General features: G+C 66.0%; 109 protein-coding genes, 3 pseudogenes and 1 riboswitch (2 of these 113 cut by a window edge). Of the genes and pseudogenes, 52 read left to right on the top strand and 60 right to left on the bottom strand.

Annotated features, from left to right (window positions below):
• The 7 genes in view from AC1DYS_RS11155 to AC1DYS_RS11185 are tightly spaced (at most 44 nt apart) and all read left to right on the top strand, a layout consistent with a single transcriptional unit that may run on beyond the window.
• Positions 1-1,004, top strand: partial view of a DUF1302 domain-containing protein gene (locus AC1DYS_RS11155; RefSeq protein ID WP_477898946.1) — the 3' portion only. The gene continues 646 nt to the left of window position 1, outside the view; the window shows 1,004 of its 1,650 coding nt (coding positions 647-1,650); its start codon lies beyond the left edge, outside the window; the stop codon is at positions 1,002-1,004.
• A gap of 1 nt (position 1,005) precedes the next feature.
• The gene (locus tag AC1DYS_RS11160) at positions 1,006-3,468 is read left to right on the top strand and encodes an efflux RND transporter permease subunit (protein ID WP_477898948.1); all 2,463 of its coding nucleotides are present in this window, start codon (positions 1,006-1,008) and stop codon (positions 3,466-3,468) included.
• 4 nt (positions 3,469-3,472) lie between these two features.
• Positions 3,473-4,474 carry a WD40/YVTN/BNR-like repeat-containing protein gene (locus tag AC1DYS_RS11165; RefSeq protein ID WP_477898950.1) on the top strand — a complete coding sequence of 334 codons (1,002 nt, stop codon included), beginning with the start codon at positions 3,473-3,475 and terminating at the stop codon, positions 4,472-4,474.
• 32 nt (positions 4,475-4,506) lie between these two features.
• Positions 4,507-5,604: an alanine racemase gene (gene alr / locus AC1DYS_RS11170; RefSeq protein ID WP_477898952.1), complete on the top strand. Its 1,098-nt coding sequence runs from the start codon at positions 4,507-4,509 to the stop codon at positions 5,602-5,604.
• Positions 5,601-6,899 (top strand): D-amino acid dehydrogenase, encoded by a 1,299-nt coding sequence (locus tag AC1DYS_RS11175; protein WP_477898954.1) that lies wholly within the window; start codon positions 5,601-5,603, stop codon positions 6,897-6,899. Before alr ends, AC1DYS_RS11175 begins: the two co-directional genes overlap by 4 nt.
• 44 nt (positions 6,900-6,943) lie before the next feature.
• Complete coding sequence (locus AC1DYS_RS11180; protein ID WP_477898956.1) at positions 6,944-7,513, top strand: cytochrome b; 570 nt, start codon at positions 6,944-6,946, stop codon at positions 7,511-7,513.
• A gap of 16 nt (positions 7,514-7,529) precedes the next feature.
• Positions 7,530-8,492 carry a helix-turn-helix domain-containing protein gene (locus AC1DYS_RS11185; RefSeq protein WP_477898958.1) on the top strand — a complete coding sequence of 321 codons (963 nt, stop codon included), beginning with the start codon at positions 7,530-7,532 and terminating at the stop codon, positions 8,490-8,492.
• 7 nt (positions 8,493-8,499) lie between these two features.
• On the opposite strand, the gene AC1DYS_RS11190 is transcribed toward AC1DYS_RS11185, so the two are convergent.
• Together AC1DYS_RS11190 and AC1DYS_RS11195 are read right to left on the bottom strand one after the other, a co-directional pair.
• Complete coding sequence (locus AC1DYS_RS11190) at positions 8,500-9,033, bottom strand: hypothetical protein (RefSeq protein ID WP_477898960.1); 534 nt, start codon at positions 9,031-9,033, stop codon at positions 8,500-8,502.
• 25 nt (positions 9,034-9,058) lie between these two features.
• Positions 9,059-11,059: an NAD(P)-binding protein gene (locus tag AC1DYS_RS11195; RefSeq protein ID WP_477898962.1), complete on the bottom strand. Its 2,001-nt coding sequence runs from the start codon at positions 11,057-11,059 to the stop codon at positions 9,059-9,061.
• 30 nt (positions 11,060-11,089) lie between these two features.
• Here AC1DYS_RS11195 and AC1DYS_RS11200 point away from each other — a divergent pair, with 30 nt between their 5' ends.
• On the top strand, positions 11,090-11,281 hold the full coding sequence (locus AC1DYS_RS11200; RefSeq protein ID WP_477898964.1) for a hypothetical protein: 192 nt from the start codon (positions 11,090-11,092) through the stop codon (positions 11,279-11,281).
• Complete coding sequence (locus tag AC1DYS_RS11205; RefSeq protein ID WP_477898966.1) at positions 11,268-12,638, top strand: aspartate aminotransferase family protein; 1,371 nt, start codon at positions 11,268-11,270, stop codon at positions 12,636-12,638. The genes AC1DYS_RS11200 and AC1DYS_RS11205 overlap by 14 nt, the downstream gene beginning before the upstream one ends.
• 59 nt (positions 12,639-12,697) lie before the next feature.
• Here AC1DYS_RS11205 and AC1DYS_RS11210 read toward each other — a convergent pair whose 3' ends face one another.
• Complete coding sequence (locus AC1DYS_RS11210; protein WP_477898968.1) at positions 12,698-13,099, bottom strand: hypothetical protein; 402 nt, start codon at positions 13,097-13,099, stop codon at positions 12,698-12,700.
• A gap of 315 nt (positions 13,100-13,414) precedes the next feature.
• Between AC1DYS_RS11210 and AC1DYS_RS11215 the strand changes: the two genes are divergently transcribed.
• Positions 13,415-13,726 (top strand): hypothetical protein, encoded by a 312-nt coding sequence (locus AC1DYS_RS11215; RefSeq protein ID WP_477898970.1) that lies wholly within the window; start codon positions 13,415-13,417, stop codon positions 13,724-13,726.
• Positions 13,727-13,831: 105 nt separating this feature from the next.
• Here the strand turns inward: AC1DYS_RS11215 and AC1DYS_RS11220 are convergent, their stop codons facing one another.
• Both AC1DYS_RS11220 and AC1DYS_RS11225 read right to left on the bottom strand, forming a co-directional pair.
• A complete protein-coding gene (locus tag AC1DYS_RS11220; protein WP_477898972.1) occupies positions 13,832-13,996 on the bottom strand; it encodes a hypothetical protein in 165 nt (54 codons plus the stop codon).
• Between the two features lie 141 nt (positions 13,997-14,137).
• The gene (locus AC1DYS_RS11225; protein WP_477898974.1) at positions 14,138-14,389 is read right to left on the bottom strand and encodes a type II toxin-antitoxin system ParD family antitoxin; all 252 of its coding nucleotides are present in this window, start codon (positions 14,387-14,389) and stop codon (positions 14,138-14,140) included.
• A 185-nt stretch (positions 14,390-14,574) separates the two neighbouring features.
• Between AC1DYS_RS11225 and AC1DYS_RS11230 the strand changes: the two genes are divergently transcribed.
• Positions 14,575-14,943 (top strand): hypothetical protein, encoded by a 369-nt coding sequence (locus tag AC1DYS_RS11230; protein ID WP_477898976.1) that lies wholly within the window; start codon positions 14,575-14,577, stop codon positions 14,941-14,943.
• Between the two features lie 57 nt (positions 14,944-15,000).
• Here AC1DYS_RS11230 and AC1DYS_RS11235 read toward each other — a convergent pair.
• Positions 15,001-15,558, bottom strand: a pseudogene (locus tag AC1DYS_RS11235) (IS3 family transposase); the annotation flags it as partial.
• 265 nt (positions 15,559-15,823) lie between these two features.
• Positions 15,824-16,189, bottom strand: a complete 366-nt coding sequence (locus tag AC1DYS_RS11240; protein ID WP_477899648.1) for a hypothetical protein — start codon at positions 16,187-16,189, stop codon at positions 15,824-15,826.
• Positions 16,190-16,194: 5 nt separating this feature from the next.
• Here AC1DYS_RS11240 and AC1DYS_RS11245 point away from each other — a divergent pair, with 5 nt between their 5' ends.
• On the top strand, positions 16,195-17,121 hold the full coding sequence (locus AC1DYS_RS11245) for a glycoside hydrolase family 62 protein (RefSeq protein ID WP_490363531.1): 927 nt from the start codon (positions 16,195-16,197) through the stop codon (positions 17,119-17,121).
• A gap of 45 nt (positions 17,122-17,166) precedes the next feature.
• Positions 17,167-17,661: a S1/P1 nuclease gene (locus AC1DYS_RS11250; RefSeq protein WP_477898978.1), complete on the top strand. Its 495-nt coding sequence runs from the start codon at positions 17,167-17,169 to the stop codon at positions 17,659-17,661.
• A 751-nt stretch (positions 17,662-18,412) separates the two neighbouring features.
• Here the strand turns inward: AC1DYS_RS11250 and AC1DYS_RS11255 are convergent.
• Both AC1DYS_RS11255 and AC1DYS_RS11260 read right to left on the bottom strand, forming a co-directional pair.
• The gene (locus AC1DYS_RS11255) at positions 18,413-19,723 is read right to left on the bottom strand and encodes a YeiH family protein (protein WP_477898980.1); all 1,311 of its coding nucleotides are present in this window, start codon (positions 19,721-19,723) and stop codon (positions 18,413-18,415) included.
• A 134-nt stretch (positions 19,724-19,857) separates the two neighbouring features.
• Positions 19,858-21,933: a hypothetical protein gene (locus AC1DYS_RS11260; RefSeq protein WP_477898982.1), complete on the bottom strand. Its 2,076-nt coding sequence runs from the start codon at positions 21,931-21,933 to the stop codon at positions 19,858-19,860.
• Positions 21,934-22,322: 389 nt separating this feature from the next.
• Between AC1DYS_RS11260 and AC1DYS_RS11265 the strand changes: the two genes are divergently transcribed.
• From AC1DYS_RS11265 to AC1DYS_RS11280, 4 genes are all read left to right on the top strand, one after another.
• Positions 22,323-22,595 (top strand): hypothetical protein, encoded by a 273-nt coding sequence (locus AC1DYS_RS11265; protein ID WP_477898984.1) that lies wholly within the window; start codon positions 22,323-22,325, stop codon positions 22,593-22,595.
• The gene (locus AC1DYS_RS11270; RefSeq protein WP_477898986.1) at positions 22,574-22,825 is read left to right on the top strand and encodes a hypothetical protein; all 252 of its coding nucleotides are present in this window, start codon (positions 22,574-22,576) and stop codon (positions 22,823-22,825) included. The genes AC1DYS_RS11265 and AC1DYS_RS11270 overlap by 22 nt, the downstream gene beginning before the upstream one ends.
• A gap of 324 nt (positions 22,826-23,149) precedes the next feature.
• Positions 23,150-23,305, top strand: coding sequence for a hypothetical protein (locus tag AC1DYS_RS11275; protein WP_477898988.1), 156 nt, complete (start codon positions 23,150-23,152; stop codon positions 23,303-23,305).
• Positions 23,306-23,828: 523 nt separating this feature from the next.
• Positions 23,829-24,347, top strand: a complete 519-nt coding sequence (locus AC1DYS_RS11280; RefSeq protein ID WP_477898990.1) for a hypothetical protein — start codon at positions 23,829-23,831, stop codon at positions 24,345-24,347.
• 50 nt (positions 24,348-24,397) lie between these two features.
• On the opposite strand, the gene AC1DYS_RS11285 is transcribed toward AC1DYS_RS11280, so the two are convergent.
• Positions 24,398-27,232, bottom strand: coding sequence for a serine/threonine-protein kinase (locus AC1DYS_RS11285; protein ID WP_477898992.1), 2,835 nt, complete (start codon positions 27,230-27,232; stop codon positions 24,398-24,400).
• A gap of 556 nt (positions 27,233-27,788) precedes the next feature.
• On the opposite strand from AC1DYS_RS11285, the gene AC1DYS_RS11290 reads away from it, so the two are divergent.
• Both AC1DYS_RS11290 and AC1DYS_RS11295 read left to right on the top strand, forming a co-directional pair.
• On the top strand, positions 27,789-31,034 hold the full coding sequence (locus AC1DYS_RS11290; protein WP_477898994.1) for a PKD domain-containing protein: 3,246 nt from the start codon (positions 27,789-27,791) through the stop codon (positions 31,032-31,034).
• Between the two features lie 196 nt (positions 31,035-31,230).
• Positions 31,231-32,013, top strand: a complete 783-nt coding sequence (locus AC1DYS_RS11295; RefSeq protein ID WP_477898996.1) for a hypothetical protein — start codon at positions 31,231-31,233, stop codon at positions 32,011-32,013.
• 23 nt (positions 32,014-32,036) lie between these two features.
• Here the strand turns inward: AC1DYS_RS11295 and AC1DYS_RS11300 are convergent.
• Positions 32,037-32,258: pseudogene (locus AC1DYS_RS11300) on the bottom strand (serine hydrolase); the annotation flags it as partial.
• A gap of 153 nt (positions 32,259-32,411) precedes the next feature.
• Here AC1DYS_RS11300 and AC1DYS_RS11305 point away from each other — a divergent pair.
• Positions 32,412-32,564, top strand: a pseudogene (locus AC1DYS_RS11305) (ECF-type sigma factor); the annotation flags it as partial.
• Between the two features lie 47 nt (positions 32,565-32,611).
• On the opposite strand, the gene AC1DYS_RS11310 reads toward AC1DYS_RS11305, so the two are convergent.
• The 3 genes from AC1DYS_RS11310 to AC1DYS_RS11320 all read right to left on the bottom strand — a co-directional run bounded on the left by AC1DYS_RS11310 (position 32,612) and on the right by AC1DYS_RS11320 (position 36,934).
• The gene (locus AC1DYS_RS11310; protein WP_477898998.1) at positions 32,612-35,449 is read right to left on the bottom strand and encodes a serine/threonine-protein kinase; all 2,838 of its coding nucleotides are present in this window, start codon (positions 35,447-35,449) and stop codon (positions 32,612-32,614) included.
• 28 nt (positions 35,450-35,477) lie between these two features.
• Positions 35,478-36,032: an ECF-type sigma factor gene (locus AC1DYS_RS11315; RefSeq protein WP_477899000.1), complete on the bottom strand. Its 555-nt coding sequence runs from the start codon at positions 36,030-36,032 to the stop codon at positions 35,478-35,480.
• Positions 36,033-36,139: 107 nt separating this feature from the next.
• Positions 36,140-36,934: a hypothetical protein gene (locus tag AC1DYS_RS11320; RefSeq protein WP_477899002.1), complete on the bottom strand. Its 795-nt coding sequence runs from the start codon at positions 36,932-36,934 to the stop codon at positions 36,140-36,142.
• 193 nt (positions 36,935-37,127) lie between these two features.
• Here AC1DYS_RS11320 and AC1DYS_RS11325 point away from each other — a divergent pair, with 193 nt between their 5' ends.
• Both AC1DYS_RS11325 and AC1DYS_RS11330 read left to right on the top strand, forming a co-directional pair.
• A complete protein-coding gene (locus AC1DYS_RS11325) occupies positions 37,128-37,994 on the top strand; it encodes a c-type cytochrome (RefSeq protein ID WP_477899004.1) in 867 nt (288 codons plus the stop codon).
• 451 nt (positions 37,995-38,445) lie between these two features.
• Positions 38,446-38,913, top strand: coding sequence for a GFA family protein (locus AC1DYS_RS11330; RefSeq protein WP_477899006.1), 468 nt, complete (start codon positions 38,446-38,448; stop codon positions 38,911-38,913).
• Positions 38,914-39,137: 224 nt separating this feature from the next.
• Here AC1DYS_RS11330 and AC1DYS_RS11335 read toward each other — a convergent pair whose 3' ends face one another.
• Both AC1DYS_RS11335 and AC1DYS_RS11340 read right to left on the bottom strand, forming a co-directional pair.
• Positions 39,138-39,740 carry a 2-hydroxychromene-2-carboxylate isomerase gene (locus AC1DYS_RS11335; RefSeq protein ID WP_477899008.1) on the bottom strand — a complete coding sequence of 201 codons (603 nt, stop codon included), beginning with the start codon at positions 39,738-39,740 and terminating at the stop codon, positions 39,138-39,140.
• 401 nt (positions 39,741-40,141) lie between these two features.
• On the bottom strand, positions 40,142-41,122 hold the full coding sequence (locus tag AC1DYS_RS11340) for an MBL fold metallo-hydrolase (RefSeq protein ID WP_477899010.1): 981 nt from the start codon (positions 41,120-41,122) through the stop codon (positions 40,142-40,144).
• Positions 41,123-41,210: 88 nt separating this feature from the next.
• On the opposite strand from AC1DYS_RS11340, the gene AC1DYS_RS11345 reads away from it, so the two are divergent.
• Entirely contained in the window at positions 41,211-42,158 is a 948-nt protein-coding gene (locus AC1DYS_RS11345) for a LysR family transcriptional regulator (RefSeq protein WP_477899012.1), read from the top strand.
• Positions 42,159-42,290: 132 nt separating this feature from the next.
• Here AC1DYS_RS11345 and AC1DYS_RS11350 read toward each other — a convergent pair whose 3' ends face one another.
• From AC1DYS_RS11350 to AC1DYS_RS11365, 4 genes are all read right to left on the bottom strand, one after another.
• The gene (locus AC1DYS_RS11350) at positions 42,291-43,667 is read right to left on the bottom strand and encodes a TldD/PmbA family protein (RefSeq protein WP_477899014.1); all 1,377 of its coding nucleotides are present in this window, start codon (positions 43,665-43,667) and stop codon (positions 42,291-42,293) included.
• Positions 43,664-45,133 carry a TldD/PmbA family protein gene (locus AC1DYS_RS11355; RefSeq protein WP_477899016.1) on the bottom strand — a complete coding sequence of 490 codons (1,470 nt, stop codon included), beginning with the start codon at positions 45,131-45,133 and terminating at the stop codon, positions 43,664-43,666. The genes AC1DYS_RS11350 and AC1DYS_RS11355 overlap by 4 nt, the downstream gene beginning before the upstream one ends.
• Before the next feature lie 283 nt (positions 45,134-45,416).
• Positions 45,417-45,809, bottom strand: coding sequence for an ester cyclase (locus AC1DYS_RS11360; RefSeq protein WP_477899018.1), 393 nt, complete (start codon positions 45,807-45,809; stop codon positions 45,417-45,419).
• Between the two features lie 44 nt (positions 45,810-45,853).
• Positions 45,854-46,003: a hypothetical protein gene (locus AC1DYS_RS11365; RefSeq protein WP_477899650.1), complete on the bottom strand. Its 150-nt coding sequence runs from the start codon at positions 46,001-46,003 to the stop codon at positions 45,854-45,856.
• Here AC1DYS_RS11365 and AC1DYS_RS11370 point away from each other — a divergent pair.
• On the top strand, positions 45,975-46,871 hold the full coding sequence (locus AC1DYS_RS11370; protein WP_477899020.1) for an AraC family transcriptional regulator: 897 nt from the start codon (positions 45,975-45,977) through the stop codon (positions 46,869-46,871). The two genes, AC1DYS_RS11365 and AC1DYS_RS11370, sit on opposite strands and share 29 nt — an antisense overlap.
• A 35-nt stretch (positions 46,872-46,906) precedes the next feature.
• Here the strand turns inward: AC1DYS_RS11370 and AC1DYS_RS11375 are convergent, their stop codons facing one another.
• Positions 46,907-47,839 (bottom strand): hypothetical protein, encoded by a 933-nt coding sequence (locus AC1DYS_RS11375; RefSeq protein WP_477899022.1) that lies wholly within the window; start codon positions 47,837-47,839, stop codon positions 46,907-46,909.
• A gap of 203 nt (positions 47,840-48,042) precedes the next feature.
• Here AC1DYS_RS11375 and AC1DYS_RS11380 point away from each other — a divergent pair, with 203 nt between their 5' ends.
• On the top strand, positions 48,043-48,918 hold the full coding sequence (locus AC1DYS_RS11380) for an alpha/beta fold hydrolase (protein ID WP_477899024.1): 876 nt from the start codon (positions 48,043-48,045) through the stop codon (positions 48,916-48,918).
• 16 nt (positions 48,919-48,934) lie between these two features.
• Here AC1DYS_RS11380 and AC1DYS_RS11385 read toward each other — a convergent pair whose 3' ends face one another.
• The 6 genes from AC1DYS_RS11385 to AC1DYS_RS11410 form a co-directional block, all read right to left on the bottom strand.
• Positions 48,935-49,282 carry a DUF2200 domain-containing protein gene (locus AC1DYS_RS11385; protein WP_477899026.1) on the bottom strand — a complete coding sequence of 116 codons (348 nt, stop codon included), beginning with the start codon at positions 49,280-49,282 and terminating at the stop codon, positions 48,935-48,937.
• A 111-nt stretch (positions 49,283-49,393) separates the two neighbouring features.
• A complete protein-coding gene (locus AC1DYS_RS11390; protein ID WP_477899028.1) occupies positions 49,394-50,356 on the bottom strand; it encodes an ABC transporter substrate-binding protein in 963 nt (320 codons plus the stop codon).
• Between the two features lie 105 nt (positions 50,357-50,461).
• Positions 50,462-51,487 carry an ABC transporter permease gene (locus tag AC1DYS_RS11395; RefSeq protein WP_477899030.1) on the bottom strand — a complete coding sequence of 342 codons (1,026 nt, stop codon included), beginning with the start codon at positions 51,485-51,487 and terminating at the stop codon, positions 50,462-50,464.
• Positions 51,468-52,949, bottom strand: coding sequence for a sugar ABC transporter ATP-binding protein (locus tag AC1DYS_RS11400; RefSeq protein WP_477899032.1), 1,482 nt, complete (start codon positions 52,947-52,949; stop codon positions 51,468-51,470). The genes AC1DYS_RS11395 and AC1DYS_RS11400 overlap by 20 nt, the downstream gene beginning before the upstream one ends.
• A 128-nt stretch (positions 52,950-53,077) precedes the next feature.
• Positions 53,078-54,298 (bottom strand): Gfo/Idh/MocA family protein, encoded by a 1,221-nt coding sequence (locus tag AC1DYS_RS11405; RefSeq protein ID WP_477899034.1) that lies wholly within the window; start codon positions 54,296-54,298, stop codon positions 53,078-53,080.
• Positions 54,299-54,310: 12 nt separating this feature from the next.
• The gene (locus AC1DYS_RS11410; protein WP_477899036.1) at positions 54,311-55,366 is read right to left on the bottom strand and encodes a sugar phosphate isomerase/epimerase family protein; all 1,056 of its coding nucleotides are present in this window, start codon (positions 55,364-55,366) and stop codon (positions 54,311-54,313) included.
• Positions 55,367-55,579: 213 nt separating this feature from the next.
• On the opposite strand from AC1DYS_RS11410, the gene AC1DYS_RS11415 reads away from it, so the two are divergent.
• Genes AC1DYS_RS11415 through AC1DYS_RS11430 form a run of 4 tightly spaced genes read left to right on the top strand, consistent with a single transcriptional unit; the run spans position 55,580 to position 58,805 of the window.
• Positions 55,580-56,473 carry a sugar phosphate isomerase/epimerase family protein gene (locus tag AC1DYS_RS11415; RefSeq protein ID WP_477899038.1) on the top strand — a complete coding sequence of 298 codons (894 nt, stop codon included), beginning with the start codon at positions 55,580-55,582 and terminating at the stop codon, positions 56,471-56,473.
• A 28-nt stretch (positions 56,474-56,501) separates the two neighbouring features.
• Positions 56,502-57,020 carry a VOC family protein gene (locus tag AC1DYS_RS11420; RefSeq protein WP_477899040.1) on the top strand — a complete coding sequence of 173 codons (519 nt, stop codon included), beginning with the start codon at positions 56,502-56,504 and terminating at the stop codon, positions 57,018-57,020.
• Positions 57,007-57,813: a FadR/GntR family transcriptional regulator gene (locus AC1DYS_RS11425; RefSeq protein WP_477899042.1), complete on the top strand. Its 807-nt coding sequence runs from the start codon at positions 57,007-57,009 to the stop codon at positions 57,811-57,813. Before AC1DYS_RS11420 ends, AC1DYS_RS11425 begins: the two co-directional genes overlap by 14 nt.
• Before the next feature lie 8 nt (positions 57,814-57,821).
• Positions 57,822-58,805: a hydroxyacid dehydrogenase gene (locus AC1DYS_RS11430; RefSeq protein ID WP_477899044.1), complete on the top strand. Its 984-nt coding sequence runs from the start codon at positions 57,822-57,824 to the stop codon at positions 58,803-58,805.
• 33 nt (positions 58,806-58,838) lie between these two features.
• On the opposite strand, the gene acs is transcribed toward AC1DYS_RS11430, so the two are convergent.
• From acs to AC1DYS_RS11500, 14 genes are all read right to left on the bottom strand, one after another.
• Entirely contained in the window at positions 58,839-60,761 is a 1,923-nt protein-coding gene (acs, locus tag AC1DYS_RS11435) for an acetate--CoA ligase (protein ID WP_477899622.1), read from the bottom strand.
• 88 nt (positions 60,762-60,849) lie between these two features.
• Positions 60,850-61,758 carry an acyltransferase domain-containing protein gene (locus tag AC1DYS_RS11440; protein ID WP_477899046.1) on the bottom strand — a complete coding sequence of 303 codons (909 nt, stop codon included), beginning with the start codon at positions 61,756-61,758 and terminating at the stop codon, positions 60,850-60,852.
• The gene (gene mdcB, locus AC1DYS_RS11445) at positions 61,755-62,618 is read right to left on the bottom strand and encodes a triphosphoribosyl-dephospho-CoA synthase MdcB (protein WP_477899048.1); all 864 of its coding nucleotides are present in this window, start codon (positions 62,616-62,618) and stop codon (positions 61,755-61,757) included. The genes AC1DYS_RS11440 and mdcB overlap by 4 nt, the downstream gene beginning before the upstream one ends.
• Positions 62,615-63,298 (bottom strand): malonate decarboxylase holo-[acyl-carrier-protein] synthase, encoded by a 684-nt coding sequence (gene mdcG, locus AC1DYS_RS11450; RefSeq protein ID WP_477899050.1) that lies wholly within the window; start codon positions 63,296-63,298, stop codon positions 62,615-62,617. Before mdcG ends, mdcB begins: the two co-directional genes overlap by 4 nt.
• Positions 63,299-63,308: 10 nt before the next feature.
• Positions 63,309-64,010, bottom strand: coding sequence for a biotin-independent malonate decarboxylase subunit gamma (mdcE, locus tag AC1DYS_RS11455; protein WP_477899052.1), 702 nt, complete (start codon positions 64,008-64,010; stop codon positions 63,309-63,311).
• Positions 64,011-64,022: 12 nt separating this feature from the next.
• Positions 64,023-64,904, bottom strand: a complete 882-nt coding sequence (locus AC1DYS_RS11460; protein ID WP_477899054.1) for a biotin-independent malonate decarboxylase subunit beta — start codon at positions 64,902-64,904, stop codon at positions 64,023-64,025.
• On the bottom strand, positions 64,901-65,233 hold the full coding sequence (gene mdcC / locus AC1DYS_RS11465; RefSeq protein WP_477899056.1) for a malonate decarboxylase acyl carrier protein: 333 nt from the start codon (positions 65,231-65,233) through the stop codon (positions 64,901-64,903). The genes AC1DYS_RS11460 and mdcC overlap by 4 nt, the downstream gene beginning before the upstream one ends.
• Before the next feature lie 15 nt (positions 65,234-65,248).
• A complete protein-coding gene (gene mdcA, locus AC1DYS_RS11470; protein WP_477899058.1) occupies positions 65,249-66,931 on the bottom strand; it encodes a malonate decarboxylase subunit alpha in 1,683 nt (560 codons plus the stop codon).
• A 43-nt stretch (positions 66,932-66,974) separates the two neighbouring features.
• On the bottom strand, positions 66,975-68,348 hold the full coding sequence (locus AC1DYS_RS11475; protein ID WP_477899060.1) for an SLC13 family permease: 1,374 nt from the start codon (positions 68,346-68,348) through the stop codon (positions 66,975-66,977).
• A gap of 179 nt (positions 68,349-68,527) precedes the next feature.
• Complete coding sequence (locus AC1DYS_RS11480) at positions 68,528-69,445, bottom strand: LysR substrate-binding domain-containing protein (protein ID WP_477899062.1); 918 nt, start codon at positions 69,443-69,445, stop codon at positions 68,528-68,530.
• Positions 69,446-69,593: 148 nt separating this feature from the next.
• Positions 69,594-70,061: a hypothetical protein gene (locus AC1DYS_RS11485; RefSeq protein WP_477899064.1), complete on the bottom strand. Its 468-nt coding sequence runs from the start codon at positions 70,059-70,061 to the stop codon at positions 69,594-69,596.
• A gap of 14 nt (positions 70,062-70,075) precedes the next feature.
• Complete coding sequence (locus AC1DYS_RS11490) at positions 70,076-71,020, bottom strand: universal stress protein (protein ID WP_477899624.1); 945 nt, start codon at positions 71,018-71,020, stop codon at positions 70,076-70,078.
• A 53-nt stretch (positions 71,021-71,073) separates the two neighbouring features.
• Entirely contained in the window at positions 71,074-71,475 is a 402-nt protein-coding gene (locus AC1DYS_RS11495; RefSeq protein ID WP_477899066.1) for a GreA/GreB family elongation factor, read from the bottom strand.
• A 111-nt stretch (positions 71,476-71,586) separates the two neighbouring features.
• On the bottom strand, positions 71,587-71,709 hold the full coding sequence (locus AC1DYS_RS11500) for a hypothetical protein (RefSeq protein ID WP_477899068.1): 123 nt from the start codon (positions 71,707-71,709) through the stop codon (positions 71,587-71,589).
• 175 nt (positions 71,710-71,884) lie between these two features.
• Here AC1DYS_RS11500 and AC1DYS_RS11505 point away from each other — a divergent pair, with 175 nt between their 5' ends.
• From AC1DYS_RS11505 to AC1DYS_RS11560, 12 genes are all read left to right on the top strand, one after another.
• Positions 71,885-74,776, top strand: a complete 2,892-nt coding sequence (locus AC1DYS_RS11505) for a monovalent cation/H+ antiporter subunit A (protein ID WP_477899070.1) — start codon at positions 71,885-71,887, stop codon at positions 74,774-74,776.
• On the top strand, positions 74,776-75,120 hold the full coding sequence (locus tag AC1DYS_RS11510) for a Na+/H+ antiporter subunit C (RefSeq protein WP_477899072.1): 345 nt from the start codon (positions 74,776-74,778) through the stop codon (positions 75,118-75,120). Before AC1DYS_RS11505 ends, AC1DYS_RS11510 begins: the two co-directional genes overlap by 1 nt.
• Entirely contained in the window at positions 75,117-76,763 is a 1,647-nt protein-coding gene (locus tag AC1DYS_RS11515; protein WP_477899074.1) for a monovalent cation/H+ antiporter subunit D, read from the top strand. Before AC1DYS_RS11510 ends, AC1DYS_RS11515 begins: the two co-directional genes overlap by 4 nt.
• Positions 76,764-76,768: 5 nt before the next feature.
• Complete coding sequence (locus AC1DYS_RS11520) at positions 76,769-77,245, top strand: Na+/H+ antiporter subunit E (RefSeq protein ID WP_477899076.1); 477 nt, start codon at positions 76,769-76,771, stop codon at positions 77,243-77,245.
• A complete protein-coding gene (locus AC1DYS_RS11525; protein ID WP_477899078.1) occupies positions 77,242-77,517 on the top strand; it encodes a K+/H+ antiporter subunit F in 276 nt (91 codons plus the stop codon). The genes AC1DYS_RS11520 and AC1DYS_RS11525 overlap by 4 nt, the downstream gene beginning before the upstream one ends.
• Entirely contained in the window at positions 77,514-77,870 is a 357-nt protein-coding gene (gene mnhG, locus AC1DYS_RS11530) for a monovalent cation/H(+) antiporter subunit G (protein ID WP_047485935.1), read from the top strand. The genes AC1DYS_RS11525 and mnhG overlap by 4 nt, the downstream gene beginning before the upstream one ends.
• Positions 77,871-77,872: 2 nt before the next feature.
• Complete coding sequence (locus AC1DYS_RS11535; protein WP_477899080.1) at positions 77,873-78,214, top strand: YciI family protein; 342 nt, start codon at positions 77,873-77,875, stop codon at positions 78,212-78,214.
• Between the two features lie 156 nt (positions 78,215-78,370).
• On the top strand, positions 78,371-78,760 hold the full coding sequence (locus tag AC1DYS_RS11540) for a hypothetical protein (protein WP_477899082.1): 390 nt from the start codon (positions 78,371-78,373) through the stop codon (positions 78,758-78,760).
• A 104-nt stretch (positions 78,761-78,864) separates the two neighbouring features.
• Positions 78,865-79,398, top strand: a complete 534-nt coding sequence (locus tag AC1DYS_RS11545) for an ATP-binding protein (RefSeq protein ID WP_477899084.1) — start codon at positions 78,865-78,867, stop codon at positions 79,396-79,398.
• Positions 79,399-79,428: 30 nt separating this feature from the next.
• A complete protein-coding gene (gene pyrF / locus AC1DYS_RS11550) occupies positions 79,429-80,124 on the top strand; it encodes an orotidine-5'-phosphate decarboxylase (RefSeq protein WP_477899086.1) in 696 nt (231 codons plus the stop codon).
• A 50-nt stretch (positions 80,125-80,174) separates the two neighbouring features.
• Positions 80,175-80,591, top strand: a complete 417-nt coding sequence (locus AC1DYS_RS11555; protein WP_477899088.1) for an SRPBCC family protein — start codon at positions 80,175-80,177, stop codon at positions 80,589-80,591.
• Between the two features lie 91 nt (positions 80,592-80,682).
• Entirely contained in the window at positions 80,683-81,027 is a 345-nt protein-coding gene (locus tag AC1DYS_RS11560; RefSeq protein WP_477899090.1) for a VOC family protein, read from the top strand.
• Positions 81,028-81,045: 18 nt separating this feature from the next.
• On the opposite strand, the gene fahA is transcribed toward AC1DYS_RS11560, so the two are convergent.
• From fahA to AC1DYS_RS11590, 6 genes are read right to left on the bottom strand one after another with little or no spacing between them, the layout of a single operon-like run.
• Positions 81,046-82,323, bottom strand: a complete 1,278-nt coding sequence (gene fahA, locus AC1DYS_RS11565; protein ID WP_477899092.1) for a fumarylacetoacetase — start codon at positions 82,321-82,323, stop codon at positions 81,046-81,048.
• On the bottom strand, positions 82,320-83,612 hold the full coding sequence (gene hmgA / locus AC1DYS_RS11570) for a homogentisate 1,2-dioxygenase (protein WP_477899094.1): 1,293 nt from the start codon (positions 83,610-83,612) through the stop codon (positions 82,320-82,322). Before hmgA ends, fahA begins: the two co-directional genes overlap by 4 nt.
• 12 nt (positions 83,613-83,624) lie before the next feature.
• Positions 83,625-84,611: a Bug family tripartite tricarboxylate transporter substrate binding protein gene (locus AC1DYS_RS11575; RefSeq protein WP_477899096.1), complete on the bottom strand. Its 987-nt coding sequence runs from the start codon at positions 84,609-84,611 to the stop codon at positions 83,625-83,627.
• Positions 84,612-84,627: 16 nt separating this feature from the next.
• Positions 84,628-84,828 (bottom strand): DUF2783 domain-containing protein, encoded by a 201-nt coding sequence (locus AC1DYS_RS11580; protein ID WP_477899098.1) that lies wholly within the window; start codon positions 84,826-84,828, stop codon positions 84,628-84,630.
• A gap of 10 nt (positions 84,829-84,838) precedes the next feature.
• Entirely contained in the window at positions 84,839-86,602 is a 1,764-nt protein-coding gene (locus AC1DYS_RS11585) for an FAD-dependent oxidoreductase (protein ID WP_477899100.1), read from the bottom strand.
• 2 nt (positions 86,603-86,604) lie between these two features.
• Entirely contained in the window at positions 86,605-87,564 is a 960-nt protein-coding gene (locus tag AC1DYS_RS11590) for an MBL fold metallo-hydrolase (protein ID WP_477899102.1), read from the bottom strand.
• 114 nt (positions 87,565-87,678) lie between these two features.
• Here AC1DYS_RS11590 and AC1DYS_RS11595 point away from each other — a divergent pair, with 114 nt between their 5' ends.
• From AC1DYS_RS11595 to AC1DYS_RS11615, 5 genes are all read left to right on the top strand, one after another.
• On the top strand, positions 87,679-88,512 hold the full coding sequence (locus AC1DYS_RS11595; protein WP_477899104.1) for an IclR family transcriptional regulator: 834 nt from the start codon (positions 87,679-87,681) through the stop codon (positions 88,510-88,512).
• Between the two features lie 203 nt (positions 88,513-88,715).
• A complete protein-coding gene (locus AC1DYS_RS11600; protein ID WP_477899106.1) occupies positions 88,716-89,432 on the top strand; it encodes a hypothetical protein in 717 nt (238 codons plus the stop codon).
• 193 nt (positions 89,433-89,625) lie between these two features.
• Complete coding sequence (locus tag AC1DYS_RS11605; protein ID WP_477899108.1) at positions 89,626-90,516, top strand: hypothetical protein; 891 nt, start codon at positions 89,626-89,628, stop codon at positions 90,514-90,516.
• Positions 90,517-90,626: 110 nt separating this feature from the next.
• The gene (locus AC1DYS_RS11610; RefSeq protein ID WP_477899110.1) at positions 90,627-92,081 is read left to right on the top strand and encodes a mannitol dehydrogenase family protein; all 1,455 of its coding nucleotides are present in this window, start codon (positions 90,627-90,629) and stop codon (positions 92,079-92,081) included.
• Positions 92,078-92,788, top strand: a complete 711-nt coding sequence (locus tag AC1DYS_RS11615) for an HAD family hydrolase (RefSeq protein ID WP_477899112.1) — start codon at positions 92,078-92,080, stop codon at positions 92,786-92,788. Before AC1DYS_RS11610 ends, AC1DYS_RS11615 begins: the two co-directional genes overlap by 4 nt.
• Positions 92,789-92,828: 40 nt before the next feature.
• Here AC1DYS_RS11615 and AC1DYS_RS11620 read toward each other — a convergent pair whose 3' ends face one another.
• From AC1DYS_RS11620 to AC1DYS_RS11635, 4 genes are all read right to left on the bottom strand, one after another.
• The gene (locus AC1DYS_RS11620) at positions 92,829-94,310 is read right to left on the bottom strand and encodes an MFS transporter (RefSeq protein WP_477899114.1); all 1,482 of its coding nucleotides are present in this window, start codon (positions 94,308-94,310) and stop codon (positions 92,829-92,831) included.
• 308 nt (positions 94,311-94,618) lie between these two features.
• Positions 94,619-95,077, bottom strand: coding sequence for a response regulator (locus tag AC1DYS_RS11625; RefSeq protein WP_477899116.1), 459 nt, complete (start codon positions 95,075-95,077; stop codon positions 94,619-94,621).
• A gap of 346 nt (positions 95,078-95,423) precedes the next feature.
• The gene (locus tag AC1DYS_RS11630; RefSeq protein WP_477899118.1) at positions 95,424-96,134 is read right to left on the bottom strand and encodes an SGNH/GDSL hydrolase family protein; all 711 of its coding nucleotides are present in this window, start codon (positions 96,132-96,134) and stop codon (positions 95,424-95,426) included.
• 50 nt (positions 96,135-96,184) lie between these two features.
• A complete protein-coding gene (locus tag AC1DYS_RS11635; protein ID WP_477899120.1) occupies positions 96,185-96,544 on the bottom strand; it encodes a DUF3072 domain-containing protein in 360 nt (119 codons plus the stop codon).
• 391 nt (positions 96,545-96,935) lie between these two features.
• Between AC1DYS_RS11635 and AC1DYS_RS11640 the strand changes: the two genes are divergently transcribed.
• The gene (locus AC1DYS_RS11640) at positions 96,936-97,406 is read left to right on the top strand and encodes a hypothetical protein (RefSeq protein ID WP_477899122.1); all 471 of its coding nucleotides are present in this window, start codon (positions 96,936-96,938) and stop codon (positions 97,404-97,406) included.
• A 221-nt stretch (positions 97,407-97,627) separates the two neighbouring features.
• Positions 97,628-98,626 (top strand): chemotaxis protein CheB, encoded by a 999-nt coding sequence (locus tag AC1DYS_RS11645; protein WP_477899124.1) that lies wholly within the window; start codon positions 97,628-97,630, stop codon positions 98,624-98,626.
• Positions 98,627-98,639: 13 nt separating this feature from the next.
• Here AC1DYS_RS11645 and AC1DYS_RS11650 read toward each other — a convergent pair whose 3' ends face one another.
• Positions 98,640-99,512, bottom strand: a complete 873-nt coding sequence (locus tag AC1DYS_RS11650) for a ParA family protein (RefSeq protein ID WP_477899125.1) — start codon at positions 99,510-99,512, stop codon at positions 98,640-98,642.
• 148 nt (positions 99,513-99,660) lie between these two features.
• Between AC1DYS_RS11650 and AC1DYS_RS11655 the strand changes: the two genes are divergently transcribed.
• Positions 99,661-100,887 (top strand): MFS transporter, encoded by a 1,227-nt coding sequence (locus AC1DYS_RS11655; protein ID WP_477899126.1) that lies wholly within the window; start codon positions 99,661-99,663, stop codon positions 100,885-100,887.
• Here AC1DYS_RS11655 and AC1DYS_RS11660 read toward each other — a convergent pair.
• The 5 genes from AC1DYS_RS11660 to AC1DYS_RS11680 all read right to left on the bottom strand — a co-directional run bounded on the left by AC1DYS_RS11660 (position 100,866) and on the right by AC1DYS_RS11680 (position 105,773).
• Positions 100,866-101,771 (bottom strand): DMT family transporter, encoded by a 906-nt coding sequence (locus AC1DYS_RS11660; RefSeq protein WP_477899127.1) that lies wholly within the window; start codon positions 101,769-101,771, stop codon positions 100,866-100,868. The genes AC1DYS_RS11655 and AC1DYS_RS11660 overlap by 22 nt on opposite strands.
• Positions 101,768-102,301: a methylated-DNA--[protein]-cysteine S-methyltransferase gene (locus AC1DYS_RS11665; protein ID WP_477899128.1), complete on the bottom strand. Its 534-nt coding sequence runs from the start codon at positions 102,299-102,301 to the stop codon at positions 101,768-101,770. Before AC1DYS_RS11665 ends, AC1DYS_RS11660 begins: the two co-directional genes overlap by 4 nt.
• A gap of 11 nt (positions 102,302-102,312) precedes the next feature.
• Complete coding sequence (locus AC1DYS_RS11670) at positions 102,313-103,788, bottom strand: DNA-3-methyladenine glycosylase 2 family protein (protein WP_477899129.1); 1,476 nt, start codon at positions 103,786-103,788, stop codon at positions 102,313-102,315.
• A gap of 84 nt (positions 103,789-103,872) precedes the next feature.
• Entirely contained in the window at positions 103,873-104,631 is a 759-nt protein-coding gene (locus AC1DYS_RS11675) for a LytR/AlgR family response regulator transcription factor (RefSeq protein ID WP_477899131.1), read from the bottom strand.
• On the bottom strand, positions 104,628-105,773 hold the full coding sequence (locus tag AC1DYS_RS11680; protein ID WP_477899133.1) for a sensor histidine kinase: 1,146 nt from the start codon (positions 105,771-105,773) through the stop codon (positions 104,628-104,630). The genes AC1DYS_RS11675 and AC1DYS_RS11680 overlap by 4 nt, the downstream gene beginning before the upstream one ends.
• Before the next feature lie 136 nt (positions 105,774-105,909).
• Between AC1DYS_RS11680 and AC1DYS_RS11685 the strand changes: the two genes are divergently transcribed.
• The 3 genes from AC1DYS_RS11685 to AC1DYS_RS11695 are packed head-to-tail and all read left to right on the top strand — an operon-like array spanning position 105,910 to position 109,560.
• Positions 105,910-107,301, top strand: a complete 1,392-nt coding sequence (locus AC1DYS_RS11685) for a phosphomannomutase/phosphoglucomutase (RefSeq protein ID WP_477899135.1) — start codon at positions 105,910-105,912, stop codon at positions 107,299-107,301.
• Positions 107,302-107,305: 4 nt separating this feature from the next.
• The gene (gene waaC / locus AC1DYS_RS11690) at positions 107,306-108,274 is read left to right on the top strand and encodes a lipopolysaccharide heptosyltransferase I (protein WP_477899137.1); all 969 of its coding nucleotides are present in this window, start codon (positions 107,306-107,308) and stop codon (positions 108,272-108,274) included.
• Positions 108,274-109,560: a 3-deoxy-D-manno-octulosonic acid transferase gene (locus tag AC1DYS_RS11695; RefSeq protein ID WP_477899139.1), complete on the top strand. Its 1,287-nt coding sequence runs from the start codon at positions 108,274-108,276 to the stop codon at positions 109,558-109,560. The genes waaC and AC1DYS_RS11695 overlap by 1 nt, the downstream gene beginning before the upstream one ends.
• 9 nt (positions 109,561-109,569) lie before the next feature.
• Here AC1DYS_RS11695 and AC1DYS_RS11700 read toward each other — a convergent pair whose 3' ends face one another.
• The 3 genes from AC1DYS_RS11700 to AC1DYS_RS11710 all read right to left on the bottom strand — a co-directional run.
• Positions 109,570-110,139, bottom strand: a complete 570-nt coding sequence (locus AC1DYS_RS11700; RefSeq protein WP_477899141.1) for a TMEM165/GDT1 family protein — start codon at positions 110,137-110,139, stop codon at positions 109,570-109,572.
• 2 nt (positions 110,140-110,141) lie between these two features.
• Positions 110,142-110,315: riboswitch (yybP-ykoY riboswitch) on the bottom strand.
• A gap of 82 nt (positions 110,316-110,397) precedes the next feature.
• Positions 110,398-111,861, bottom strand: a complete 1,464-nt coding sequence (locus AC1DYS_RS11705; RefSeq protein ID WP_477899143.1) for a TolC family outer membrane protein — start codon at positions 111,859-111,861, stop codon at positions 110,398-110,400.
• Positions 111,785-112,016, bottom strand: the 3' portion of a protein-coding gene (locus AC1DYS_RS11710) for a rhodanese-like domain-containing protein (RefSeq protein WP_477899145.1). 116 nt of this gene lie beyond the right edge of the window; the window shows 232 of its 348 coding nt (coding positions 117-348); the start codon falls outside the window, past its right edge — the gene reads right to left on this strand; the stop codon is at positions 111,785-111,787. Before AC1DYS_RS11710 ends, AC1DYS_RS11705 begins: the two co-directional genes overlap by 77 nt.

Here is a 112,016-nt window from a genome sequence, read left to right on the forward strand (position 1 = left end):
TCCTGCCGGCGCCGATCGCCAGCGTGGCCACCGGTCTGGGCAAGGGCTTCAACGCCGAGGCCTACGTGCAGGCGAAATGGAACGGCAACTACCTGCCGCCCACCGGCAGCTACTGGTCGGTGGCCAATGGCCTGGGCAAGGGCCATGACGCCTACGGTCTGGTCGAGGAAAAACCCAGGGACGGCGGCCAGTGGGGCGCCGCGCTGCGCTGGCAACCCGAGGGCACGCAGCTGAACCTCGGGGCGTTCGCGATGAACTACCACGACAAGGCGCCGAACTTCAGCATCAGTGCTGGCGGCGCTGGCGTGATCGGATGGCGCTATGCAGAGAACCGGCGCATGTACGGCCTGAGTGCCAACCTGCCCGTCGGCGACTGGGCCATCGGCACGGAACTGTCTTACCGCCCGAAGGACGCCGTGTCGTTGAACTCCGCGGTCAGCGGCTGCTCGTCGCAGAACGGCGACTGCTGGGTCGACGAGAAGAAGTTGCAATGGCACCTGACCGGGCTGCTGAGCATCACACCCAACACCGCCGGCTACGTCCTGAAGGCGCTGGGCGCCGACACCGCCACGCTGATGGCCGAAGCCGTGGTGATCCGCTATCCGCGGCTGCAGCCCACGTACGCAGGTGACCCCGTCTCCGCGGGCGCATGGGGCTGGGGCCAGGAGTTCGATCCCGCCGGCACGCCGGAGGCCGTCGGCACCAGGACCTCGTGGGGCTACAACTTCGACTTCAGCTGGACGTACGACGGCACGCTGATCCCGGGCTGGCAGGTCACACCGGAGATCTACTACTTCCAGGCCGTCAAGGGGCGCACACCCAACGGTGTGGCGCTGTTCATGGAAGGCGCCAAGTCGGTCAACTTCATCGTGAACTTCGTGCAGAACCCCGCCAACTGGCAGGCCTCGGTGAACTACGCCCGCTTCCTCGGCGGCAGCCGTGTGTTCGACCAGCCGCTGCGCGATCGTGACTTCGTCGGCCTGACGCTCTCTCGCAACTTCTGAAGTGACCCATCCCACCGCTTCCGACAACCTGCTGACCCGCGCCGTTGCGTGGGTCGAGGTGCTGGCGTTCGCCCACCGGCGCGCGATCCTGCTAACGCTGATCCTGTTCACGCTGGGAATGGGCTGGTTCGCCGCGCAGCTGCGCATGGACGCCGGCTTCGACAAGCAGATGCCGATCGGCCACGAGTACATCGCCACGTTCCAGAAGTACCGCGACGACGTGCTCGGCGCCAACCGGCTGACCGTCGTCGTCAAGGCCCGCCAAGGTGACATCTGGAACGCGGTGGCGCTCAAGCGGCTGTACGAGGTGACGCAGGCGGTCGGTTACCTGCCCAACGTCGAGCGCCTGGGTGTTCAATCGCTGTGGACACCCAACAGCTTCGTCAACGAGATCACCGAGGAGGGCTTTCGTGCCGACCCGCTGATCGACGGCACCGTCACGCCCGAGGCTCTCAAGCCCGAGACCATCGCCACCATCCGGCAGGCCACGAGCCAGGGCGGTTTCGTCGGAACGCTGGTCTCGCGCGACGGCACCAGCGCGATGGTGAGCGCCGAGCTGATCGAGTACGACAGCACCGGCCAGAAGATCGACTACATCGCCTACAACCACCTGCTGGAGGAGAAGCTGCGGGCCAGGTTCGAGGATGCGGACTTCGAGATCCAGATCATCGGCTTCGCCAAGCAGATCGGCGACATCGCCGACGGTGCGCAATCGGTGCTCAAGTTCTGCGCCGTCGCCTTGCTGCTCACCGCGCTGGCCGTGTACTGGTACTGCCACTCATTGCGGTTCACGCTGCTGCCCATCGCCTGCTCGCTCACCTCGCTGGTCTGGCAGTTCGGCACCTTGCGCCTGCTCGGCTACGGGCTTGATCCGCTGGGTGTGCTCGTTCCCTTCCTGGTGTTCGCGATCGGCGTCTCGCACGGCGTGCAGCAGATCAACTACATCGTGCGCGAGATCGCGAACGGGCGCAGCACCTTCGACGCCTGCCGCGACAGCTTCTCCGGCCTGCTGATCCCCGGCACGCTGGCACTCGTGACGGCCTTCGTGTCGTTCATCACGCTGCTGCTGATCCCGATCCCGATGGTGCGCGAGCTTGCGATCACCGCCTCGCTGGGCGTGGCCTACAAGATCGTCACCAACCTGGTCATGCTGCCCGTGGCGGCTTCTTACTTCAACGTCGACAAGCCCTATGCCGACAAGGCAGTGATCAAGCGCGAGCGCCGCGCCGGCTGGCTGCGCGTGCTCGCGCGCCTGGCCGAGCCCCGGCGCGCCGTGGCGGTCGTCGCCGTCACGGCCGTCATCTTCGCGACCGCGGTCTGGCAAAGCCGCGACCGCGTGGTGGGCACGCTGCAGCCCGGCGCGCCGGAGCTGCGCGCCGACGCGCGCTTCAACCGTGATGCGGTGGCCATCTCGACCAGCTACGACATCGGGCTGGACTGGCTCACGGTGATCTTCGAGGCACCGCCGGTGCCCGCCGCCGGGCCGCCCCCAGGCGGGCAGCCCTCCTCGGGGAGCGACGACGCAGCGGGCGTTCCGGGGCTGTCATCCTGCGGGAACGTGAACGTCGGCCTGTACCAGGACCGCTTCACCTGGGCCATGCAGCCGGTGCCCGGCGTGCTCTCCATCTCCTCGTACGCCACGCAGCTGCGCCTGTTCAACGAGGGCTACAACGAGGGCAACCCGAAGATGAGCACGGTGCCCATCGATGCGGGCAACTACGCCGCCTTGTCCACCGAGATCGGGCGCATCCGCGGCCTCATGCGCAAGGATTGCAGCATGACGGCGGTGCACCTGTTCCTGGCCGACCACAAGGCCACGACCATCCAGCGCGTGATCGATGCCGTCAAGGTGTTCCGGGCGCAGAACGTGGTGCCCGGCATCACGGTCCGCCTGGCCTCGGGCAACGCCGGCGTGCTGGCCGCGATCGACGACGAGGTCGAGAAGAGCGAGCTGCCGATGATGATGTACGTCTACGCGGCGATCGTGATCCTGGTGTTCCTGGTCTACCGTGATTGGCGCGCGGTGGTGGCCTGCTGTCTGCCGCTGACCGTGGGCACCTTCATCGGCTACTGGTTCATGAAGGAGCTGCAGATCGGCCTGACGGTCGCGACGTTGCCGGTGATGGTGCTGGCCGTGGGCATCGGAGTCGACTACGCGTTCTACATCTACAACCGCCTGCTGCTGCATCTTGCCGCTGGCCAGCCCATTGTCAAGGCGATCGAGCACGCGATCCTGGAGGTTGGAATGGCGACCATCTTCACCGCCATCACCCTGGCCGTGGGTGTAGCTACCTGGTCCTTCTCGCAGCTCAAGTTCCAGGCCGACATGGGCAAGCTTCTCGCCGTCATGTTCATGGTCAACATGGTCATGGCGATGACGACGCTGCCTGCGGTGGCTGTCCTTCTGGAGCGGCTCTTTCCTCGACGCAAGCCGGTCCGGGCGACCGGCCTGCAGCACCACTGACGCCATGAACCACCTCCTGAAAACTGTGCTGCTCGCGGGCCTTGCCGTGATGTCGTGTAGCGCCGCACGTGCGGATGCGGTGAATGGCGCCATGCCGACGGAGCCCATCGTGGCGCCGGCGGCGCGCGTGCCTCACGCCGCGCGGGCTGCACTGCTGGCCAGTGCCCGCGCCGGCACGCGGATGGTGGCTGTCGGCGAGCGCGGTGTCGTGATGCTGTCCGATGACCAGGGCAGAACCTTCCGCCAGGCGCGAGACGTGCCGGTGGACGTCACCCTGACCTCGGTGAGCTTCGTCGACGAGCGACAGGGCTGGGCGGTCGGACATTGGGGCGTGGTGCTCGCCACCCGGGACGGCGGCGAGACCTGGGCCCTCCGGCGCAAGGATGTGCAGGTGGACCGGCCGTTGTTCGCCGTGCACTTTTTCGACGCGCACAACGGCGTGGCGGTCGGCCTGTGGTCGCTCGTATTGGTCACCGATGATGCCGGTGCGAACTGGCGCAGCGTGGCGCCGCCTCCGCCCGAAGGCAGCAACAAGGCCGACCTGAACCTGCTCGGCCTGTTCGCCGACGATCGAGGCCGGGTCTACGCCGCAGCGGAACGCGGCATGGTGTTGCGCTCCGATGACCGCGGTGCGAGCTGGTCCTACGCCGCCACCGGCTACAAGGGCTCGTTCTGGACGGGCCTGGCGCTGCCCGGTGGCGTGCTCCTGGCGGGTGGTCTGCGCGGCTCGCTCTACCGAAGCGCGGACGACGGGCGCAACTGGGCACGCGTCGCGACGGACAGCAAGTCGTCGATCACGGCCATGGCGGTGCACGAGGGCAGGGTGGTCGCCGTGGGGCTGGACGGCCTGGTGCTGCGCAGCACCGACGCCGGTGCCACGTTCTCGAGCGAAGTCCGCAGCGATCGTGCCGCACTGACCGGCGTGACGGTGACCTCGGGTGGGCGCACGGTCCTGCTGTCGCGCCAGGGTGTCGTGCCCGACCCGGATGCGCCCGGATCGAACTGAAGGGTCCGCCACTCATGAATCGATCTGCAGCGGTGCTGACCATCGACCTCGGGGCGCTGGTCGCGAATTGGCAGGACTTGTCGGGCCGCACCGCGCCTGCGCGCTGCGGCGCCGTGGTCAAGGCCGACGCCTATGGACTCGGCGCGGATCCGGTCGTGCGGGCTTTGCTGCAGGCGGGTTGTCGCGAGTTCTTCGTCGCCCTCGTCGACGAGGGTGTTCGCCTGCGCGAATCGCTCGGCGAGGCATGGCCGAACGACGCACGGTTGCATGTGCTGCACGGAGCTCTGCCCGGTGCAGAAGTCGACTGCCTGGCGCGTGGGTTGGTGCCGGTGCTGAACAGCGCGGACCAGGTCGCCCGCTGGCAAGCCCTGGCACGCAAGGAGGGCCGCGAACTGCCGGCGGCGCTGCAGGTCGACACCGGCATGGCTCGGCTGGGGCTGTCTCCGGCGTCGCTCGCGAGACTGGCCGGAACGGGCGAAGGCCTGGCGGGCATCGCGACCACGCTCTTCATGAGCCATCTGGTCAGCGCCGAGGAGCCGGGCCATCCTGTGAACCGACGACAGCTCGAGTTGTTCCGACTCTGGCGCGGGCGCTTGCCAGCCGCGCTGGCATGCCTGGCCAATTCGTCAGGCATCTTCCTCGGCGCGGACTACCACTTCGACCTGGTGCGCCCGGGGGCTGCCCTGTACGGCGTTGCGCCGGTGGCGGGCCTTCCGAACCCGATGCAGCCGGTGGTGCGGGTGCAGGCGCGCATGATCCAGTGCCGCGAGCTCGCCGCCGGAGAGGCTGTCGGCTACAACCATACGTGGCAGGCGCGCAGGGCAACCCGCGTGGCAACCGTATCGGTAGGCTATGCCGACGGCTACTTGCGCAGCTCCAGTAACCGCAGCCACCTGCGGTTCGGCGGCGTAGCGGTGCCGCTGGTGGGGCGCGTGTCGATGGACACGGTGACGGTCGATGTGACCGACATCGATCCGTCGTCGCTAGCGCCCGGCGCCTTGTTCGACGTGGTGGACAACGTGCACGACGTCAACGTGCTGGCCGCCGAGGCCGAAACCAATGCATACGAGATCCTGACCAGCCTGGGCTCGCGCTACCGGCGTCAGTACACGAACGGGGTTGCGCCATGAAGGTCATCATCCTCGGCGCCGGCGTGATTGGCACGACTGCCGCCTACTACCTGGCGCTGCGTGGCCACGAAGTGACCGTCGTGGAGCGTCGGGCCGGGCCGGCGCTTGAGACCAGCTTCGCCAATGCCGGCGAGGTGTCACCGGGCTACTCGTCGCCCTGGGCCGGCCCTGGCGTGCCGCTGAAGGCCATCAAATGGCTGTTGATGCACCACAGCCCGCTGGTCATCAAGCCGATGATGGACCCGACCATGTGGCGCTGGTGCGCGGCGACGCTGCGCAACTGCACCGAACAGCGCTACCGCATCAACAAGTCCCGCATGGTTCGCTTGGCCGAATACAGCCGCGATTGCCTGAGGGAGTTGCGTGCCAGCACCGGCCTGGCATACGACGAGCGCGCGCTGGGCACGCTGCAGCTGTTCCGCACCGCCAAGCAGCTCGACGCAACGGCCAAGGACATCGAAGTGCTGCGGCAGAACGGCGTGCCGTTCGAGCTGCTGGACCCTGCCGGCTACATACGGCACGAACCGGCGTTGGCCCAGGTGAGCGAAAAGTTCGTCGGTGCCTTGCGCCTTCCGGGCGACGAGACCGGGGACTGCTTCAAGTTCACCACGGCACTGGCCAACCTGGCTGCGCAGCACGGTGTCGATTTCCGGTTCGGTGTGCAGGTACAGCGGCTGGTCGGTGGCCCGCACGGCGTGGTGGGGGTGGAGACCTCGATCGGGCGTTTGCAGGCCGACCGCGTGCTGGTGGCGCTCGGAAGCTACTCCACGCGCATGCTGGAGCCGCTGGGTCTGCGCCTGCCGGTGTATCCGGTCAAGGGCTACTCGATCACCGTGCCGATCACCGACGCGGCGGCCGCTCCCGTCTCCACCATCATGGACGAGACCCACAAGGTCGCCGTCACCCGCCTGGGCGACCGCATCCGCGTGGGCGGAACGGCGCAGCTATCGGGTTTCGATCTGCACCTCGACGCCGCCCGGCGCCGCACGCTGGAGTTTGTGGTGACGGACCTCTTCCCACGCGGAGGCGACGTGGCGCGTGCCGAGTTCTGGGCTGGCTTGCGACCGATGACACCCGACGGCACGCCGGTGATCGGGCCGACACCCATTCCGCGGCTTTGGCTGGCCACCGGGCACGGCACCCTGGGCTGGACAATGGCAGCGGGCACGGGCCGTCTGCTGGCGGACTGGATGTCGGGCGAGCAGCCGCAAATCGACACGGAGGGTTTGACGATCGACCGCTACGGACCGACTGGGTCCCAGGTCCGCTTCGTCGACTCGGTCGCCTCAGCCTGAGTCGACAGACGCTTCAACGATCTCAGATTCAATAGGGACACACGATGAATCCTGCCGACCCGAATGATGCACAGAAGTACCCCGGAAGCATGCGGGTCTTCCACTGGCTGCGGGCGCTGGTGGTGATCGGCACGCTGAGCGTCGGCCTGGTGATGGTAAACCTGCCGGACGATCTGCCCGTGAAGTTCGAGCAGCTCTATCCCAACCACAAGCAGTTCGGCCTGCTCGCGCTGCTGCTGGGCTTGGTGCAGCTCGTGCTGCGCACGCGGGCACGTGCGTGCCTGCCCGCGGCGCCCGCTGGCCTGCGGCCATGGGAACGCATGCTGTCGACCTTCGCGCACCGCGCGTTGTATGTTCTCTTGATCATCGTGCCGCTGATGGGCTATTCGATGTCCAGCACCTTCACTCAGAGCGACGGTGTGCCGTTCTTCTTCTTCGGGCAACTTCCCGAGTTGCTGCCCAAGAACGACCGATGGTTCGAGGCTTTCCAGTTGCTCCATCGCATCCTCGCGTACGCGCTGCTCGCGCTCATCGTGTTGCACGTGGCGGGTGCCCTCAAGCACCGCTTCCTCGACAAGGACGCGCAGGCCGACGTGCTACGCCGCATGCTGTAAGTGCAGCGGGCCGGACATGGACGAAGCAGGCGCGCTCCGGGTCCGATCCTTCTCCGACGACGAAGGGTCGGTGGAGCACGTCGCAGGCTGGAATCTTCACTGCGTGCAGATGTCCGCCGGTTCGCTGGCTGGCGAATCGGTCGACGTGCAACTGCCCGCGATCCAGCTCTTGTTCGAGACCTATCGCAACGTGAGCACCAGCCATTGCGGAACGGCACCGGCCGGGACCGCAATCTTCGGCATCGCCGGATCGATGGAGGGGCAGGGCCGGTTCAACGGCCTGCGATGGAGCGACGGCATCACCGCCTTCGATTCCCGGCAGGAGCTCTTCTCCCTTGTCCCCCCGGTCGAACTGATCACCCTGGTCATGGATCGCCGGGTGCTCACCGAGTACGCGTGGACCACCGGGCACGTCGATCTGGAGCACTGGCTGTCGCAAGGACCGATCGTGCTTGACGATGCGGATCTGGCGCGGCGGGTCTCGCGGCGCTTGCACGACGTGAAGACAGCTTGCCAGCTAGGGTGGCTGCGCGGCGACCAGCTGGGGGCGCAACAACGGCTCGCGGATGAGGTCATCGAGATCCTGTTCCCGCTGATCCTGCGACGATTGCGCCAGCCACCCGCTGCCCGGCGCGAGATGCCGCACCTCGAAGTGGTTCGCCGGGCGCGTGACTACATGCGCGAACGCGCCGATGACCCGCCGCGCATCTTTGATTTGTGCCGTGCACTGGGGGTGTCGCGCCGCTGGCTGCAGTGGAGCTTCAACGAGGTGCTCGACATCGGTCCGTGGTCCTACCTGCACCTCATGCGCCTGAACGGCGCCCGGCGCATGCTGCTTCACTCGGGCCGGGACACGAAGGTGAACGACGCGGTCGAGGCTTTCGGCTTCTGGCACCTGAGCCGATTCAGCCGCGACTACCGGACCCACTTCGGAGAACTGCCGTCGCAGACGCTGCAGCGCGCGCTGGCGCGCAGCTGAGGCCCGGTCACTTCGGCGCAGCGGGCGTCTTGAAGGTTCCGAGCAGGACGACGTCTCCCGAGCAGAACCACTGGCCATTGATCTTCTCCCACACGAACAAGATGCGCACCGGCGAGGGCGGGTAGTCCTTCACCTTTTCTGGCTTCACGTCGGCGTAGAAGTTGGTCCAGTCCCAGCCCATGTTGCCGTTCACATAGGTATGGACCGACTCGATCCGTACCTTGGTCGTGTCGGCGACAAAGGTCTTGTACAGCTCCAGGAACTGCGAGCGTCCCATCGCGAAGAAGTCCGGTTCGCCCTCTGCGGCGCTGAACGCCTGCGGCGAATAGAAGCCCTTGACCAGTCCGACGGAGTCCTGTGCGGCCCAGGCCCGCTCCTTCAGGTCGTATTTGGATCGGATGGCCTTCTTGAAGCCCTGCAGCGCCGGCGACGAGGCGGCCGGCCAGTCGGCCGGAGCCTGCTTCGACTCCGGCATGGCCGATGCGTCCAGCGTCGCAGCGGCGACGAGAAGGCTCACCAGGAGTCGTGGAATGTTGTTCATGGTGTCTCGATGGGGTTGAGGTGGGTCAGGTCAGCTTGAGGAGCTGGGTGGCGGCGCGCTGCCCTTCGTCGGCGGCGGTCTCCCACATCTGCGTTCCGGTCAACTCGGAGTGCGAGAAGGCGATGCGGTGGAAGGGCTTGCGCAGGATCTCGCGCGGTGCCGGCTTGCCGTTCTTGCCGAAGAAGAAGCCCGGCGGATCGACGACGTAGGCGTGGCCCCACCGGTTGGTGGTGATGCCGGCGATGTCACGCGCCGCATCGAAGCCGGCGGACGAGAACATCTTGGTGAACTGGGTGCGCACGGCGGCTTCGATGTCCGCGTAGCTCAGACCGTAGAGCTGCATGCGCGCGGACGTGCATTGCTGGGGGAACGGCAAGTCCGGCAGCAGGAAAGGGTTGTACTGGGTCAGCACCACCGGCTTGTTTGGGTCCAGCGGCATCGTCTCCTTGCCGTCGACGATCACGTTGCGTCGCAGTCCGGTCCACCAGCCGAATCCTTCGAACCAGCGTGCGCAACTGATGCCCAGCTTGTCCAGGAAGCGCCAGTTCCGAAGCGCCACGTTGACCGTCAGAATGGGCGCGTGGTGGAAGGTCTGCATGGCCGCCCGATACTCGTCGTCAACGTCCCGGCAGATGTGGCGATTGACGTGCTGCTGGCCCGCCATCACCACGCCCTTGGCCTTGACCTTGTAGAGTCGGCCGCCCCGCTCGTACCACACGGTCACCTTCTTTGCCTTGGCGGGGTCGCCATCGTGCTTGACCGCGACCACGGTGCTCGACTGGCGAATGCGCACGGCGTTGGCCGGCTGATCGAGCACGTCGAAGTTGATGCGGTCCAGCAGCACCTCGCTCAGGCGCTTGCCTTTGAACGCGCCCGGAATCATCTTCTGCACCAGCCGGCGTGCGATGCTGGCGTTGCCGCCGGGCAGGGTCACCAGGTAGACCTGGTCGGCCGGGTCGGCATAGCCTTTGGCCAGGTCACGGCCTTGAGCCACCGGGCCCGGCGCTATGAAGTTGAAGGCCGCATAGGCGGAGATCACGTCGGCGCCGAGACCGCATCCCATGGCGGCGCTGACGGGGCTGATGTACTTCTCGAACGCGGGGGAGCTGATGCCGAGTTCGTTGCGCAGGTACTCGGAATAGGTCATCGAATCCAGCCATTGTTCCCAATCGGGGCGGCGGTTCGGCGTGCGGAACAGCTCCGCCGCCATGAAATCCAGGCGCTCCTTGTCGCTGAACGGCGTGTTGCGCAGACCGTCGCGCCACATGTTCCTGACGAAGCCCTTGGACTCGAAGAAGTAGCCGATGTCCGCCGCCTCCCACTGGATGTGCATCGGCCCCCACATGTCGCCGGGCACCAGCGTCTTCGACGACATGTTGCGTGGCTGCTGGAACTCGAATTCGCGGGGGAAATCGAGCTGCTCGTAGAAGTCGGAGTAGAAGTTGTATTCCTTCGCCCGCTTCAAGGGAAACACCATGCCCGTGGAGCCCTGCGGCGCCCACAAGTGGACGCCATCGACATCGAACTCGTTCTGCTTGGCCTCGCCGCCGAAGACCGCGTGCTGATCGAGCAACAGCACGGGGCTCTTCGGGCGGTGGCGGTGGTGGGTGTAGGCCGCCGTCAAGCCCGAGATCCCGGCCCCGACCACCACCAGGTCGAAGACTTCGCCGGTGTCGGTGGCTGAGTCCAGGTAGGTGTCGAGATCCCTGTTCCGAATGTGGCCGTGGGCCGCATTGAGCACCGCATGCGTGTTGCCGTTGGATCGGCCGTAGTCGCCGATGCCTCCGGGCCCAGTCCAGCTTTCGTCCAGGCCCGTCATCGGCATGTTGACCGTTTGGGCGGAGGCGGACTTGATGGCGCCCGGCGCGGCCGCCGTGATCAAGGCTGCACCGGCGCCCAGCAATGTCGAGCCGACGAAGTCGCGCCTGGAAATCGAGGTGTTCATCCCCAGCAGGTCAGCTTCGCGCTCGGACAGATCGGGGATGCCTTGAGGGCGCGGGAGCGCGTTCGGGTCTGAGTCGTTCATCTTCCTGGCCTTTGTTCGATCCATCGGTGCATGAAGTTGACCGGGACCTCGGTTCGAACTTTAGAAGTCGGCGACGCCTGCGCGTTAGCCACCTTTGGCAGTGGCCGCCACGTCCGGCCCGGCGTAGTGGCTGCCGATTCGGGCTACCTGCGCGCCGCCGACGCGACCACCATTGCGCTCACCCCTAACGCTCTCTACGAGGCTCGTCGTGATCGAAACTGAACTGGAAGCTCTGAACTTTGCCGATGCGCCGAAGATGGTCTCGGCTGAATTCCCGGGACCCAAGGCCGCTGGCGCGCTCGCCCAGTCGGCGCGCACCGAGTCGATGGCGCGCGGCGGCGGCCGCATGCCCGTGGTCATGGACCGCGCCTTCGGCGTGACGTTCAAGGACCCCGACGGCAACACCTTCATCGACCTGTCGGCCGGCGTCGGCGTGAGCTGCGTGGGCCGCTGCCACCCGCGTGTGGTGGCGGCGATGCGCGAGCAATCGGAATTGCTGATGCACTCGATGGAGGTCAACAGCACCAAGCGGACCGAATTGGCCACCAAGCTCTCGGAGATCATGCCCGAGGGCCTGCGCGGCAACTGCATCACCTACTTTGCGCAAGGCGGCAGCGACGCGCTGGAAGCAGCAGTGAAGTTCGCGCGTCGCGTCACCGGCCGCCACCAGATCATCGCCTTCCACGGCGGCTACCACGGTGTGTGGCACGCCTCGGGCTCGCTGACCACGGGCACCGCCTACCGCAAGGGTTTCGGGCCCTTCATGGCCGGCGTGATCCATGCGCCGTATCCGTACGCATACCGCTTTCCGTTCGACACCACGCACAAGAGTGCGGAGCAGATTGCCGGCGAATACGTCGATTACCTGCTCAACACTCCCTACACCGCGGCCGACGACGTCGCCGCGGTGATCGTCGAGCCGGTACAGGGCGAGGGCGGCTATGTCCCACCGTCGCCGGAGTTCCTGCAGCTGCTGCGCAAGGCCTGCGACAAGAGCGGCGCGCTGCTGATCGTCGACGAAGTGCAGGCCGGCGCAGGGCGCACCGGCAAGATGTGGGCGGTGGAACACTCCGGCGTCCAGCCCGACATGCTGACCTTCGGCAAGGGCATCGGCGGCGACGTGCCGATGGCCGGCCTCGTGATGCGCGCCGACCTGGCCGCGAAGATTCCCGATGGTTCCGCGCCGAACACCTTCGCCGCCAACTCCGTGTCGGCCGCCGTTGCGCTGACCAACATCGCGATCCTGCAGGACCCGAAGCTCGACCTGCTGAACCGCGCGCACAAGCTGGGCCAGGAAGCGCAGGACTACATCCGCGCCTTCAACAGCCCTGTGGTGGGTGAAGTGCGCGGCAGGGGACTGATGATCGGCATCGAACTCGTGGAGGACAAGGCCACGAAGGAGCCGCTGAAGGGCGAGCGCCTGGGCCAGCTCATGGGCCACCTGACCAGCCACGGTGTTCTGATGATCCCGTGTGGCCGCTACACCAACGTGATGCGCGTGATGCCGTCGCTGACGATCCCGCGCAAGCTGATGTTCAAGGCACTGGACATCTTCGGCGAAGGCCTGGCCAAGCTCTGATCAGCTGCCTCCAAGCGCGTAGCACCGAAGCGCCTGGCAGACAACCAGAAGCTGTGGAGCTACAGCCAGGTGATCGTGGTCGAGCCTGGGGCGCGCCTGGTTGAGGTGGCTGGCACCGCTGGCGACGACGAGAGCGGCACCATGGTCTCGCCCGACATGCGCGCACAGATGGAGCGCAGCTTCGCCAACGTCGCGAGGAGCCATCGTGCGTCGCCTTCGCCTTGAGCGAAGTACTCGCCGCCGATGGGTGTCCTGGCCAAGATGCTGGTTCTGCATCGGCGAGGCCGTGCCGACGTCCAGCCTGGCGGCATCACGTTGAAGAAGCGGTAGACGGCTTCCGAAGGTCCCATCGAATCCACGCAGATGGGATGCAGGTCATCGGCCAGGTCGAGCGCCTCGTCGCTATCCATCGTCGGTTCAAGCGCCATGGCCATGGCTGCGGCTTTGGTGATCCAGTCCATCGTCGATCCTCCTGAGGATCAACGATTTTCTGCTCATCGCGCATGTGCGCTATCGCCTCGGCGAGGGCCCCCTTCGGCGGGAACCCGTTGGAGGGAGCGTTGCGGAGATCCCGACGCACGCGAGGTCGACTGCGATCCGCGAGCACTTCAACGTCTGATTGGAACTTGTCGATTGCAGTCAGTGTTCGCAGTGCAGCCGGCCGGCGAGACACCCGAGTTCGTCTCGCACGGTAAGAGATCTTGGCGGGTGAGTGAAGGGGTGCGAAGCTAGAGCGGTGCACATAGACGCTGTGCTTCAACTGGCAGGAGAAGATGATGTGGATGTTCATTGCGCGTGAGCCGAGCCCGGAAGCGCCCTACTGGCGTGGACGCCGCGCCATGGCCCTCGTGGACGCGTTGTTGTGGCCGCTCATCGGCGTCTTGTTGTTGCGTCACGCTGTCGGCTTTGCGACGGTGACGGGCAGCGTCATGTTGTGGGCGCTCGTTGGGCTTGCACTTCATCGCATGTCGAGGGCGTGGTGGGCGAACAGCCGCTACCACTTCACGACCTGGCGCTTGGCGAAGGTGATGCTGGCGTTGCTCGTCTTGGGGGCCATCCTCAAGATCATGATGACGAGCGCCGGGTAGGTCTGGAAGTCCACAGCTTCACTTTGGGGGCCGGCGCCCGTCGGCGACAAGCCAGTCACGAGCTCGGGCACTTGCTCGGGTTTTTATGCTTGGCAAGATCGCTTGTCAGTCGCTCAGGATGGCAATGATGTCCTGGCGGTCACCGAGCACGCGTACGACATCGAGGTGCTCGTCGCCTTCGAAGTACAGCCATTGCATCGGGAAACCGGTGACTCGCCAGGAACGCAGGCCCGGGATTTCGCACAACGCATCGAGACGAGGTGACCCCATGCTGGGCATGCGTTCGATCGGTTGGAGTGCTGCGATCGCCGCATCGAACATGCGTTCGGCAAGCTCGACACTGCCTTCTGATGCATAGTGCCTCGCGGCGAACGAGGTCCGCCTCCGCCCTCGGTCGCAGGTGGGCGCGCTTCAACGCAGCTTGCCCAGAGCCTGCTGCTTCAGTTGGGCGGTCCGCTGGGGGGTGAGCGCCTGGCCAGGGCCGGAATTCAGGCCTTCCTCGACAAGGTCGCGCAGCCGCCTCTTGGCCTGCTCCTCCTGATCGCGCCGGATCAGTTCACGCAGGTATTCGCTGGTGTTCCGGTACTGGCCGGAGCGTACGCGCTGGTCAACGTAGCTGCGCATTGCCTCGGGCAGAGCAAAGCTCATGGTGTTGGTGCTCATGATCAGAAGGTTCTCTCGCACTATCAATAGTTGTCAAGAGGGGTTTGGAGAGATGGGTCATCAGCGCGAGTGTGATCGCGATTGGCGTTCGCAGTGCAGGCGGGCCAGCGAGACATCCGAGTTCATCTCGCACGGTAAGAGATCTTGGCGGCTGAGTGAAGGGGTGCAAAGCTGCAGCGGTGCCCATGGACGCTGTGTTTCAACTGCACGAGACGATGATGTGGATATTCATTGCGCGTGAGCCGAGCCCGGAAGCGCCGTACTGGCGTGGACGCCGCGCCATGGCCCTCGTGAACGCGCTGTTGTGGACGGTCATCGGCGTCTTGTTGCTGCGTCACGCTGTCGGTATTGCGACGGTGATGGGAGGCGTCATGTTGTGGGCGCTCGTCGGGCTTGCACTTCAGCGGATGCCGCGGGGGTGGCTTGTGCGCCCGGAACAGTCGCGGCACCGCATGGGGTGCCTGGCACTTCTAGTCGATTTCTTGACTGAACCTAATTTCGTAATCAAATTCTTTAGGCATTCATCGAATTTGACAACTACTCCGAGGATCTAAGTGGCCGAGTGGATCGGATACCAATGAGGTTGGCCGAGCGCTACTTCATTGTCCTGGTCAAGTTTTTTCGGACACAGCGATAGGTTGATTGATTGCCGATTGCTGCTCGAAGGCATCGGGTGGCAAGTTGCCCAGTTTGGAGTGCAGCCGCACGCTGTTGTAGAAGCCCACGATGTGGTCGGCGATGTCGGTCATGGCCTCGGCGTGGTTGGCGTAGTCGCGCTGCCAGACCCGGTCCGTCTTGAGGCTCAGGAAGAAGCGCTCCATCACCGCGTTGTCCCAGCAGTTCCCCTTGCGGCTCATGCTGCCCACCAGTCCGTGACGAGCCAGCACAGCCTGATGCAGTGCGCTGGCGTATTGGCTGCCACGGTCGGAGTGAACAATCAATCCTGGCGCAGGTTGGCGCTGCGCGATAGCCAATTGCAGTGCCGCGCACACCAACTCGGCATGCATGCTTGGCGCCATCGCCCAGCCCACGACCTTGCGGGCGTACAGGTCCAGCACCACCGCCAGGTACAGCCAGCCACTGCGCGTGCGGATGTACGTGATGTCGCTCACCCAGGCCTGGTTGGGGCCACTCGGGTTGAAGCGTCGGGCCAGCACGTTGTCTGAAACCAGGAAGTTTGTGACCTGGTCAGCCGTGCGCCGTATCGATTCGGTATCAATCGATGTGGCGTGAATTTGCATCCTGTTGCATGGCGTCTCGCCGTGCCAACGCTGCACGTGGCTTTCGTCGGTTCGTCACAGTTTGATCAATTTCGCCCCATGTGGCGCCCCACACAATCGCGCCGGGGAAACGAGAGCGTCGCAAGTCGAACGACATGTACGCGCCGCACTTTGACGCATAGGAACTTCACGATGAGCATGCCAAACCAACGCCCTACACGCCCCACTGCGATAAGCGCACTGCTGTGCTCACTGGTGCTGTCTGCCTGCGGGGGAAGCAACGACTCGAGCGCCGCAGCGCCACCGGTCGCTTCTGCACCTGCACCTGCACCTGCACCGGCACCGGCACCGGCACCGGCACCCGCACCGGCACCCGCACCGGCACCCGCACCCGCACCCGCACCTGCACCTGCACCTGCACCCGCACCCGCACCCGCACCTGCACCTGCACCTGCACCTGCACCTGCACCGGCACCTGCACCTGCACCTGCACCTGCACCTGCACCTGCACCTGCACCTGCACCTGCACCTGCACCTGCACCTGCACCGGCACCGGCACCGGCACCGGCTGGCGGCACATGCACGCTGCCGTCGACGTACAACTGGACCTCGACTGGCCCCCTGGCGGAACCGAAGGCGGGGTGGGTATCGCTCAAGGACTTCACCAACGTCGTCTACAACGGACAGCATGTGGTCTATGCCACGACGCACAACACCATCGCCGGTGACAAGGGGGCCTGGGAGGCGACGACCTTCAGCCCCTTCACGAACTGGTCCGACATGGCCTCGGCCACCCAGCACAAACTGTCCTTCGCCGCCATCGCGCCGACGCTGTTCTACTTCGCCCCGAAGAACACCTGGGTGCTCGCCTACCAGTGGGGGGGGTGGCCGGACGCTTTCTCCTACCGCACCTCGAACGACCCCACCAACCCCAACGGCTGGGGCCCGCAGAAGCAGCTGTTCGCAGGCACCATCCCCGAGCCTGGGGCCCCCATCGACCAGACGCTCATCGCCGACGACAGAAACATGTACCTGTTCTTTGCCGACGACCGCGGCAGCATCTACCGCGCCAGCATGCCCATCGCCGACTTCCCGAGCAGCTTCGGTACGTCGTACACGAAGATCATGAGCGACACGGCGGCCAACCTGTTCGAGGCGGTTGAGGTCTACAAGGTCCAAGGTCAGAACCAGTACCTCATGATTGTCGAGGCGCAGGACTGGCGCGGCCGCTTCTTCCGCTCGTTCACGGCCACCAGCCTCGACGGCACGTGGACACCGCAGGCCGACACCCAGAGCAACCCCTTCGCCGGCAGTGCCAACAGCGGCAGCGGCGCGACGGCCTGGACCAAAGACATCAGCCACGGCGATGTGGTTCGCACCAACCCCGACCAGACCAAGACCATCGACCCCTGCAACCTGCAGTTCCTCTACCAGGGGCGCGACCCCAGAACCGACGGCATGGACTACGGCATCCTGCCCTACCGGCCGGGTGTGCTGACCCTGCAGCGCTAGTACGAGGGGAACCTGCCGCGTGACTCTGGCTGCAAGTACGAAGCCGTGCGCGACTGTCCAGACGGCCATTGCGTCGTCGGCGCGATCGAGCGGCAGGCGAGGGTGCTGGCCTCGTCTGCCACCGATGCGGAGAAGCTCAAGGCGCTCAAATACGTCGTGCACTTCGTGGCTGACGTGCACCAGCCATTGCATGCCGGCTACGCCGATGACAAAGGCGGCAACACGTACCAGGTGCAGGCCTTCGGACGCGGAACCAACTTGCATGCGCTGTGGGACAGCCGGCTCATCGAAAACTGGCCGGGTGGCGCTCAGGCTTTGCTGGCAGAACTGAAGGCAATGCCGAACAAGGTCGCCGATGCCGCACCAGCCCGGTGGGCTGAAGAGTCGTGCCGCGTCGTCGCCGCGGAGGGCTTCTACCCAACCGGGCACAAGATCGACGCGGACTACGCGAGGAGCGCAGCACCGGCGTTGAAAGAGCGTCTGTCGTCCGCGAGTCGACGGCTCGCAGCACTCCTCAATGGAGTGCTCGCGGCGCGCTAAAAGTACCCGGAAGAGTGATCACGACACCCCCCGTTGGCCGGCCGTCGCAGGAGGGATTTTCGGAGCCACCGTCCACAGGAAGAATTGCTTCACAAAAAAAACGGATGGAAGCAATGTTGGAGAACGAGTGGATTCGCGAGGCGGCTGGGGAAGTGTTGCGGTACTTCCCAATACATCCAGACGATGCTTCGGCGCTTGCCATGTGAAGAGGTTTAGAACCCGCGTCACATACTAGAGGGCTTGCGTCGCTACCCTGGCTACGGTAGGCTTGCGCGACACCGATGCACAACGCAGGGCAGTATTTGGTAGGGGTTTCGGGGCTTCATATCGAGCCCCGTCCGCTCCGCCAATAAAGACAACGGGTTAGCGCGAAAGTGCTAACCCGTTTTTCTTTGCATATTCCCAAAGTTGGAATATGGCTCAGGCTTCACAAGCTTCTGATGTGCGCTAAAAATCGCGACTGTTTCGCAGCAGACCCGCAGAGAGACGGCGCGAGTTCTAGTACTTCACGGGGCACCATCGCGTTTAGCGGATGAGGCGGCACTGCATCGCGGCGTCCCACATCCATTGGCCGGGCCTGCTCCGGCCCTTCTAGGAATCGTCCGCTCTCACGAGCCTTATCTCGTGTTGCTGCGGTGTCCAGAGGCGGGAGCCGGCAGCGTTCGCCGTTGAGTAACTACTCGAACGCCTCTTCAGCGAAGGATGTGGTCGATGTGTTCCTTGTGACGACCAGCCGCTGGATGATTCAGCATCAAAGCGAAGCGATGAAGCGATACACCGCCTGTTGCTCCGCCTCGTCGAGCTCTAAGAACCGCCTGCGCACGATCTCGGCTTCGCCGCCGTGGTCGAGTACCGCGTCGCGCAACGTGGCCGCACGACCGTCGTGCAGGAAGCGGTCCTTGAGGTGCAGGCCGATCAATGGGGCCGTGCGCCAATCGGCCCCGGTCGCATCGCCCTGCACGATCTTGTCGTCCAGGCTCGGCCCCATGTCGTGCAGCAGCAGGTCGGAGTAAACGGGCACCTCACCCGTGGCACCCCGCAATGTCGGCACATGGCACTTGGCACAGCCCACGGCATTGAAGAGCCGTGCCCCGTGCCCCACTGTCGCCAACCGGTCGGGGCTGGCGTGGACGCTGCCGAGCGGCAAGGTCGCTTCGGTTGCCATGGACGTGTGGCTCATCAGGACGAGGCCGTAGGCCACGCCGGTGGACAGCACCAGCGCGAACGCGCCTGCGCCGATCAGTTGCATCGCACCGCGCCCAAGCAGCTGCGCCAGCGGTGTGGTGAGTCCGAGTGCAATCATCACCATCAGAAACAAGAACTGGTCGCCTTGCAGGATGGCGGCGCGCACCTGCGGGTGCACGGTCACGACCGAGTTGAACAGCAGTACGCCCAGGAAGGCCACCACGAACCACGGCACGGGGATCCGGCGCCTTGTCTGCGCCGAGGCATCGACGCGGCGGCGTGTGCCCAGAACGAGCAGCAACGGAATCAGCATCACGACCTTGCTCAGCTTGACGAGCGTCGCCGTGTTCAGCGCCCCTTCGGAAACGGCGAACGAGGCACCGTACACCTGGGCAAGTTCGAAGATGCTGGCGCCCACCGCAACGCCGAACCCTCGTTCATCAAGCCCCGGCAGCCAGCCCTCCAGAAAGGCGATGGGGAGCAGCAGCAGCGCGACTGTCCCCGCGATCGTGATCAAGGCAATGGCGACGCCGGCATGGGGCTCGCGCTCCTTTTCCATCGACGCTACAGAAAGGATCGCGGCCGCCCCGCACACCGACGATCCGACGGCTACGAGCAACGCGAGATGCGGGTCAAGCTTGAAGAAGCGAATGGCCACCCAGCGCACAAGTACCAGCACCGTCACCAACTCAAGAGCCGCCACCGTGATCGGCACCAGCCCCAGGTCGCTCAACAACACCACCGTGATGCGAAAGCCGAGCAGGATCACGCCGAGGCGCAGCAGGTAGCGCTTCGTGAAGTCCAGCCCCGGACGCAACGACGCTGGACATCCAAACACAGCACCGAGTGCCAGGCCGAAGATCATCGCGACGAGCACCGGGTTGCGTGCCAGCGGGTCGCCCAGCCCACCGGCGATCCAGGCCGCGGCCATACCGCCTGCCGCGGCGATGGCGACGCCGGGCCAGCGACTGCGCAAGGAGAGGCCGATCTGCGGCAAGCGCAGCGTCGTGGTCATCGCCGTGCCCCATTGGCAGCCAGCGAGGCGGGCGGGACCGCGTCGAGCGTGCGGATGTACGCCGAGAGCGCCCGCACCATCGTCCCATCGTCCTTGGCGTCCGCAACAGGGTTCAGCCCCAACGCGCTTGTGATGCCCATCTCATGGCGCAGTGCTTCGGCCACCATGTCGTCGAGTCGCGCAATGTCGGCCTTCCAACCGTAGCGGCCGACACGCCGCGTGCCGTCCGCCGCGACGACACGGTGGACGCGGCCCTTGATCCCGTCGCCCTTGCTGACCGCCTCGGCTTCGATCGCGGCGTCGTCGATTTCGTCAAGGCGGCCCGCCACCGACAGCACCAGCGGCATTCGCAGCGACACGACGTTGGCCGCGCGTGGCATCCCGCCGATCGGACCATCGCGTTCGAGCAAGGAAGCGACGGCGTGCCGCTGCGCGAAGCTACTTGTTTGTCCGTCGACGCGAAGAATGCGTCCGCTACCTGGTTCCATGCGGGCCACGCGCCGCGCGAAGTGTTCTTCGAGTGAACTCGCGCCACCAGGCCCGGGGTGGCAAGCCACGCAAGAGGTGGCGTTGAAGCGTGGGCCCAGTCCGTTGGCCGGCGTGAAGGTGGTGGCGAAGAGGCGCGCACCGGCAGTCGTGGTGTTGGCGGGTGCCGTCGTCGTTGCGATGCGAGCGGGAGCGGCGAAGGTGCCGTCGGCATCGAAGGCGCTGGTCTCGAGCAGCACGCTGCCTGCACCGTCTGTCGCCTGGGCTGTCAGCCAGATGCGCTGCGCGTCCGCCGATACCGCGATGGAGCGCAAGCTATCGACGCCGACCGGGCGTCCGTCGGGCCACGCGATCACGGCGCGTGCCAGCACGGTGCCGTCCTGCCGCATGCGCAGCAGCGAACCATCGCCGCGGTTGACTACGTACAGGTCGGAGCCGCCCGCGAGCGTGGTGTGGCTCGCGAAGCGCGGGTTCGCGATTTCAGGGATGCAAGCAGCGAGGTCGGTGGGACGGTGAAGCCATGGCGATTGGATGTGGCTGGTGCGCGCCAGCTTGAAATGGCGCGTGTCGTCTGTGAGGTGCAGCACCGCAATGCGGTCGCGCCCACCGTCGACGACGAAGAGTGCGCGGTCCGGGTTCCATTTGAAGGCAATGCCGATGACGCCGGGGTCATCGTGGCCGACGTCGATGGTGCCGGGCGGTGCCAGCCCGTCGACACCGTCCTGAACGTGGACCTGCACGATCGCGCCGCTGCCGGTCACGACCGCGAACACGGCGAAGCCGCTGCCGTCGGGCGACGCGCCCAGGAGCGCCGTGCCCAAGGCACCGTTGTCCATGGAGCCGGGTGTGAGTTGGCCGCTTTGCTGCCGGTTCATCAGCGACGCGAACCACCCCGTGCGCACGGCTCGTGGCGTGCTCGATCGGCTGGTCTCAGTCCCGAAGAACACGCCGCCGGCGTCGTCGCTCGGCGCGTTGGCCAGCGGCGCTCCGTCAGGGTCGAGCACGCTCTCGCTCCCCGCGCCTCGCAGGCCGAGCGGCGCATTGGCGATCCAGGGGCGGCCGAAGGCGTTGTTGACCGAAACATAACGCGGCCCCGACACGCCTGCGAGTTCGGCCGTGCGTGCGCTGCCGTTGTGTTGCCGATTCATGAAACGCGAGGACTGCGCGCTGTAGAGCATCACGGCGGTGCCTTGGATGGGAGCCCTCGTTGCGAGATCTGCCGGTACCACGAGCGGATGCGCATCGCTGGCCGCCCGCGGGTCGATGGACAGCAACGCGCCAACCGCATGCGACGCGTTGCCGGGTGTCGCTCCGAAGTTGTCATCGACCGCGATCAGCAAGCGCTCAGGATCGAGCACGCGCCCGGCCTGCGTCTGGAGCAGGAACTCCGCGTTCGACGTGAAGGGCCCACCGCTGTGGAAGCGGCCGACCTGGCGGATACCGAAAGCTCGATGAAGCCCGGTCGCGATGACGCGCGTCTGAAGCGTCACCACGGGCGGGTGGTCTGGCGGCGTCGCGGCTGGTGCCACACCTGCGGCGAGCAGCGACGCGACTGTCAGCAGGTGAAGGCAGTTGAGCGAGTTCACGGGTGGTTCACTGCATCAGGCACGGTCACGACGACCGGCCACCATGAAGCCCGCCGGCTGGTTGGCGGTGACGCCGACGATCACCGCACGGATCGGGGAGGCAGCACGGGCAAGAGCGGTGCGCAGACGAACGGCCGCAAAGAGGCGAGGGCAGGGTGCGGGTACACATCGCGTCTCCTGAAGAAAGGGATGGAGCCCTGCATCTTCATGACGAGAGCTTCCTGTCTTCTGTAACGCGATGCTGAGGCAGATGCGGCCACTTTGGCGAAAATAAATTGACCGACGCCTTGCTTCCGTTTGGCCGCGCAAGGCAGCTGTGAAGATCAGGCGCGTCTTCTCGCAATCGCTCAAGAGCGAATCGACCGTGCCAAGCTGCGTCAGAATCAGCCATGCCCGACATCGTGATCCGAACCGCTGTGTGGCAGGACAAGACGGTCCTCTCCCGACTTCTCGAGCTATATCAGTACGACATGTCGGAGATCTGGCCTCAGGCGCTGAATGCCCATGGTGAGTACGGCTTCGCGGTGGACCGCTACCTTCGCAATCCACGCCTCCGCGCGTTCCTCTTCTTGGTCGACGGTGACTACGCCGGTTTCGGCTTGGTCGACCCGGATGTCAGCTTGCCAGGGAACGATTCTGGATGGGCCAGTTCTTCGTCATGAAGCGCTATAGCCGAGTTGGCGTCGGTACCCAGGGCGCCTGCGCCATCTTCGATCAGTTCCGAGGGAAGTGGGAAATCGGCCAAATGCCGCTCAACTATCCAGCTCAGGCCTTTTGGCGCCGCACGATCAGCGAGTACACGAATGGCAATTTCGTCGAGCACGAGCTTCACGACGATCGGTGGGACGGTTTTCTTCAGTGCTTCGACAACAGCGTGATCGAGGGCGTGTGACCGGGTGACGACACTCGCCATCGGCGAGCGCAAAGCGCAACAATGGGATGGACGAGTTGACGGCTGGCCGAGCACGTCCCGTCCTCTGAATCTGCATCCCCGGTCAAGGCGAACTCGATCTTTCTTGCACAGCCGCAGCGGGCGCGCCACCGGGCGGCTCGTTCGCCCAGCTCAGTCGGCGAACCTCGGCATTGAGTTGCTCGCGTCCTCGCCAAGCATGACACGCCAGTCGGATGTCCATTTCAAGCGTTCGGCAACGTTCGTATGGAGGGGAGGGGTTGCTGACCGCTTCCTCATTGTGCAAACCCCATCGAAAGGACGACCATGCTGGCAGCGATCTCCATCATCACCGGTGTCTGCGCCGGGACACTCGCACTTATCCAGGCACAGAAGCAGCCCCAGAAGGCGCGGCAGTTGCGCATGCTGAGCCTCGTTCCGTTCGCCATGGCCGGACTGATGGCTGTGGTGTTCTTCGTTTGAAGACGCGGCTCAGCCTCAGCGGCGACGTCAGAGTAGGCTTCGGGAGGCGACGTGGTGCCGATCTACTCGGCATTGACGGAGATCGTCTCTTCGTACGGTGCTTCAGCACCTACACCTTCGCCCCCGACGAAGTGGTCTCCATCGAGCGCCGAGAGCCGCTCTGGCTCGACGCAGGCGTGCGCATCGTGCACAACCGGGCAGACTATCCACGCGAGATGACCTTCTCCTGTGGCGGCGGCAGCGACGAGGTCTTCGCACTTCTCGAACGAACCGGATTTGTGCCGCGGGGAACCGGTCCGGTAGGGCGTTCGAGCCTACGTCCCGCGGCTCGCTTCCTCATGGCTGCGATAGCCATCCACGCAGTTGCCCTGGTGCTAATCCGGCTGTTGCGATGAGAAAGCGGTCATGGAGAGCGGCCGGGGTCTTGCCGTAGATGTCTTGATTCCCATGGTTTTCTTGTACTAGTAAGTACAGATGCTGCCTTTGGCAGATGTAGCCACCAGTCTTCGTGGAAGGACCTTTCATGCGTACGCACAAGCCGTTCCGGATCCTCCTGATAGGCGTAGCGCTCTTCGCCTTTGGGGTCGCCTCGGCGGCTCCTGCCGAGAATCAGGCACCTCCGCGCACTGACGGCAGCGGCCTGCTCGAACGCGGCAAGTACATGGTCGTGACGGGGCACTGCAACAACTGCCACACCGAGGGCTATGCCGCCAAATCGGGCGAAGTTCCCGAGGCGAAATGGCTTCAGGGCAACTCGGTGGGGTGGCGCAGCAAGGCCGGTACGGTGTACGCGCCCAACCTGCGGCTGTACGTTCAATCCATGCCCTTGGAGGCGTGGCTGGTCGCCGCAAGAAACTCGCGGCCACGTGCACCCATGCCGTGGTGGAGCTTCCGCGAGACGTCCGATGAAGATCTGGTCGCGATGTACACGTACATCGCCTCGTTGAAGCCGCTTGGCTTGCCCGCGCCGCCATTTCTTCCGCCCGACCAAGCCCCGACGCCACCGTACAACCTGCTCCCCGACCTGAGCTTCGCACGCTGACGGCTTGCCGCATCGGTGTCGTTGACAGGTGGATAAACGGCGCTTGTGCGTCAGCGCGCAGGGGAGAGCGGGGCAGCCAAGCCTTGGGCCTTGGTCAGTGCCAAGCGGACTTTCGCGGTCGCCGGGCTGTGTGGATCGTATTGAGCCAGGTGCAGCGCGAGCGCCTTTTCAAGCACCGGCAGCGCCTCGGCAGCCCGGTTTTCGCGCAACAGCGCGTCGCCGCGCACGGCGGTCAGCCGAGCTTCGGCATCGCGCTCGAAACGACGCTCTGGGAGCCGTTCGAGTGCAGTCAATCCTTCGGTCGCCACGGTGCGCGCGTCAGCATTGCGGCCTGCGGCCAGCAGGAGTTGCGCTTCCTCCGCCTGCCGGCGCAGCCGCACCTGCGCGGTGTCGGTTTCGCCAGCCTTCTGAGCGTTGTCTCTAAAGTCCTGCAGTGCCTGTTCGGGCCGCCCCGCGGCCACCAGGTAACGGCGGTGCACCGCGCGTACCGCGTCGATGACACGTGAACCTGCACGGCTCGTGGTTGCGAGCGCCTGTTCGATGTCGGCTTTCGCTTCGTTCAATCGTCCGAGCGAGACGAGTGCATCCGCATGTGCGGCAAGCAACGGCCCCATGCGGTCGGTTGAACCTTGCGGCAGCAGCATGCGCGCTTCCTCGAGCAGCGTCAGCCCTCGTTCGGCGTCGCCATACGCGACCAGGGTACGGCCGTAGTTCAGCATGACCACCGACGGCAAGTCGCCGAACTCGTGGTCGGGCGGGAGCCCGCGGGCCCAGGTGACGTCAGCGCCGGCAGAGTCCAGCGCCTCACGCAGAAGCCGGTTCTCGTACTGGAAGCGCGTCAGCTTGAGACGAGAGACGTGCAAGTTTCGCGGATCGCCTACGCGCTCGCCCAGCGCGATGGCTTGGGCGAACGTGGCGCTAGCGGCTTCGATCTGGCCAAGTTCGTCCTGTACCTCGCCGAGCGAAGCGAGCACATTGGGCAGCACGCCGGTGTTGCCTTGCCGGCGAATCCATTCAACGGCATCGACCAGCGCAAGGCGTGCCTCCGAGAGATGCCCTGCCTTCCGAGCGTTCTCGGCCAAGTTGTAGAGCACATCCACTCCATCCGTCGACATGCCCAGCGCTCGTGCGATTTTCGCTGCTCGTCGCGCTCGCTCGAGCCCCTGCGGCGGATCGGCGTTGAAGTACACATGAGACAGGCTGCTGTCGATCATCATCCGGGCATGGTCGTCATCGTTGCGACGGCCGCGCGCAACAGCATCGGCCTGTAGCAAGGTTGCCAGCGCTTGGTCCCGCTGGCCCATGTCATCGAGGGACAGACCGATCTCAACTGCCGCACCGAGGGCCGTGTCGCTGCGTGCACCGTAGAGCCGCGTGGCCAGTTCAAGGCTGCGGCGCTGGAGTGCAAGGCTGCGCTCGTTCAATGCCATGCCGGCGTACATCGCCGCCAGCTGGTTGTAGAGCCGCAGTTGCGCCTCAGGTGCCGATGCCAGCTCTCGGTCAATACGCTCCGCGCCGCGATCCAGCAGTTCGCGCGCGGTGGTGGCGCGTGCCGCCACAGGATCAGCCTGATCGCCGGAGTTGGCGTTGAACACCGACTCGATGAAGCCCTGCACCGCCTCCGCCGTAGCGGCCGCACGCTGCGCCTCGCGCGCCTGCCACAGCGCAACCGCCGTGCCGGCGACGAGCGCCACTGCCACCGCGCTGGCGGCGGCCACCTGAAGCCGATAACGCCCGATGAACTTCATCGCCCGATAGCCCCAGCCGTCCGGCCGCGCCTCGACCGGAGCTCCGTCCAGGAAGCGCTGCAGATCGTGCGTGAAGGCCTCCATCGTGGGGTAGCGGTCGCCTGCGACCTTCTTCAAAGCCTTGTTGAGGATCGAATCGAGATCACCGCGAAGTTCGCGTGCCATGCGTGGCTCAGATGCGCTGTCGCTGGCCAGCGGCGGTTCGACGGTCGCAATCGCTTCCTCCAGTTCGGCCGCGCTGGCTCGCTTCAGCCGGTAGGGTCGCGCACCCGTCAGCACCTCGTAGGCGACGACGGCCATGCTGTAGATGTCGCTCGCCGTGCCCAGCGGCTCGCCGCGAATCTGCTCGGGGCTGGCGTAGTCGGGTGTGAGTGCGCGGCCGCCGAGTTCGGTCAGCGCGGTCTCGCGGGTGCGATCGCCCTCCAGCAGTTTGGCGATGCCGAAGTCGAGCAACTTCACCTGCGCGTCCTTGGTGACCAGGATGTTGCTCGGCTTCAGGTCACGATGCACGACGAGCCGTGCATGCGCATGTGCCACTGCGGCCATGACCTGCTGCAACAGAACGACGCGGTCGCGCACGCTCAGCACATTCGCGCGGCAATACGCGTCGATGGGTTCGCCTTCAACGTATTCCATCGCCAGGAACGGGCGCCCTTGCGCATCGACGCCGGCGTCGTACAGCCGCGCGATATGCTCGTGTTCGAGCGTGGCCAGAATTTCGCGTTCGCGCGCCAGGCGATCGACAAAGGCATCACCCCAGATGATCCGCGGAAGCTTCAGCGCCACACGGCGCTTCATCATGGCGTCCGCACGCTCGGCGAGCCACACCGTGCCCATGCCCCCGCGCCCGATCTCGGAGATCAACCGGTACACGCCGACATGGCTCCCTTCCACCAAGGCATGAGGCGGCGCCCGCGCCGCGTCGATGTTCAGCCGAGGTATCTCTTGCAGAAAATCGTCGGTCTCGATCTCTGCCTGCTGCGCCAACAGCGTGCGCAGCGCCTCGCGGTGTGCGCCGCGCTCGCCAGCCAGACCGTCCAGCCAGGTTGCGTGCTCAGAGGGCGGCAGGTTGAGCGCCTCGTCCAGCAGGGCGTTGATTGCAGGCCAATCGGCTGCAAATTTCAGGAGTGGTGACACGCTGAGGCTCCCTCAAGGCCGGTCATCGGCCGTGCACCACGTGCGATAGCAGCAGTCGTGCCTTGTCCCAGTGGCAAAGCCCCGCGGTCTCCGTTCGTGCGCGTCCGATCATCAGCGTCACTGCCCCCATGCCGTTGCTCCGTCCACATCAAGCCTTGGAACGACGATGGTATCTGGAGCATTTCGTGGTCGTGATTGGTCGCCGCGCACAGGCGCCGCAGATGTCGGGTCATTGCTTGCTGTCAGCATGGCATCGATCAACCCATCCATCGTGGTCCCTTGTCAGCGAGACATCGCGCGTCCTAAAAGGTTGAACGAGATGCGCGGGCAAGGAAGGACATTCTTAGGCAGAAGATTGTTGTAGCTCCGTGTCCAGGATGAGATGGTCAGCACGTTCAACTTCAGGAGACCACCATGGAGTTGAACTGTGTTCTACCGCCTTGTTCTATCGACCTCTCGTCATCTGACGACCCTGGTCGTGCTTGCAGCCGTGGCCGCGTGCGGCGGCGGTTCGTCTCCACCCGAGGCGCCTCCCGCGAATGGGGAGCCGCCTGTGGTGACGCCTGTCAGCAATCCAACCGCGGCATTCGCGGCGCCTGCCACGGCGACGGTGCAGACGCCGATTGCCTTTGATGCCTCCGGCTCGACATCGGCTGACGGCAGTTCGCTGCAGTACGTCTGGGACTTCGGCGATGGCGTGCGAGGCGGGGGCGTCAAGATTGCCCATGCCTTTGCCGCAGCGGGGTCGCGCAGCGTCACGCTGACAGTCATCGATGCGAGCGGCCGTCAGGGTCAAGTCACGCGTGGCGTGGACGTGACCACAGCGGCGGCTTCTGCCGGTACGGTCGTCGTACACGCGGCCGTCGTCGATGCCGATGGCGCGGCGCTCTCGGGGGTGGTCATCGGCAAGCCGGGCTCCGCGACGCCATTGGCCACGACCGATTCCGCAGGTCTTGCCGACGTCACGCTCGACAAGGGACCACTGCTCGTGCTGCGCCTGACCAAGTCAGGCTATGCCGACCAGACCAGCACGGTACAACTGCCAGCCACGGCCGCCACCGATACACGCATCACCACAGTGATGCGGCCACGTGACGAGGCCGAGACACTGGCCGACGCCCATGCGGGCGGATCGTTGACCGGTCGGGCCGGTGCGACGATCACCTTGCCCGCCGACGCGCTCGTCACCGCCGGCGGCGCGCTCGCGACGGGGGCCGTGCCGATCTCGATGACCACCGTGGATCCCACGCTGCCAGGCGGTGGCGGCTTCCCGGGCCGCTTCGATGGTGTGACGCCCGATGGCGCAACGACGCCCATCGTGAGCTTCGGCACGGTCGAGTTCGTGCTCGGCGACGATGCCAACCGCTTGCAGCTGGCGCCCGGCAAGACCGCGACCATCGAACTGCCCGTAATGGCCAACCGCAAGCTCGACGGGAGCGCTGTCGTGGCAGGCGACACCTTGCCGCTGTGGTCGCTCGACGAGACCACCGGCGTGTGGATCCAGGAAGGCACCGGAACCATCGTCGCCAATGCAGGTGCTGCATCGGGCCTCGCCATGCGTGCGCTCGTCTCGCACTTCAGCTGGTGGAACACCGACCTGGGTTTCGAGCCGTACGGCCCGAAGCCGAAGTGCGAGTACGACGACGACATCATCGGCCTGCCCGAGGCACGCGACTATTTCAATACCGCGACGATCTGCAACATGCTCGCCGAGATCGATCGCACGCTGGGCGGCAATGCCACCGTGAATCGCGTTAGGCCTCTGGCGGCCACGCCCACCACGTCGACCTATCCCGGGTTCTCGCGCAGGGCGTTCATTCCGATCACCGGCGGCACAGTGATCCCGGTGCCGGCCAACAACAACGTGTCGCTGATTGCCACCGCGTTGAACGGGACCTGGGCCGGCACCAAAATCATCAACGGTCCGGTCGGCCAGCAAGACGACGTCATCATCAAGATGCGCCCCGTCCAGGGCGTTGGCTCGGCCACGGAGGCGCTCACGCTGCCAGTCACCAACCTCGTGCGGTCCATCGCCGCGGGTCAGACAGGGCGCTTCTCCTTCAAGGCAACGGAGTTGCAGTTTGCGCGCTTCACCGTGTCTGGCGTGCCCGGTACCAATGTCAGCGGCATCGTGCGTCTGCTGCAAGGGACGACCGTGCTGGCCAGCGCGCCGTTCGCCAGCACGACCGGCAGCACGCAGGTGGGCAGCATTCTCCTGGGGTTGCCCGGCGCGGGCAGCTACCTGCTCGAGGTCATCGTCGACCAGCCGGCGGGTGTGACGATCAACGGCGAACTGCTCGGTGGCGTGAACAATGAAACGATCGCGTTGCCGGCCGATGTGACGCGTGACGTGGCCCAGTACCAGACGTATCGGGCGGGCTTCGATTTGGCCGTGCCGACCACGGTGCACATCGCGGCCAAGGTGAACGTGTTCAACCCCAAGGGCGAGATGCGCCTGGCGGGGCTGGACGGCAGCGTTCTCTGGTCGAGAAGCAAGGTCAGCAGTTCTCACCCCGAGATCGCAGACCTCGCATTGCCCGCGGGTCATTACGTGTTCACTTACGGCCGGGCGGACGTCACGCCGAGCACGCTTCGGCTCACCAGCGAAGCCATCGACTGGACGCGGGTCACCGACGAGATTGCGGTCGACGACACCTTCTCGCTCGTCGACCTCGTGGCCGACCGAAACGGCCAACCGGTCGTGGGCGTAAGGCGCCAAGTGCTTGTGAACCAGATCTACTCGTCCACCCTGCAACTGCGCCGCTTCAACGGCACCGCCTGGGAGGATGTCGGCGGAACAATCACGACCTCGCCGCTCGGCTGCGGCAACCACACAACGAGCATCGCGTTCGACGGCACGAACACGCCGACGATCGTCTATGCAACCCGCACTGCGGCCGACGCCTACTCCGTCACGGCACGCCGTTTGGTTGGCGGCGTGTGGCAGGCGATCGGGCCGAACGAAGGCGTGCTGCCGCAGTCGACCGACTCGTGCACCGACGCCCAATCCCCGCGCGTGGTCATTGACGCGGCGGACCGGCCGATCGTCGCGTATCACGGCACCGCGACCATCCGCATCCAGCGCTTCGACGGCACGGCCTGGAGCAAGCTCGCCGCGAACGCGCAGGACTCGTTCGCAGTCAACTACAGCGCGCACGACCTGGCGCTGGACCCGGCCGGTACGCTGTGGTTCGTGTTGAAGGGCAACGCTGTCAACGCCGACTCGACCGTTGTGCGTCGATTCGATGCGACCAGCGGCACCTGGCAGACCGTCGGGTCGAATGGCGGCGTGTTGCCGGAGTCGAACACGCTGGGCTTCAGCACGTTCCGGATCGCATTCGACACGACAGGCAAGCCCGTGATCGGCGGAACGATCGCAGTGCTGAACGCCGAGCGAACCGCCACCAGCGGCGGCACCGCTGTCTATCGCTTCGATAGTAGCAACTGGCTCACGACTGGCGGCTATCAGCTACCCGGCAGCATGTTCAACACGGCCGGTCTCGCAGGCTTTGCCATGCTCGGCAACGACGCGTTGATGACGTGGTTGAACCAGAACAGTTCGAACACCGCCGCCGTTGTCCAGCGCAACACGTCGGGCTGGTCCGGCTTCGGCACCGGCGTGGACGGCACGCTCGCGGCCTACACCGCGCACGGAGTGACACCGGCGCGGAACCTGACTGACGGCCGCCTGCTGGTGGTCGACGGCGAGATTTACATGGCGGCGATCGTGCCGGCGCTGTCCAACGTGGCTGGCGGACTCAACAACACCTTCAGCATCGTGTTGCTGAAGAAGACGCCTTGAGGATTTGCTGCAACTCGACCTCGCCGCCGGTCCCGCTGAGGGCCTCGTCGGCAAGGTCCGATAAGGCGGCAGCCACACCGCAGGCATCCATTGCAGAAGCCGCGATGCTTGCCCGCCGTCATACCTCACGGAATGCTCGATAGAGCGATCTCCAGTTTGCAGCTCTCACGAGATCCTTACCAAGCGAGGAAACAGTATGAAGAATCGAGAAATGGGCCGCGTGTACGCGGCTGTCATCGGGCTTTCCGCTGGTCTCGCGGCCCTACCCGGGACAGCATTCGCTCAAGATGCGCCGTTGGTGCTTCAGAGGGGTGACGTCATTCACCTTGACGTCGACTACAACTTGGTCCGGACTTCACCTCAGGGTGATGACGGAGACACCGTCTGCTTCAAGCGAGGTTCCAAATTCGAAGTGGTGCGAGCGGTGACAGGACAGACGCTGCTCAGGCGCAAGAGCCGCTGGACCTTCGGGTCCGAGGCCAATGCGTCGCTGGCACTCGCCTGCGACCAGACAACTTCGCTTGGGCTGCCTGGTGATGACAGGAGTCTGTACAAGCCAAATGACCCGGTCGAGATTCCCAAAGACTTTTATCGACACTTCGGCATCACCCACGGAGCGTTGTTCGTCCCCTTCAAGCGGCGCAGTGACAAGTCTTTGAGTGGTGAATCCAATCTCGGCTATTTCGTGGGCTATCGATTCGGCGGACCGTTGGGAGTGGCAATCACGCCCGCCGCGAGCGTCGGCATGTCACTCGTCAACATCACCGATGACTCTGCAACCACGGGCAGCTCGGTCCGAGACTCCGGCACGCGAGCCGCATTTACTTGGTCAACCGGCTTCATCCTGACGCACCTCGACGCGTTTCAAATCGGCATCTTTGTGGGTCAGGACCGCTTGGGCGGCGACGTCGGGAGTAGCTGGAAATATGAAGGGAAGTACTGGACCAGCATCGCCTTCGGATACGCCTTCACTCGCTGACGGCCATTCAATGAGATGTCCCATCACCGAGCGGTGGGACCGGAGGTGGTCCGCGAGCCAGGGAAGGTCTGAACAACGACGCGTTCAGGCCGCTGGCTCGCTGCGTCCCGGGTGCGGAAATCCTGCATGCCCATCGGATCGGCGATGTGCTGCTTGAAGCTCTCGAAGATCGAGGTGCCGACCGCTCGCTCATAGATCGTGCCGAGGACGTTGAAATCCCAGTTGTTGTAGTACCAGAAGGTGCCCGGCGCATAGCTACCCCGGACCGGGTGACGTGATGCCTCCGATCAGTCGCAAAGTCAACCACACAGAGGGAATCGATCTGATCAACGCCTGGATTGGCGAGATCGCTCCAAGCTTGTGGGTGAGGGAAAGGTCCGCTCGTCGACCCGGCGGAGGAGATCCTCGACGTGCACGCGGCCCTCGAAGAACTGGCGCAGGTTGATCCATGCGTCGTCCGGGTGGTCGAGATGCGCCACTTCGGCGGCATGAGCAACATCGAGATCGCGCAGGCGCTCGAACTCTCCGAACGCACCGTGCAGCGCGACTAGGACAAGGCACGGCTGCTGCTCGCGCACGCGCTACGCGGTTGAGCGGCTCACCCGCCCTCGGCGAGTCGGCGTGCGAGCGCGAGGCGCGGGCTGGACGGGTTCTGGCCGGCGAGGTCGGGCAGTGCGGCGCGGGCCACTTCGGCCGCTGCGGCTCCCTGACCGGTTTCCGCGAGCGCCTGAGCGCGGTATAGCTCGCACTGGGCTCGTTCCACGGCAGACGGAAAGGGCGGCGGTTTGGCCTGCGCAAGGCGCGCGAGCAGGCGTGCAGCGCCATCGCGATCGCCGGCCCGAGCTGTGGCCAGTGCGCCGAGCGCTGCGGCGGTGCGGTACTCGTGGCCGCCCTGTGCGTGTTCGCCTTCGAAGAACTGCAGCAGTGCGTCTGCGGTACGTTTCGCGTCGGCAGGCTGACCGGCCGCCACCTGGGCTTCGAGCAGAGCTGGCGTCACGACCAGCCACGGCACGCTCGGCTTGTCGCCGGTCGGCAGCCTTGCGCGCAGGGCTTGCATGCGTTGCAGTGCGTTGCCCGCTCGTCCCTGCAGGATCAGCAAGCGGCTCGCGGCGATTGACAGTTGGCCCGGCTCGTCCATCAACACGGCCAAAGGCTTGCGAGTCTCCTCGGGAGATGCTCCGACCGCCGCAGACGTATCACCGGTCAGCCAAGCCACCTCCAGGCGGCGAGCGCCCAGCACTTGATCGGCTCGCGGCGACGCGCCCCCCGGTAGTGCGCTCAGAGCTTTGATCTCGTCGTCCAGCATGGCCAATGCGCGAGCGGGGTCGCGCCGCGCCACCACCGCCGTGAGGCGGCCGAAACTGCGCAGGCTCAACGCTGCGTTGCGCCCACTCCTTCTCCGATAGTGGGCCACGACGTCGATGAACTCGCGTTCGGCCTGGTCAGCCTCGCCGTTGGCGAGCAGGGCATCGCCAAGCGGCCCACTCGTGTTCGCGAGCTCCGTGGATGGCGCGCTGTTTTTGGCGGCCAAGGCGGCCCGCGCCTGTCGCAAGTACGTCAGTGCCTGACCGTCGTTGACACCGAGGTTGAGAACCCCCAGCCCGCGTAACGAGAAGAAGTTATGGTCGGCGAGTTCGGGAAGGCGTTTGGACAGCGCGTCGATTTGCATGAACGCTTTGATCGCCTCGTCGCGGGAACCTCGCTTGCTCAGAAGGTCGCCGATGTCGGCGAGCAGAAATACGCGTTCCGACTCGGTCTCGATGTCGTCGCTGCCGGGGTTCACGCTGGCGCCGGCGCGCCGCACCGCTTCGGCCTCATCGAAGCGCTCCACGCGCACCAAGGCTCGGCCGAGGTCGGTGTAGGCCCAAATTAGGTCTTTCGGAGGGCCGTTGCTGCGCTTCAGAAGGTCCAGGTACTCGGTGATGAGCGCGATCGCTTCCTCGATGCGGTTGGCGGCTTCAAGTTGCACAATCGCCGCCTGATATTGCCCTCCTCGGGCACGCGGGTCGTTCGCATAGAGGGGCGCCACTTCGCGCAACCGCTCCAGCATGATCGAGGTCACGGCGCCGGATCGGGCGAGTGCCTCGGGGTGTTCTTGCGCGACTGTGGACACGCGCGCCAAGGTGTCGAGATAGAGATCGCGGACGGCGGTTTGCCGTAACACCTCGCCGAGCGCCCTCTGGGTCTCCTGCTTCGCGAGCCGCGCCTGCCAAACCGAGACCGAGGTGCCTGCGACGATGGACGCGGCCAGCGCCGCCGTCGCCGCAGTGCCCAGCCGATGACGGCCGATGAACTTGGCGACGCGGTAGCCGAGCCGGTCAGGCCGGGCCTGCACCGGCTCGTCGCGCAGGTGGCGCTCGAGATCCTGCGCGAGGGCGTCGATACTTGGGTAGCGCTCAACCACTGCCTTCTTCAGCGCGCGATTGAGAATGGCGTCCAGATCGCCGCGCAATGCCTTGCGCGCCGCAGTCGCAGTCGCCGCATCACTTGCCTGCCGTGGCTCGGCACTCGCGATGGCATCCTCCATCTCGGCGGCAGTCCCTCGCTTGAGCCGGTAAGGTCGCGCGTCGGCCAACACTTCGAACGCGACCACGCCCAGGCTGTACACATCGCTCGCCGTGCCCAGGGGCTCCCCGCGGATCTGCTCGGGGCTCGCATAGTCCAGCGTCAGCGCGCGGCCCGAGAGTTCGGTGAGCGCGGTGCGCAGCGTGCTGTCACCCTCGAGCAGCTTGGCGATGCCAAAGTCGAGCAGCTTCACCTTCGCATCGAGCGTCACCAGGATATTGCTCGGCTTCAAGTCGCGGTGGACGACGAGCCGTGAATGCGCGTGGCTGACCGCCGCCATCACCTGCAGCAGCAGCGCGACGCGCTCGCGCACCGACAGCGCGTGAGTGCGGCAGTAGGCATCGATCGGTTCTCCGTCGACATACTCCATCGCGAGGAATGGCCGGCCATGCGCATCGATGCCGGCGTCGTACAGCCGGGCGATGTGCTCGTGCTCGAGCGTGGCGAGAATCTCCCGCTCGCGCGCCAGCCGCTCGGCAAAGCTGTCGCCCCAGACGATGCGCGGAAGCTTCAGCGCCACGCGGCGATTCATGAGCCCGTCCGCCCGTTCGGCGAGCCACACGGTGCCCATGCCGCCCTGGCCGATCTCCGCGATCAGTCGGTAGGCGCCGACGCTGCTGCCCGCGGCCAGCCGGCCGAGCGACGGGGCTGTGTCTGCCGTGTCCAGCCTTGGTAGCGCGTTCAGGAAGTCATCGGTCTCGACCTGGGCCTGGTGGGCCAGCAATGCGCGCAGGGCTTCGCGGTGAGCCGCTCGCTCGCCAGCCAGGCCTTCGAGCCACGCCGCGCGCTCAGGCACTGGCAGGCTCAACGCCTCGTCGAGCAACGCGCTGATCGCAGGCCAATGTGCTTCGAACGGCGAGAGCGGCGTCATACCGTCGTGCGGGCGGCGGCCGGCGCCCTCAGGTTTTCAGGGCGTGGGCCAGCAGCAGCCGAGCCTTGTCCCAGTCGCGGCGCACGGTTCGTGTCGACTGGCCGAGGGCCTCGGCAATCTCGGCGTCTTCCATGCCGCCGAAGTAGCGCATCTCGACCACTCGCGCGAGCCGTTCGTCCATGCGGGTGAGATCCTCGAGCGCGGCGTGCACGTCGAGGATCTCATCGGACGCGGCCGGCAGCGTGCCGATGAGTTCGGAGTCGAGCGTCACATGCTCCATGTCGCCGCCGCGACGGTCCGTCTGCGCGACGCGCGCTGCGTCGACGATGATCGAGCGCATCACCGTTGCCGAGTACGCCAGGAAGTGGGAGCGGTCCGCTGGGGTCAAGGTCTCGCGCTGGATGAACTTGAGGTAGCACTCGTTGACGAGCGCGGTCGTTTCTATCAGCCCGTCGCGCGCTCCGCGCGCCAAGCGCCGGTGGGCGATCTGCCGGAGCTCGGGATAGAGCAGCTCGAAGATCCGGTCGAAGGCCTCGCGGTCTCCTTCGCGCGCGCGTCCAATCAGCAGCGTCACTTCTCCCATGCCAGTGTTCCGTCCACGTGAAGATTCGGAACAGCGATGGTATCTGGAGAATCTCTTGGCCGCGGTCGGAGGCCCTGAGCGGGAGCTGCACACGCGGGGTCATCGCGTCACTCCCACCGGCGTGATGTCGGAGCCGGCAGCGGGGCGATTCTGGCGGGCGCTGGGCGCGTCTGAATTGTCGACATCAGGCAGGCGCATGCGCAGCCCAGCGTCAGTGCCGCGATCGCACCGACGTGTGGAGCGACCAACGCAAACACAGCGCCGAACGCGGCCTTGCCGAACAGCCCGCCGACATAGCCGCGCAGAAAATGCGTGGCAGCGCGGTGCCCGCAGGCGGTGTGTTCGGCAACGGCCACCGACCCGGTGATCAACGGCAACGAAGAGAGAAGTCCGGTCGCGAACCCGCCCATCGACGGGCCGATGGTCGCCGCGAGCGCGGTGAATCCGCCTGTGGTCACCGCGACGAGGACCATCGAACTGGACGATCGCTGCCGCGACACGAGATCTGCACCCAGGCTGGGCATCGCGGCGAACGCGATCGCACAGCTCCCGAGCGCGAGTGCCAACGCGCAGGTCAGATGAGCACTGGCCGCCTCAGCCGGAAGAGCCATTGCCAGCGCACCGCCCACTCCGCAGATCAGCGCAACAGCGATGCCGTACCGGGAGACGCGTGCATAGCCCAGTGCGAAAACCGCCAGCATCGCGCAGGCGGCGACGCTTCCGATCGAGGCGCTGATGGCGAACGCCACACCCTCTTTGTGCGCGAGCCAGGCCAGCGTCGGCGCGGTGATGGTCGGCAGCGCAGCGACCATACCCGCCCACCGACGGCTGCCTCGTTTCGCCGCCATCATCACCAGCAACACAACGCCCGCCGTGAGCACGGCCTTGCACAACCAATCCATCGTCCGCCCTTTGCAACGGCGCGAGATATCGCGCGGTCCTGAAGGGGTGAACGAGAAACGCTGTTAAGCATGGACATGCTTGCGAGCGATGTCAGTTGTGAGCCAAAAAGATCGTTCAACGAACTGAAGGTCATCCGAACCCGGCCTTCGCCGACGACCGAGCGGTTCGAACACAGTTCAGGGGAACGAAGGAATGACTCTCAAGCGATTCATGCGATGGAGCGGCGTTGCGCTGGCCGGGGTTGCGCTGGCAGTCTTCGTCGGTGGGATGGGCGTCTACGGCGCGTCCGAATACATGTTGCGGCAAAGCTCGCCGGATAAAGCCGCTGCGATCGATGTTCCGTCAGACGCGGCGTCAATCGCCGAGGGCAAGCGCTTGTCATTCGTGCACGGATGCTTCAGTTGTCATGGCCCTTCCGCGGAGGGGAACGTGTTGTTCGACGAGCCGCTCATCGCAAGGATCGTGGCACCGAACCTGACTTATTCAATCAGGCACCACAGCACGGCAGACATCATCACGGCGATCCGAAAAGGCGTTCGACCCGACGATGGAACGACGATGATGGTGATGCCGTCGCAGGCGTTTGCGCCACTGAGCGACTCGGACCTGGGCCACATTCTTGGGTACCTCGCAAGCCTGCCGCCGTCGGAAGGTCTCGAAGGCGGCTTGTCGATTGGGCCCATCGGGCGTCTCGGTCTGCTGATCGGCAAGTACCAAACGTCTCTGCAGCTCGTCGAACGGGCATCGCCGCCGCCGCAGGCGACAGATGCCGAAACGACTCTTGGGCGCTATCTCGCTCGGACTTCCTGTGCCCAATGTCATGCGGCGGACCTGGGTGGAGCGGAGCATCCCGAGGGCGTCGCTCCGAGCCTGCGCGTGGTGGCAGCTTATTCGCCTGAGGATTTTGCGACGCTCATGCGTACGGGAGTCGGCAGCGGCGGGCGCAAACTCGGCGTGATGACGGGGTGGGCCGCCATGAATTTCTCGAACTTCACCAGTGAGGAGGTGCGAGCGCTGTATCGCTACTTGCACGGAATGCCCGAAGCGGGCGCGCGCTAGTCGAACGCACACTCTTACTACGTAGACCCGGCGGTACCGCCCGTCCCCCGTCATTCAGACGAGATTCATTCAGGATGGCGAGCAGTCCGGCGCTGGTGGGCAGGTTCAAGAGTCCACCCGATCTTCCAGACTTTCGGTCAATTCGACCGCCAACACGAGCCCAAACCGGCTACTCTGTAGGCCTCGTTGCCACTGCGAAAGGAGGTGATATGTCTACACCCTCTAGGTCCGGGGCGGATCCCCGATCGATGTAATCGGTTCCGTAGCCAGACCCGCGGGCGCCCCACACCACGGTGGGAGCGCCCGCGTCACGTTCTGTCTGCCACTCACGTGATCGAGACCCGACCTAAGTGTCGACCTGCATGGCGCTTGTACACGCGACAGACGGGCTTGGTGCGCGCCCCGGCACGTCGGTTGCCACCGCCTGGTATCCGATTCAGGAGCCGGGAACATGTCATCCGTCATCCAAAATTCCTCTTCGTCTCTGCTCCGTGGCCACTGCCTCTGCGGTGCCGTGACGATCACTGTGGCCGGCGAGCACGAGCCGCGCGTCGGCGCCTGTCACTGCCGGATGTGCCAACAATGGACGGGGGGCCTGTTCTTGTGCTTTGAGGCCGACGCATCTGCCGTCACCATCACCGGCGAGGTCACGCGCTACCGCTCCTCCGCCTTCTCCGAACGCGCCTTCTGCCCGCGCTGCGGTTCGCACCTTTGGTTCAACGATGTCCAGGAAGGGGGTGAGCCCGAGAGCTACGAGTTGATGCCTGGCCTCTTCGACGCGGCACGCGCGTGGCCGCTTCGATCCGAGATCTACGTAGACCGTGCCATGGCGTCGGTGCATCTCCAGGGCGAACATCGTCGCAAGAGCCGGGCCGAATACGAGGCCGAGAATCCGTTCATCGAGGGAGACATGGCGTGACGATGACCAGACTGGGCGCGCAGGATTAACGCCGGTCAACAAGGCGGCATTGCCCCCGATCAGCGGCAGCTACTCGATCGGTGCCAGCGCCGTGTGCGCTGCCAGTGTTGCCGCACACAGCGCGCGCATCGACCACGCCGTCCGACTGGAGGTGATCGCCGCAGCAACCGCCAAGCTGCTCGTGGCGTTGTCGGCTACTGAGACGAAGGCGCCGCTCCGCCTGCTCATCCAGCGTGCAGCCGCCTGGCAACAAAGTCGAGCCGGTCCTGGCCCCAGAAGATTTCACCATCGACGACGTAACTCGGAGCGCCGAAGACGCCGACATCCAGTGCCTGCTGCGTATAGGTGGCGTAGCGGCCGGCGGTGTCCGGCGCGGCTGCCCGCGCGTGCAGGTCATCAGGGAGGCCGGCCTCGGCGACGATCGCACGCCGCGTCGCCTCGTCGCCGATGTCGCGTTGTTCGACCCAGACCGCTGTACCGAAGCGCCCGGCGAGCTCCAGCGCTGCATATTCCCCTTCGTGCTCGCCAGCGGCGACGATCAGCAGCGCAGCCGGGTCTGCGGGCACTGGGAAGAACTTCGGCTGGGGGTTCAAAGGCACCTGCAACGCGTCGGCGAAGCGCTTCAACTCGACAAGACGGTAGGCTTGCCGTTGAGGCGCGCGCTTGGCCAACGCCAGTCCGCCGCTGGCTGGGAAGATCGTCCCGAAGTCGACCGGCCGCACCGATACCGAGGCGCCAGAGTCGCGCAGCAGTTGCATGAAGCGCGCATGCCCAAGGAACGCCCAGGGCGAGACCGGAGTGAAGTAGTAGTCGATGTACTTGGTCATGGGTGATCTCGTGCGGAAGCCACATCATTGTCCTCCCGACACCAGGCTTTTCGTCGAGTGGCAATGGATGCCGCTGAGCGCGCGCCGCCGGGCCGATGCGCTGGACTCCGGTCGCCGTCGGAGAACCGAAGAACTCACGGCCATCATCAAATGCTCCCGGCCGAGTGCATAGCCTCAGCAACTTTGATGACGTCGCGGTTGCTGTGTCGTCCGCCGCGGAAGAGGCTATTTCGCAGGCGGGAAAGAGGTTGGCGCCAAGAACGAGTTGTCCATCTTCGCAACAATCGGCCCGGCTGCCTCGCTCGCCTTTCTGGCCTCGATTCGCGCCCTGCCACCGATACGTCGCTCCACTTCATCTGGACGTTAGGCGCCTGCATGAAGCGAGTAAAAGCATCCGATGTTCACTTCGCCTCGTGGTGGTCGTTCACGTAGGTCATGGGGATCCAGCGGTAGCCTGTGCCATCGCGGCGCAGGTGGCCGACGCCGGGGAACGAGATGTGGTCGGCCGCGACCCAGTACCGGCCCTTGACCGCGTCGGCGAACGCCTTCTTGCGCGTCGCCGCGGCGGCCTTGGGATCGACGTCGAAGACGATCGTCACGCCCGGGTCGGGCATCTGAACTTCCGCCACGTGAACCAGGTCGCCCCAGAACACCAGCTTCTCGCCCTTGCTCTCGAGCGCGTAGAACGTGTGGCCCGGTGTGTGGCCCGGAGCGGGGATGGAACGGATGCCGGCGAACAGGTCGGTCGCGCCGGAGAACGTCTTCACCTTGCCGGCATCGACATAGGGCTGCACCTTGGCTGAAGCCTCGTCGAAGTACTTCTTCGCCGCCTCCGGCGCCTGGGTGCGATTTTTGGGGTCCAGCCAGTACGCGACTTCCTTCTGCTCGATGTGAACCGTGGCGTTGGGAAACACGATGCGCTTGCCATCCATCAAGCCACCGGTGTGGTCGGTGTGGATGTGCGTGATCAGGATGTCGGTGATCTGCTCCGGCGTGACGCCCACCGCCTTGAGACTGGCCTCGAGCTTGTTCAAGGTCGGGCCGTAAAGCTCGCCGGTGCCGGCGTCCATCAGGATCAGGCGGTTGCCCGCCCGGATCAGGTAGGCGTTGACCGAGGCGTCGACCTCGGTCGTCTGATACGTGTCCGCCAGGCGCGACGCCACCTCGCCGGGCTGGGCGTTGGTCAGCAGCTTCAGCGTCGGGATTGGCAGCGTGCCGTCGGAGAGTGCCGCGACCTCGAAGTCGCCGAGCTTGAAGTGGTAGTAGCCGGCTTGGTAGCGGCTCACCTTGGTCGCAGGCGCCTCGGCCGCGGATGAGACCGGGGCGACGAAGCTGGTGGCGACAGCGGCGGCCAGGAAGGCCGCAAGGAATGTGCGTTTCATCGTGAGACTCCTGTTAAGCGATGAAAAGCACTATAGTTATCTCCATCTGGTTGATAAAGATTGATATGGCGATTTCACAATCAACGATATGGAAACAATGATCGACAACTTGGCCGAACTGGCGATCTTCGACAAGGTCGCCAGTGCCGGCAGTCTCACGGGGGCCGCGAACGAGCTGGGCCTGTCTCTGGCCGTGGTCAGCAAGCGCTTGGCCACCCTTGAGGCGCGCATGGGCGTTCGCCTGCTCAACCGGACCACACGGCGGCAATCCATGACGCAGGAAGGCGAACGCTTCCACGTGCATTGCGTGCGCATCCTTGCGGAGGTGCAGCAGGCCGAGGCGGTGATGCAGCACAGCCGCACCGACATCGACGGACACCTGCGGGTGACGGCACCGCGCATGCTGGGCACGCGCTATCTCGCAGCGCTGGCGGCGCAGTTCCAAGCCATGCATCCGGCCTTGAGGATCGAGATCGTCTTGAGCGATGACGTCGTGGATCTCGTGGAGCAAGGCATTGACCTCGCGCTGCGCTTCGGGGTGCTCGACGACTCGACGATGACGGCACGCCACATCGCCGACAGTGAGCTCGTCCTGTGCGCCGCGCCGGACTACGTGCGGCGCTTCGGCTCTCCCGACACGCCGGCTGCGCTCTCAGCGCACAACTGCATCCTCTACGGCACGCGAAGCACGCGGCATTGGCTCTTCCAGCACGAAGGCAAGCCGGTCTCGGCCGAGGTGAACGCGACCTTTCTGTGCAATGACGGCAACGCGGCCAAAGCGCTCGCGCTCGCTGGCGGCGGGATCTTTCTCAAGTCCATATGGGATGTGGGCTCGGAGCTGAGGGATGGAACGCTGGTGCGCGTGCTGGGGCGATACAGCATCCCCAGCGCACCGCTGCATGTCGTGTACCCGCATGCATTGCATCTGGCCCCGCGAGTACGCCACTTTGCCGACTACGCTCTCAAGAGCCTTCGCAGCGAATGGGAGCTGCTGACCGATAAGGCCTCCGCGGATCGTTCTCCGAATCAGGTTTGATTCTGAGAGGGACCAGGCGTACGGGCCTGGTCGGAGCGGGGACGTTCGCAGGTTCGCGGTGGACCGGGGGCCCGGGCAGCCCCCGCACCGCACGCGAGTCCTTGGGTGCGCCGGCGACCGCCCCGCCCAGGATCAAAGCGTCAGTTTGAAACCCTCGACCACCGCAGCCGGCGTGGTGACGGAGCCAAGCTGACGTCCACCGTAGGTGTCGCTGTTGGGCGTGAACTCCAGCGCGTCGGTGAGGCCGACCAGCCCCGAGCCGAACAGGCGCAACGCGTCGTCGTCGAAGCGCATCACGTTGACTGGCGCCACCAGCTTGCCATCCTCGACCCAGAAGCACGCAAAACGCGTCATGCCGGTCATGCGGCAGGCTTGGCGATCGCTGTAGTTCAGGTACCAGAGGTTGCTGACATACAGGCCGGTGTCCAGCGTACTCAGCAGATCGGCGTGGGCGATCGAGCCCGGCCCCAGGTGCAGCGCCTCAGGCGACTCCTGTGCGCCGACGCCGTTGGCGGCCACGCCATACTCGGCCGCGGAACGCGGCGAATTCAAGGTGCCTCCAGATTCCGGCAGCTTGCCCGCTTCGACCAGCGCGATGCGATCCGGGCGAACGAAGCCCTCGGCCGTGAAGGCTGGCGCGGTGCCCACTGCAACGGCCTCGTCGAGATTGAAGCGAGCGTCGAATGCCGCCTCGCCGCGCTCCAGGCGCATCAGCGAGCTGACCCCAGTGCGGCGCGACTTCAGCGAAAAGCCGCTCCAGCCCAGCGTGCCGAGCAGCTCGACCATTGCGGATGGGGAGAACGCAGCGCGGTAGGCGCCGGCCTCGAGTGTGCGGGCCTCGCGGGTGAGCAGCGGCATGCGGCGCGCGGCTTCCTCGAGCTTGGCCGCGAACGCGGCGTCATCCCAATGCGTGCCCGCGTAGCTGGTCTTCACCGCCTTGTCGGCTCGGTGGTACAGGCACCAGTCGAAGTGGAAGCTCTCCACCCGGTGCCAGTGGCGCGAGCCGAGGCTGTCGGCAAACGCATGCACCACCGGGCCCCCGGCGTAGAAGCCCACCAGATCCTGCTCGAGCTTGACGCCCGCCAGTTCATGGACCAGCTCGATCACATGGCCGGCCTCGGGCAGTGCGCCGCGGTCGTCGCGGCGGCTGTGCGTGGCGGCCTTGGGGTAGGACAGCCACGGATCGTCGGAGATCAGGTCGAGCTGGCTCACCAGAAGCTCGCGCTCGGAGCGCAGCCGCTGGACATCGAGTGCCGGTTCACCGCCCAGCGTGAGCGTGCTCTCGGCGCGGCGCTGCCCGCGCTCGACGGCAAGCGTCACGTGGGCTTGTTGCACGGACGTGGCCTGCCGCAGCGCCGCACGATTGAAGCGCAGAAAGTCGCTGGCCTCGGCGCGCAGGTAGAGGCTGGTGCGATCCACCGACGGATCGACGCGCAGCAACCCGTCGGCCAGGAGCTCGAAGGCGACCGGATCGGTGTAGGCACCGGAGGACTGCAGGCTGCGGTTCACAGCGCACCTCCAAACACGTCGACGTTGGAGAATTTGCAGGCCGGCGATGCATGCCCGACGCGAATCACCTGCGAGGGCTCACCCTTGCCGCAGAAGGGCGTGCCCATCACCTCGACAGTTTCCGAATTGCCGACCATCGCCAGCGAGCGCCAGAAGGTCGCGCTGATGCCGCGGTAGTTCGGGTTGCGCACGACCTCCGCGAGCCGGCCGCCGCGCACCATGCGTGCGTACTCGCAGCCGAACTGGAACTTGTTGCGCGAGTCGTCGATGCTCCACGAACAGTTGGTGTGCATCACGACGCCCAGCTCGGTGCCGGAGATCATCTGCTCGAGGCTGCTGTCGCCGGGCTCGACATTGAGGTTGCTCATGCGATCGATCGGGGCGCGATTCCAACTGGAAGAGCGCGTGGTTGCCACCCCGCCGAGCTCGAAACCCTGGGCTTGCGCCCGCGCTTGCGAGAGACTCCCGCCGAGCGGGCGCTTGAGCAACCCGCGCTCGATCAGCAGCGCGCGTTCGGCTGGCGTGCCGTCGTCGTCGAACGCGAAACCGGCGAATTCATGTTCGTGGCCGGGGTCGAAGCTGACGTTGAGCAGCTCGCTGCCGTACTGGTAGTGGCCGAACATGTCGAGCGTGAGGAAGCTGGTGCCGGCGAAGTTGCGCTCGTCGCCGAGGATTCGGTCCAACTCGAGAGGGTGGCCGATGCTCTCGTGGATCTGCAGCATCATCTGGTCGGGCATCAGGATCAGATCGAACGTCCCGCTTGGGCAGGGCGTGGCCGTGATGAGTTGGAGCGCCTCGTGTGCCACACGCGGACCTTCACTCTCGCGAAAACGGGCTCGCTCGAGCACCTCGATGCCGCCTTGCTGGCAATACCCGTTGTACTGGCCGGCGCTCGAGCGCACCTGGGTCACCCCGTTCGCGTGCGCTGTCACCTGCACAGAGGGTGTCATGAACTCCCAGTGCTGCTCGGTGCGCGCGCCGTCGCTGGTGAATTGAAGCTGTTCGGTCTTGACGTGCCACAGCGTCGCATGGCGGTCGACGATGCGCGTATCACCCCCTGCAGCAGCGCACACATCGCGCAGCCAGCCGAGTTTCTCCGGCAGAGTGGCGCTCGATGCCGGGCGCTCGACAAGGTTTGCGTAGTGCCCTGAAGCGGCCGGCCGCGCGATCCGTTCGTAGTCGATCACCGTCCGGCCTGCACTGGCCCGCGCAAGTACCTGCGCCCGTTCGAAGGCTGCCGCCAGGCCGGATTCGGAAAGATCCGAAGTCGCCGCGTAACCCAGGCCACCGTCGATCACGGTCACCATGGCCCCGTTCTCGTGAGCGCGCTGCGGCGCTTCGGCCACGTCCTGGCGGACGCTGAGTTGCTCGGAGTATTCGCGCACGCCACGCACTGACCAGTGATGAGCGGTGGCGGGCAGCCGCCCGGCTGCGCGGCGGGCGTGTTGTTCCAGGGTGTCCAGCATGATGAGTGTCCGGTGGAGTTGAGTCGGCCTCGTGAGCCGGCTGCCGATTCTGCCCGTCTTCAGCATTCAGCTGGCGACGGCCTGCCGCCGGAGTGGCAGGCTCGATGCAGTTGCAGGCTCCTACAGGTTCACTCTCCAAGGGACTTGTGCTGTAGCCGCGTGGCGGGCAACGCTTCAGATGAACTGGAGTGCAACCTCGACGACATGGTCGATGCCATGCCCGGCGACCTCGCGCAATGCCACGACGATGTCCGGCTCGGACAGACCGTCGGTGCGCAGGGCTTCAGGAACTCGGCAACCCGCCGATCTGCTGCATCAGGCCGAGCAGGTCCGGTTGCCCCACTTCGGAGACGATCTTCCCGGTCGAGAGCCGATAGATGTTCAGCGCTTGCACGGCAATCGTCTTGCCGGTGGGAGGCACGCCGAAGAAGGCTCCGCGGTGCGTCCCGCGCATCGTGAATCGCGCCGCGATGACATCACCTTCGATGACGGTTTCCTCAAGAGTCCACTGAATGTCTGGGAACCCGCCGCGCATCATTCCGATGATCTCCAGGTAGCCTTGTGGCCCCTGCACGGGTTCGGCGCGCCCGGGAACGTGAAACACGGCGTTCGGAGAAACCAACTCTGTGGCGAGCCGCGGGTCCGCGGTGTTGATGAACTCCACGAAGCGGGCCATGAACTGTCGGTTTGTGGTTTGCATCGGTCACCTCGGACTGTCTATCAGGACGAGACCCGGGCATGGTGGCCGCCCGGTTCCCGCGTTGCCATATTGTTCGAGTTGCCGGCGTGTTCGACACGATCAAAGTCGGTTGCCGAATGGTCAATATCGGACAATGGATCGATGCCGCGCGGAACGAGATCCATCGACATCGAACAGGTCCAATATCGGCCCTCGGCCGAGAGCGCGCTGGATCTCGAGGTCTTCTCGATGTCGAATCTGAGACGAAGGGTGCCCCGAGCCCATCTGCAGCGTTACCACCGCTATGACTTTCACATGTTCGTGCACGTCAGACGCGGTATATGCCGCGCCGTGGTGGACTTCAGTCACATCGAATGTGGCGCCGGATCGCTGCTGACCATCCGGCCCGGACAGGTTCACCGCTTCGGCCCGGGAAGCCGTTGGGATGCAAACCTCCTGCTGTTCCGACCCGAGCTGCTGCAGGCTTCGCAAGACGAGGAACGCCTTCAGATGCCTGAACTGGTCGATGCGCTTCCTGGCCATCTGCGCCTCGACCGGTCGACGGGTCGGTTCTTGGCCGACACGCTCGCGCGGCTGGAGGAGGAGTGCGCGCTCGACGCCCGGCAACCGCTGCTGAACTGGCTGCTCCAGAGTGAAGTGGCAACGCTTGTGACGCGGCTGCACATCTTTCACGCCGAGCAACAGCCGTTCGCCGGAACATCGTCCGACGCGCCGGAGCGCTTTCGTCTTTTCAAACGGCTTCTGGACGCGAATGTGCATCAGTGGCATCACGTTTCACGCTACGCACATGCCATGGGATGCTCCGAGAAGACTCTCACTCGCATCTGCAGTGCGGTGGCTGGTGTCGGTGCGAAGGCCTTCATCGCAACGCGCCTTGCGCTGGAAGCCAAGCGCCTGCTCGTGCACACGGAGATGCCGATTTCAGCCATCGCGCAGCGGCTCGGATTCGACGAGGCGACCAACTTCACCAAGTTCTTTCGCAGCATCGAAGGATGCACGCCAGGCGACTTCCGCCGGCAGTTCGACGTCTCGTTGTAGTCGCATTCAGCGATCCTGGTCTCGACCTCTCCCGCTCAGGCTTGCGTCATGCCCGCCTGTGACTCGCTAGCCGGCACGGCGATACCCAGGGCCAACGCCGTGCTCAGGAACCACAGGACTTCGAAGGCCGAAAGCCGACCCGCCGCGGCCGCTTCGCCAACGCCCATGGCGCGCTGGGTCCAGGCGGCCACCAGCCCCGGTGTGCTCGGGCGCGTGAGGGCCGCAGGCTCGGGCGGACGTGTGAGCTGGTAGCGGCCATTGATGGTGCGGGGCGAGACACCCTGGTCGATGAGGGCGTGCGTCAGGCCCCACAGCAAGGTCGACAGCCGCAAGGTGTGGGTCGTGCTCGGCCACGACATGGCGTCGGGTGCGCGCTGCGGGTCGGCCAACTGCAGCGGCCGCGCCAGCAGCTCGGCCTGCGGCAGCGAGCTCGTGATCTCACCCGTGCGGAAGTCGACGACCATGCAGTGCCCGTCACCCACGCCGAACAGCGTGCGTCGACGCTCGCCGGCGAGCAGGGCACCGACCAGCAGGTCGTGCAATGCGTGCAGCGCCATGCGGGCATGCTCGCGCTGCACAGCGCCGCGCGCCAGCTCGTACAGCGCTGCGGCGGCTTCGAGCGCATCGGTCATCTCGCCGACGCGCAGCGGCGAGGCCACCGACAGGCCGCGCGGTGAGTCGGCCGGCGTCGCGCCGCGTGGCGTGAGCCGCACCAGCACCCGCGGTGGCGAGACGTACTGCGACCAGTCGTGCGGCACGAAAAGTGTGGTGCAGGCGTTGGCGTCTTCCACCCAGCGCAGGCGCAGGCCGGCCTGGCCGTCGAGAATGCGCGTCATCGAGACCAGCACGGCACGATCGCGTGCATCGAGGCCCAGTGCGGCAATGTCGAGCGCACGCCCCTGTGGCGATGCGCTCACAGAGGAGGGGCCGGCAGCAGGGGGGCCGGGGTGTTCGGATTTTTCTGGCATCGGGTGGGTCGAGTGCTCGCAGAGTGCATCGAGGACCAGTCTAGCGACTCACCTGATGTTCTGCGCTCAAGCCGACCGGAACCGCCGAGCCCGCATCGCGGGCCAAAACCCTATCGCCCCTGGGTTCTCGTGAGGAGCTCGCGAACTCGTCTGGGCTCCATGCGATACGGTCGCCGTTCGAGGAGTGAAGCAGGAGATGGCTCATGGATACACGCGTGCGGCACCGGCGCGTCACGATCGGCAATGTGGATACGTTCTATCGCGAAGCTGGGCCGGAAGGCGCACCCGTCGTGCTGCTTCTGCATGGGTATCCGTGTTCGTCCTACGAGTTCCGCAACTTCATGCCGCGCCTGGCGGATCGCTGGCGTTTGATCGCACCGGACTACCCGGGCGCCGGGTACAGCGGAACGCCCGAAGACTTCGAATACAGCTTCGATGGCTACTCCGCGTTTCTCGATGACTTCGTGCGCGAACTCGGCCTGAGCCGCTTCGCCCTCTACCTGCACGACTTCGGTTCTCCCATCGGTGCGCGGCTCGCGATCCGGGCGCCCGAGCGCGTCGTGGCGCTCATCATCCAGAACGGTGACATCCCCTATGAGGATGCGCTGGGGCCGAAGTACGCGGAGATCGAGAAGACCTGGACGCTCCCGGCCGCCGAGATGCACTCGAAGCTGGCTGAATCGATCCGTGAAGAGACTTTCAAGGAGGAGTTCCTGAACGCGGTCGGACCAGAGCTCTCGGAGCACATTCCCCCCGACCTGTGGAAGCTGCACTGGTCACTGATGACGCCGAAACGGCAGGAGATCGCCATCAACCTGATCGCCGGCCTGAGGGAAAACCGGGCCTGGTTCCCGCAACATCGCAAGTACCTCAGCGAGCACCGCCCGCCCTCACTGATTGTCTGGGGACCGCAGGACGACTACATGCCTGAGCAGTCAGCCCGCGCCTATCTGCGCGACCTGCCCGAAGCGGAGTTGCACCTGCTCACCGGCGGCCACTGGTTGCTGGAGACGCACCTCGACGAGGTGGTGGCGCTTGTCCGTGACTTCCTCGGTCGTGTCCACGCGTCGGCCTCCTAAAGCCGAAACCGATCTGCTACTGCCGCAAGATCTTTTCCATGGACTTTCCTTTCGCCAGCTCGTCGATCAGCTTGTCCAGATAGCGAATCTTCTGCATGAGCGGGTCTTCGACTTCTTCCACGCGAACGCCGCAAACCAAGCCTTTGATGAGGGAGCTGTTCGGATGGATGGCGGGCGCTTGGTCAAAGAAGGTCTGAAAGTCGGTGCCCAGTTCGATCTGCCGTTGTAGCGCGGCTGGGTCGTAGCCCGTCAACCAGCCAATGATCTGATTGACTTCGTCTCTCGTGCGGCCTTTGCGTTCAGCCTTCTGAACGTACAGCGCATGAATCTTTGCAAATGCCATCGAAAAAATCCGATGCTGCATCACCACTTCTCCTGTCCTCGCGACCTTCAGCGGATTCGCTGAACTGAGGCGGGGCGCAGCGTCTCCCGACGCCCGCCCCGCATTGCTCACAGAAAGATCAGCCCAGAAAGATCAGAACGGAGAAGCCGGCTCGTAGTACTTGGCGGCGTTTTCCTTCGTGATCAGCACCGAGGGGATGATGGTCGTGGCGGGCATCGGCGTGCCCTTGACTCGTGCTTCGGCGGTGAGCTTCATCGCATCGGCAATCATGCTGGGTGAGTAAGTCACGTCAGCGGTGACGATCTTGTCGCCGTCCATCACCTTCTTGATGTAGTCCTTCGAGCCTGCGCCACCCAGCACCAGCTTCACGTCGCTGCGCTTGGCCTGCTCGATGGCCTTCTGCACGCCGACGGCCATGTCGTCGTCAGAGGCCCACACGGCATCGATCTGCTTGAAGCGCGTGAGGTAGTCCTGCATCACCTTGAAGGCGTCGTCGCGGTTCCAGTTGCCGTGCTTGGCATCCAGCACCTTGATGTCGGGGTACGAGGCCTTGAGGGCGGCATTGAACGCATCGACACGCTGGTTGTCGATGACGGTCGGGATGCCGCGCAGGATGACCACGTTGCCCTTGCCGCCGAGTGCCTTGCCGATGTATTCGCCCGCCACCTTGCCGAAGCCGGGGTTGTCGCCGGCGACGTAGGCGCTTTGCGCGCTGGTGTCGGTGAGGCCGCGATCGACCACCGTCACGAACACGCCCTTGCTCTTGACCTGTGCGACCGGCTTCGTCAGCGGGGCTGATTCGAACGGAAGGATCACCAGCGTGTCGATCTTGTTGGCGGTCTGCAGGTCTTGCACCTGATTGGCCTGCTCGGTGGCCGACGACGCGGTCTTAACGATCACCGTCATGCCGGGGTACTGCTTCTCCAGCTCACCCTTGGTGCGGTTGGCCCAATAGACAACGCCACCGGTCCAGCCGTGCGTGGCCGCCGGGATGGACACACCCATCGTGACCTTGTTTTGGGCTAGGGCGGCACCACCGGCCACCAGTGCGGCCAGTGCGATGGCAGTGCGGATTGCGAATCTTCTGTTGTTCATTGCATGTCTCCTCGTGTTGAGTCTGAGGTCTGGAAAGCCGCTTCCCGACAGGAGGTTGCGGAACGAAATCGCTTCGAGGCAGAGGCTTCGAAGCGGATGAAAACGTCAGCGTCGCGTGCGCTGCATGAATGCCACGGTGATGATCACGAAGCCCTGCACGGCGGCGTTCAGGTACACGCTGATGATGCTGGTGAGGTTGAGGATGTTGCTGATGACCGAGAGCAGCACGGCGCCGATCACCGTGCCCGTGATGCTGCCGGCGCCGCCCTTGAGCGCCGTGCCTCCGACGATCACCGCCGCAATCGCCTCCAACTCCCACAGCAAGCCGGTGGTCGGTGACGCCGACCCCAAGCGCGGCACGTACAGCAAGGTCGCAATGCCCACGCACACCCCGAGCAGCACGTATGTGATCACCTTGATCCGGTCCACGTCGACCGCTGCATAGCGCGCCACCTGTTCGTTCGAGCCGATCGCCTGCACGTAGCGGCCGTAGGCGGTGCGATTGAGGATCAACCCGCCCACCAGCGCCACCACTGCAAAGACCCACACCGGCACCGGCACGCCCAGGAGGCTGGCGTAGTACACCGGGCTGTAGACGTCCGACAGCGCGTTGTCGAGCGTGATCGCGCCGCCGTTGGAGAAGTAGGTGAGGTACGCGCGAAAGATGCCCAAGGTGCCTAGCGTCACGATGAAAGGCTCGATGCGGCCCTTGGTGACGAGCAGCCCATGGGCCAGACCGAACAGCGCGCCCAGCAGCGCAGCGAAGCCCATGCCGAGAACGACCACGAGCACCGGCGAGCCCACGGTGCCGGCCACGGCGTTCATCAGCAGGATCACCGAGCCGGCGATCAGCGCGGCCATGGAGCCCACCGACAAATCGATGCCGCCGGAGATGATGACGAAGCACATGCCCACCGCGATGATGCCGATGAAGGCCGTGCGGGTGAGCAGGTTCATCGCGTTGTCGAGCGTCGCGAAATCGCTGTTGAGCAGTGTGCCGGCGATGCACAGCAGCACCAGCCCCAGCACCGGCCCCATGCCTTGCAGACGGCCGCGGCGCAACCACCCGGTCCCTGGGGTCGGTGCGCGCGCGGCCACGGCCGCGCTCGTGTCAGTGGGTGCCGGTGGCATGGGCGATGAGTTCCTCTTCGGTCAGGTGGTCCGAGGCCAGCGTGGCCTGCAGTGCGCCGGCGCGCATCACCGCGACGCGGTGGCACAGGCCGATCAGTTCCATCAGCTCGGACGAGATCACGATCACGGCGCGGCCCTCGTCGGCGAGCCGCTGGATCAGGAAATAGATCTCGCGCTTTGCCCCCACGTCGACGCCGCGGGTGGGCTCGTCGAGCACCACCACGCGCGGGTCGGGTTGCAGCACCTTGGCGATCGCGAGTTTCTGCTGGTTGCCGCCCGACAGCGACGAGGCGCGGCTCTGCGGATTGCCGCGGATGCCGAAGTCGGCCACGGCTTTCTTCAGCGCGGTCTGCTCCGAGGCGGCGTCGAGCAGCGGCCGCGCGTGGCGCGACAGGTCCATCAGCGTCAGATTCTGGTAGAGCGGAAAGGCGACGTGCAGGCCCTTGCCCTTGCGGTCTTCGCTCAGGTAGGTGAGGCCGTGGCGAGCCGCTTCACGCGGGTTGCGAAAGCGCACCGGCCGCCCGAGCATCGTCACCTCGCCAGCGCTCACGGGGCGCAGCCCGAGCAAGCCTTCGAACAGCTCCGTGCGGCCCGCGCCCACCAGGCCGGCGAAGCCGAGGATCTCACCCGGGCGCACCTCGAAGCTCACCTCGCGAGCCCAGCCCGGCACGGTGAGGCCTTGCACGCGCAGCAACGGCTCGCCGGGCGGGGCAGGGTGCTGCGGCGGGAACATGTCGGACAGCTCGCGGCCCACCATCAGGTTGGCCATGCGCTGGCGCGACAGGCCCGGCGTAGGCTCGCGCGCGACCAGGCGGCCATCGCGCATCACCAGCACTTCGTCGGTGATGCGCTCCACCTCGTCGAGCTTGTGCGAGATGTAGAGGATGGTCACGCCCGAGGCCTTGAGCTGCTCGATCAACGCGAACAGCCGTTGCGTCTCGGTGGGCGTGAGCGTGGCGGTGGGCTCGTCCATCACCAAGAGCCGCGCCTGCCGTGCGAGCGCTTTGGCAATCTCGACCAGCTGCTTCTCGGCCACGATGAGTTCGCCGACGCGCTTGGCCGGGTCGACCTGCAGGCCCACCTGCGCTAGCACCTGCCGCGCGGCCTCGCGCATCGTTGCATCGTCGAGCCACCAGCCGCGGCGCAGTTCGCGGCCGAGAAAGATGTTCTGCGCAATCGTCAGGTCGTCGGCGAGGTTGAACTCCTGGTGGATCAGCACCACGCCCGCGGTCTCGGCATCGCGCGAGCCGGCAAAGCGGCAGGGCTGGCCATCGATGAAGAACTCACCGCCGCTCGCGGCCTCGTAGCCCGACAGGATCTTCATCAGCGTCGACTTGCCCGCACCGTTCTCGCCCAGCAGGCCGTACACGCGGCCGGGCTGCAGCTCGAAGCTGACGCCATGCAGCACGCGCACCGGACCGAAGTCCTTGGTGATGTCGGCGAAGCGGACGTGGAGGCTCATGTGTGGAGCGGTGGTTGGTGAGAGAACGTGGCTGGCGAGAGGGAAGTTGACAGAGAAAACGCTTGTTGCCATCTGGTCTGACCAGATGGAAATCTACCAGCCCGGCGGTGCGTGTCGACGGAGGGTTTTCAGCAGTGCGGCGCCATCACAGTGGCGGCTGCGGGGGGCAGTTGCGCATCCACCCAGCGCCCGTCGGCACGGCTCGACTCGACTGCCGCCTCGATGAATTTCATGCCCAGCGCGCCGTCTTCGACGCCGGGCACCGAGCACGCGCGCGGGTCGGGCGCGCGGCCTTGCCAGCGGGCGTGGATCTGCTCGGCAATGTCGCGGTAGAGCTGCGCAAAGCCTTCGATGTAGCCCTCGGGGTGGCCCGAAGGCGTGCGCGTGGCGTACTGCGCTGCCTCGCCGCTGCCGTTGCCGGCGCGGGTGATGAGGCGCGGCTGCTGGCCGAGCGGCGTGAACCACAGGTGGTTGGGCTGCTCCTGGCAGAAGTCGAGCCCAGCCTTGGTGCCGTACACGCGCACGCGCAGCGCGTTCTCGTTGCCCGGCGCCACCTGGCTGCTCCACAACAGGCCGCGCGCACCGTTGGTGTAGCGCAGCATCACGTGAGCGTTGTCGTCGAGGCGGCGGCCTTCCACAAAGGTGTGCAGGTCAGCGCTCACGGCCTTGACGGTCAGGCCCGAGATGAAGCGGCCCAGGTGTTCGGCGTGCGAGCCGATGTCGCCCAGCGAGCCGCCCGCGCCGGCCTGGTTCGGGTCGACGCGCCAAGCGGCCTGCTTCTGTCCGGTGAACTCGAGCCCGGTGCTCAGCCAGTCTTGCGGGTACTCGGCTTGCACCAGCCGGATCTCGCCCAGCTCGCCGGCCTGCACCATCTCGCGCGCCTGCCGCACCATCGGATAGCCACTGTAGTTGTGCGTTAGCGCGAACAGCCGGCCGCTGCGCTTCACGCGCTGCACCAGGTACAGCGCCTCGGCCAGCGTGGTGGTCATGGGCTTGTCGCAGATGACGTCGATGCCGGCGTCGAGAAACGCGTGGGCGATCGGTGCATGCAGATGGTTGGGCGTGACGATGGCCACCACATCGATGCGGTCTTCGCGTGCCGCTTCGCGCGTGGCCATCTCGCGGTAGTCGGCATAGCTGCGCTCGGGCGAGAGGTGCAGCTCGGCAGCACTCGCCTTGGCGCGCTCGGCCTGCGACGAGAGCGCGCCTGCAACCAGTTCATAACGGTCGTCCAGCCGCGCGGCCATGCGGTGCACGCCGCCGATGAACGCGCCCTGGCCACCACCCACCATGCCGAGGCGGATGCGCCGCGGCGTCGCGCTGTGTGCGCGAGAAGCTTCGATGGTCATCTGCTCGCCCCCTCAAGCCAGGCCCAGGATCTTCTTGTTTTTGGCCAAGTCGACACCGCTGGCCGCAAAGTCGTCGAAGGCCCGGTCGGCCACGCGGATGATGTGCTCCGCGATGAAGGCGGCACCTTCGCGTGCGCCGTCTTCCGGGTGCTTGAGGCAGCACTCCCATTCGAGCACCGCCCAGCCAGGGAAGTCGTACGCTGCCATCTTGGAGAAGATGGCCGGGAAGTTCACTTGCCCGTCGCCCAGCGAGCGGAAGCGCCCCGCGCGGTTCACCCACGACTGGAATCCGCCGTACACGCCCTGGCGGCCGGTCGGGTTGAACTCGGCATCCTTCACGTGGAAGATCTTGATTCGCTCGTGGTAGATGTCGATGTAGTCGAGGTAGTTGAGCTGCTGCAGCACGAAGTGGCTCGGGTCGTACAGCAGGCAGGCGCGCTTGTGCTGGTTCACGCGGTCGAGAAACATCTCGTAGGTGACGCCGTCGTGCAGGTCTTCGCCGGGGTGGATCTCGTAGCAGACGTCGACTCCGCTCGCGTCGAAGGCATCGAGGATGGGCCGCCAGCGCTTGGCGAGCTCGTCGAACGCGCTCTCGATCAAACCAGCAGGCCGTGGTGGCCACGAATAGAGATACGGCCAGGCCAGCGCGCCCGAGAAAGTGGCGTGCGCCGTGAGGCCGAGATTTTCGGAGGCCTTGGCGGCGTACAGCATCTGCTGTACCGCCCACTGCTGTCGCTTGGCCGGGTTGCCACGCACCTCGGGTGCGGCAAAGCCGTCGAAGCCGTCGTCATAAGCGGGGTGCACTGCCACCAGCTGGCCTTGCAAGTGGGTCGACAGTTCGGTGATCTCCAACCCATGCCGGGCCAAAGTCCCCTTCACTTCTTCGCAATAGGTTTTGCTTTCGGCGGCCTTTTTAAGGTCGAAGAGGCGGCCGTCCCAGCTGGGCATCTGAACGCCCTTGTAGCCGAGGCCGGCGGCCCATGCGGCAATGGTGTCGAGTGAGTTGAAAGGCGCTTCGTCGCCCGCGAACTGCGCCAGGAAGATGGCGGGGCCCTTGATGGTTTTCATGCGTGTCTCCTCGGTTTCCGGTCATGCCGTCAATCGGCACTGCGCCAAATGATCGCGCCGCAAAAAGCGGCTGTCAATCTGGTCAGACCAGTTGACTTCGACCCATCCCGCTCCTAAGCTGGAGCCGATCGGTGCCGTGAGACGCGGCCCGGTACAGTTCTCCTTCACTCGGGGTGGCGTTGCAGCGCCCGCCGAAGACCGAAGGAGAAGACCATGCACATCGCCGCCCACAACTGGATGCGTGCCGAACCCATTCGACGAACCCTCGAGCGCATGCACGCCCACGGAATCGACTCCCTCGAGATTGCCGGCGAACCCGAGCAGTACGACACCCGCGAGGTGCGCGCCTTGCTCAAGGAATACGGTTTGCGCTGCTGGGGCGCCGTGACTTTGACGCTGGGCGAACGCAACCTCGCCGCGCGCGATGCCGCGCAGCGCGAGGCGACCGTCGACTACATGAAGCGCGTGGTCACGATGGCGAAGGAGCTCGACGGCGAGATCGTCTCGCTGGTGCCGGTGACCGTGGGCAAGGTGGTGGCCGACGGCTCGCCCGAAGAAGAATGGAAGTGGCTGGTCGACGGCGTGAAAGAGGTCTACGACCATGCCGAGCGCTCCGGCGTGCGCATCGCCATCGAGCCGCTCAACCGCTTCGAGACCTACCTCATCAACCGCGGGGACCAGGCCCTGGCGCTGGCCGACGCAGTGGGCCCGAACTGCGGCGTGTGCCTCGATGTCTTCCACATGAACATCGAAGAGGCGGACCTGCACGCGGCCTTTCGCCACGCCAAGGGCCGCATCCACGACGTGCACCTGGCCGACAGCAACCGCTTCGCCTTGGGCATGGGCCACCTTGATTTCGGCGCCATCGTCGAGACGCTGCGCAGCGTAGGCTATGACGGTGCGCTGTCGCTCGAGTTCGTGGCCACCGTCGACCGCACGCCGGCCAACCCCTACGGCCCGCAGGTCGAGACACGGCCGGTGAACATCTCGCCGCAGCAGCGGCAGTTCATCATCGACCACGGCTCCAACCTGCTGTCCGACGAGTTCTACAGCTCGCTCTTCGGGCGCTCGATGGACGTGCTGCGCCCGCTGGTCGCCCGCAGCTGAACCTGAGTCAAACAGGAGTCACCGTTCCATGCTCTTCGGCAAACTCTTTCACACCGGCCTGCGCACCGCCGATCTCGACGCCAGCGTGCGCTTCTACACCGAGGTGCTGGGCATGGTGCAGGTGACACGCCCGCCGTTCGACTTTCCCGGTGCGTGGCTCGCACCCGCGCAAGCGGGCGCCGAAGCCACCATCCACCTCTACGCCGGCCATGCCGCGCAAGAGGCCGACGGCTCGGTGCAAACGGGCTCGGGCGCCATCGACCACCTGTCCATCGTCTGCGGCGGCTACAGCGCATTCCGTGCGCAGTTCGAGCGCTTCGGGCTGCCATACCGCGAGAACCTGGTGCCCCGTACGCCCCTGTGGCAGCTCTTCATCTACGACCCGAACGGCGTGCAACTGGAGCTCACCTTCCACTCGGCAGCCGAGCGCGAGCCGGTGCCTGTCATCGCGCCCGAACGCCTTTACCGGCCACGCGAGCGCTGGTTTCAGCCGGCGGCGTACCGGCAGTTCTCCAACACACCCAGGGGCGACCATGGAAGGTCTTGAACAGACTGCCAAGCTGCTGCACATGATCCGCGAGCGCGGCTTCAAGCCCGGCGACAAGTTGCCCTCCGAGCGCGACTTGGCGGTGGAGTTCAACATGAGCCGCAGCGCCTTGCGCGAAGGGCTGATCCGGCTCGACACGCTGCGCATCATCGAGTGCCGGCCCAAGTCGGGCATCTACCTGCAGCCCTACGGCGCCGAGCGCAGCATCGAGGCGATGGTGTTGTTCGCCGAGACCAACACCCCGCTGTCGGCCGCCGAGGTGGCGCAGTCGGTCGAGCTGCGCAGCGTGCTCGAGAGCGAGGCCTTGCGCTTGGCCTGCATGCGCCGCACGCAAGACGACCTGGATCGGTTGCAGGCGCTGCTGGCCGAGAGCGAAGCCATCATCAAACGCGGCGACAGCCTCGCCGACCTCGATGCCGAGTTTCACAAGGCCATCGTCGCGGCGACCAAGAACGACGTGCTGCTGCGCTTCATCAACGTGTTCTACCGGATGTCGCGCCAGCGCCGCGAGATCTACTTCGACACGCCGATGCAGAGCAAACGCTCCCACGCGCAGCATCAGCAGCTGTACCGCGCCATCGAGCAGCAAGACGCTGAGGCCGGGCTGCAGGTCTTGCGCCGCCACCTCAAGGGCGTGGACGCTTATTTCCGCATGTTCTTCTCCGAAGGACAGGGGCTCGAGGCCGACACCGTGGCGGCTGCCAAGCCCGCCAGCCGCGCGGCCGCCGCGAACGGCAAGGCAAGTCCAGTCAAGCCGAAGCGCGCCGCCGCACCAGCCACGTCGCGCCGGTGAGTGCCGCCTTGCCACGCGTTCTGCTGACGAACGCGATCCACCCCGAAGCACACGCCCGGCTGGCGCGCTCGGCCGATCTCGTCGTGGCGCCCGAGGCCAACGCCGACACCTTGCGCAGCGCCGCGCGAGGCTGTGCGGTGGTGATGGTGCGCTCGCAGCTGCCCGACGACATCTTCGATGCGGTGCCGACGCTCATCGGCGCTGTGCGCCACGGGGCAGGCGTGGACATGATCCCGATCGACGCAGCCACTGCGCGTGGCGTGCTGGTGGCCAACGTGCCTGGCGTGAACGCCAATGCGGTGGCTGAGCACGTGCTGCGCAGCATGCTGTCGCTGGCCCGCCAGACGCAACAGGTCTCGGCCGTGCTGCGAGAGCAGGGCTGGGTTGCTGCGCGTGCCGCGGCTGAAAGCGGCGTCGAGCTTCGCGGCCGCACCCTGGGCGTGGTCGGTTTCGGCCACGTGGGCCAGGCGGTTGCACGGCTGGCCCACCTGGGGCTGGGCATGCGCGTGCTGGCACACACCCAATCACCCTTGCGCGAGAGCGCTCACGCGACAGCGGCAACGCTCGACGAGTTGATGGCGCAAAGCGACGTGGTCGTGCTCGCGTGCCCGCTCACGCCGCAGACGCGTGGCCTGATCGGTGCCGTACAGCTCGCCCGCATGCGGCGCGGCAGCTGGCTTGTCAACGTGGCGCGCGGGCCGGTGGTCGATGAAGCTGCGTTGCTCGATGCTCTGCAGCGCGGTCACCTGGCCGGTGCCGCGCTCGACGTGTTCGATACGCAGCCACTGCGTGCCGACCATCCGTTCTGGCAGATGCCGCAGGTGCTGGTGACGCCGCACGCGGCTGGCGTCACCGACGACAGCATGCGCGCCATGGGCCTGGGCGCGGTCGAGGCGGTGGAGCACTTGCTGCGCGGCGAATGCCCGCCGACCTGTGTGAACCGGCAGGCACTGCCGGCGTTCACCGCTCGCACGCAGGCGCAGCACATCTGATCTCGCTGCACCAGCTTGCCAGCCGAGTGATGCTCAGTTCTTCTGCGCGAGCTGCTCCAGGATGGCCGGGTTCTCCAGCGTCGAGGTGTCCTGTGTGATGGCCTCGCCCTTCGCAATCGAACGCAGCAGCCTGCGCATGATCTTGCCGCTGCGTGTCTTCGGCAGGTTGTCGCCGAATCGGATGTCCTTGGGTTTGGCGATCGGGCCGATCTGTGTGGCGACCCAGTTGCGCAACTCGTTGGCGATCCTCTTCGCTTCTTCACCGGTGGGGCGGGGCCGTTTCAGCACGACGAAGGCGCAGATCGCTTCACCCGTGGTCTCGTCGGGGCGGCCAACCACGGCAGCTTCTGCCACGAGATCGGTCTTGGAGACCAGCGCTGATTCGATCTCCATCGTGCCCATGCGGTGGCCGGACACGTTGAGCACGTCGTCGATGCGGCCCGTGATGGTGAAGTAGCCGGTCCGCGGGTCGCGGATGGCACCATCGCCGGCCACGTAGTAGCCCTTGAGCTCCGGCGGGAAGTAGCTGCTCTTGAAGCGCTCTGGGTCGCCCCAGATCGTGCGAATCATGCTTGGCCAGGGGCGCTTGATCACGAGGATGCCGCCTTGGCCGTGCGGCACGTCGTTGCCGGCTTCGTCGACGATGGCTGCGGTGATGCCGGGGAACGGCAGCGTGCAGGAGCCGGGCACCAGCGGTGTGGCTCCGGGCAGCGGCGTGATCATGTGGCCGCCGGTCTCCGTCTGCCAGAAGGTGTCGACGATCGGGCAGCGGCCGCCGCCGATGTGCTGGTGGTACCACTCCCAGGCGGCAGGGTTGATGGGCTCGCCGACAGAACCCAGGATGCGCAGGCTCGAGAGGTCGTAGCGCTTCGGGTGCACCGCGGCATCGGCCTCGGCTGCCTTGATCAGCGAGCGGATCGCCGTGGGCGCGGTGTAGAACACGCTGACCTGGTGGTCCTGGATCATCTTCCAGAAGCGGCCCGCGTCGGGGTAGGTCGGCACGCCCTCGAACACCACTTGCGTCGCGCCCAGCGCGAGCGGGCCATAGGCGATGTAGGTGTGGCCGGTGACCCAGCCGATGTCGGCAGTGCACCAGAACACATCGTCCGGCTTCAGGTCGAAGGTCCACTTCGTGGTCAGTGCGGCGTGCAGCAGGTAGCCACCGCTGGAATGCTGCACGCCCTTAGGCTTGCCCGTCGAGCCCGAGGTGTAGAGGATGAACAGCGGGTGCTCGGCACCCACCCATTCGGGTTCACAGACTTCCGCCTGGGCCTGCATCTCTTCGTGCATCCACCGGTCCAGCGCGGGCTGCCAGGCGATGTCTCCGCCGGTGCGGCGGTAGACGATCACGTCTCTCACCGATTCGCAGCCGCCCATGGAGATGGCCTCGTCGACGATGGCTTTCAGCGGCAACTTCTTGCCCCCACGCACCTGCTGGTCGGCGGTGATCACCATCACAGCACCCGCGCCCTCGATGCGGTCGCGCACGCTCTGCGCCGAGAAGCCGCCGAAGACCACGGAATGGATCGCCCCGATGCGCGCACAGGCCTGCATGGCGACCACACCCTCGATGCTCATCGACATGTAGATGACGACGCGATCGCCGCGCTGAACGCCACGCGCCTTCAGCGCATTGGCCAGGCGACAGGTGCGCGCCAGCAGGTCGCGGTAGCTGACCCGCGTCACCAACCCGTCGTCGGCTTCGAAGAGGATCGCGGTCTTCTCGCCCAGGCCGCGCTCGACCTGGGCGTCGAGGCAGTTGTACGAGACATTGAGCGTGCCATCTTCGAACCACTTGTAGAACGGCGCCTGGCTGTCGTCGAGACCGCGGGTGAACGGCGTCTTCCAGTTCAGGAATTCGCGCGCGAGCCGCGACCAGTAGCCAATGGGGTCTGCTTCGGCCTCGGCCACCAGTTTGTCGTAGGCGGCCATGCCGGCCACATGCGCGCCCTGCATGTTCGTGGGTGCAATCACGCGGCTTTCTGCTGGGGTGGCTGCTTGGGTGTCTGCTCTGGTGTGATTCACGACCGTCTCCTGTTCGGGTTCAAGGGTTCGACTGGCTGTTCAGCCACGCCGCAATCGCCGCCGCGCTGCGGAAGTCATCGCACGCGCGGGCCGGAATGGCGGGGTAGCGCTGGTTCCACATGCGCGCCAGTGCCTGGCCGGGGCCGACCTCCAGCACGCAGGCCACTTGTCTGGCGGCGATGTTTTCCATGCATTCGTCCCAGTGAACGGTGCTGTCGATCTGGGCCGCCAGCGCAACGCGTGCAGCTGCTGCGTCCTTGATGCGATCGCGCACGTTGCTGAACAGCACGCTCTGCGGCGCATGGAAGGCGACATTCGCCAACGCCTGCGAGAAGCTCGCTGCCGCCTCGCGCATCCACGGCGTGTGTGACGCGACATCGATGCGAAGGCGTGTGCACTGCGCACCTTGCAGCGAGGCGATGCGCTCGGCTCGGTCCAGCCCAGCATGCGGGCCGCCGACGATCACGCTTTCGATGCCGTTGCGGATGGCCAATGCCACGCCGGTTTCGAGCAGCAACTGTTCGACCCGCGCCTCGGCCAGGCCGCTGATGGCCAGCAGGCCGCCAGGCGCGTGCACCGCACACCGATCCATGGCCTCGGCTCGCACCGCTGCAAGGGCAGCCGCCGCATCGGCATCGATCACGCCTGCGGCGCTGAATGCCGCCAGTTCCCCCACGCTGTAGCCGGCCACCGCCGCAGGAGACGCGACTCTGGCGGCCAGTTGATTCCAGGCCGCCAAGGCGAGCCCGGTCAGCAGCGTCTGCGCGTTCTGGTTGCGCTGCGCCCAGCCTGGGTCGGCCAGCGAGGCGCGCCAGTCCTCAACGCCGAGACGCGCACAGGTGTTGCGCACGATGGCGTCATCCGCCAGCCACGGCAGCATGTCGGCGTGCTGCGTGCCTTGGCCGGAGAAGAGCAGGGCGAAGCTCATGCGCTCGCGCAGATGCGCGTGATCCAGCAGGCTGCCGAGAGCGTGTCTGCAGCACCGCCGGGGGACAGGCGCTGCGCGACGAAGTCCTGCGCAATGGCGTGTGCCTCTCGAAGCCCATCGGGGCGTGCCGCGCCGCCTGCTTCGAGAAACTGCCGCGCACGCTGCTGGGCATAACGCAAGCCGGCCAGGCCGCCACGGTGCGCGAGGTTGCTGTCATCGAGCACGGCCATGATGTGGAACAAGGTGTCGAGCCGCGCCTGCTGGGCTGTCAGGCCGCGGGCGAGCGCCGACGCGAGCGCGGGCACGGCTGCCTCAAACAGCACCGGGAAGCCTTGCGCCGCCTCTTCGGACGCGCTGCGCAGCCCGTGGCGGCGTGCTGCGATGCCACCCGGCAGGGTGGGCGTGCGTTGGCTGCGGCGGGCGAGCACATCGCCCCAGCGGCGGCGCAAGGCCTCGCGCAGTTGGGCCGGGTGCTCCACGCCACCGTGCTCACGCGCGACCACACCCGCCGACGCGCACAGCAGGCCCAGCATGAAGATCGCTCCCCGATGGGTATTGACCCCGCCGGTGGCGGCGAGCATGCGGGCCTCTGCATCGATGCCCAGGCGCTCCAGTACCGCGAACTCAACGCCGGCGAAGCCTGCTTCGGCGATCTGGGCGAAGTAGTGGCGCAGCGAGAACAGGCTGCGCATGAAGGTGTGCGCGTCCATGTCGTCGTGGCTGCCGCAGTCGACCAAGGTCACCAGGCCGGGCTTGGGCGACAGGGACAGTTCGTCCCACAGCGCCAGCGTGGCGGCGCGCCCGATGCCCTCGGGCGTGAGCCCTGAGCCGGCTTGAGCGCGCAAGGCCGAAGTGTTCATGCGGACGGCTCCGCCCGCTCGGCTCGCTCACACCAGACGGTGTCGCGATGCAAGGCCACGCCGTGCAAGCGCTTCACCAGCACAGCATGCGCGCGGCCTGCGCGCCAGTCGATCCATTCGCGCCAAGCCACCGCTGCGCCGTCGTTGAAGAGCAGCTCTCCGTCCAGCCGGGGCCGGGCTGCGTCGAACGACTGCAGGGCCTGCACCACGACGTCCGCATGCGTCGCGCCGTTGACGGTGACTGACAGGTCGAGGTCCGACTCCGGCCGCAAGTAGTCGAGATCACTGATCGCCTGCCAGCCATAGCTGCCGAATACGCGCGCTGTCGCATCGCATGCGTCAAGCTCGGCCATCAGCCTGCGTGCCCGGTATCGCACCAGCGGCGGCAACAGGTCGCGCACCTCGGCAAGGCGCGGAAATTCGTCAACGCGACGCAGCGCCGCGCGCGGCACCTGCAAGGCCAGGCGACGCCGGTCCCAGCGCGCCGGCGCGGGCAAGCCGAGGGCAACCGATCCACTCGAAGCCACATCGAGAGGCTGGGTCGTCACGACCAGCGGCAGCCCCTGCTTCGCCCAATGGGCCAGGCATTCGCGCGCTTGCCGATCCCAGGGCCGGGCCAGGATGGTGGCCCAGCCGGCTTCGGAGAGCCGCGCAAGCTGGTGTCGACGCAGTGACGTCATGGCACCGTGCTCAGGCAGCATCCAGCACGCGTTGAACGACGGCCGCTGCGAGCTTGCGGCCGCCTCGTTCGGCGCCGTCTTGCGCGCGCCGGTCTTCGGTCGATGTCTGGCTCAACGCTTCGCGCAGAGCGGCTTGCAGATCACCGTCCCACAACGAACGCACACCCCCCATCGCCACGTAGTTCTGCACGCCGGGCGCAAACACCGGGTTGGATTGCGACAGCGCCGTGAGCCTGTCTTCAGGCAGCTTGGTCACGCGCGCCATCGCCGGGATGCGCATGACGCGGATCTCTGCTTCCGGCAACGCGTAGCAGGCGTCGGCGATCAGCCCCGAGGTGATGAAGCCGCCCGACAAGGCCTGGTCGTACACCAGCCCGATCACGCGATGGCCCTGGCGTCGCGCCAGGTCGATGCTGGCACCGAGGTGTGCCATCGCGCGGTTGATGCCGAGCAACTCGTCACGCCGGCGCAGCTGCTGCCCCTGCGTGTCGATCAACAGCAGGATGGGCCGGCCTGGGTGTTGCGCCACGGTGTCGAGGACCACGCGCGCCTGTGCGAGCGCGAGCTCGATGCCGATCGGCGCATGGTTCGTGCTGCCGATCACGGTGATCGGCTGGCCTTCGAACATCACTTCGCCGCGAAGAAAGTCGCCCGCCTCACGCATGCCGTGGAAGGGGCCGAAGAGCTGGGTGACAAGAGCGTTCCACTGCATTTCAGATGCTCCTCAGTTGATCGTGCGCAAGGCGCGCACGGCGTCGACACCCAGCTCGGGCACGCGCTGCGCGTCGGTGACGCCCAGTGCGCTCCATAGCAGCGTGGCCTCGTCTTGGCCGGCGGTTTCGGCGGGCAGGGCATGCAGGCGCGCGAAGAGCAAGGCATGCTCTTCGTCCAATGCGGCCAGGGTCAGCGGTTTCGAGGCGCCGAGTGCTGCAATGGCGGCCGCACGAAACGCGGCAACGTCGTCTGCGACCAACGCGTCGCAATCGCCCGTCAGCCAGCGGTGCTTGCCGCCGGTGGTGCGCCAGACCAGCGCGCGGTCACGCGAGTCGAACTCGTCGACGCCGTGCGAGGCCTCGATCACTTCGGGCCCCGACATCGCCAGCCGCCCCATGTCGCTCATCACGATGTGGTCCGCGCAACGCGCGACGATGCCCATGCCGCCGAAGCATCCGTTGGCTCCGCCGATCAGCACGATGACCGGGATGCCGGCCGCGCGCACGTCGAGCACGGCGCGCATCACTTCAGACACTGCGATCAGCCCCGCGTTGGCCTCGTGCAGGCGCACGCCGCCCGATTCGGCCAGCAGCAGCACGGCAGTGGGCCGATCGCGCAGCGCACGCTGCAGCAGGCCGACCAGCTTGGCGCCGTGCACCTCGCCGACGCCTCCGCCCATGAACTCGCCCTCTTGCGCAGCGACGAACACGGTGTGGCCATCGAGCGTGGCGCGGCCAATGGCCACGCCGTCGTCGAATGCACTGGGCACGCCCAGCTGCGCAAGGTGAGGGCTCGTGACCCGCTCGCTCGGCGGCAACCATTCGTGAAACGAGCCCGCGTCCAGCAGCAACGCGAGCCGCTCGCGGGCCGAGCATTCGGCAAAGCTGATCATGGTGTGGCTCCGGCGATCTCGGCCACGGCCTGGTCGAGCCGCAGGCTCACGACCGCGGGCGTGGCGCCCATGTCGTTGATGGAAATGCGCACTCCGGCCAGCGGGTGGCGCGCATGGAAGTCGCTCATCACGGCCTGCCAGATCGCACCGAAGCCACGCGCCGATGTCTCGACGCGTACCACGCAATCCGTGCTCGCATCGGCCTCGAGCATCACCTCGAGGTTGCCCGAGCCGACCACGCCGACCAACACGGGTGCGAAGCCGCCCACCGGCTGCCCGCCGGTGAAGGAGAAGTTGAGGGTTTCAAGCCCTGCTGGAACGTCGCTCATGGTTGAAATCTCCCGCTACCAGTTTCTGAAACGTTTTGGGGGTTGGTACAGCCCGCCGGAGGCATTCACCAGGTCGCGCATGCTGCGTGCCGCCAGCAGGTTGCGCGTGGCCAGGCGGGGGTCGATGCCGAGATCCTGTGGCCGACGGATCACGCCACGGTCGCGCAGGTTCTCGACCGCGCGTTTGTCTCGTGCCAGGCCCACGGCCGTGTAGCCGGCCACGCCACGGATGGCCTGCTCGCGCTCGGCATCACTGCGGCACATGAGCAGGTTGGCGATGCCTTCTTCGGTGAGGATGTGCGACACGTCGTCGCCGTAGATCATGATCGGCGGCAGCTCCATGCCCGATTGCTCCTGCAGCGTCCAGGCGTCGAGCCGGTCGACGAAGGCCGGCTGCATGTGCTCGCGAAAGGTCTCGACCATCTGCACCACCAGCTTCTGCCCCCGCGGCGTGCCGGCTGCGCCWGTGCGGCCGGCACGCGCCTCGCGCCCGGCCTTCAGCCACGCAGGGCTGGAGTGGCGGCGGCCGCGTGCATCGGCGCCCATGTTCGGCGCGCCGCCGAAGCCGGAGATGCGGCCGAGCGTGGCGGTCGAGCTGTTGCCGTCGAGGTCGACCTGCAGCGTCGAGCCGATGAACATGTCGCAGGCGTAGTGGCCGGCCGCCTGGCAGAAGGCGCGGTTGCTGCGCAGGCTGCCGTCGGGTCCGGTGAAGAAGACGTCGGAGCGGGCGCGGATGTAGTCTTCCATGCCCAGCTCGGAACCGAAGGAGTGCACCGATTCGACCCAGCCCGCCTCTATGGCTGGGATCAGCGCAGGGTGCGGGTTCAGGGCCCAGTGCTTGCCGATCTTGCCCTTGAGGCCCAGCGATTCGGCGTAAGTCGGCAGCAGCAACTCGATGGCTGCGGTGTCGAAGCCGATGCCATGGTTCAAGCGCTGCACGCCGTACTCGCCGTAGATGCCCTTGATGGCCATCATCGCCATCAGCACCTGAATCTCGCTGATCTGCGCTGGGTCGCGCGTGAAGAGCGGTTCGATGACGTTAGGGCGCGGCGCCTTCACGACGAAGCTGACCCAATCGGCCGGAATGTCGATGCGCGGCAGCGTGGTCGTCTCGCCGTCGACCATCTCGTTGACCTGCGCGATCACAATGCCGCCAGAGAAGGCCGTGGCCTCGACGATGGCCGGCGTGTCTTCGGTGTTGGGGCCGGTGTAGAGGTTGCCTTCTGCATCGGCGGCCTGCGCCGCGACCAACGCCACCTTGGGCGTGAGGTCGACGAAGTAGCGCGCGAAAAGTTCGAGGTAGGTGTGGATCGCACCGATCTCGATGCGCCCGCCCGACACCAGCTTGGCCAGGCGCGCGCCCTGCGGCCCCGAGAAGCTGAAATCGAGCCGCGACGCAATGCCGTTCTCGAAGACGTCAAGGTGCTCGGGCAGCGCCAGCACCGACTGCACCATGTGCAGGTGGTGAACCCGATTCGGGTCGACCTGCACCAAGGCCTTGGCCAGGAAGTCGGCCTGCTTCTGGTTGTTGCCTTCGAGGCAGACGCGGTCACCGGGTGCGATCACCCCTTCGAGCAGGCTGCCAATGGCTTGCGCATCCACCACCTTGCCGGCGAGCCGCGCACCCAGCGCATCGGCCGCGCGCGCCAGCCGCGCAGCGCGGTCATCGGCCTTGGAGTTCCAGTCTCTTGTGTTCATGGATTGCCGTCGGGTTCAAGGATTCGGTTGATGCGGTGCCGCCTCACAGCACCACGAAGAGCAGCCACACCACGATCGGTGCCACCAGTGTCACGATCGCGCCGTACACCATCAGCTGCCGGAAGAACACGTCGCGGTCGATGCCCTTGGCGTTGGCGAGAACCAGTGCACCGTTCGTGGAGAAGGGGCTCACGTCGACGATGGTCGATGACACCGCCATGGCCGCGATGAAGCCGATGGCACTGACACCTGCCTCGCCCTGGAGGAAGGGCACGCCCAGGGGGATGAGCGACCCCAGCACGGCGGTCGACGATGCGAATGCAGACACCACCGCGCCGACGAAACACAGCAGCAGCGCAGCCATCATCGGCGAGGTGAGCCCCGCCACGCTGTGCCCGACGAAGTCGATCGTGCCCATCTTCTCCATCACGCCCACATAGGTGCTGACGCCGACGATGAGCATGATCTCGGGCCACGACACCTGGCCCAGTGCGCGTTTCTGCAGGTTGGGCGCCATCAGCGTGAGCAGCAGGCCGATCGTGATCGAGACGAAGCCGATGTCCTGCTTGAAGAAGAGCGTGAGCACCGCGAGGGCGAGCAGCCCCGCCACGGTCGCGTATTGATAGAGGCTTGTGCCTTTGCCGATCGTGCCCGACGGCTGCGACCGCATCAGCGAATCGCTGTTGTGCCCGGCGGTGAGTCGCTCCTCGCCGAACGACTCACCCTCGGCGTCGCCGTAGACCTGCGCTCCGCCCTGGCCGTGCGCCACGCGCCGCACAGCCGGCATGGCACCGGTGACGTCGGCCTTCTGCCTCAGCAGCTTCATGCCGCCCAACATGAAGAACAGCAGCAAGGACACCGACAGATTGACCCCCAGGCTGGCCAGCATGGTCGTCATCTCGCTCAGTGGCAGGCCCGCCTTGGCGACGATCTTGTTGGTGATGCCGCCGTAGATGCTGATCGGGGAGAAGCCGCCGCCCTGTGCGCCGTGCACGACCATCAGGCCCATCAGCAAGGGGTTGATTCCGTACTTGGCGGCAAAGCCCAGCGCGATCGGCGCAATGATGGCCACGGCAGCCGGGCTGACCGCACCCACGGCGGTGAGCAGTGCGGCGATGAAGAACATGATCCACGGGATGGCGGCAATGCGCCCGCGCACCCCGCGCACCGCCAACTTGACAAGCCAGTCGATCGTGCCGTTGTTCTGCGCCAGCGCAAACAGGTAGGTGATGCCGACCAGCGTGAGGAACAGGTCAGCCGGGAAGCCGCCCATGATGGCCTTGGCGTTCATGCCAGCCGCCAGCGTGCCGACCAGGAATGCGCCAACGAAGGCAATCACGCCCATGTTGATCGGCAGTACGGTGGCCAGCACGAACATGCCGATCAGCATGTAGATGGAAATCCAGTGAGCACTCATCGATCTGTCTCCGGCGGGTTTTTATGGGACGGCACGCAAGGCGCCGTTCGTCTGGGTGCCAAAGTTACGCACCCCGCCCGGGACGATCAATGAAGCAACGGCGTCGACCTTTACGCCAGCTGAAACGATCGAGGGTTAACCCTCGACCTCGCCCTCGCTGTGTGAGCAGGCCCTGGGGCTCAGCCGCCGAGCTCGGCGCGGGCGAGGCGGCACACCGTCAGCAGCGCCAGGAGGTTCGGGTCGCGCTCGCGGGTGCGCAGGAAGTGGAGCCCGATGGTCTGGCGCATCAGGTACTTGGGTTGCAAGGGAATGAACTGGATCGTTTGCGGCATCACGCTGCGCACGCGACCGGGCAGGAGCGTGAACCCGATGCCGCCGCTCACCAGGTTCATCAGCGAGAAGATGTCGCCGGTCTTCATCACGACGTTGGGTGTGAAGCCAGCAATGCGAAACGAATCGACGAATCCGCTGTAAGTGACGAAGCCTTCGCTCAGCGTGACGAACCGCTCCTCGGCGCACGCGGCCAGATCGATCTGCTCCAGCGCGGCGTAGCGCGAGCCCACGGGCGCAGCGAAGAAGATGTCGTCCTCGAAGAGCGGCTCCGATTCGATGTCAGCGGCGCCCTCGGGCGTGCCCATCAACGCAGCGTCGACGGCACTGTCACGCAGCTTCTGCAACAGGTCGGCGTTGGAGCCGAGGACGAGTTCGGTCTGTATGTCGGGCTTGCGCAGCTTCATGCCCATCACGAGCGTGGGCACCGTGTGGTGGGTCAGCGAGTAGAGCGAGCCGATGCGGATGCGGTCGGCCGAATAGCCGGCCACCTCGCGTGTGGAACGGATGCCCTCGGACATGGTGCGCAAAACCTCGCGCGCCACCTCGGCCAACGCATGGGCCGCGTCGTTGGGATGCAGGTTGCGGCCTTCGTGCCGGAACAGGCTGCAGCGCAACCCTGTCTCCAGCGAGTGCAATGCCCGATGCACGCTGACGGCGCTGATGCCCAGCTTGTCGGCGGCACGCACGAGGTTGCCGGCCTCCATGAAAGCCAGGAGGATTTCGAGCCTGCGAAAGGTGATCTCTTCATCGACGCGGACTGACATGGTGACGTCCCGTGAACAGGCTTCGATCGTATGCCAAGCGCAGTTCGGCTTAGGCATGGCGACGTCCCGAGCACGTGGGCCCGGTCCAGCCAGGCGAGCACTGAAGCGACGGGAGTGTGAACCCCCGTCGCACACCACGGTTTGCGCTTCAGGGCGTGGTGATCCCGTGCAAGTCCTGCAGAGCAGGAACCAGCATGCCGTGATAAGGCAGCAGCAGGCTGCGCCGCCGTGCCCGCCCGAGGCATTCCACCGGGAACGGACGGGCGTCTGCAAAGCCGATGAAGGTTGCAATCCCGAACGGCAGGCTGATCTCGCTGCAGACCACCTGGCCGATGCAAGCCAGCCCGATCTCACTCAAGATCGATACGCGTGCGCCTTGCAGATCTTCTTCCTCCGGCCGCACGAGGGTGTACGAAAGCGGCGCGATTTCGCCCGGCATCTCGAGGAGGATGCTGCGGCCAAGAGACGCGATGTCTCGTCTGGCGCAGTCGGCGCTGCGCAGCTCCATGTCGACCAGCAGGCGCGCGGCGTACTCCCCAGGGTTGAATTCGACCTCGCGTACACGAAGCCAATCCTCTGCGGCCCGCTCGATCAGTGCCGCTTCTTCGAGCGTCAACCAGCGATGGCTCTTCATGCTGCTCTCCTTCCGTTGGGTTGCAGCCGCACGGCATCGCGTCGACGACGCGCATGCGAGTGCTGCGGGTTGGCGTTTGACCGGCCTTGTGGGGCGGCCTTCGGCACGACGAGAACGTCGCTGCGAGCCCAGCCAAGAATGCGTTGAGCCACGCTCCCCCACAGGAAATCGTTCGAGGCGGAGCTGTGCGCCTTGCCCACCACGATGAGGTCGGCGCCCGAGTTCTCTTGCTGCACGACCGCCTGGCGTGCGGCGTCCCCGCGGCCGATTTGGGTCATGAGCCGGCTGCCGTGCACGCCGAGCTGGTTCGAGACTTCCCGCAATCGATTCCTCGCGTTGGCGACCCAGCGCTGGCGATAGATCTTGATCGCCTGTCCGGTGGCCCCTGCGAACACCAGTTTTGCCTCGTCGTGCAGTGCGACTGCGTGGAAGAGCCGCAGCTCCGCACTCGGTTGGAGGTTTCCGGCGAACGCGCCCAGCACCAACGCATGTTTGGAGAGGTCGACCGCGACGACCATGCGGGCATAAGGCCTGTCGGGCGCGTTGCGGGTCACCAGGACCGGAACCTTGCACTCTCGCAACAACCGCACCACCGGTTGGCCGCGAAAGAACGCAGCAAGAGACCGCTCCCGCCTTTGTGGCACCACGACGAGATCGACGCCGGCGGCGTTTGCTGCGACCTCCTCGAAACTGCCCGCACTGGCAGGCAGCGCCTGGACGTCCAACCGCAGGTCGGTTTCGATGCGCCTGGCCATCGCGGCGAGTTCGGCGTGGGCACCAGGCTCCGCAGCGTGGCCGTGCGGCGGCACGTACACCAGCCTGAGGCTGGCGTTGTGTGCGCGCGCCAATTGCTGAGCTCGCACCACGGCCTTGTTTTCGTGTGCCGAGAGGTCCGTTGCGACAAGAATGGATTTGATAGGCATGTCTGTTCCTTCGTTCATGAACGTGGCCGGTCCGCAGGGACCGGATGTCAACAAGAAGCTCGGGCGGGCGACTACTTGACGTAGTCGCCGCTGGCCTCCGGCTGGAACAGAATCCCTTCGATGCGGACGGCGCTTTCTTCGCCGTTCGGTCCGGTCCACGTGGCGAGGGCGCCGACAGGCAGCCCGATCAGCGCCATGCCAGCGGGTGACAGAACCGAGATGAATCCCATGGCGGGCTCCGCGTCTCGCGGGTAGCACAAGACGAACGTCTGCTGCCGCGGCGACTTCATGTCGCTCACGCTGAACTGCGCGTACATGGTCACCACGTCCGCGGGAATGGCCTGGGACGGCACCACTTCTGCGTCACACAGCATCTCGTCGAGATACGGCGTGGCGCCGGCGGCGACGAGCTTGTTGAGACGAGCGAAATCGAGCTCGGTGAGCTTGCGCTCCGAGATGTTGAGGACTTGCATGAAGCACTCCATGACGTTGAGCCACGCGGATCGCGAAGCTCGCTATGCGCCAGGTCTTTGGGCCCGGCGGTCGATGGTTAGCGCTTGAGAGGGAGGTGGTGGCCGCCGGGCCTAGGGATGTGCAGGCGTTCGTTGCTCGAACACCTGCACGAGCACGCGCGAACGCGACTCGGCGTCGCGCACGAAGGCGGCGACGGCGATCTCGATCAGGTGCAGGGACGTGGAGGTGACCATGGTCAAAGTATAGGGTTGAGCCGCGCCGAAAAGGCCAATCTGGCAAGGCGCGCGGGGGCATCGGTAGTCAAGCGCGCGGTTGTGTGCGCAAGCCTGCGTTCACCTGCGCCAGCGCTCACGCGCGAACGCTCAGGCATTGCCAGTTCGACGGCTGTCGCGACCTACACTGCCCGCCATGATTCTGTGGTGGGTCATCGTCAGTCCCTTCGTGGCCAGCGTCCTGGCGGCCGTGCTGTCAACGCGCTCGCGCAACGCGCAGGCGCTTCTGACGGGCGCCGTGGCGTTGAGCAACACCCTCGTGCTGGCAGTGCTCTTCCCAGCGATCGCAGACGGTGGCGTGGTGTCCGCACGATGGTCATGGCTGCCGAGTCTCGGCGTGGACATCGTGTTGAGAGTCGACGGGCTGGCCTGGCTCTTCGGCATGCTCGTGAGCGCCATCGGTGCGCTCGTCGTGCTCTACGCGCGCTACTACCTGTCTGCCGACGACCCGGCGGCACGCTTCTACTCGCTGTTGTCGGCGTTCATGGGTGCGATGCTTGGCGTCGTGCTGTCGGGCAACCTCGTGCAGCTGGTGGTGTTCTGGGAGCTCACGAGCGTGCTGTCGTTCCTGCTCATCGGCTACTGGCACCACCGCAAAGACGCCCGGCGTGGCGCCCGCATGGCGCTGGTAGTCACCGCCACCGGAGGGCTATGCCTGCTGGGCGGTGTGGTGCTGATCGGGCAGATCGTCGGCACATTCGACCTCGAGCACGTGCTTGCCTCCGGCGACCGGCTGCGCGCCCATCCGCTCTACACGCCGGCCCTGGTGCTGGTGCTGCTGGGGGCACTCACCAAGAGTGCGCAGTTCCCTTTCCATTTCTGGTTGCCGCACGCGATGGCCGCGCCCACGCCGGTGTCGGCGTACCTGCATTCCGCGACCATGGTGAAGGCAGGCGTGTTCCTGCTGGCGAGGCTGTGGCCGGCGCTCTCGGGTTCGGACGAGTGGTTCTGGATCGTGAGCGGCACCGGCCTTGCGACCTTGCTGCTCGGTGCCTTCGCGGCCATGTTCCAGAACGACCTGAAGTCCTTGCTGGCGTACTCGACGATCAGCCACCTCGGGCTCATCACGCTGCTGCTCGGCATGAACAGCCCGCTCGCCGCGGTTGCTGCGGTGTTCCACATGATGAATCACGCGACCTTCAAGGCATCGCTCTTCATGGCCGTGGGCATCATCGACCACGAGACCGGCACGCGTGACATGCGCGTTCTGGACGGCCTCTATCCCCACATGCCCGGAACGGCGAAGCTCGCGATGGTGGCCTGCGCGGCGATGGCTGGCGTGCCGCTGCTGAACGGCTTCTTGTCGAAGGAAATGTTCTTCGCAGAGACGGTCTACCTGCAATCCAGTGCGTGGATCGAATACGGCTTGCCATTGGCGGCCACGCTCGCGGGCGTGTTCGCGGTGGTGTATTCATTGCGCTTCGGGCACGACGTCTTCTTTGGTGGCAGCCCGCAGAACTGTCCGCGCATGCCGCATGAGCCGGTGCGCTGGATGCGGATTCCGATCGAGTTGCTGGTGGTGACGTGTCTGGTGGTGGGCATCGTGCCCGACTGGTCGATCGGTCCCATCCTGGCTGCCGCATCGAGGCCGGTCGTGGGCGGCCATTTGCCGGAGTACAGCCTCGCCATCTGGCATGGCTTCAATGCGCCGCTGGTGATGAGCCTGGTGGCCCTGGCGGGCGGGATGGGCGTCTATGGTGTCTTCGCTGCGCGCTTCAAGCAACGCGCGTTGCGGTCGACGCCGCTCTTCGACACGCTGGACGGCAGACGCCTCTTCAATCGAACCCTCGCGCTGGCGAACCGCGGCGCCCGCGCGGCGATCATGCGTGCCAGCAGCCGGCGCCTGCAGCTGCAGATGCTCTGCATGTTGGTGGTCGCAGGGGGCGCTGCGCTCGGCTCTGCGCTGGTCGTTCCGCTCGATTGGGGTGACCGCCCCCGCGTTGCAGGCACGACCGAATTTGCGCTGCTCTGGCTGGTCGCCGGCGCGGCGGCCATCGGCGCCGCATGGCATGCCAAGTTCCGCCGGCTCATGGCGCTGGCGTTGCTCGGTGTGGTGGGCATTGCGGTGTGCCTCACGTTTGCGTGGTTCTCAGCGCCCGATCTCGCGCTCACGCAGCTGTCGGTCGAGGCGGTGACCATGGTCCTCATCCTGCTCGGCCTGCGCTGGCTGCCGAAGCGCGTTCCGGGGCAGGAGGTGGACGAAACACGGCGCGCGCGCTGGCGGCGCGGCCGCGACTTGCTGATCGCAGCCCTGGCCGGCACCGGGCTTGCGACGCTGTCGTACGCGATGCTCACGCGCACCGGCTATCAGAGCATCTCGCCCTTCTTCATCGAGAACGCGTTGCCGGGCGGTGGCGGTACCAACGTCGTCAATGTGATGCTGGTGGACTTTCGCGCCTTCGACACCCTGGGGGAGATCACGGTTCTCGCCACCGTCGCGCTCACCATCTATGCGCTGCTCAGGCGGTTCCGGCCGCCGCGTGAAGTCGCCGTGCTGCCGCCGCAGCAGCGGGCGCTGCTGGTGGACCGCAGCACCGACCTCTGGCAACCACAGCTCTCAGCGGATGAAGCCGACCCGGCGCAGGGCTACCTGCTCGTGCCGTCGGTGCTGGTGCGCCTGCTGTTGCCGTTTGCGATGGTCGTCTCGCTGCACCTGTTCCTGCGCGGGCACAACCAACCGGGAGGCGGCTTCGTCGCAGGGCTGGTGCTGGCCACCGCGTTCATCGCGCAGTACATCGTGAGCGGCACAGGGTGGGTGGAGGACCGCATGGACCTCAATCCGCCGTGGTGGATCGGGGCCGGGCTGCTGCTGGTCGTCGGCACGGGCCTGGGTGCGCTCACGTTCGGCTTTCCGTTTCTCACGACACACACCGCCCATGTCACGCTGCCGTGGCTGGGCGAGTTGCACCTGCCCACGGCCGCGTTGTTCGATGCTGGTGTGTTCGCCGTCGTGGTGGGGTCCACCTTGCTGATGCTCACGGCATTGGCTCACCAGTCGCTGCGCGCGCGGCGCCAGGAGCGCCGCTGATGGAAGCCATCATCTCCATCGCCATCGGTGTGCTCGTGGCGGCCGGCGTCTGGCTGGTGCTGCGGCCGCGGACTTACCAGGTGCTGGTCGGGCTGTCGCTGCTCTCTTACGCCATCAATCTTTTCATCTTCAGCGTGGGCAGCCTGTCGATCGACAAGGAGCCGATCGTGCGGCCCGGCGTGGCGGCCGACCTGGTGAACTACACCGACCCGATGCCACAGGCCCTGGCGCTCACGGCGATCGTGATCGGCTTCGCGACCACGGCGTTGTTCCTGGTTGTGCTGCTGGCGTTGCGCGGCCTCACCGACAGCGACCACGTGGACGGCGAAGAGGAGGATTCGTGAACGCCACCGGCCACGCCATACTGCTCCCCGTGCTGCTGCCGATGGTGGCGGCTGCACTGCTCGTTGTGATGCCGGATGGGCTGCGCCGGGTGAAGGCGGGGGTGCACCTGGCCGCGATGCTGGCCAATCTGGCGGTGGCCATCTTCCTCGTGGTTGTCGTGGCGGGAGGCACCCATGGCACCACGGTCGTCTACCTCCCCGGCAACTGGCCCGTGCCCTTCGGCATCGTGCTGGCCCTGGACAGGCTGTCAGCCCTGATGCTCCTGCTGGCCGCATCGGTCGGTGTCGGCTCTTTGCTCTTCGCCTTGGCGCGCTGGCACCGTGCGAGCGTTCATTTCCACCCGCTGCTTCAGCTGCAGCTGATGGGCTTGAACGGCGCATTCCTCACTGCGGACCTGTTCAACCTTTTCGTCTTCTTCGAGGTGCTGCTGGCGGCTTCGTACGGGCTGCTTCTGCACGGCGGCGGCTCGCTGCGTGTGCGTGCCGGGCTGCACTACATCGCGGTGAACCTGGTGGCCTCGCTGCTGTTCCTCGCGGGTGCCGCGCTGCTGTACGGCGTCACCGGCACGTTGACGATGGCCGACATCGCGCAGAAGCTGCCGCACGTGCCCGCCTCGGACCGTGGCCTGCTGCACGCTGCCGCTGCGCTGCTGGCAGTGGCCTTTCTCGCCAAGGCCGCGATCTGGCCGTTGAACTTCTGGCTGCCTTCGGCCTACGCCGCGGCGAGCGCACCGTCGGCGGCGATGTTCGCCATACTCACCAAGGTCGGCGTGTACGCGATCCTTCGGCTGTGGACGCTGTGGTTCCCCACAACCGCGGGCGACTCGGCCCTCTTTGGCCATGCCGTTCTCGTCGGGGCCGGGCTTGCGACGATGGCATTCGGCTCCATCGGCATGCTCCGCTCGCAGCAGCTCGCCCGCCTCGCGGGGTACAGCGTGATCACCTCGTCGGGCACCTTGATCGCGGCCGCCGGGTTCGACAACCCGTCGCTCACGGCGGGCGCGCTCTTCTACATGGCAAGTTCCACGCTTGCCGCAGCAACGCTCTTCCTGCTGGTCGAGGTGGTGGAGCGCCAGCGGCAGATCGAGGTGGAGGGGCCCGGCATCGACGATGTCGCGGGGCGCCTGCCGGCATTCGGCGAGGCGCCTCCCCGCCTGGACGCCAATCTCGACGATGAACAGATCCCGCTGGTCGGGCGGGCCATCCCGGGCGCGTTGGCCTTCCTCGGCGTCGCATTCCTGGCGTGCACGGTGGTGGTGGCCGGCTTGCCGCCCTTGTCCGGGTTCGTGGGCAAGCTCGCCATGCTGTCGGCCCTTGCGGCGCCCGGCCCGATGAGCGGCAACGCCACGAGCGCGTGGCTGATGTTCGGCCTGCTGCTCGCATCCGGGCTGCTTTCCACCGTTGCCTTGTCGCGTGCGTTCATCGTCCACTTCTGGGCCACGCAAGACCGCGCTTCGCCGCGCCTTCGGGTGATCGAAGGTCTGCCGATCGTGCTGCTGCTGGGGTGCTGCATCGCACTTTCTGTCGCAGGTGAGCGCGCCCTGCGGTACACAAGCGAAGCGGCCGCAGGCCTGCACCTTCCGCAGGGTTACGTCGACGCCGTGATGAGCGCACGGCCGCACGCGCCAGGGGCTGCAAGGTGAGACGCGTGCCGTCCTTGCTGCTTGCCGCGAGCCTGGCCGCGTTCTGGCTGCTGCTCAACGATTCGCTGGCGCCCACTGACCTGATCGTCGCGGCGCTGGTCGCGGTCGTCGTGCCCGGGCTGGCCGCACCGCTGAGCCCTCGCGGCGGCCCGCTGCGCAAACCATGGGTTCTGATCCGCCTCGTGCTGCGCGTGGGAGGCGACGTTCTGGCGTCGGCCTTGCAAGTGGGGTGGGGCGCGTTGCGCCCGCAATCACCGGCGTCGAGCGGACTCTTCGTCACCGTGCCACTCGAGTTGCGCCATCCCAATGCGCTCGCAGCGCTGGCTGTCATCACCACCGTCGTGCCCGGCTCCATCTGGTCCGAACTCGCACCCGACCGGAGTGCGGTGCTGCTGCACGTCTTCGGCATCAGCGACAGCGCGGCCTACATCGAAGAATTCAAGGCGCGCTACGAGCGCCCGCTGAAGGAGATTTTCGAATGACCCTCATCGGCTTTGCCGTGACCACGGCGCTCCTGCTCTACAGCATCGCCATCTGCGTCGCGATGGTTCGATTGTTTCGCGGCCCGCACGCGCAAGACCGGATCCTGGCACTCGACTTCATCTTTCTGGTGGCAACGCTCATGATGCTGGCGCTGGCGATTCGTTATGACAGCAGCATGTACTTCGAAGGAGCGTTGCTGATGGCGCTGTTCGGTTTCGTGAGTTCGGCCGCAATGGCCAAGTTTCTGCTTCGCGGCGAGGTGATCGAATGATCAACGACGCGCTCGTCGCCGCACTGCTTCTCGTCAGTGGGGCAGCCGCGCTCATTTCATCTCTGGGGCTCCTGCGCCTGCGGGATTTCTTTCTGCGCATGCACGCGCCCGCCATCTGCTACACGCTTGGAAGCTGGTCGATCGGGCTCGCGTCCGTGCTGTATTTCAGCGCCGGAGAAAAGCAGCTCACGTTGCACGTGTGGCTGGTGGTCGTCATCCTGGCGGTCACCGCTCCCATCACGACCGTCTTGCTTGCGAGGGCCGCGCTCTTCCGATCCAGGCAGGCGGGTCGTGCGATTCCCAAGCCGCTCCTGAGCGCGGCGCCCGTTCCAGATAAGCCATTGGAGGAGTAAGGATGACGAAGTACCTGATCTCATTTCCCGCAGCAGCGATGGACGTCCCCCAAGAAGACTGGGCTGCCGTCGTCGAAGCGTCGCATGCGGTGATACGAGAGGCGAAAGACGCCGGCGTCTACGTGTTCGGCGGCGGAATCAACGAGGACGTCGCGCCTCTGCTGGTCGCCGCGAACGGCACGGTCACAAGCGGCACCTACCCACAGACCAAGGAGTTCAACGGCGGCTTTTGCGTCCTTGAACTTCCGTCGCGCGAAGCCGCGATCGAGTGGGCCGCGAAGATCGCCAAATCGTGCCGCTGCTCACAGGAACTCCGCGAGTTCCACTACGACCCCGAGAGCTGAACTTCGATGCGTTCAAGCGCCTCACAGCTGCTCGTTCCGGTTCGGGCGCTGGTGTTCTTGGCACGGCACCGTCGGCAGGCTCAAGCACAATGTCGGCTAACCCATCCTCCGAGCGGACAGTCAGTCGGCTGCGCTACCCGACGAGTCGCCACGCACATGAAACACATACTCATTCTTCTCGCTCTTCCGATTTTTTCGGCTTGCGTGAGCATCGATCTGCCAGGCGTTGTGTCTGACTCAGCCAAGGTTGCCAAAGACACCTACAAATCTGTCGCGGGCAAGAAGGGCGATGAAGAGGTTCCGTCGAGCGCAGATCTTTCAGAGAGCGTGTCCAACACATACATCGGTCAGGAAACACAAACTCCGGCTGAAGTGAAGAATCTTTGCACCAGCGAAGCGGCGGCTAAGCTCTTCAAGGCGAATGGCAAGGAAGTGCCGTACACGATCACGCAGAACACAATCTCGACGGTCAACAATTCCATTGCGGCCACCTGCAGAGTGAAGGCGAACAAGACCACTCAACAGCCGTCAGCCGAGAAGAAATGACGAACTGGCTCGCTTCGCGCGCGAATGCCTGGCGGTCGCTTGCAAACGTCGCCGGCTGACTCTTGGCTCTTGGCATGACGCTCTCAGCTCCGCACTCAGAAAGCTTGGCCTTCGACGCTGTACGTACTCTGGTGTTGTACTCAGTGGCCGAAGTCCAGTCTGGTTATGCAAAAACCATTTGGGTTGCGGCAGAAGACACTTCATTCAGCGTCAGTGACGATGGAAGAGGGCACGCCGTCGAAAGAATGGTTTCCGATTCACCCTACCTCAAATTCATCTACACGCACCTCGAGTACCCATTCGGCTCGAATCAGGCCGCACCGATCCAATTGCAAGGGCTTGGAATGTCTTTGCTCAACACGCTATGCCGCCAGTTGACGGTCACGGTTCGCAAACCTGAGGCGACTCTTCACCTTTCATTTCTGGACGGGCAGTTCCTTCGCAGCGAGAGAGTCGACGCGGCCTCGGAGAAGACAGGCAACACAGTAGCTGGCACGATCAAACCTCAGCTGCAAACAGCCACGATCGACTTGCCTCAGCTTCACACTTGGCTGCTTGGCGTTCTTTGTGCCACGCCTTCTTTGCAGTTGTTCCTGAACAATCAGGAACTGCAACCGAATTCGCAAGGCTGCGCCTAGCGTCTCCATCGAACGCTGCGCCATCGTCGTATGTCATCACCAGTGATCGTGTCGCTTGATTTCGAATCCTCCAATGACGCGTTGGCATTGGTGAGGCGGCTCGGATCAGAAGCAAATCACTACAAGATCGGTCTGCAACTGCTCACCGAAGCTGGCCCGCAGGTCGTTCGAGAGCTGGTTTCGGCGGGCAAACAGGTCTTCCTAGATCTGAAGCTTCATGAGATACCGAACTCTGTCGCCGGTGCCGTCAACGCTGCGGGCAAGCTCGGGGTTTCGATGGTCACCGTCCACGCATCAGCAGGCTCCGCCGTTCTGCGGGTGGCTGCCATGACCGCCAAGTCATACCCCAATCTAAAGGTCCTCGGCCTTACGGTCATCACAAGCCTTTCCGACGCCGAACCCCCGGAAATCGGTCTTCCACCGTCAATCAAAGACCAAGTTCTCCGTCTTGCATCGCTGGCCTGCCAGTCTGGCTGCCACGGCGTCGTTGCTTCCGCCCAAGAAGCGGCCTACTTGCGTCAATCCTTGCCTCGTGGGGCGCTCATTGTCTGCCCCGGTATTCAGCTTCCTGAGGCTGCAGCCACGGACCAAGTGCGCATCTCCACTCCTGCCGCAGCAGCCAAGGCCGGTGCCACGCACATCGTGATCGGCCGCTCCATCGCAGGTGCTTCTGAACCTGCGGCTGCGTATCGGGCAGCAGTCGAGTCGTTCCACAATGGCGTTTGACCTTCCATCGAACTGGCGCTGCGAGCCGCCATACACACAGGAGTGGAAACATGAAGATCACCATCGAGAAACTGGTCAAGGCTCCCGTTGAGCTTGTCTGGCAAGCCTGGACGACGCCTGATGACATCAAGCAATGGAACGTCGCGTCACCCGACTGGCACACGACAAAGTCGTCCGTTGACCTGCGAGTGGGCGGGAGTTTCTCTTCCCGCATGGAGGCCAAAGACGGCAGCATGGGATTCGATTTCGGCGGCACGTACACGAAGGTTGTGCACCCTAGGTTGATCGAAGCCACGTTCGGCGATCGCACGTTGTTGGTTGAATTCGATGACGGTCCTGAGGGCGTCACCGTTCGAGAAACCTTTGACGCCGAATCCACCCACTCTGTCGAGCAGCAACGTGACGGCTGGCAGGCCATCCTCGACAACTTTGCGCGCCATGTTGAAAGCGGGCGCAACGCACCGTGAGGCGGTTGCGCCAAAGCGCTCCCTCCAAGTGGACGTGCCTTGGATCCGCCGCTTAAGCCGAAACGTTATGCCCCACAGCCCGGTCGCAGTGATGGTCCACGTCTCCAATGTGGAAGAAGGGCTGGCGTGGTATCAGCGAGTATTTCCGGACGCGCGTCGCCTTGTTGCACGGGGGACCAACTTCGAGTTTTTGCAGGTCGGTGCAGTCCAACTCGAGGTCGTGCCCGCTGACGAGAAGGTCAGTTCAGGCGCTGCCGGCTCAGTCGTCTACTGGGGAATGGCGAATCTGGATGAGGCCATTCGACACTTTGCATCTCATGGAGCCACTGTTTATCGCGGCCCTATGCAGATCGAGCCGGGCATCGGCATGTGCCAGGTGCGGGACCCGTGGGGCAATTGCATCGGCCTGCGCGGGCCGTACGACAGCGGATCGTGAACGCCTGGAGGCCCGTGTCTACGACCCGCTCGCGCGACTAGGTTCAACGGTCGCTTCACAGCGGCCGAAGCCGATGCGGCGGAACCCGGGCCGAGTGCAGCTGCCCACGAAGGTAACGCTGTCGCCATCTTCGAGGAAGGTTCGCACCTCGCCATGGGGCAAGCTGATGGCTTGCTTGCCGCCTTGCGACAACTCGATCAGTGAGCCGGCCTGTTCAGGACGTGGGCCCGACAGCGTTCCCGAACCGAACAGGTCGCCGCTGGCAAGCGCGCAACCGTTGACGGTGTGGTGCGCGACCAGCTGCGCTGCGGTCCAGTAGGCGGCATCAGCGAAGTTGGAGCGGCTGATGCACTGCGCTGCGATGCCCGACTCACGCATCTCACGGCTTTGCAAGCGCACCTCGAGTTCGATGTCGATCGCGCCCGCATCGCGGTTGGCCTCGCTGTCGAGGTAGGGCAGGGGCTGCGGATCGCCTTCAGGGCGGACCAGGGGCCGCCTGAAGGGGGCGAGCGCCTCCATCGTCACGATCCACGGCGAAACCGTCGACGCGAAACTCTTCGACAGGAAGGGGCCGAGCGGCTGGTACTCCCAGGCCTGCATGTCGCGTGCGCTCCAGTCGTTGAAGAGCGCGATGCCGAACAGGTGTTCCTCGGCGTTCGCCATGGGAATCGGCTCGCCCAGGCGGTTGCCCTGGCCGATGAACAGGCCCAGCTCGAGTTCGAAGTCCAGGCGTTGCGTGGGCGCGAGGCGCGGGGCTGCGTCGGCGGCCTTGAGCTGGCCCTGCGGGCGTCTGAACGGCTGGCCGCTCGGCAAGATGGTGGAGGCGCGGCCGTGGTAGCCGATCGGCACCCACTTGTAGTTGGGCAGCAGCGGGTTGTCTGGACGGAACAGCGTGCCGACCGTGGTGGCGTGGTGGATGCCGACGTAGAAGTCGGTGTAGTCGCCGATGCGGCAGGGCAGCCCCAGCTCGACGGTGTCGGCGGCGAACAGGGCCGCTCGCCACGCCTTCTCTTGCGTGCTGCCGCGCTGCAGCCCCTCAGACAAGGAGCGGCGCAAGGCACGCCGTTCGGCCGGTGCCATCGCCATCAACCGGTTCATGTCGGCGTGGTCTGTCAGCCCGGCAGCGCGCAGGTCGAGCACCTGGTCGCCGATGGCCACGCCGATGCGCCAGTGGTCATGGCCTGCGGACCGAAAGCGGCCGAAGGGCAGGTTCTGGACCGGGAAGTCGGTGTCCGCCGCGTTGGCCGACTCGACCCAGCTTTGCAGCGCCGGGTCATGGGTGGCGTCGATCATCATGTCGTGAAGCAGTCTTTCAGTCCGGCCCAGCAGTTGGCATAGTTTTCGTCGAACGCGCTGTGGCGTAGTGCGAACTCGGTCGGGTGAAAGCGCCAGCGGCTCTCGAACATGAAGGCGAGCGTGTCGTCGAGCTTGTGCGGTGCCAGCTCGGCGTTCGTTGCCTTGTCGAAGGCCTCGGTGTCGGGCCCGTGCGGCACCATGCTGTTATGCAGGCTCATGCCGCCGGGCTTGAAGCCTTCGGGTTTCGCGTCGTACTGCCCGTGCACCAGGCCCATGAACTCGCTCATCACGTTGCGGTGGTACCAGGGCGGCCGGAAGGTGTCCTCGGCCACCAGCCAGCGCGGCGGGAAGATCACGAAGTCGACGTTTGCCGTGCCGGGGGTATCGCTCGGGCTGGTGAGCACCGTGAAGATCGACGGGTCGGGGTGGTCGAAGCTGATCGAGCCGATGGTCATGAAGTGCGCCGTGTCGTACTTCACCGGCGCCAGGTTGCCGTGCCACGCGACGACGTTGAAGGGCGTCGTCGGTGAGTGCCCTTGCCACAGCGCGCCACCGTACTTGCGCACGATCTCGTAGCTGCCGGCCGTGTCTTCGAAGGCGGCCACCGGTGCTAAAAAGTCTCGTGGGTTCGCGAGCCCGTTGCTGCCGATCGGGCCGAGCTCGGGCAGCCGGAACGGCGCGCCGTAGTTCTCGCAGACATAGCCACGCGACGGCCCGTCGACCGCCACCTTGAATGCCATGCCGCGCGGCAGCAAGGCCACCTCGCCGGGTGCGACGTCCAGCACGCCGAACTCGGTCGTGAGAGTGAGCTTGCCCTGCTGCGGCACTAGCAGCAGCTCGCCATCAACGTTGACGAATGCGCGATCGGTCATCGAGCGGTTCGCAAGGTACAGATGGGCGGCCATGCCGGTCTGGGCGTCGGCGTCGCCGTTGACGACCACGGTGCGCAGGCCCTCGACGAAATCGGTCGGTGTGTCCGGGATCTCGACCGGGTGCCAGCGCATCGGGTTCGGCGGTGCCACGACACCATCGCGGGCGCCGGTTTTCAGGAAGGGTTGCTGAAGCGGCTCGAAGCCGCCGACCACCACCGACGGTTGGCGGCGATACAGCCAGCTGCGCAGGTTGGCGTGGCGCGGTGCGGTGAATGCCGTGCCCGAAAACAGTTCGGCATACAGGCCGTGCGGCACCTTCTGCGGGCTGTTGCGGCCCACCGGCAGCGCGCCGGGCACCGCCTCGCTCGCAAACTCGTTGCCGAAGCCGGCTTGGTGGCGTCGTGCGTTGTCATTCATGGCGGATTCTCTTCAGTCGAGTCGGATGTTGTTGGCCTTGATCAGTTTGCCCCAGCGCTCGCGCTCGGCCGCAGCGTAGGCCGCCATCTGCTGCGGCGTGCCGGGCAGCGCTTCGAGCGACAGGGTCTGGAAGCGGGCTTTCACCGTGGTCGAGTCGAGAGCCTCCTGCAGTGCCTTGCTCAGCTTGGCCACGACATCCGGGCTTGTGCCGGCGGGCACCACGAGACCTTGCCAGGCGAAGGCTTCGTAGCCGGTGAGGCCTTGCTCGGCGAGCGTCGGAATGTCGCCAAGCGTCTTGATCCGTGCGGGGCTTGCGACGCCGATCGCACGCAGCTTGCCCGACGCGATGTGCTGCTGCACGCTGGCGCTGTCCATCAGACCGAACGGGATTTGCCCACCCATCAGGTCTTGCACTGCCAACGCCGCGCCACGGTAGGGCACGTGCTGCAGCTTCAAGCCGGTGCGCTCGCGCAACAGCTCGGTGGCCAGGTGGTGCGGGCTGCCGGCACCGGCCGAGGCGTAGCTGACGCCGTCGGGCTGGCTCTTCACCCAGGCCACGAACTCCTTGAAGTCCTTTGCCGGGACTTGAGGGCTCACCACCAGGATCAACGGAAAGCGTGCCAGCAGGCCGATCGGGGTGAAGTCTTTCACCGGGTCGTAGGGCAGCTTGCTGAAGAGTGTGGGGTTCGCGGCAAGCGTCGCGAAATCGGCCGTCAGCATGATGTTGCCGAAGTCTTTCGACTTGGCCACGTAGTCGGCCGCGATGTTGGTTGCAGCGCCGGGCTTGTTGTTGACGATGATGTTGCGGCCGAGCGACTTGCTCATCGCCTCGGCCACCGTGCGGGCCACGGCGTCGGAGCCACCACCGGCGGCATAACCGACAACCCATTCGATGGGCTTGTCGCTCTGAGCGAGCGTGACGGAGGGAAGCAGCGCGAAGGGCGCGGCCGCCATTGCCAGAGCGAGCAGGCGGCGGCGTGCAGTGCGAGACGGGTTCATTGGAGTCCTTCCAAGGTCAGCGGTCGGTGGGGTTGTGGCGCGCGGCATCCAGCGCTTCGCGCAGGATGTCGATCGCGCCGATGTGATTGGCCAGCAGCAGGATCAGCCGCGCGTTCAGCGCGTGGCTTTCTTCGCTGGCCAAGTCCTTGTGGGCCTCGATCAGCGCTTCGTAGAAATCGTCGGGTGCGCTCAGGTTCGGCGTGGTGATGAGGGGCATTGCGGCTCCTTCAGTGGATTGCGAGCGCACGGTTCACGGCACGCCGGACGGCATCCGCATCGGGGTGGCGCCAGCGTGCGCAGACATGGTGGTCGGGGCGCAGCAACACGGCGTTGCCGGGTTGCAGGTCGTAGCGGTGGGCGACGAGCCCGTCCACGTCGACCAGCGCGGCTGTGATGTCAGCGGTGGTTGCGTTGGTGCCGGGCAGGGCAATCGTCAACACGCGCAGCGGCACGGGCAGGCGCATGTCGGACAGCCGAGCCGCCAGCGCAGCGCTGCCTTCGCCGGCAGCGAGCAGGAGCGTGAAGCCGGCACCCAACTGGCGCATCAGCCAGCCGCGTTGTGCGTTCGGCAGCTGCACCGGCGCATCGGCGGCCGCCGCACCGGGCAGCATGCGGCCCTCGAAGCGGTCTACGTCCGGCGTGTTGAGCGACGAGCCGTGCAGCGTGGCGGGCACCGACAGGCGGCCGCTGTTGACCAGCGTGCGCGCGAAGGGGTGTTGCTTGGACAGCTGCAGCACCGCGTCGCGGAAGAGCCGGCTGATCTCGCTCTTGGGCGTGATGAAGTCGGTTGCCCGCGTGGAGTTGAGGATGTTCTCGTCCGCGGCGTACTCGCGTTCCTCGGCGTAGCTGTCCAGCAGCGAATCGCCGGCCGCGCCGCGCAGCACCGCATCGAGCTTCCACGCCAGGTTCTCGGCGTCTTGCACACCCGAGTTCGCCCCGCGCGCACCGAACGGCGACACGCCATGCGCCGAGTCGCCGGCGAACAGCACCCGGCCGAGGCGGAAGCGGTCCATGCGCAGGCACGAGAAGGTGTAGACGCTGGCCCATTCCAGCTCGAACGGAACCTCGCGGCCGAGCGCCTGCCGCAGCATCGCGTCGACGCGCGGCTTGATCTTCTCCGGCTTCTTCTCTTCGTCGGGGTCGGCATCCCAGCCGAGCTGGAAGTCGATGCGCCAGACGCCGTCGGGCTGGCGGTGCAGCAGCACGCTCTGGTTGGGGTGGAACGGCGGGTCGAACCAGAACCAGCGCTCGGCGGGGAAGGCGGCTGCTTCACGAGGGCTTGCGCCGGGCTCGGGGCGATCGGTCGCGAGGCTGTCGGCCTGCATGCGGATGTCGGCGATCAGGAAGCGGTCACGGAAGGTGCGGCCCTTGCTCTCCTGGCCCAGCAGCGCGCGCAGCCGCGAACGGGACCCGTCGCAGGCGACCACGTGGTCGGCGGCAATCGTGTAGCGGCCGTCGGGCGTGTCGATGCCGAGGCGCACGCCGTCGGCGTCTTGTTCGAGCGCGACGACGTCGTTCTTCCAGCGGATCTCGATGTTCGGCAGCTCGGCGGCGCGCACCGCGAGAAAGGCCTCGGCGTAGTACTGCTGCAGGTTGATGAACGCCGGTCGCTCGTGTCCCGGTTCGGGCAACAGGTCGAAGCGGTAGAGCTGTTCGTCGCCGAAGAAGACCCTGCCCACGTTCCAGCCCACGCCCTTGGCGCACATGGCGTCGCCGACGCCCAGGCAGTCCCATATTTCGAGCGTGCGCTTGGCAAAACAGATCGCACGCGAGCCGGTGGACAGCTTGCTGTCGTTGTCCAGCAAGAGCACGCGCTGGCCGCGTTGCGCGAGGTCGATCGCAAGGCTCAGGCCGACCGGGCCGCCGCCGACGACAACCACCGGGTGCCGCACCGGGGCGGCCGCGTCCTGGTCGATCGAACGTCGGTAGTCGAACTCGTGGGACTGGATCGACCGGCCGTCCGAACCGTAGCCGAGAGAGGCGCGCGCCATGCTCAGCCCTCCAGCGTTTCCCACATCTGGCGGTCGCGTTCGGCAGTCCAGACGCGCGGGTCGCGGAACTGTGTGGCCTCGTCGTACGCGCGGGTCACGTCGAACGGCATGCAGTGGTCGAAGATCACCCACGAGCCGTACTTCGGCTGCAGGGCGGCGTAGGTTTCCTTGTAGACGGTCTTCAGATCCTTGCCGGCGGCAGTTGCCTTCTGGACGTTGGCGTACAGGTCGCTGACGAAGTTGCGCGTGGCGTCCAGGCCTTGCTGCACCTGGGCCTCGCCCTTCAGCGCGGGGCCGCGGCCCGGCACGAGCGCGAGCGGCTTGAGGGCAGCGATGTTGGCCAGCGTCTGCGGCCAGTCGCTGAAGTAGGCGTCGCCGGCGTAGGGTGTGGCGTCGAACTCGACCAGGTCGCCGGACAGCAGCGTGCGCTCCTGCGGCAGCCACACCACCGTGTCGCCCTTGGTGTGGCCGCGGCCGAGTTGCAGCAACTGCACCTCGAGCTTGCCGAGCCACAGGGTCATCTTGCCGGTGAAGGCGATGGTCGGCCACGTCATGCCCGCAGGCACCGTCTCGACGTTGCGAAACAGGCGCGGGAAGCGGCCGATCTCGCTGGCCTTGTCGGCCTCCCCGCGCTCGACGATCAGGTCGTAGGTGTCTTGGCTGGCGAGGATCTGCTGCGGCTGGTAGGCCGAGGCACCCAGTACGCGCACTGCGTGGTAATGCGTCAGCACCACGTACTTGATCGGCTTGTCGGTCACCTCGCGGATGCGGCGGATCACGTCGGCGGCCATGGCAGGGGTGGCCTGGGTGTCGGCCACGAGTACGGCGTCGTCGCCGATCACGATGCCGGTGTTCGGGTCACCCTCGGCGGTGTACGCCCAGGCGTGCTCTGAAAGCTGGGTGAAGCTGACCTTCTTCTCTTCCAGGTCGGCCTGGGATGCAAACTTCTTCGGAGCGGTCATGGGTACCTCGTATTCGTAATTGACAAATGAGTTTGCAGTATAGGTTTTGAGTTTGCGTTTGGCAAACAAGTTTGTGTAGGGCAAAATCGATCCATTCACGGAGGCCCATTCCTTATGCAAGACGAGGTTGAGAAAGACCCCGGACAACGCGCCGTGCAGTCGGTCGAAGTCGGCGGCCGATTGCTGCTGGCCCTGGCGGCGTACCACGGCCCGATGAACCTGAAGGACCTCGCCGCCCAGGCCGGCCTCACGCCTGCGCGCGCTCATCCCTACCTGGTGAGCTTCGGCAAGCTCGGCCTGATCGAGCAGGACAAGCTCAGCGGCCGCTATGCCCTCGGCCCGTCTGCGTTGCAGGTGGGGCTGGCCAGCTTGAGTCAGCTCGACCCGGTGCGCGTGGCGGTGCCGGTGGCCGAAGAGCTGGCCTCGTCCACCGGGTTCGCGGTGGCGCTGGCGCTGTGGGGCAACCTCGGGCCGACGGTCGTTCGCATGATCGAGGCGCGTCAGCCGCTGCTGGTGGCCATGCGCTCCGGCACGGTGATGTCGGTGCTCGGCACGGCCACCGGGCGCGCATTCGCCGGCGCCTTGCCTGAAGACCGCGTGGTCGGCGTATCGACCGGCGCAGTGGGCGACGAACCCGGCCCTGCCATCGCGTACTCAGCGGCCGAACTCAAGGTGCTGCGCCAGGCCAGGCAAGACCTTCGCGCACACGGTCTGGTTCGCGCAGAGGGCCGCCCGATCCCAGGCGTCAATGCCTTCAGCGCACCGGCGTTCGACCACGAAGGCCAGGCTGCAATCGTTATCACCACGCTGGGTCACCAGGATCACTTCCCGAGCGACTGGAACTCGTCGGTGGCAGACGCGGTGCGCGCTGCCGCGGCCCAGATATCGGTAGGCCTGGGCTGGCGAGGCAGCGCAGCCGGGGGGCAGGCGGCTTCGAAACGCGGCTGAAGCAGTTTCGTTTGTGGGCACACGGCTTGCCTCGTCAAGCCATGCGTGACTACTTGGTATTCGTCAGAGCCGGAAAGACTTCGCTGCATCCCCAGTGGCTGGCTGATGATCCCGACCGCAATTGGGACTGCTGCGTCAATGCCTGGGGTGACCAGGTGCCTGAGCGCCCAGGGGCCGAGGCGGAGTGGCATGAGACCGGAGGCTTGAACAAGTTCATCGGCTTCCAGGAGATCTTTCCGCGATTGCTCGCGCGCTTCTCGCACCGGTACGTGCTGATGCTCGACGACGACCTGGAGTTCACGCCCGGGGACATCTCGCGCTTCTTTCGCTACTGCGAAACGCATCGCCTGAACCTGGCCCAGCCGGCGATCCGGCTCGGCAGCCACGCCAATCACGCGATCAACATCTGCAACCCGCTGTGCGAGGTGCGCCGGGTTAATTTTGTTGAAGTCATGGCACCGTGTTTCGACCGCGTGACCGTGGAGCGCGTCATGCCAACGCTCTCGCTCACGATGTGCACCTGGGGCATCGACTGGGCTTGGGCGTCCATCCTCTCGCCCCATGGCCGGCTCGCGGTGGTCGATTCGGTGGCCATGCACCACACCAAGCCCATGGACATAACGGGCGGCCCGTTCTACCAGCGCTTGAAGAGCATGGGCATCGACCCTGCGCAGGAACTCGCCTGGGTCCACAAACGCTATCCCATTCGCGAGCCGATGCACACGCTGCAGGGCGGCCATGTCTACCGCTGGCCGCTCCCCGACACGGTGAACGCAGCGCTCGTGGCCGGCCTGGAGCGGCACAAGCTGTGGCTGCACCTGAGGCTCGGCGGCACGTACGCACAGCAAACGCCGCCACCGAAACACGTGCCCGAGGCGAAGCCCGTGGGGCAGGTGTCTACCTCCGATTCCTCGGGCTGAGGCCGCAGCGGCGCTCATGCGCAGATTGCCGCAAATGGATCGAAATGCGGAAGTGCAGGTCAGTTGCCGATAGGTTCGGCGGTATGCGGCGAGTACGCGTAGCTGACAAGGACGATACGTATGTCCACTCGCGCCGCCGGCCAATCGGAACATCGATTGCCTGAAAGGTGACACGCCAACGCGATTGCCTGCCATGCACAGACGACATCTCGTGATCCCGCGCGTGGGGCGCAACTCTCTTCACCCACACTGGCTGGAAGGTGCACCCCGACGCAACTGGGATCTGCACCTCTGCCCATTCGAACCCCTGGCGATCGATGCGCGCGCCAACTGCACATCCAGCGAGGTGATCCCTGGGCCCAAATGGGCGGGCCTGCGCGAGTTGCTCCATGCGTGGAACGGCTGGCGTGATTACGACTACATCTGGCTGCCCGACGACGATGTGCTGACGACGGCCGCGAACATCAACCGCTTCTTCTCGACAGCGTCTGCGCTGCAATGGGAGCTGTGCGCGCCGGCGCTGCACGAGGACTCCTACTACGCGCACTACAGCACCATGCGCAATCGCAATTGCACCGCGCGGCGCGCGGGCTTCGTCGAGATCATGGTGCCGTGCTTCAGCCGTGCGGCGCTCGAGCGCCTGCTGCCCACCCTGTCGCTGAGCACCACCGGCTGGGGCTGGGGCCTGGACTCGGTGTGGCCCAAGCTGCTCGACTACCAGCGCATGGGCGTCATCGACGACACGCCGGTGCTGCACACGCGGCCGGTCGGCGCGTTCCGCGACCCCGAGCTCGGGGAGCGTGTGCTCGCCGAATCGGACAGGCTGCTGCGCGACCACGCGTGCTGCCAGGTGCACCGCGTGTTCGAAGCCATCGGCCCCGACCTGCGGCCGATGGAACTCGACCCCACAGAGCTGATGGCGCTGCTGGCCGACGGCTGGCAGTACCTGGTGCCCACCAACCCGGTGGTGTTGCCGTGGATCGTGCAGTCGCAATCGCCGCAGAACGGCTGGCCGGAGTACCCGGTGGCTGGCACGCCCACGCGCGCCGTGCAGCGCGACGAACCCGTGCAGGCGGTCGCGTGAGGGGCTCTGTGCAAGGTGCAGCGCCTTCCCGTGGCGCGGCTCGCCTGCGGCCACGCGGTGCCACTACAGGCTACTTGTCGCTTGCAGGTTTGCATGCGCTTCCGCCGGACGTGCGGCGACCGCGCTATGACGTGGCCGCGCTGCGCACGGGCATCCTGCACCTCGGCTGCGGGGCCTTCCATCGTGCCCACCAGGCGTTCATCACTCAGCGTGCGATCGAGGCCGAGACCGGCCTCAACGGTGTGCCGCCGCCGTGGGGCATTGCGGCGGCGAGCCTGCGCACGGGCGGTGTCATCGCCGGGCTTGCACGGCAGCAAGGCCTGTACACCGTGGTCGAGCGTGGCCCGGGCGGGTCGACGGCCGAGGTGGTGGGTGCGCTGCGCGAGCCCTTGCATGCCCAGCGTGACGCCGAGCGCCTGCTGGGCTTGATCCTCGATCCGCGTATGCAGCTGGTCACGCTCACCGTCACCGAGTCGGGTTACTGCGCAGAACCATCGAGCGGGCGGCTCGATGCGAACGACCCCGAGATCGAAGCCGACCTGCAGGGTCGCCGGCCGCGCAGCGTGCCGGGCCTGCTGGTCAAGGCGCTGCAGCTGCGCCGTACTGCCGGACTCGCGCCGCCGGTGCTCATCTCTTGCGACAACGTGCTCGGCAACGGCCGCCTGCTGCGGCAGGTGTGCCTCGACATGGCGGGGCTGCAAAGCGATGCCTTGGCGAACTGGATCGAGTGCCATGTGCAGTTCCCGTGTTCCATGGTCGATCGCATCGTGCCGGCCACGACCGACGATGACCGCGAGCTGGCCGCCGAGCTGATCGGCCGCGACGATGCTGCGCCCGTGACGACCGAGCCGTTTTGCCAATGGGTGATCGAGCGCTTCGACGGGCCCAGGCCGTTCTGGGAAGCGGCGGGCGTCGAGTTCGTCGACAACGTCGCGCCCTGGGAGACCTCGAAGCTGCGCCTGCTCAACGGCGGCCACCTCGCCATCGCCTGCCTGGGCCTGCTCGCCGGCTTCACGACGGTGGCCGAGGCCATGGGCGAACCCGCGCTGTCGGCCTACGCCTTGCGGCTGCTGATCGATGAGCAACGCCTCACGCTGCCGCCCAGCGACCACGACATTCGCGCCTATGCGCACCAGCTGGTGGCGCGCTGGCGCAACCCGGCCATCGCACACGAGCTCGTGCGTGTGGGCCGCAACGCCTCGGGCAAGCTGCACACGCGCCTGCTCGCCGGCTTATTGCTGCACCTCGACGCGGGCAGGCCGGCGCCGCTCACGGTGCTGGCAGTGGCCTCATGGATCTGGTGTGCCAGCGGCCGCGACCGGTTTGGCAAGGCGCTGTTGGCGCATGACCATCTGCAGCTCGATCTGCTGCGGCTCGGCCGCGACTCGGGCGGCGATGCGCATCAGCTCGTGCAGGGGTTTCTCGGGTTGCGCAAGGTCTTCGGCGACCAGTTGCCGATGCATCAGGGCTTTGTGAAGCAACTGGTGCAGGCAGTGCGCTCTTTGCAGCAAGATGGCGCTCTCGGCGCCGTGAGCGCAGCCCTGAAGAGAACCCCCCACTCGTGAGCTCCATCGACTGCCATCCCATCCCCCCCTTCGACGCCGTGCTGTTCGACATGGACGGCCTGCTGATCGACAGCGAGTCAATCGCGCTGCAGGCGATGCAGGCTGCAGCGCTGGAGCAGGGAATCGACATGCCCATCGAGCTGCGGTTCCAGATGATCGGCATGCCGGCAGACGGTTGCCGCAAATTGGTGGCCGACCGGTACGGCAACGCCGTCGCCATCGAGCCGCTGTTCGCAGCCGCCACGCGCCACCTGGAGGCCTTTGTGCAGGCGGGGCAGCTGCACCTCAAGCCGGGTGTCGAAGCCATGCTCGCCCTGCTGGATCGGCTGCGCGTGCCGCGTGCCGTCGCCACCTCGTCAGGGCAGCGGCGAGCACACCATCATCTGCAGTTGACGGGCATCTTCGATCGCATGCAGGCGGTGGTGACGCGCGACGACGTGGCCCGCGGCAAGCCTCACCCCGACCTGTTCCTCGAGGCCGCACGGCGCCTCGGGGTGCCGCCGGCACGTTGCCTGGCCTTCGAAGACTCGTACAACGGCGTGCGCGCTGCGGCCGCCGCCGGCGTGCCTGTGGTCATGGTGCCCGACCTTCTGCAGGCCACGCCGGAGATGCACGCCGTGGCGCTGAGGGTGTTCCGGTCGTTGCACGAGGTGCTGCCCTGCATCAGCGACCGGCAGCCTTTGCCCTTGGCGGCAGGCGCAGGCTGACAAGAACGCATGGCCGGGGCCATTGCGCGTCTTGCCCGCATCACCCGGCACGCGCGGTGCGAGAGCTGCGCCGCCGTTCCGACAGGCGGCCAAACGGGAACACGCTGCCGACCAGGCCGCCCACCGACGACAGCTGGTTGACGGTGCGCAACGCCTCCAGCCCCATCTCGCGGATGACCAGCCGCTCGCTCACCTCGGCCCCCTCGCGGATGCGCGACACCGCGTGCATGACGTACAGCCCCAGCAAGGCCGAGAGAGCGAAGAGAAACTCCCAGTGCGCAAAGCTCAGCGCCGAGACCTCGTTGACGTGGTTGGGCGACACCCAGCGCACCACCAGCGACAGCTTGCGCTCGCTGAACCACTGCGCGAGCGCGCCGCCGACGAGTGGGGCCATGCCGCCAGCCGCCGCACCGACGAGGCCGATGGCCGCCAGATAAGCGGTGGCGCTGTCGCGCGGTGCGAGCTTCATGCCGAGGTTGCCGGTGGCGAGCCCGATGCCGCCGCCCGCCACGCCCATCAGCACGTGCAACACCAGCAACAAGGCCACTTGCACCGCGTGCGGAACCTCCTTCGGCACGAACACCAGCCCCAGCGTGCAGGCGAAGTACAGCGGCACCGCCACCGCCAGGATCGACTTGTTCGACAGGCGGTCGGACACACGGCCCCACGACAACAAGGTGGCCGCATTGGCGAGCTGGCTCGCCACCCACAGGCCTGTCACCGTGGTGAGGCCGTAGCCGAGCTGGCGAATGAGGTAGACGGCAAGGAACGGCGCGACCAGGTTGCTCGCGAGGTTCCAGCTGCCGAGCGTGAGCAGCAAGCCGCGGAAGCCCGGGTCGGTGAAGGGCGCCTTGAGCTGATCGCGCAGGCGCCGCGTCGGCCCGCCTTGCTCCATCACCGGTTCGGGGCAACGCCAGAGGTAGTAGGAGCTCATCAGCCCTGCAAGGCCCGCCACGCCGAAGAAGATCGAGAACGCGAGCATGCGATCGCCAAGCGGCGGGTGCTCCGCCAATGCACCGGCACCGAGGGTGCAAGCGCACGCGATGCCGGTGGCCCACAGCAGCCTTCGCGAGAAGAACGCGCCCAGTTCGGCCGGCGGCAACAACTGGTGGAACCAGGAGTTGATGGCACAGGCCGCCACCGCGCCCATCATCGCGATGACGGCCTGCGCTGCGATCAGCGCAGCCAACCGACCATCGACCGGTAGCACCATGGGCAGCAACGCCAGCAGCAGGATCAGCACACGCGCCACCGCAAGGGTCGGGATGCCGATCAGCTTGCGCGCGCGCAGCCGCTCCACCAAAAAGATCGTCGGCAGCTGCGCCGCCTGGGCGAGGAATGGAATGGCGCCGAGCAGCCCGATGGCCCGCGGGCCGGCACCCAGCTCGAGCGCAAAGGCCACCAGCACGATGCCGCCTGAGAACGCCCCCGTCATGCTTGCCCAGGCCGCGTCGGCCACGAGCGCACCTTTGCCAACCTGCAGCTCCTGGGGGCTGACATGGAGCGAGGGCCGCAGGCTCATGGGTGGCGGGCGGCCGGGATCGCGAGAGGTGGCAATGGCATAGCGGAATGCGAGGCAATCGGCGTTCCCCGTCCTTCACACCCTTGGCGAGATCGACGCTTGACGCGGTCGCAGGTGCGAGCGCAGCTGGAACGCGGGTTGCCGGTTTCGTCGCCATCGCGGCACGCCTCTACGGAACCCACCGCCATGACCGCCCCGCCACGCCGCGCTGCAATTGCCGCCCTGGTGGCCATCCTGCTGCTGACCCTGGCCGCGCTCCCGGCTGCCGCTGGAGCGAACGAGTCAGCAGCGCCTTCGGGTCTGTGCCTTCAATAGCACCACGGGGTGCCGACGAAACGCACGCTCCATTCATCGGCCAGGACAGCCAAGAGCTCGTCTGGCTGGATCGGCTTGAGCAGGTGTCGGTCGAACTCCGAACTGCTGACCATGTCGCGAGGCGTGCCTGTCGTCGCAATGATGACGCGGCGCATGCCGTCTTCATTGACGCGCAGGTGGCGCGCCACGTCGGCGCCGTGTACGCGCGGCAGATGCAGGTCGAGCAACACGAAGTGGGGGTCGAACTGAGCGGCTGCTGCCAGCCCGTTGGCGCCGTCGTTCGCGCAACGGGTGTCGTAACCGCACTGCCTGAGCAAGGCCTCGAAGGACTTTGCGGAGTCGATGTCGTCTTCGACGATCAGCACCCTGGGCACCACTGAACGCGGTTCACGTTCTGGGGAGAGCTGCTTTCTCAAACGGGCATTCAAGGCCGTGCTTTTTTCCATCGACATGAGGCCTCCTCATCATCAGCCACCAGCAACTGGCGTACCCGCGCATGTGTGCGCCGCAACAGAACGACGCGAGAGCGCCAGCTCGCCCCTGGCTGGAAGCGCGGTGATTCTGCTCCGGTTCACGTCCCTGGCGTTGGAGGGGAGAAGCGTGCTTTGAAGGCGGCCTCGCCAGACGAAGCAAGGCACTCCGGCCGACCGAATAAGGAACGAGTTGCCGCAATTGCGGAGGACTCGACAGGCAGCCCGGCGCAGTGGAAAAACGCAACCGCAACGATGCCAACGACCAGGCACGCGCTGCTGGTCTCTTCGAGGCTGATGCGGTCTTCATGACGGCATTCAAGCGCGTTCAAAGCGCGTTGATGAAGACCCGGCGTACCTCGGAGGCCCCGATCAAGCTGGGCTCGATCGTCCGCGTGAACCAGTCGGGTCGCCCGCGCAGAAAGTGCGCGTGCAGATCGACGAGCCGGTCACCTGGCCGCTGCCCGGCGACGGTGGCGATCACGGCATTCACCCGCGCGTGATTGCGCCGCGCCACGCTTGCCGGCACGCCGAGAAAGTTCTGCGAGTCGTCGCCGAAGGTGGGGTCGTAGACCGTGCCCAGCAGCAGCGGGCCGACGGGCAGCTTGGTGACGAAGCGTCGCAGCGCCGCCTCGAACGAGCGGAGCCCATTGCCTGTGTCGGCCGCCAGGCCGACCAGCAGGTCGTTGCCGCCGATGGTCAGCAAGGCGGCGCAATGGCCGTCAGGCTGAAGACCATCGAGCTGGCGCAGCAGGTCGTCGACCGTGCTGCCGTCGACCGCACGGTGGGCAAGCCGGGCTGGGCCGCGCGACTGCAGGTCGCGGCCGATGAACTCGGGGAACAGGCCATCGTCGTTGCGAACGATGAGCTGGCCGGCGTCGAGCCCGTGGTCGTTGTAGCGGCTGCTGTCGAGAATCGAATCGCCGAAGGTGTAGAGGGTGAACATCGCAGGCTTCGCCGAGGCGGCCGAGGTCAGTGAAGCCGCGAGCGTAGCGGCCATCCAGTGGCGTCGGCTCGGTGAATGTGGCGACGTGTTCATGTCCTCTCGACGGCGGGCGTGGCGCCACCTCACGCCGGTGGAACCCGAGGTCACTCGCCCGTTTTGCGGGGTTGGCCAGCGTCGTCAGGTTGCGAACCCAGCACGGTCTCGGAGACTGCGCGCCCCAGTGACTCCAAGGGACCCTCGTCTTCGGCTGGCGCCTCGTCGGCTGTGTGCGCCTGGGCTGCGGGCGCCGTTCCCGTACGGGCCTGCAATTCCTCAATGCGGCGCGACGCTTCGGCCTTGGTCAAGGTCTCGTCGAATGCGGATGGGTCGTGGGCCTTCTCGCTCAGTGTCTTCAGATACGAGCGCTGAGCGCCTGTCATGGGCTCGTTGCCGGTGACCCAATCGGCGGGGTCTTTCTCCATGTTGTCCAGGGGCGCTTGAGCTTGCGTGCGTTTGTCGGTCATGGCTGCTCCTTCGCGTTCATCGAGCAAGGCGCGTTCCTTTTTTGGGTCGGTGGCTCACCCCTTACTCGCGGCTGCGCTGTCGTGCAGGGGGAAGAATTTTCTGTAGCAAGGTGAGGCGGTGACCGAGGTACATCGCTTGCCCAACGCGATACGAGTCGGCCGCTTCGGGCCGAGATGGAAAGTACGTGCATGAAAACAGTGGTGGCATTTCAAGGGGGTGGGGCACTGGGCGCGTTTGGGTGTGGCGCCTGGTCGCGTCTGGCACCCTGGATGCAGGAACGCGGTGACGTTGTCGTCGCACTGGCCGGGGCTCCATCGGTGCAATCAACGCAGCGGTGGTCGCGCATCACCTTGATGAGCCGGACTGGGGAGTGAACGCACTCGAGAGGCTGTGGCGCGAAGACATCGCGACGCCGTCCTGCTCATTCTTCGGGTGGTCGCCCATCGCGAACGGGTGCGAAGCAGCGGCCGCGTCGACCCCGGCGAGCCGTTTCAACTCGTGACCATCGAGCAGCTGCCCAAGGTGTTGCACCGGCTGCCGAGCTCCGGTGTGGAGATTTCCTACCGCGTGTTCAATCTGCTGCAGATCGGCAAGCTGGCGCCCTCTGAACTGGACGACACGGCCATCATCGGGCGATGGATTCGCATCGCACGGGAGCCGTTGCCGCACGACGCTGTTTCGGGCCAGTTCGATTACTCGCCGGAGCGGGTCGACGAGCTGATCGCCCAAGCCGATGAGCTTGCGCGTGACGCGCTCGAGGGGCTGCACGACTCGGTGCTGACCTACGAAGCCCCCGCTGCGCAGCAGCCGCCGAGAAGCCGTGTGCGATCGATTGCCGGCTCGCGACCTGTTGCGACATGAGCACGCCGCCTGAAGGCGCTGTGGTTTGCAAGATTGCTGAGATGCGGAAAGACCCCGGCATGGGCAGACGCGTAAAAGTCCAGATCGCCTGGTCGTGAACCACACGTGAGACCCGGCCGCTCGGCTTCCATGGAACGCCGTTTGCCTCCGCAGCAAATCGAAAGGTGTTCTTGCGCGGCGGCTGGTTCTCTCACCATGCGTCTGCGAATGACTGGTGTGAGATGCAAAGAATCATCGTGATCGGAGCCGCAGCGGGCGGTGGTCAGGCGCTGATGCAGTTGACGGCCGGGCTTCCTGCAGACTTCCCCTTGCCTGTGCTCGTGGTGCTGCATGTCGGCCCCCATCCCAGCCTGCTCCCGACTCTGCTGTCGCGGACCTGCCGGCTGCCGGTGTCGCATGCGGTGCATGGCGAAGCCATCGAAAGCGGACACATCTACGTCGCCCCGCCGGACCATCATCTTCTGGTGGAAGACGGCCGCACGGTGCTGACCCGCGGGCCCAAGGAGCACCACACCCGGCCTGCCGTCGACCCTCTGTTCCGGTCCGCGGCACTCGCCTATGGCCGAGGTGCGATCGGCGTCGTCCTGACGGGCCAGTTCGACGATGGCACCGGCGGCTTGCAGGCGATCAAGCGAGCCGGTGGCACGACGGTCGTGCAGGACCCGGACGAGGCGTTCGTCAGCAGCATGCCGGAGAGCGCTCTGCGGCATGCAGAGATCGATCACTGTGTTTCGTTGGCTTTGATGCCAGCGCTTTTTGCGTCACTTGCCAGCCAAGAGATGGCCGCTCCTGACATCACTGTTTCGGAGGCCAACTTGGACCATGAACATGAACTGAGCCTGCGCAGGGGCAATGCACTCGAGCACCTGCGAGCCATCGCGAAACCCACCACCTTCGCCTGCCCGGACTGCCACGGCGGCCTATGGGAGATCCTGGACTCCCGCCCGCAGCGATACCGATGCCACACCGGTCACGCGTTCACCCTGCGCACCCTCGAGCAGGCCATGTCCGAAGGGGCCGACGACGCAATTCAGAATGCGCTGCGGGCCCTGCAGGAAAAGCAGCTCCTTCTTGAGCACATGGCCGAGGTGGAACGGGCCGACGGATCAAATGCCGCCGCCGCGGCGGCCATCGAAGCCGCTGCGAAGCGGTTGAAGCGCCAGGCCGAAGTGCTGCAAGAGCTGGATCAGGACACGGACCCGCCCGCCTTGCAGGCTTAGCGAGGTTGGGGTGTCAGCGCTGCAGGAAGCGCGGCACGGTCAGCGAGCCGAGCAGGCTGCCGACGCGGTTCATCACACCGGCGCGCGGCGCGGCTGCGGCAGCCACCTTGTCGAGTTGCTCCAAGGTTTGATCGCGGTTCAACGACAAGGAAACTTGCGCGGGCCGGAGGCTTTCGAAGCGTGCGCTGTCGGGTGCAGGCACGGGTGCCACGGGCGCCGCGGCGGCTTCTGTGCGCGGTGCGGGTCGCAGGATGGGTTGCAGCCACTCGATGATGGGCTGCCACTGGTCGAGGTCGTCCTGGACCTTGGCCGGGGGCAGGTCGAAGAGGGTGAGTCCGCGTTCGATGCAGCGCACGTAGTTCTGCGTTTCGCGCAGCACGCCGAGGAACGGCAGCTTCTGCTGCTCGGCCCAGGCATGCAGAACTTCACCGGCCTTGGTGCGCGCATCGAGCCGCATGCCGATGGCGGCCACCACGCAGCGGCCGCTCGCAATGCGCGGCAGCGTCATCATCTCGGCATAGCAGGCGGCAGCGGATTCGCGGTCGAACACTGAGTTGCACACCGGCATCAGGATCGCATCGGCAAACATGGCCACGCGTGCGAGGTCGAAACCGCGCAGGCCGCCGGGCGTGTCGAGCACGACGTGCGATACGCCGGTGGGGGCGCGCAGCACGCTCTTGGGATCGACCGTCCAGCCGACGAGGGGCGAGCGGTTGGGTGTGACTTGCGTCGAGCGCAGCTTGAGCCAGGCTTGCGTGGATTGCTGCTTGTCGACATCGCCCAACATCACGGGCATGCCGTTGTGGGCGCAATAAGCTGCGAGGTGAGCGGCTAGCGTGCTTTTGCCGCTTCCACCTTTACGATTGACAACTGCTACGACGGGCATGACAACGGGTGTCCGGGAGGTCCGCCCTCGGCAGCTGCCGAAGAGCGCTTCATTACATCATCAAATACGGGGTTATCCCATAGGCGGCTGCCCGCGTAGCCGCGAAGTACTGCCGCGTTCAAGCTCACAGGTAACCACTTCTTTACAGATGACCCAGCACGAAGCCGATTCCCGTTACGCCTGGATGCGTTTGATGGTCACGCTGGCACTGATGACCATCGGCAGCGGCAGCATGTATGTGGTGGCCGTGGTGCTGCCGCCGGTGCAGGCCGAGTTCGGTATCGCCCGGGCCGATGCCTCGCTGCCGTACACGGCCATGATGATTGGCTTCGGCGTCGGCGGCATCCTGATGGGCCGGCTGGCCGACCGGTTCGGCGTGATGGTGCCGGTGCTCATCGGCACCGTCGGCCTGGCACTCGGCTTCGTGGCCGCGGGTTCGGCCAGCAACATCTGGGTCTTCTCGGCAGCGCACGGTGTGCTGCTCGGGCTGTTGGGCAGCTCGGCCACGTTTGCACCGCTGGTGGCCGATACGTCGCTCTGGTTCGTGCGCCGCCGAGGCATTGCGGTGGCCATCTGCGCCAGCGGCAACTATCTGGCCGGTGCGATCTGGCCGCCCATCGTGCAGCACTTCATCGAAAGCGTCGGCTGGCGTCACACCTACTTCGGCCTGGCGGCGTTCTGTGCGGTGACGATGCCGCTGCTCGCCCTGATGATGCGGCCGCGGCCTCCGGCGGCCGTGGTGGGCAAGTCTGCCGGCGCGCCGGTCGTGTCGTCCACACGGCCATTCGGTTTGCCGATGGGTGGCGCGCAGGCGCTGCTGTGCGTGGCCGGCGTGGCGTGCTGCGTGGCGATGGCCATGCCGCAGGTGCACATCGTGGCCTATTGCGGGGACCTGGGTTACGGCGCTGCGCGCGGTGCCGAGATGCTGTCTCTGATGCTCGCCTGCGGCATCGTGAGCCGCCTGGTGTCAGGGGCCATCTGCGACCGCATCGGCGGGCTGCGCACCTTGCTGCTGGGGTCGGTGCTGCAGGGTGTCGCCTTGCTGCTGTTCCTGCCCTTCAACGGGCTGGTGTCGCTGTACGTGATATCGGCGATGTTCGGCTTGTTCCAGGGCGGCATCGTGCCGTCGTACGCGATCATCGTGCGCGAGCACTTTCCGCCTGCCGAGGCCGGTGCCCGGGTGGGCACCGTGCTGATGTTCACGCTCCTGGGCATGGCGCTCGGCGGCTGGATGTCGGGCAAGGTCTTCGACTTGACCGGCTCCTACCAGGCCGCCTTCGTCAACGGCATCGGCTGGAACTTGCTGAACCTGACGATCGCGTCGCTGCTCTTGCACCGCGCGAGGCGCCAGCGTCAGGAACTGGCGGCCGCCTGAACCGGCTTCGGCCGCGGCAGGAAGCCGGTCGCGAGCGAGGTGCCGGCCAGGATGACGATGCAGCCGATCACCATCTGCGGCGTGAGCGATTCACCCAGGAAGATGGCACCCCAAGCCATGGCAAAGGCGGGGATCAGGAAGGTCACCGTGATCGCGTTGGCCGGGCCGATGTGGGCGATGAGGCGAAAGAACAGCACATAGGCGAGGCCCGTGCACACGGTGGCCAGCAGCGCCAGGTTGGTCCACGCAGCCACGCTCGGCATGGCCGCCGGCCACATCAGGAACGTGGGCACCGCCAGCACCAGGGCCGCGCCCAGTTGGCTGCCTGCGGCCACGGCCATCGGCGGCACGCCGGTGAGGTGGCGTTTGGTGAAGTTGGCCGAGAAGCCATAAGACAGCGCCGCCACGATGCAGGCCAGGGTGGCCAGTGCCACACGCGCGCCGTCCACATCGGCTTTCACGCTGGCCTTGGTGTAGGCGAGGCCGAACACGCCGACAAACCCGATCACGAGGCCCAAGGTGCGCAGGGACGTGAGCTTGTCTCGCAGCCAGAGCCATGCGATGGCGGCACCGAAGAGCGGTGTGGCCGCATTGAAGATCGAGCTCAACCCCGCACTGATCGTGAGCGCCGCGTAGCTGAAGCACATGAACGGCAGGGCGGAGTTGGTGATGCCCACCAGCAAAATCGGCCGCCAGTGCGTGCGCAGCGGCGCCATCTGCCTGCGCATCGCGAGCAGGGGCAGCAGCACGAGCGTCGCGCCGATCACGCGCATGCCGGCGAGCGGTGCGGCGCCGAACTCGGGCGCACCGACTCGCATGAAGAGGAAGGATGCGCCCCACACGGCGGCGAGCGTCAGCAATTCCAACAAGTCGGACCTTCTCACAGCACTCCTTCCAGCGTCAGCAGCGCGCGCTTCCGCTCCAGCCCGCCGGCGTAGCCTGTGAGGCTGCCGTTGGTGCCCACCACGCGGTGGCAAGGCACGATCACGCTGACCGGGTTGCGGCCGACGGCGGCACCGACGGCGCGTACGGCCAGCGGCGCACCGAGGCGGCGAGCAACGGCGGCGTAGCTTTGCGTGCCGCCTACCTCGATGCCGCACAACGCCAGCCACACGGAGCGCTGGAAGTCGGTGCCGTGCAAGTCGAGCGGTAGGTCGAACTGCGAACGGGTGCCGGCGAAGTATTCGGCGATCTGCTGGGCAGCCAGCTGCAGCAGCGGGTCGTCGGGCCGCTCGGGCGCATCCAGCGGCTCGGGGTGCCACTTCTGCGCTTCGAACCAGGCCCCGGCGAGGCCAAGCTCGGTACGGGCCAGCAGCATGGGGCCGAGCGGCGAGGGAAAGCGGGCTTGCGCGGTGCAGCGAGCCGCGATTTTTCTCGTGGGGGACGACGCAAGAGACGATGGAGTGAGTGACATGGTCAGGTCCTTCAGGTGAGGGTGTTCCAAAGCCGCAGCACGGCGTACGCGCGCCATGGCCGCCAGCGTTCGATCAGCGCATCGGCTTCGCGCTGGGTGGTGACGCCGAACAGCGGCTTCATCGCGTTCAGCACCGCCACGTCTTTGGGTGGAAAGGCATCGGGCCAGCCGAGCGCCCGCATCGCGATGTAGTGGGCCGTCCACGGGCCGATGCCGGGCAGGGCATGCAGTGCCTCGATCAGCGCCTCGGGTTGATGCTGCGTGTGCAGCTTTGCCGCGATCTCGGGCCAGGCCTGGGCGAGCGCGATGATGGCGCCGGCCCGCGTGCGGATGATGCCGAGTTCGGCGATGTGCTCGATGGGCGTCTGCGCGATCACGGCAGGCGACGGAAAGGTGTGCGAGATCTCGGGCCAGGGCGTTGCCAGCGGCTCGCCGAACCGGTCGACGAAGCGCTTGGCCAGCGTGCGCGCACCGGCCACGGTGACCTGTTGCCCGAGCACGGCGCGCACCACCATCTCGAACGCGTCCATGCTGCCGGGCAGGCGCAGGCCAGGTTCGCCGGGCAGGTCGGCCAGCGTGCTGTCGATGGCTTCGGGTGACGCGTCGAGATCGAGCCAGCGGCGCACCGCAGCCACCACGCGTGCGCTGTGCGGCGCCAGTGCGGGTGAGAAGCCGAGCCGCACGTGCGGCGCACGTGTCTCCGTCTCGGGCACGAACTCGGCCTCCAGCCAACCCGACGGTGGGGCGATGCTGCCCGCGCGCAAGGTGCGGCGGATGCGCATGCCGTCGACCATCTCGACATCGGGGATCGCGCGCTGGCCCTGAAACTTCAGCATCGATGCGATGTCGTACGGCGCCCGGTAGCCCAGCCGCACGTTGATGGCGTCGTCTGCTGGCGCGGCGTCTTCATCGACCTCTCCGCGCAGGCGGCTCGGGCTCATGCGGTAGCTCTCGGCGAAGGCGGCGTTGAATCGCCGCAGGCTCCGAAAGCCGCTGGCCAGCGCCACCTGGGCGACCGGCAGGCGCGTGTCCGTCAGCAATTGCTTGGCCAGCAGCAGGCGGCGCGTCTGCAGGTACTGCAACGGCGTCACGCCATGTTCGGTGGCGAAGATGCGGCGCATGTGGCGGTCGCTCACGCCGAGGTGATCGGCGAGGCCGGTCATCGAGAGCGCTTCTTCATCGCCGAGCCGGCTGTCGAGCCAGCTCGCGGCCTGGCGCGCCAGGGTGCGCGAGGCGTCCATCACCGTCCACGCCAGGCCGGGGCCGGGTGCCACTTCCGGGCGGCATTTCATGCAGGGGCGGAAAGCCTCGGCCTCGGCTTGCGCCGGGGTGTCGAAGAAGCGGCAATTCTCGCGGCGCGGTGTGCGCACCCGGCAGACGGGCCGGCAGTACACGCCGGTGGATGTCACGCCGACGAAGATGCGTCCGTCGAATCGGGCGTCACGGGCCTTGAAGACCTGGTAGGCAGCGTCTGCATCGAAGTTCATGAGGCCATGATAGGCACTGCGCCGAGTCCGACTCGCCGTTTTCGGACACGTGCCCGGCAGGTCTTTCAGACCTCCTGTGGCAACTCACATCGTCTTGAACAGGTGCACATAGGCCCGGCTGACCGGCAGCTCGGCCGCGTGGCCCTTGATGCGCACGAACAGGCGGCTTAGCTCGTCGCGGCGCGTGCCGTCCACGTGCTTCAGGTTGATGAGCGTGGAGCGATGGACTTGCCAGAACTGGTCGGGGTCGAGCTGGGCTGCCAGCTCGGCGATGGGCGTGCGGATCAGGTGCTCGCCCTGGGCGGTCTGCACGCAGGTGTACTTGTCGTCGGCGCGAAAGAACAGCACGTCGGCCACATCGATCTGATGGGTGACGTCGCCGCTGCTGGCGCGCACGTACCGCAGGCGCGCGGTCGGTGCTGCTGCGGCCGGCAGCAGGCGCTGCAGCACCGCCAGCAGCGCCGGGTTGTCAGCGGTCTGCGGTGCGGCAAGCACGCGGCGAACCCGCTCGATGGTCTGCGCCAGCCGCTCGGCACGCACCGGCTTCAACACGTAGTCGACGGCCTCCTGCTCGAAGGCCTGCACCGCGAATTCGTCGAATGCGGTGACGAAGACCACGCGCGTCTTGCCCTCGATGCCCTGTGCCACTTCCACCCCTGTGAGCCCGGGCATCTTGATGTCGAGGAAGGCCAGGTCGGGCTGGAGGGCTGCGATCTGCTCGGCCGCTTCGACGCCGTTGCGGGCTACGTGCACGATCTGCAGCTCGGGCCACAGCTTGCGCAGATGGTCGCCCAGGTAGCGGGCGAGGTGCGGTTCGTCGTCGGCGATCAGGGCAGTGGTCATGGTGTGTCGAGCGGCAGTGTGAGGGTGGCGCGTACGCCGGTCGGCGCGGCTGGGGCGATGTCGAGCCGGGCTTCGCTTCCGTGGCGGTTCAGCAGGCGTTCGCGGATGTTGTTGCAGGCAGTGCCGGTGCTGCCCGTGCGCTGCCGCGGAGCCCGCCGGGCGTGTTCGTCGGTGGGCAGGCCGAGGCCGTCGTCTTGCACCGTGATGACGAGGCGCCCGTTCTGCAATGCGGCCGCAATCGTCACCTCGCCGCCTTCCATCTTGGGCTCGAGCCCGTGGACGATGGCGTTCTCGACCAGCGGCTGCAGCGTCAACGCGGGCAGCCGCGCACGGCGCAGCTCGTCGGGCACGTCGATGCGGTAGCGCAAGCGGTCGTCCATGCGGATGCTCACCACATGAAGGTAGGCGCCGACGAGCGCCAATTCGTCGCCGAGCGTGTGGCCCTCCTGGCGCAGGCTGCCGAGGGAGGATCGCAGGTAGTCGACGAATGATTCGAGCATGGCGCGCGCGCGTGGCGTGTCGACTTCCATCAGGCTGACCACGTTGGCCAGCGTGTTGAACAGGAAATGCGGCTCGATCTGGCCCTGCAGCAACCTGAGCCGTGCGTCGGTGGCGCGTCGTTCGGCATCGAGTTCGCGGTGCTTCAGCCCGAAGTAGACGAAGAACGCGCCGCAGATCAGCAGCACGATGGCGAAGGAGCCGGCCCACGCACTGGGGCGATGCGGTGGCAGGAATTCGCTGAACGTGCCGAACACGAGCCACATGCCGATGGGCCACCCGATGACCAGGCCGGCAGCGGGGACGAGCGTGAAAAACAGGCTGCGTAGGCGTTTCGGCAGGCTGCGCAGCCGCTGCACGCCGATCAGCCACCCGCTCAGATCGAGCAGCAGGTGGATCGTGTAGCTCACGAAGACGCTGACGACCAGGTTCTGCAGGTACGACGACCACAGCTCGCTCGCCAGCACGTCCAGAGAGCGGATTCGCCCTGCATTGACGGCCACGCCAAGCACGGTGAAGACGATCGCCACGACGGCCCCAAAGACGAAGGTCCAGACGTACTGCAGCCACCGCGGGCCCACGTGCCGGAAGTCCTGGCTGTACCAGGAGTGCCAGGAGGCCAGGAGCAAGGCTTTCGTGTTCATGGGCACCCAGTTTAGGCAGGGCAAGTCGTGGATTTTCGGGCTGGCCGACGAATCGACAGACCGGCCGACGAATCGCTGTCAAGCGGCAGGGAGCGTCTCTACAATCCGCCCACCCTCAGCTCAGGAGCGTCCACCCATGCAAGTCACTGCGTCCAACTTCAAAGCCTATGACATCCGCGGCATCGTCGGCAAGACGATCGACGAGGCGTTTGCTGAACATCTGGGGCGTGCCTTCGGCAGCGCTGCCAAGGTGGCGGGCGAGAAGGCAGTGGCGGTGGGGCGTGACGGTCGCTTGTCGGGGCCAGGCCTGGTGGCTGCGCTGATCAAGGGCTTGAAGTCGACCGGGCTCGACGTCGTCGACCTTGGCGCCGTGACCACGCCGATGCTGTACTACGTTGCGGCCACGCGCGGCAAGCACGGCTGCAACAGCGGCATCCAGGTGACGGGCAGCCACAACCCGAAGGACTACAACGGCTTCAAGATGGTGCTCGCCGGCCGCGCGATCTACGGCGAGGAGATCCAGGCGCTGCGCAAGCGCATCGAGGCCGAAGACTATGTGACCGGCACCGGGCGCTCGGCCGAGATGGACATTCTGGCGGAATACCGCCATCGCATCGTGAGCGACTGCAAGCTGGTGCGCAAGATGAAGATCGTGGTCGACTCCGGCAACGGCATTCCGGGCGCGTCGGCGCCGGCGATCCTGCGTGCGCTGGGCTGCGACGTGACCGAGTTGTACTCAGAGGTCGATGGCGACTTCCCCAACCACCACCCGGACCCGAGTAAGCCCGAGAACCTGGCTGACCTGATCCGCACCGTGCAGACCACCGATGCCGAGATCGGCCTCGCGTTCGACGGCGACGGCGACCGCCTCGGCGTGGTCACCAAGGACGGGCAGATCATCTACCCCGACCGCCAGCTGATGCTGTTCGCTACCGACGTGCTCTCGCGCAACAAGGGCGCGACGATTATTTATGACGTGAAGTGCACGCAGCGCCTCGCGCCGGCCATTCGCAAGGCGGGCGGCAAGGCGCTGATGTGGCAGACGGGGCATTCCCTGATCAAGGCGAAGCTGAAGGAAATCAAGGCGCCGCTGGCCGGCGAAATGAGCGGACACATCTTCTTCTCGGAGCGCTGGTACGGCTTCGACGATGCCACCTACACCGCGGCGCGCCTGCTCGAGATCCTGTCGCGCAGCAAGAACCCGAGCAAGGTCTTGAACGACCTGCCGACAAGCTACAGCACGCCCGAGCTGAACGTGCCCTGCGCCGAAGGCGAACCGAAGCAGGTGGTGCAGCGGCTGCTGGACAACGCCGACTTCCCCGGCTCGCAAGAGATCATCACCATCGACGGCCTGCGCGTGGAGTACGCCGACGGCTTCGGCCTGATTCGTGCGTCCAACACCACGCCGGTGCTGGTGCTGCGTTTCGAAGGCCACACGCCCGAGGCTCTGCACCGCATCGAGGCCCAGCTGATGGCAGCGCTCAAGGCGGCCAAACCCGACGCGCAAGTCGCCGCAGCCGCCCACTGATCTCGTGCGCGTTCTGATCGTCAAGTTGTCCTCGCTGGGCGACGTGGTGCACGCGATGCCGGTGGTGCACGACATCCAGAGCGTCTACAGCAACGCCTACATCGACTGGGTCGTGGAGCCCGCCTTCGCACCGCTGGTGCGGCGGGTGCAAGGCGTGGACGAGGTGATCGAATGCGCGCAGCGCCGCTGGCGCCGGGCTTGGTGGACGTCAGCCGTGCGAGCCGAGTGGCGCAGCTTTCGCAAGCGGCTCACCGACCAGCGCTACGACGCGGTGATCGACCTGCAAGGGCTGACCAAATCGGCATTGGTTGCGCGCATGGCGCTGGGGCCGAGCTTCGGCCTGGCTAATCGCACGGAAGGGTCGAGCTACGAACTGCCGGCGCGCTGGCTGGTCGATCAGACGATCGAGATCACGCCGCGCATTCACGCACTCGATCGCTCGCGCGAGCTGGTGGCGCGGGCCTTGAACTACCGAGTGGGCGGCCCACCGCATTTCGGCCTGCAATCGCATGGAGTCCGCACGGAGCGGCCGACCGTGGTGTTCGTGCATGGCAGCTCGCGTGCCGACAAGCTGTGGCCCGAGGAGTGCTGGGTTGACCTGGGCCATCGCATGGTGGCCTCGGGGTTCGACGTGGCATTGCCGCACGCGGGCGCCGAAGAGTTGGCGCGTGCCCAGCGCCTGGCCGATGCGCTCGGCTCCCATGCCATCGTCTGGCCGATGATGCCGCTCGACCAACTGGTCGACAGCATGGGCGGGACGCACGGCGTCATCGGCATCGACAGCGGGCTGAGCCACATCGCCACGGCGCTCAACCTGCCGCACGTGCAGCTCTACAACTTCCCGACGGCCTGGCGCACCGGGCCTTTGCAGTCGCATGGCCACCGGCACCAGGTGGCTATCGAGCGCGACCCGACGCCCGAGGTCGATCTGGTGTGGGCCACCTGGCAGGTCGTGCGCCGGATCGGCCATTGATGAGCGGCTTCCAGAGCTGGCTCGCCCGCGGGGCTTATTCGAACCTGCTGCGGCTGCTGACGCCGGTTTACGTGCTCCGCCTGTGGTGGCGCGGCCGTGCGGAGCCGCTGTATCGCCACGCCATCGGGGAGCGCCTGGGTGACTACCGTGGTGAGCTGCGCCAGGGCGCGCTGTGGGTGCATGCGGTGTCGCTCGGCGAGACACGTGCGGCGGCAGCGCTCATCGACGCGCTGCGCCGTTCGCACCCGACGCTGCGCCTGCTGCTGACCCACAGCACTGCGACGGGCCGCGAAGCGGGCCAGGCCCTGCTGCGCGAGGGCGATTTGCAAGCCTGGCTGCCTTACGACACGCCCGGCGTGGTGCAGCGCTTCTTCACGCAGTTCAAGCCTGCCGTCGGTGTGCTGATGGAAACGGAGATCTGGCCCAACCTGCTGCATGCCGCGCAGGAGGCCAAGGTGCCGATGGTGCTGGCCAATGCGCGGTTGAGCGTCAAGAGCCATCGGCAAGGCCAGCGGCTGTCGGTCGTGATGCAGCCGGCCGCGGCTTCGCTGGCCCTGGTGCTGGCGCAGACCGAAGACGACGCCACGCGCCTGCGTGATTCGGGTGCGCGCGACGTGGTGGTGTGCGGCAACCTGAAGTTCGACATCACGCCCGACGAGGCCTTGCTGGCGCGCGGGCGAAGCTGGCGCGAGGCGCTGGGTCGCCCGGTCGTCCTGGCCGCCGTGACGCGCGAAGGCGAAGAGGCGATGCTGCTTGGCGCGTGGATGCGCCAACTGGCGGATCAGCGGCCTTTGCTGCTGATCGTGCCGCGGCACCCGCAGCGCTTTGATGAAGTCGCCGCGCTGGTGCAGCAAGCGGGTCTCGTGCTCGCTCGCCGAAGCCAGTGGACGGATGCGCCGGATGAAGCGCAGCTGCGTGCCGACGCGTGGCTGGGCGACTCGATGGGTGAGATGCCGCTGTACTACGGGGCGGCCGACGTCGCCTTGCTGGGCGGCAGCTTCGCCCCCTTGGGTGGACAGAACCTCATCGAAGCGGCGGCCTGTGGTTGTCCGGTGGTCATGGGCCCGCACACCTTCAACTTTGCCGAGGCAGCGAGGCTGTCGCTCGAAGCCGGCGCGTCTTTGCGTGTGGCCGACATGAGCGAGGGCGTGACTCGTGCGCTCGAGTTGGCTGGCCATGACGAGCTCGACGCCGTGGCCCAGCGCGCCGTTGCGTTCGCGGCACAGCACCGCGGTGCGGCACAGCGCATGGCGCAGCAGATCGAGCCGCTGCTGCGACCGCGTTAGGCACACCGGTCAGAACAGCCTGCCGACGTTGAAGAGCGTCAGCACGCCCAGCCCCGCAAAGATCGCTGCGGCGATGCCGTGCACGAGTTTCATCGACACCTTCTTCACCAGCCTGTCGCCGATGAACACGGCAGGTATGTCGGCGATCAGCATGCCGAGCGTCGTGCCAGCGACCACCGCAATCAGGTCGTCGTAACGCGCGGCCAGTGCCACGGTGGCGAGCTGCGTCTTGTCGCCCATCTCGGCGAGAAAGAAGGTCAGCACGGTGGTGAGGAACACGCCGTGGCGCGTGCTGCTGCCGTTGGTGTCATCGAGCTTGTCGGGCACCATGATCCAGGCAGCCATCGCGATGAACGACAAGCCGATCACCCAGCGCAGCAGGTCAGGCCCGAGCGCCGACGCGACCCAGCCGCCGAGCGCGCCCGCCGCGGCGTGATTGACGAGTGTGGCGGTGAGAATGCCCAGCACGATGGGCAGAGGACGCTTGAACTTGACGGCCAGCAGCATCGCGAGCAGCTGCGTCTTGTCGCCCATTTCGCCCAGCGCGACCACGCCGGTGGAGACCAGGAATGCTTCCATGAAAATTCCAGGGCCGAAAACCGAAGACCACACAACGTCCCCGGCCCTTGTTCCGGGAGGCTGTGCAGTCAAAGGTCTTGCCAGGCGTGGAGCTGTTCGCGCCATGGCCGTGAGGACCAAGTGTGTTGACGCGGACCCCTGCGGGTGCAGGGCGGCTACTCCCCAATGACGAGTGCGGGCGCGAGTATATCGACCGACGTCGTTGACCTACGTGAAAAGGCCCCGCGACGCGGGGCCTTTGGCCGAGCGCTGAGGCGCTTACTTGGCGAGCATCGAGTTCACGGCAGCCACGTCACCGGGAACGAGTTGACCCGCGGCTTGGCGGAGCTTGAGGCTGTTTACCAGCACGTCGTAGCGGGCCTTGGCGAGGTCGCGCTGGGTGGTGAAGAGCTGCGTTTGTGCATTCAGCACATCGAGGTTGACGCGCACGCCGACCTTGTAGCCGAGCTGCGTCGCTTCGAGGGCGAGCTGGCTCGACGATTCGGCGGCCTCGAGTGCTTTGACCTGGGCTTGCAGCGATTGCACGCCGAAGTAGGCCTGGCGGGTGTTCTGGGCGACAGTTCGGCGATTTGCTTCGAGTGCATTTCGCGATTGCTCTTCGAGCAACAGCGTTTCCTTGACGCGGTTCTGCACCGAGAAACCAGCGAACAAAGGCACGTTGACCTGAACGCCGATGCTCGACTGGGTCACGTTGCCTCTGCCAAGGCCACCTTGCAGCGACGTACCGGTTTCATTGCCATTGCTGCGGCCGTAGCTGGCCAACAGCCCCACGGTGGGAAGGTGACCAGCGCGCGCCCTGGTGGTTTCAAGCTGCGCCGTCTCGTAGCGGAGTTGGGCTTGGCGAACGAGCGGGGCATTGGTCGTCTGTGACACCCAGGCTTCGACATCCGCCGGCAAAACAGGCGGCAGTGCCACAGGCGTGGCAAGCGGCTTGGGCGTCACGCCGGTGCGTCCGACGAGTTGATCCAGCGCAATGCGCCTGGTCAAAAGATCATTGTCTGCGGCAATTTCTTGGGCGGTGGCGAGGTCGGAGCGCGCCTGAGCTTCACGGGTATCGGTGATGGTCGCTGTGCCGACCTCGAAATTGCGCTTTGCTGAGGCCAACTGTTCGGCGATGGCTTTCTTGCTGGTCTGCGCGGTGCTCAGGGCATCTTGCGCCGCCAGGACGTCGAAGTAGGCCTGTGCGACACGCACGATCAGGTCCTGTTCGGAGATTTCCAGGTCGGCCTTCGCGGAAGTGACACCCAGGTCGGCCTGCGAGATGGCGGCATCGTTTGCGCGATTGAACAAGGACTGCGTGGCATTCAGGTTCGCACTGGTGCCCTTGGTCGTGGTGTCGTTGATTTCCGTGCTGTTCAACGTGGTGTCGTTGGTGGCGCGGCTGGCTCCCAAGGTGGCATTGACCGAGGGTCGGCGCAGTGCATGCACTTGTTCCGCCCGGTACTGTGCCGACTCGGCCAGCGCTCGGGCTGCCAGGTAGCTGGCGTCATACCCGCGCGCCGTGTCGTACAGCTCCTGCAGGCTTTGCGCCTGGGCGAACGGCGCAGCGCCGAGGAGAAAGGCGCAGGCAAATGCCAGGCGGCTCAGCCGCGGCAGGCTAAACATGGAAACAGCGGACATGGGAAGCGTTCCTCGTGTTGAATTCTTAGTAGGTGGGCACGGATGCGTCGACCTCGCGCGACCACGCGTCGATCCCCCCGGCGACGTTGTACACGCGCTCATAGCCCTGCCGCTCCAGAAATGCGACGACTTGCAGACTTCGCATCCCGTGATGGCATAAACCGAGGATGGGCTGCGAAGGCTCGAGCTCGTTCAGGCGAGATGGAATCTCCTGCATCGGGATGCAAAGGGTGCGTGCTCCCGTCACCGAAAGCGGA

It is taken from the genome of Rhizobacter sp. P2_G4 (assembly GCF_056403575.1).

Coding starts and splice junctions, on each gene's coding strand:
- AC1DYS_RS11165 (WP_477898950.1), top strand. CDS start 3,473: ATGAACCACCTCCTGAAAACTGTGCTGCTCGCGGGCCTTGCCGTGATG.
- AC1DYS_RS11175 (WP_477898954.1), top strand. CDS start 5,601: ATGAAGGTCATCATCCTCGGCGCCGGCGTGATTGGCACGACTGCCGCC.
- AC1DYS_RS11180 (WP_477898956.1), top strand. CDS start 6,944: ATGAATCCTGCCGACCCGAATGATGCACAGAAGTACCCCGGAAGCATG.
- AC1DYS_RS11185 (WP_477898958.1), top strand. CDS start 7,530: ATGGACGAAGCAGGCGCGCTCCGGGTCCGATCCTTCTCCGACGACGAA.
- AC1DYS_RS11190 (WP_477898960.1), bottom strand. CDS start 9,033: ATGAACAACATTCCACGACTCCTGGTGAGCCTTCTCGTCGCCGCTGCG.
- AC1DYS_RS11195 (WP_477898962.1), bottom strand. CDS start 11,059: ATGAACGACTCAGACCCGAACGCGCTCCCGCGCCCTCAAGGCATCCCC.
- AC1DYS_RS11200 (WP_477898964.1), top strand. CDS start 11,090: ATGAAGTTGACCGGGACCTCGGTTCGAACTTTAGAAGTCGGCGACGCC.
- AC1DYS_RS11210 (WP_477898968.1), bottom strand. CDS start 13,099: ATGGACTGGATCACCAAAGCCGCAGCCATGGCCATGGCGCTTGAACCG.
- AC1DYS_RS11215 (WP_477898970.1), top strand. CDS start 13,415: ATGTGGATGTTCATTGCGCGTGAGCCGAGCCCGGAAGCGCCCTACTGG.
- AC1DYS_RS11220 (WP_477898972.1), bottom strand. CDS start 13,996: ATGGGGTCACCTCGTCTCGATGCGTTGTGCGAAATCCCGGGCCTGCGT.
- AC1DYS_RS11225 (WP_477898974.1), bottom strand. CDS start 14,389: ATGAGCACCAACACCATGAGCTTTGCTCTGCCCGAGGCAATGCGCAGC.
- AC1DYS_RS11230 (WP_477898976.1), top strand. CDS start 14,575: ATGGACGCTGTGTTTCAACTGCACGAGACGATGATGTGGATATTCATT.
- AC1DYS_RS11240 (WP_477899648.1), bottom strand. CDS start 16,189: ATGTGCCGCCAGCCGGTGCCGGTGCCGGTGCCGGTGCAGGTGCAGGTG.
- AC1DYS_RS11265 (WP_477898984.1), top strand. CDS start 22,323: ATGCCCGACATCGTGATCCGAACCGCTGTGTGGCAGGACAAGACGGTC.
- AC1DYS_RS11270 (WP_477898986.1), top strand. CDS start 22,574: ATGGGCCAGTTCTTCGTCATGAAGCGCTATAGCCGAGTTGGCGTCGGT.
- AC1DYS_RS11275 (WP_477898988.1), top strand. CDS start 23,150: ATGCTGGCAGCGATCTCCATCATCACCGGTGTCTGCGCCGGGACACTC.
- AC1DYS_RS11280 (WP_477898990.1), top strand. CDS start 23,829: ATGCGTACGCACAAGCCGTTCCGGATCCTCCTGATAGGCGTAGCGCTC.
- AC1DYS_RS11295 (WP_477898996.1), top strand. CDS start 31,231: ATGAAGAATCGAGAAATGGGCCGCGTGTACGCGGCTGTCATCGGGCTT.
- AC1DYS_RS11310 (WP_477898998.1), bottom strand. CDS start 35,449: ATGACGCCGCTCTCGCCGTTCGAAGCACATTGGCCTGCGATCAGCGCG.
- AC1DYS_RS11315 (WP_477899000.1), bottom strand. CDS start 36,032: ATGGGAGAAGTGACGCTGCTGATTGGACGCGCGCGCGAAGGAGACCGC.
- AC1DYS_RS11320 (WP_477899002.1), bottom strand. CDS start 36,934: ATGGATTGGTTGTGCAAGGCCGTGCTCACGGCGGGCGTTGTGTTGCTG.
- AC1DYS_RS11325 (WP_477899004.1), top strand. CDS start 37,128: ATGACTCTCAAGCGATTCATGCGATGGAGCGGCGTTGCGCTGGCCGGG.
- AC1DYS_RS11330 (WP_477899006.1), top strand. CDS start 38,446: ATGTCATCCGTCATCCAAAATTCCTCTTCGTCTCTGCTCCGTGGCCAC.
- AC1DYS_RS11335 (WP_477899008.1), bottom strand. CDS start 39,740: ATGACCAAGTACATCGACTACTACTTCACTCCGGTCTCGCCCTGGGCG.
- AC1DYS_RS11340 (WP_477899010.1), bottom strand. CDS start 41,122: ATGAAACGCACATTCCTTGCGGCCTTCCTGGCCGCCGCTGTCGCCACC.
- AC1DYS_RS11345 (WP_477899012.1), top strand. CDS start 41,211: ATGGAAACAATGATCGACAACTTGGCCGAACTGGCGATCTTCGACAAG.
- AC1DYS_RS11355 (WP_477899016.1), bottom strand. CDS start 45,133: ATGCTGGACACCCTGGAACAACACGCCCGCCGCGCAGCCGGGCGGCTG.
- AC1DYS_RS11360 (WP_477899018.1), bottom strand. CDS start 45,809: ATGGCCCGCTTCGTGGAGTTCATCAACACCGCGGACCCGCGGCTCGCC.
- AC1DYS_RS11370 (WP_477899020.1), top strand. CDS start 45,975: ATGCCGCGCGGAACGAGATCCATCGACATCGAACAGGTCCAATATCGG.
- AC1DYS_RS11365 (WP_477899650.1), bottom strand. CDS start 46,003: ATGTCGATGGATCTCGTTCCGCGCGGCATCGATCCATTGTCCGATATT.
- AC1DYS_RS11375 (WP_477899022.1), bottom strand. CDS start 47,839: ATGCCAGAAAAATCCGAACACCCCGGCCCCCCTGCTGCCGGCCCCTCC.
- AC1DYS_RS11380 (WP_477899024.1), top strand. CDS start 48,043: ATGGATACACGCGTGCGGCACCGGCGCGTCACGATCGGCAATGTGGAT.
- AC1DYS_RS11385 (WP_477899026.1), bottom strand. CDS start 49,282: ATGCAGCATCGGATTTTTTCGATGGCATTTGCAAAGATTCATGCGCTG.
- AC1DYS_RS11390 (WP_477899028.1), bottom strand. CDS start 50,356: ATGAACAACAGAAGATTCGCAATCCGCACTGCCATCGCACTGGCCGCA.
- AC1DYS_RS11395 (WP_477899030.1), bottom strand. CDS start 51,487: ATGCCACCGGCACCCACTGACACGAGCGCGGCCGTGGCCGCGCGCGCA.
- AC1DYS_RS11400 (WP_477899032.1), bottom strand. CDS start 52,949: ATGAGCCTCCACGTCCGCTTCGCCGACATCACCAAGGACTTCGGTCCG.
- AC1DYS_RS11405 (WP_477899034.1), bottom strand. CDS start 54,298: ATGACCATCGAAGCTTCTCGCGCACACAGCGCGACGCCGCGGCGCATC.
- AC1DYS_RS11410 (WP_477899036.1), bottom strand. CDS start 55,366: ATGAAAACCATCAAGGGCCCCGCCATCTTCCTGGCGCAGTTCGCGGGC.
- AC1DYS_RS11415 (WP_477899038.1), top strand. CDS start 55,580: ATGCACATCGCCGCCCACAACTGGATGCGTGCCGAACCCATTCGACGA.
- AC1DYS_RS11420 (WP_477899040.1), top strand. CDS start 56,502: ATGCTCTTCGGCAAACTCTTTCACACCGGCCTGCGCACCGCCGATCTC.
- AC1DYS_RS11425 (WP_477899042.1), top strand. CDS start 57,007: ATGGAAGGTCTTGAACAGACTGCCAAGCTGCTGCACATGATCCGCGAG.
- acs (WP_477899622.1), bottom strand. CDS start 60,761: ATGCAGGGCGCGCATGTGGCCGGCATGGCCGCCTACGACAAACTGGTG.
- AC1DYS_RS11440 (WP_477899046.1), bottom strand. CDS start 61,758: ATGAGCTTCGCCCTGCTCTTCTCCGGCCAAGGCACGCAGCACGCCGAC.
- mdcB (WP_477899048.1), bottom strand. CDS start 62,618: ATGAACACTTCGGCCTTGCGCGCTCAAGCCGGCTCAGGGCTCACGCCC.
- mdcG (WP_477899050.1), bottom strand. CDS start 63,298: ATGACGTCACTGCGTCGACACCAGCTTGCGCGGCTCTCCGAAGCCGGC.
- mdcE (WP_477899052.1), bottom strand. CDS start 64,010: ATGCAGTGGAACGCTCTTGTCACCCAGCTCTTCGGCCCCTTCCACGGC.
- AC1DYS_RS11460 (WP_477899054.1), bottom strand. CDS start 64,904: ATGATCAGCTTTGCCGAATGCTCGGCCCGCGAGCGGCTCGCGTTGCTG.
- mdcC (WP_477899056.1), bottom strand. CDS start 65,233: ATGAGCGACGTTCCAGCAGGGCTTGAAACCCTCAACTTCTCCTTCACC.
- AC1DYS_RS11475 (WP_477899060.1), bottom strand. CDS start 68,348: ATGAGTGCTCACTGGATTTCCATCTACATGCTGATCGGCATGTTCGTG.
- AC1DYS_RS11480 (WP_477899062.1), bottom strand. CDS start 69,445: ATGTCAGTCCGCGTCGATGAAGAGATCACCTTTCGCAGGCTCGAAATC.
- AC1DYS_RS11490 (WP_477899624.1), bottom strand. CDS start 71,020: ATGAACGAAGGAACAGACATGCCTATCAAATCCATTCTTGTCGCAACG.
- AC1DYS_RS11495 (WP_477899066.1), bottom strand. CDS start 71,475: ATGCAAGTCCTCAACATCTCGGAGCGCAAGCTCACCGAGCTCGATTTC.
- AC1DYS_RS11500 (WP_477899068.1), bottom strand. CDS start 71,709: ATGGTCACCTCCACGTCCCTGCACCTGATCGAGATCGCCGTCGCCGCC.
- AC1DYS_RS11505 (WP_477899070.1), top strand. CDS start 71,885: ATGATTCTGTGGTGGGTCATCGTCAGTCCCTTCGTGGCCAGCGTCCTG.
- AC1DYS_RS11510 (WP_477899072.1), top strand. CDS start 74,776: ATGGAAGCCATCATCTCCATCGCCATCGGTGTGCTCGTGGCGGCCGGC.
- AC1DYS_RS11525 (WP_477899078.1), top strand. CDS start 77,242: ATGACCCTCATCGGCTTTGCCGTGACCACGGCGCTCCTGCTCTACAGC.
- mnhG (WP_047485935.1), top strand. CDS start 77,514: ATGATCAACGACGCGCTCGTCGCCGCACTGCTTCTCGTCAGTGGGGCA.
- AC1DYS_RS11535 (WP_477899080.1), top strand. CDS start 77,873: ATGACGAAGTACCTGATCTCATTTCCCGCAGCAGCGATGGACGTCCCC.
- AC1DYS_RS11540 (WP_477899082.1), top strand. CDS start 78,371: ATGAAACACATACTCATTCTTCTCGCTCTTCCGATTTTTTCGGCTTGC.
- pyrF (WP_477899086.1), top strand. CDS start 79,429: ATGTCATCACCAGTGATCGTGTCGCTTGATTTCGAATCCTCCAATGAC.
- AC1DYS_RS11555 (WP_477899088.1), top strand. CDS start 80,175: ATGAAGATCACCATCGAGAAACTGGTCAAGGCTCCCGTTGAGCTTGTC.
- AC1DYS_RS11560 (WP_477899090.1), top strand. CDS start 80,683: ATGGTCCACGTCTCCAATGTGGAAGAAGGGCTGGCGTGGTATCAGCGA.
- fahA (WP_477899092.1), bottom strand. CDS start 82,323: ATGATGATCGACGCCACCCATGACCCGGCGCTGCAAAGCTGGGTCGAG.
- hmgA (WP_477899094.1), bottom strand. CDS start 83,612: ATGAATGACAACGCACGACGCCACCAAGCCGGCTTCGGCAACGAGTTT.
- AC1DYS_RS11575 (WP_477899096.1), bottom strand. CDS start 84,611: ATGAACCCGTCTCGCACTGCACGCCGCCGCCTGCTCGCTCTGGCAATG.
- AC1DYS_RS11580 (WP_477899098.1), bottom strand. CDS start 84,828: ATGCCCCTCATCACCACGCCGAACCTGAGCGCACCCGACGATTTCTAC.
- AC1DYS_RS11585 (WP_477899100.1), bottom strand. CDS start 86,602: ATGGCGCGCGCCTCTCTCGGCTACGGTTCGGACGGCCGGTCGATCCAG.
- AC1DYS_RS11590 (WP_477899102.1), bottom strand. CDS start 87,564: ATGACCGCTCCGAAGAAGTTTGCATCCCAGGCCGACCTGGAAGAGAAG.
- AC1DYS_RS11595 (WP_477899104.1), top strand. CDS start 87,679: ATGCAAGACGAGGTTGAGAAAGACCCCGGACAACGCGCCGTGCAGTCG.
- AC1DYS_RS11605 (WP_477899108.1), top strand. CDS start 89,626: ATGCACAGACGACATCTCGTGATCCCGCGCGTGGGGCGCAACTCTCTT.
- AC1DYS_RS11620 (WP_477899114.1), bottom strand. CDS start 94,310: ATGAGCCTGCGGCCCTCGCTCCATGTCAGCCCCCAGGAGCTGCAGGTT.
- AC1DYS_RS11625 (WP_477899116.1), bottom strand. CDS start 95,077: ATGTCGATGGAAAAAAGCACGGCCTTGAATGCCCGTTTGAGAAAGCAG.
- AC1DYS_RS11630 (WP_477899118.1), bottom strand. CDS start 96,134: ATGAACACGTCGCCACATTCACCGAGCCGACGCCACTGGATGGCCGCT.
- AC1DYS_RS11635 (WP_477899120.1), bottom strand. CDS start 96,544: ATGACCGACAAACGCACGCAAGCTCAAGCGCCCCTGGACAACATGGAG.
- AC1DYS_RS11645 (WP_477899124.1), top strand. CDS start 97,628: ATGCAAAGAATCATCGTGATCGGAGCCGCAGCGGGCGGTGGTCAGGCG.
- AC1DYS_RS11650 (WP_477899125.1), bottom strand. CDS start 99,512: ATGCCCGTCGTAGCAGTTGTCAATCGTAAAGGTGGAAGCGGCAAAAGC.
- AC1DYS_RS11655 (WP_477899126.1), top strand. CDS start 99,661: ATGACCCAGCACGAAGCCGATTCCCGTTACGCCTGGATGCGTTTGATG.
- AC1DYS_RS11665 (WP_477899128.1), bottom strand. CDS start 102,301: ATGTCACTCACTCCATCGTCTCTTGCGTCGTCCCCCACGAGAAAAATC.
- AC1DYS_RS11670 (WP_477899129.1), bottom strand. CDS start 103,788: ATGAACTTCGATGCAGACGCTGCCTACCAGGTCTTCAAGGCCCGTGAC.
- AC1DYS_RS11675 (WP_477899131.1), bottom strand. CDS start 104,631: ATGACCACTGCCCTGATCGCCGACGACGAACCGCACCTCGCCCGCTAC.
- AC1DYS_RS11680 (WP_477899133.1), bottom strand. CDS start 105,773: ATGAACACGAAAGCCTTGCTCCTGGCCTCCTGGCACTCCTGGTACAGC.
- AC1DYS_RS11685 (WP_477899135.1), top strand. CDS start 105,910: ATGCAAGTCACTGCGTCCAACTTCAAAGCCTATGACATCCGCGGCATC.
- AC1DYS_RS11695 (WP_477899139.1), top strand. CDS start 108,274: ATGAGCGGCTTCCAGAGCTGGCTCGCCCGCGGGGCTTATTCGAACCTG.
- AC1DYS_RS11700 (WP_477899141.1), bottom strand. CDS start 110,139: ATGGAAGCATTCCTGGTCTCCACCGGCGTGGTCGCGCTGGGCGAAATG.
- AC1DYS_RS11705 (WP_477899143.1), bottom strand. CDS start 111,861: ATGAGCGCGTGTACAACGTCGCCGGGGGGATCGACGCGTGGTCGCGCG.